At 67.0% G+C, this 110,251-nt stretch carries 107 protein-coding genes, 2 rRNA genes and 2 riboswitches (1 of these 111 only partly in view); of the genes, 41 read left to right on the top strand and 68 right to left on the bottom strand.

Annotation, left to right across the window (positions count from 1 at the left end; translation table 11 throughout):
• Positions 1-952, bottom strand: the 5' portion of a protein-coding gene (locus ACSQ89_RS04915; RefSeq protein ID WP_436296103.1) for a tyrosine-type recombinase/integrase. It extends 356 nt beyond the left edge of the window; only the first 952 of its 1,308 coding nucleotides appear in the window; it begins with the start codon at positions 950-952; the stop codon falls past the left edge of the window.
• A 338-nt stretch (positions 953-1,290) separates the two neighbouring features.
• Between ACSQ89_RS04915 and ACSQ89_RS04910 the strand changes: the two genes are divergently transcribed.
• Positions 1,291-1,473: a DUF3606 domain-containing protein gene (locus ACSQ89_RS04910; protein WP_436293767.1), complete on the top strand. Its 183-nt coding sequence runs from the start codon at positions 1,291-1,293 to the stop codon at positions 1,471-1,473.
• A gap of 8 nt (positions 1,474-1,481) precedes the next feature.
• On the opposite strand, the gene ACSQ89_RS04905 is transcribed toward ACSQ89_RS04910, so the two are convergent.
• A complete protein-coding gene (locus tag ACSQ89_RS04905; protein WP_093109538.1) occupies positions 1,482-1,697 on the bottom strand; it encodes a hypothetical protein in 216 nt (71 codons plus the stop codon).
• 163 nt (positions 1,698-1,860) lie between these two features.
• On the opposite strand from ACSQ89_RS04905, the gene ACSQ89_RS04900 reads away from it, so the two are divergent.
• Complete coding sequence (locus tag ACSQ89_RS04900) at positions 1,861-2,052, top strand: hypothetical protein (RefSeq protein ID WP_139191730.1); 192 nt, start codon at positions 1,861-1,863, stop codon at positions 2,050-2,052.
• On the opposite strand, the gene ACSQ89_RS04895 is transcribed toward ACSQ89_RS04900, so the two are convergent.
• The 4 genes from ACSQ89_RS04895 to ruvB form a co-directional block, all read right to left on the bottom strand.
• A complete protein-coding gene (locus ACSQ89_RS04895; protein ID WP_436293768.1) occupies positions 2,046-3,257 on the bottom strand; it encodes a glycosyltransferase in 1,212 nt (403 codons plus the stop codon). The genes ACSQ89_RS04900 and ACSQ89_RS04895 overlap by 7 nt on opposite strands.
• A complete protein-coding gene (locus ACSQ89_RS04890; RefSeq protein WP_436293769.1) occupies positions 3,254-4,132 on the bottom strand; it encodes a UDP-2,3-diacylglucosamine diphosphatase in 879 nt (292 codons plus the stop codon). The genes ACSQ89_RS04895 and ACSQ89_RS04890 overlap by 4 nt, the downstream gene beginning before the upstream one ends.
• An 88-nt stretch (positions 4,133-4,220) precedes the next feature.
• Entirely contained in the window at positions 4,221-5,168 is a 948-nt protein-coding gene (gene dmeF, locus ACSQ89_RS04885) for a CDF family Co(II)/Ni(II) efflux transporter DmeF (RefSeq protein WP_436293770.1), read from the bottom strand.
• Between the two features lie 9 nt (positions 5,169-5,177).
• Positions 5,178-6,233: a Holliday junction branch migration DNA helicase RuvB gene (gene ruvB, locus ACSQ89_RS04880; RefSeq protein ID WP_093109533.1), complete on the bottom strand. Its 1,056-nt coding sequence runs from the start codon at positions 6,231-6,233 to the stop codon at positions 5,178-5,180.
• 115 nt (positions 6,234-6,348) lie between these two features.
• On the opposite strand from ruvB, the gene ACSQ89_RS04875 reads away from it, so the two are divergent.
• From ACSQ89_RS04875 to ACSQ89_RS04845, 7 genes are read left to right on the top strand one after another with little or no spacing between them, the layout of a single operon-like run.
• On the top strand, positions 6,349-6,966 hold the full coding sequence (locus ACSQ89_RS04875) for a CDP-alcohol phosphatidyltransferase family protein (RefSeq protein ID WP_093109532.1): 618 nt from the start codon (positions 6,349-6,351) through the stop codon (positions 6,964-6,966).
• A gap of 14 nt (positions 6,967-6,980) precedes the next feature.
• Positions 6,981-8,741 carry a bifunctional alpha/beta hydrolase/class I SAM-dependent methyltransferase gene (locus ACSQ89_RS04870; protein ID WP_436293771.1) on the top strand — a complete coding sequence of 587 codons (1,761 nt, stop codon included), beginning with the start codon at positions 6,981-6,983 and terminating at the stop codon, positions 8,739-8,741.
• Positions 8,738-10,072 carry a phosphatase PAP2/dual specificity phosphatase family protein gene (locus ACSQ89_RS04865; RefSeq protein ID WP_436293772.1) on the top strand — a complete coding sequence of 445 codons (1,335 nt, stop codon included), beginning with the start codon at positions 8,738-8,740 and terminating at the stop codon, positions 10,070-10,072. The genes ACSQ89_RS04870 and ACSQ89_RS04865 overlap by 4 nt, the downstream gene beginning before the upstream one ends.
• Positions 10,065-10,502 (top strand): hypothetical protein, encoded by a 438-nt coding sequence (locus tag ACSQ89_RS04860; protein ID WP_093109529.1) that lies wholly within the window; start codon positions 10,065-10,067, stop codon positions 10,500-10,502. Before ACSQ89_RS04865 ends, ACSQ89_RS04860 begins: the two co-directional genes overlap by 8 nt.
• A 28-nt stretch (positions 10,503-10,530) precedes the next feature.
• Positions 10,531-11,220, top strand: coding sequence for a lysophospholipid acyltransferase family protein (locus ACSQ89_RS04855; protein WP_436293773.1), 690 nt, complete (start codon positions 10,531-10,533; stop codon positions 11,218-11,220).
• The gene (locus ACSQ89_RS04850) at positions 11,217-12,170 is read left to right on the top strand and encodes a phosphatidate cytidylyltransferase (RefSeq protein WP_093109527.1); all 954 of its coding nucleotides are present in this window, start codon (positions 11,217-11,219) and stop codon (positions 12,168-12,170) included. Before ACSQ89_RS04855 ends, ACSQ89_RS04850 begins: the two co-directional genes overlap by 4 nt.
• The gene (locus ACSQ89_RS04845; protein WP_436293774.1) at positions 12,167-12,745 is read left to right on the top strand and encodes a YdeI/OmpD-associated family protein; all 579 of its coding nucleotides are present in this window, start codon (positions 12,167-12,169) and stop codon (positions 12,743-12,745) included. Before ACSQ89_RS04850 ends, ACSQ89_RS04845 begins: the two co-directional genes overlap by 4 nt.
• A gap of 3 nt (positions 12,746-12,748) precedes the next feature.
• Here ACSQ89_RS04845 and ruvA read toward each other — a convergent pair whose 3' ends face one another.
• Entirely contained in the window at positions 12,749-13,321 is a 573-nt protein-coding gene (gene ruvA, locus ACSQ89_RS04840; protein ID WP_093109525.1) for a Holliday junction branch migration protein RuvA, read from the bottom strand.
• A 32-nt stretch (positions 13,322-13,353) separates the two neighbouring features.
• On the opposite strand from ruvA, the gene ACSQ89_RS04835 reads away from it, so the two are divergent.
• On the top strand, positions 13,354-14,301 hold the full coding sequence (locus ACSQ89_RS04835) for a PhoH family protein (protein ID WP_093109524.1): 948 nt from the start codon (positions 13,354-13,356) through the stop codon (positions 14,299-14,301).
• A gap of 1 nt (position 14,302) precedes the next feature.
• Positions 14,303-14,755: an rRNA maturation RNase YbeY gene (gene ybeY / locus ACSQ89_RS04830; protein WP_093109523.1), complete on the top strand. Its 453-nt coding sequence runs from the start codon at positions 14,303-14,305 to the stop codon at positions 14,753-14,755.
• A 3-nt stretch (positions 14,756-14,758) separates the two neighbouring features.
• On the opposite strand, the gene dtd is transcribed toward ybeY, so the two are convergent.
• Entirely contained in the window at positions 14,759-15,202 is a 444-nt protein-coding gene (dtd, locus tag ACSQ89_RS04825) for a D-aminoacyl-tRNA deacylase (protein WP_093109522.1), read from the bottom strand.
• Complete coding sequence (locus ACSQ89_RS04820) at positions 15,199-16,155, bottom strand: cation diffusion facilitator family transporter (protein ID WP_436293775.1); 957 nt, start codon at positions 16,153-16,155, stop codon at positions 15,199-15,201. Before ACSQ89_RS04820 ends, dtd begins: the two co-directional genes overlap by 4 nt.
• Positions 16,156-16,248: 93 nt before the next feature.
• Here ACSQ89_RS04820 and ACSQ89_RS04815 point away from each other — a divergent pair, with 93 nt between their 5' ends.
• Positions 16,249-16,713, top strand: coding sequence for a FecR family protein (locus tag ACSQ89_RS04815; RefSeq protein WP_436293776.1), 465 nt, complete (start codon positions 16,249-16,251; stop codon positions 16,711-16,713).
• Positions 16,710-17,018 carry a hypothetical protein gene (locus ACSQ89_RS04810; protein ID WP_436293777.1) on the top strand — a complete coding sequence of 103 codons (309 nt, stop codon included), beginning with the start codon at positions 16,710-16,712 and terminating at the stop codon, positions 17,016-17,018. Before ACSQ89_RS04815 ends, ACSQ89_RS04810 begins: the two co-directional genes overlap by 4 nt.
• Positions 17,019-17,063: 45 nt before the next feature.
• Here ACSQ89_RS04810 and tyrS read toward each other — a convergent pair whose 3' ends face one another.
• A complete protein-coding gene (gene tyrS / locus ACSQ89_RS04805; RefSeq protein ID WP_093109519.1) occupies positions 17,064-18,296 on the bottom strand; it encodes a tyrosine--tRNA ligase in 1,233 nt (410 codons plus the stop codon).
• Between the two features lie 158 nt (positions 18,297-18,454).
• Here tyrS and ACSQ89_RS04800 point away from each other — a divergent pair, with 158 nt between their 5' ends.
• Together ACSQ89_RS04800 and ACSQ89_RS04795 are read left to right on the top strand one after the other, a co-directional pair.
• On the top strand, positions 18,455-19,804 hold the full coding sequence (locus tag ACSQ89_RS04800; protein ID WP_093109518.1) for a M23 family metallopeptidase: 1,350 nt from the start codon (positions 18,455-18,457) through the stop codon (positions 19,802-19,804).
• Positions 19,805-19,823: 19 nt separating this feature from the next.
• A complete protein-coding gene (locus ACSQ89_RS04795) occupies positions 19,824-20,939 on the top strand; it encodes an anhydro-N-acetylmuramic acid kinase (RefSeq protein WP_093109517.1) in 1,116 nt (371 codons plus the stop codon).
• A gap of 66 nt (positions 20,940-21,005) precedes the next feature.
• Here the strand turns inward: ACSQ89_RS04795 and erpA are convergent, their stop codons facing one another.
• The 5 genes from erpA to ACSQ89_RS04770 all read right to left on the bottom strand — a co-directional run bounded on the left by erpA (position 21,006) and on the right by ACSQ89_RS04770 (position 24,360).
• A complete protein-coding gene (erpA, locus tag ACSQ89_RS04790) occupies positions 21,006-21,371 on the bottom strand; it encodes an iron-sulfur cluster insertion protein ErpA (protein WP_019656358.1) in 366 nt (121 codons plus the stop codon).
• Positions 21,372-21,489: 118 nt separating this feature from the next.
• The gene (rpsI, locus tag ACSQ89_RS04785; protein ID WP_093109516.1) at positions 21,490-21,882 is read right to left on the bottom strand and encodes a 30S ribosomal protein S9; all 393 of its coding nucleotides are present in this window, start codon (positions 21,880-21,882) and stop codon (positions 21,490-21,492) included.
• Between the two features lie 12 nt (positions 21,883-21,894).
• On the bottom strand, positions 21,895-22,326 hold the full coding sequence (gene rplM / locus ACSQ89_RS04780) for a 50S ribosomal protein L13 (RefSeq protein WP_028249522.1): 432 nt from the start codon (positions 22,324-22,326) through the stop codon (positions 21,895-21,897).
• A 172-nt stretch (positions 22,327-22,498) separates the two neighbouring features.
• Positions 22,499-23,731 carry a S1C family serine protease gene (locus tag ACSQ89_RS04775; protein WP_436296102.1) on the bottom strand — a complete coding sequence of 411 codons (1,233 nt, stop codon included), beginning with the start codon at positions 23,729-23,731 and terminating at the stop codon, positions 22,499-22,501.
• An 8-nt stretch (positions 23,732-23,739) separates the two neighbouring features.
• Positions 23,740-24,360, bottom strand: coding sequence for a hypothetical protein (locus ACSQ89_RS04770; protein WP_436296101.1), 621 nt, complete (start codon positions 24,358-24,360; stop codon positions 23,740-23,742).
• A gap of 114 nt (positions 24,361-24,474) precedes the next feature.
• Here ACSQ89_RS04770 and ACSQ89_RS04765 point away from each other — a divergent pair, with 114 nt between their 5' ends.
• Positions 24,475-25,374, top strand: a complete 900-nt coding sequence (locus ACSQ89_RS04765) for a 23S rRNA (adenine(2030)-N(6))-methyltransferase RlmJ (RefSeq protein WP_436293781.1) — start codon at positions 24,475-24,477, stop codon at positions 25,372-25,374.
• A 20-nt stretch (positions 25,375-25,394) separates the two neighbouring features.
• Here ACSQ89_RS04765 and ACSQ89_RS04760 read toward each other — a convergent pair whose 3' ends face one another.
• From ACSQ89_RS04760 to ahcY, 4 genes are read right to left on the bottom strand one after another with little or no spacing between them, the layout of a single operon-like run.
• On the bottom strand, positions 25,395-26,072 hold the full coding sequence (locus tag ACSQ89_RS04760; RefSeq protein WP_093109513.1) for a septal ring lytic transglycosylase RlpA family protein: 678 nt from the start codon (positions 26,070-26,072) through the stop codon (positions 25,395-25,397).
• A complete protein-coding gene (metF, locus tag ACSQ89_RS04755; protein WP_093109604.1) occupies positions 26,069-26,902 on the bottom strand; it encodes a methylenetetrahydrofolate reductase [NAD(P)H] in 834 nt (277 codons plus the stop codon). Before metF ends, ACSQ89_RS04760 begins: the two co-directional genes overlap by 4 nt.
• Positions 26,880-27,677, bottom strand: a complete 798-nt coding sequence (locus tag ACSQ89_RS04750; protein WP_436293782.1) for a TlyA family RNA methyltransferase — start codon at positions 27,675-27,677, stop codon at positions 26,880-26,882. The genes metF and ACSQ89_RS04750 overlap by 23 nt, the downstream gene beginning before the upstream one ends.
• Positions 27,678-27,686: 9 nt before the next feature.
• Positions 27,687-29,114 carry an adenosylhomocysteinase gene (ahcY, locus tag ACSQ89_RS04745; RefSeq protein ID WP_093109511.1) on the bottom strand — a complete coding sequence of 476 codons (1,428 nt, stop codon included), beginning with the start codon at positions 29,112-29,114 and terminating at the stop codon, positions 27,687-27,689.
• Between the two features lie 64 nt (positions 29,115-29,178).
• Positions 29,179-29,246, bottom strand: a riboswitch (S-adenosyl-L-homocysteine riboswitch).
• A 100-nt stretch (positions 29,247-29,346) separates the two neighbouring features.
• Here ahcY and ACSQ89_RS04740 point away from each other — a divergent pair.
• From ACSQ89_RS04740 to ACSQ89_RS04730, 3 genes are all read left to right on the top strand, one after another.
• Positions 29,347-29,964 carry a hypothetical protein gene (locus ACSQ89_RS04740; RefSeq protein WP_436293783.1) on the top strand — a complete coding sequence of 206 codons (618 nt, stop codon included), beginning with the start codon at positions 29,347-29,349 and terminating at the stop codon, positions 29,962-29,964.
• Positions 29,965-30,033: 69 nt separating this feature from the next.
• Entirely contained in the window at positions 30,034-31,662 is a 1,629-nt protein-coding gene (locus tag ACSQ89_RS04735; RefSeq protein ID WP_436296100.1) for a peptide chain release factor 3, read from the top strand.
• The gene (locus ACSQ89_RS04730) at positions 31,662-32,450 is read left to right on the top strand and encodes an HAD-IIB family hydrolase (RefSeq protein ID WP_436293785.1); all 789 of its coding nucleotides are present in this window, start codon (positions 31,662-31,664) and stop codon (positions 32,448-32,450) included. Before ACSQ89_RS04735 ends, ACSQ89_RS04730 begins: the two co-directional genes overlap by 1 nt.
• Before the next feature lie 6 nt (positions 32,451-32,456).
• Here the strand turns inward: ACSQ89_RS04730 and trxC are convergent, their stop codons facing one another.
• The 4 genes from trxC to uvrA all read right to left on the bottom strand — a co-directional run bounded on the left by trxC (position 32,457) and on the right by uvrA (position 40,915).
• Positions 32,457-32,894: a thioredoxin TrxC gene (trxC, locus tag ACSQ89_RS04725; RefSeq protein WP_436293786.1), complete on the bottom strand. Its 438-nt coding sequence runs from the start codon at positions 32,892-32,894 to the stop codon at positions 32,457-32,459.
• Positions 32,895-32,901: 7 nt separating this feature from the next.
• Positions 32,902-33,858 carry a tripartite tricarboxylate transporter substrate binding protein gene (locus ACSQ89_RS04720; protein WP_093109506.1) on the bottom strand — a complete coding sequence of 319 codons (957 nt, stop codon included), beginning with the start codon at positions 33,856-33,858 and terminating at the stop codon, positions 32,902-32,904.
• 104 nt (positions 33,859-33,962) lie between these two features.
• Entirely contained in the window at positions 33,963-35,009 is a 1,047-nt protein-coding gene (locus tag ACSQ89_RS04715) for a histone deacetylase family protein (RefSeq protein WP_436293787.1), read from the bottom strand.
• Complete coding sequence (gene uvrA / locus ACSQ89_RS04710) at positions 35,009-40,915, bottom strand: excinuclease ABC subunit UvrA (protein ID WP_436293788.1); 5,907 nt, start codon at positions 40,913-40,915, stop codon at positions 35,009-35,011. Before uvrA ends, ACSQ89_RS04715 begins: the two co-directional genes overlap by 1 nt.
• A 170-nt stretch (positions 40,916-41,085) precedes the next feature.
• Between uvrA and ACSQ89_RS04705 the strand changes: the two genes are divergently transcribed.
• Positions 41,086-42,198 carry an ABC transporter substrate-binding protein gene (locus tag ACSQ89_RS04705; RefSeq protein WP_436293789.1) on the top strand — a complete coding sequence of 371 codons (1,113 nt, stop codon included), beginning with the start codon at positions 41,086-41,088 and terminating at the stop codon, positions 42,196-42,198.
• A 6-nt stretch (positions 42,199-42,204) separates the two neighbouring features.
• Here ACSQ89_RS04705 and ACSQ89_RS04700 read toward each other — a convergent pair whose 3' ends face one another.
• The 14 genes from ACSQ89_RS04700 to ACSQ89_RS04635 all read right to left on the bottom strand — a co-directional run bounded on the left by ACSQ89_RS04700 (position 42,205) and on the right by ACSQ89_RS04635 (position 56,275).
• Entirely contained in the window at positions 42,205-42,363 is a 159-nt protein-coding gene (locus ACSQ89_RS04700; protein WP_170855687.1) for a hypothetical protein, read from the bottom strand.
• 91 nt (positions 42,364-42,454) lie between these two features.
• The gene (locus tag ACSQ89_RS04695; protein ID WP_436293790.1) at positions 42,455-44,149 is read right to left on the bottom strand and encodes an MFS transporter; all 1,695 of its coding nucleotides are present in this window, start codon (positions 44,147-44,149) and stop codon (positions 42,455-42,457) included.
• 145 nt (positions 44,150-44,294) lie between these two features.
• Positions 44,295-44,936 (bottom strand): 2-hydroxychromene-2-carboxylate isomerase, encoded by a 642-nt coding sequence (locus tag ACSQ89_RS04690; protein WP_436293791.1) that lies wholly within the window; start codon positions 44,934-44,936, stop codon positions 44,295-44,297.
• A complete protein-coding gene (locus ACSQ89_RS04685) occupies positions 44,933-45,130 on the bottom strand; it encodes a DUF1289 domain-containing protein (RefSeq protein ID WP_093109602.1) in 198 nt (65 codons plus the stop codon). The genes ACSQ89_RS04690 and ACSQ89_RS04685 overlap by 4 nt, the downstream gene beginning before the upstream one ends.
• 5 nt (positions 45,131-45,135) lie before the next feature.
• Complete coding sequence (locus tag ACSQ89_RS04680; protein ID WP_436293792.1) at positions 45,136-45,624, bottom strand: YbaK/EbsC family protein; 489 nt, start codon at positions 45,622-45,624, stop codon at positions 45,136-45,138.
• Complete coding sequence (locus tag ACSQ89_RS04675; RefSeq protein ID WP_436293793.1) at positions 45,624-46,544, bottom strand: hydroxymethylglutaryl-CoA lyase; 921 nt, start codon at positions 46,542-46,544, stop codon at positions 45,624-45,626. The genes ACSQ89_RS04680 and ACSQ89_RS04675 overlap by 1 nt, the downstream gene beginning before the upstream one ends.
• Before the next feature lie 21 nt (positions 46,545-46,565).
• A complete protein-coding gene (locus ACSQ89_RS04670; RefSeq protein WP_436293794.1) occupies positions 46,566-47,495 on the bottom strand; it encodes a 2-hydroxyacid dehydrogenase in 930 nt (309 codons plus the stop codon).
• A 128-nt stretch (positions 47,496-47,623) separates the two neighbouring features.
• On the bottom strand, positions 47,624-49,618 hold the full coding sequence (locus ACSQ89_RS04665; RefSeq protein WP_436293795.1) for an acetyl/propionyl/methylcrotonyl-CoA carboxylase subunit alpha: 1,995 nt from the start codon (positions 49,616-49,618) through the stop codon (positions 47,624-47,626).
• On the bottom strand, positions 49,611-50,282 hold the full coding sequence (locus ACSQ89_RS04660) for a DUF4126 domain-containing protein (protein WP_093109498.1): 672 nt from the start codon (positions 50,280-50,282) through the stop codon (positions 49,611-49,613). The genes ACSQ89_RS04665 and ACSQ89_RS04660 overlap by 8 nt, the downstream gene beginning before the upstream one ends.
• On the bottom strand, positions 50,279-51,076 hold the full coding sequence (locus tag ACSQ89_RS04655) for an enoyl-CoA hydratase/isomerase family protein (RefSeq protein WP_436293796.1): 798 nt from the start codon (positions 51,074-51,076) through the stop codon (positions 50,279-50,281). The genes ACSQ89_RS04660 and ACSQ89_RS04655 overlap by 4 nt, the downstream gene beginning before the upstream one ends.
• Positions 51,077-51,218: 142 nt before the next feature.
• On the bottom strand, positions 51,219-51,728 hold the full coding sequence (locus ACSQ89_RS04650; RefSeq protein WP_093109496.1) for a DinB family protein: 510 nt from the start codon (positions 51,726-51,728) through the stop codon (positions 51,219-51,221).
• 13 nt (positions 51,729-51,741) lie between these two features.
• The gene (locus ACSQ89_RS04645; RefSeq protein WP_436293797.1) at positions 51,742-53,427 is read right to left on the bottom strand and encodes a carboxyl transferase domain-containing protein; all 1,686 of its coding nucleotides are present in this window, start codon (positions 53,425-53,427) and stop codon (positions 51,742-51,744) included.
• Complete coding sequence (locus ACSQ89_RS04640; RefSeq protein ID WP_436293798.1) at positions 53,424-55,091, bottom strand: AMP-binding protein; 1,668 nt, start codon at positions 55,089-55,091, stop codon at positions 53,424-53,426. Before ACSQ89_RS04640 ends, ACSQ89_RS04645 begins: the two co-directional genes overlap by 4 nt.
• A gap of 11 nt (positions 55,092-55,102) precedes the next feature.
• Entirely contained in the window at positions 55,103-56,275 is a 1,173-nt protein-coding gene (locus ACSQ89_RS04635; RefSeq protein WP_093109493.1) for an isovaleryl-CoA dehydrogenase, read from the bottom strand.
• Positions 56,276-56,405: 130 nt separating this feature from the next.
• Here ACSQ89_RS04635 and ACSQ89_RS04630 point away from each other — a divergent pair, with 130 nt between their 5' ends.
• Both ACSQ89_RS04630 and ACSQ89_RS04625 read left to right on the top strand, forming a co-directional pair.
• Positions 56,406-57,464 carry an AraC family transcriptional regulator gene (locus tag ACSQ89_RS04630; RefSeq protein WP_436293799.1) on the top strand — a complete coding sequence of 353 codons (1,059 nt, stop codon included), beginning with the start codon at positions 56,406-56,408 and terminating at the stop codon, positions 57,462-57,464.
• Positions 57,465-57,536: 72 nt separating this feature from the next.
• Positions 57,537-57,734 (top strand): hypothetical protein, encoded by a 198-nt coding sequence (locus tag ACSQ89_RS04625; protein WP_093109491.1) that lies wholly within the window; start codon positions 57,537-57,539, stop codon positions 57,732-57,734.
• A gap of 16 nt (positions 57,735-57,750) precedes the next feature.
• Here ACSQ89_RS04625 and ACSQ89_RS04620 read toward each other — a convergent pair whose 3' ends face one another.
• The 5 genes from ACSQ89_RS04620 to ACSQ89_RS04600 all read right to left on the bottom strand — a co-directional run bounded on the left by ACSQ89_RS04620 (position 57,751) and on the right by ACSQ89_RS04600 (position 63,014).
• Positions 57,751-58,434, bottom strand: a complete 684-nt coding sequence (locus ACSQ89_RS04620) for an HAD family hydrolase (protein WP_093109490.1) — start codon at positions 58,432-58,434, stop codon at positions 57,751-57,753.
• A gap of 36 nt (positions 58,435-58,470) precedes the next feature.
• On the bottom strand, positions 58,471-60,351 hold the full coding sequence (thiC, locus tag ACSQ89_RS04615) for a phosphomethylpyrimidine synthase ThiC (protein WP_436293800.1): 1,881 nt from the start codon (positions 60,349-60,351) through the stop codon (positions 58,471-58,473).
• A gap of 78 nt (positions 60,352-60,429) precedes the next feature.
• Positions 60,430-60,534: riboswitch (TPP riboswitch) on the bottom strand.
• 27 nt (positions 60,535-60,561) lie between these two features.
• Entirely contained in the window at positions 60,562-61,539 is a 978-nt protein-coding gene (locus tag ACSQ89_RS04610) for a rhodanese-like domain-containing protein (protein ID WP_436293801.1), read from the bottom strand.
• Positions 61,540-61,542: 3 nt separating this feature from the next.
• Positions 61,543-62,385, bottom strand: a complete 843-nt coding sequence (locus ACSQ89_RS04605) for a DUF3047 domain-containing protein (RefSeq protein WP_093109487.1) — start codon at positions 62,383-62,385, stop codon at positions 61,543-61,545.
• Positions 62,386-62,576: 191 nt separating this feature from the next.
• Positions 62,577-63,014: a YchJ family protein gene (locus ACSQ89_RS04600; protein WP_436293802.1), complete on the bottom strand. Its 438-nt coding sequence runs from the start codon at positions 63,012-63,014 to the stop codon at positions 62,577-62,579.
• 112 nt (positions 63,015-63,126) lie between these two features.
• Here ACSQ89_RS04600 and ACSQ89_RS04595 point away from each other — a divergent pair, with 112 nt between their 5' ends.
• Positions 63,127-63,861 carry a helix-turn-helix transcriptional regulator gene (locus tag ACSQ89_RS04595; RefSeq protein WP_093109485.1) on the top strand — a complete coding sequence of 245 codons (735 nt, stop codon included), beginning with the start codon at positions 63,127-63,129 and terminating at the stop codon, positions 63,859-63,861.
• Here the strand turns inward: ACSQ89_RS04595 and iaaH are convergent, their stop codons facing one another.
• From iaaH to ACSQ89_RS04550, 9 genes are all read right to left on the bottom strand, one after another.
• Positions 63,862-65,382, bottom strand: coding sequence for an indoleacetamide hydrolase (iaaH, locus tag ACSQ89_RS04590; protein ID WP_436293803.1), 1,521 nt, complete (start codon positions 65,380-65,382; stop codon positions 63,862-63,864).
• 81 nt (positions 65,383-65,463) lie between these two features.
• Positions 65,464-65,595 (bottom strand): hypothetical protein, encoded by a 132-nt coding sequence (locus ACSQ89_RS04585; protein ID WP_280142657.1) that lies wholly within the window; start codon positions 65,593-65,595, stop codon positions 65,464-65,466.
• 126 nt (positions 65,596-65,721) lie between these two features.
• Positions 65,722-66,852 carry an acyl-CoA dehydrogenase family protein gene (locus ACSQ89_RS04580; RefSeq protein WP_436293804.1) on the bottom strand — a complete coding sequence of 377 codons (1,131 nt, stop codon included), beginning with the start codon at positions 66,850-66,852 and terminating at the stop codon, positions 65,722-65,724.
• 22 nt (positions 66,853-66,874) lie between these two features.
• Positions 66,875-68,122 (bottom strand): glutamate carboxypeptidase, encoded by a 1,248-nt coding sequence (locus ACSQ89_RS04575; protein ID WP_436293805.1) that lies wholly within the window; start codon positions 68,120-68,122, stop codon positions 66,875-66,877.
• 141 nt (positions 68,123-68,263) lie between these two features.
• Positions 68,264-68,779, bottom strand: coding sequence for a hypothetical protein (locus ACSQ89_RS04570; protein WP_093109480.1), 516 nt, complete (start codon positions 68,777-68,779; stop codon positions 68,264-68,266).
• A gap of 113 nt (positions 68,780-68,892) precedes the next feature.
• Positions 68,893-70,077, bottom strand: coding sequence for an acetyl-CoA C-acyltransferase (locus tag ACSQ89_RS04565; protein WP_436293806.1), 1,185 nt, complete (start codon positions 70,075-70,077; stop codon positions 68,893-68,895).
• A gap of 165 nt (positions 70,078-70,242) precedes the next feature.
• Complete coding sequence (gene aceK, locus ACSQ89_RS04560) at positions 70,243-72,054, bottom strand: bifunctional isocitrate dehydrogenase kinase/phosphatase (RefSeq protein ID WP_436293807.1); 1,812 nt, start codon at positions 72,052-72,054, stop codon at positions 70,243-70,245.
• A 4-nt stretch (positions 72,055-72,058) separates the two neighbouring features.
• On the bottom strand, positions 72,059-72,766 hold the full coding sequence (gene can, locus ACSQ89_RS04555) for a carbonate dehydratase (RefSeq protein ID WP_093109601.1): 708 nt from the start codon (positions 72,764-72,766) through the stop codon (positions 72,059-72,061).
• A 41-nt stretch (positions 72,767-72,807) separates the two neighbouring features.
• Entirely contained in the window at positions 72,808-73,203 is a 396-nt protein-coding gene (locus ACSQ89_RS04550; RefSeq protein ID WP_093109477.1) for a MerR family transcriptional regulator, read from the bottom strand.
• 98 nt (positions 73,204-73,301) lie between these two features.
• On the opposite strand from ACSQ89_RS04550, the gene ACSQ89_RS04545 reads away from it, so the two are divergent.
• From ACSQ89_RS04545 to ACSQ89_RS04520, 6 genes are read left to right on the top strand one after another with little or no spacing between them, the layout of a single operon-like run.
• The gene (locus ACSQ89_RS04545; protein WP_093109476.1) at positions 73,302-74,363 is read left to right on the top strand and encodes an MBL fold metallo-hydrolase; all 1,062 of its coding nucleotides are present in this window, start codon (positions 73,302-73,304) and stop codon (positions 74,361-74,363) included.
• Entirely contained in the window at positions 74,360-75,688 is a 1,329-nt protein-coding gene (locus ACSQ89_RS04540) for a leucine-rich repeat-containing protein kinase family protein (protein WP_436293808.1), read from the top strand. Before ACSQ89_RS04545 ends, ACSQ89_RS04540 begins: the two co-directional genes overlap by 4 nt.
• 13 nt (positions 75,689-75,701) lie before the next feature.
• Positions 75,702-76,616 carry a pseudouridine synthase gene (locus ACSQ89_RS04535; protein WP_436293809.1) on the top strand — a complete coding sequence of 305 codons (915 nt, stop codon included), beginning with the start codon at positions 75,702-75,704 and terminating at the stop codon, positions 76,614-76,616.
• Between the two features lie 49 nt (positions 76,617-76,665).
• Positions 76,666-77,307, top strand: a complete 642-nt coding sequence (locus ACSQ89_RS04530; protein WP_093109473.1) for a response regulator — start codon at positions 76,666-76,668, stop codon at positions 77,305-77,307.
• On the top strand, positions 77,300-79,111 hold the full coding sequence (locus ACSQ89_RS04525) for a hybrid sensor histidine kinase/response regulator (RefSeq protein WP_093109472.1): 1,812 nt from the start codon (positions 77,300-77,302) through the stop codon (positions 79,109-79,111). Before ACSQ89_RS04530 ends, ACSQ89_RS04525 begins: the two co-directional genes overlap by 8 nt.
• A gap of 56 nt (positions 79,112-79,167) precedes the next feature.
• The gene (locus tag ACSQ89_RS04520) at positions 79,168-79,938 is read left to right on the top strand and encodes an SDR family oxidoreductase (protein ID WP_093109471.1); all 771 of its coding nucleotides are present in this window, start codon (positions 79,168-79,170) and stop codon (positions 79,936-79,938) included.
• A 12-nt stretch (positions 79,939-79,950) separates the two neighbouring features.
• Here ACSQ89_RS04520 and ACSQ89_RS04515 read toward each other — a convergent pair whose 3' ends face one another.
• The 6 genes from ACSQ89_RS04515 to ACSQ89_RS04490 all read right to left on the bottom strand — a co-directional run bounded on the left by ACSQ89_RS04515 (position 79,951) and on the right by ACSQ89_RS04490 (position 86,564).
• Positions 79,951-80,838, bottom strand: a complete 888-nt coding sequence (locus tag ACSQ89_RS04515; RefSeq protein WP_436293810.1) for a M48 family metallopeptidase — start codon at positions 80,836-80,838, stop codon at positions 79,951-79,953.
• Between the two features lie 9 nt (positions 80,839-80,847).
• Positions 80,848-81,603 (bottom strand): lysophospholipid acyltransferase family protein, encoded by a 756-nt coding sequence (locus ACSQ89_RS04510; protein ID WP_093109469.1) that lies wholly within the window; start codon positions 81,601-81,603, stop codon positions 80,848-80,850.
• Positions 81,603-82,184 (bottom strand): D-glycero-beta-D-manno-heptose 1,7-bisphosphate 7-phosphatase, encoded by a 582-nt coding sequence (gmhB, locus tag ACSQ89_RS04505; RefSeq protein WP_093109468.1) that lies wholly within the window; start codon positions 82,182-82,184, stop codon positions 81,603-81,605. The genes ACSQ89_RS04510 and gmhB overlap by 1 nt, the downstream gene beginning before the upstream one ends.
• Positions 82,185-82,194: 10 nt before the next feature.
• Complete coding sequence (glyS, locus tag ACSQ89_RS04500; RefSeq protein WP_436293811.1) at positions 82,195-84,345, bottom strand: glycine--tRNA ligase subunit beta; 2,151 nt, start codon at positions 84,343-84,345, stop codon at positions 82,195-82,197.
• A gap of 3 nt (positions 84,346-84,348) precedes the next feature.
• A complete protein-coding gene (glyQ, locus tag ACSQ89_RS04495; protein ID WP_093109466.1) occupies positions 84,349-85,254 on the bottom strand; it encodes a glycine--tRNA ligase subunit alpha in 906 nt (301 codons plus the stop codon).
• A gap of 239 nt (positions 85,255-85,493) precedes the next feature.
• On the bottom strand, positions 85,494-86,564 hold the full coding sequence (locus ACSQ89_RS04490; RefSeq protein ID WP_436293812.1) for an asparaginase: 1,071 nt from the start codon (positions 86,562-86,564) through the stop codon (positions 85,494-85,496).
• 229 nt (positions 86,565-86,793) lie between these two features.
• Between ACSQ89_RS04490 and ACSQ89_RS04485 the strand changes: the two genes are divergently transcribed.
• The gene (locus tag ACSQ89_RS04485; RefSeq protein ID WP_093109600.1) at positions 86,794-87,429 is read left to right on the top strand and encodes a TetR family transcriptional regulator C-terminal domain-containing protein; all 636 of its coding nucleotides are present in this window, start codon (positions 86,794-86,796) and stop codon (positions 87,427-87,429) included.
• Here ACSQ89_RS04485 and ACSQ89_RS04480 read toward each other — a convergent pair.
• From ACSQ89_RS04480 to ACSQ89_RS04465, 4 genes are read right to left on the bottom strand one after another with little or no spacing between them, the layout of a single operon-like run.
• On the bottom strand, positions 87,426-89,150 hold the full coding sequence (locus tag ACSQ89_RS04480; RefSeq protein ID WP_436293813.1) for a SagB/ThcOx family dehydrogenase: 1,725 nt from the start codon (positions 89,148-89,150) through the stop codon (positions 87,426-87,428). The two genes, ACSQ89_RS04485 and ACSQ89_RS04480, sit on opposite strands and share 4 nt — an antisense overlap.
• Before the next feature lie 25 nt (positions 89,151-89,175).
• Positions 89,176-89,376, bottom strand: coding sequence for a DUF6494 family protein (locus ACSQ89_RS04475; RefSeq protein WP_093109463.1), 201 nt, complete (start codon positions 89,374-89,376; stop codon positions 89,176-89,178).
• Between the two features lie 19 nt (positions 89,377-89,395).
• On the bottom strand, positions 89,396-90,025 hold the full coding sequence (locus ACSQ89_RS04470) for a 2OG-Fe(II) oxygenase family protein (RefSeq protein WP_436293814.1): 630 nt from the start codon (positions 90,023-90,025) through the stop codon (positions 89,396-89,398).
• Between the two features lie 42 nt (positions 90,026-90,067).
• Positions 90,068-90,742 (bottom strand): redoxin domain-containing protein, encoded by a 675-nt coding sequence (locus ACSQ89_RS04465; RefSeq protein ID WP_436296099.1) that lies wholly within the window; start codon positions 90,740-90,742, stop codon positions 90,068-90,070.
• A 164-nt stretch (positions 90,743-90,906) separates the two neighbouring features.
• On the opposite strand from ACSQ89_RS04465, the gene ACSQ89_RS04460 reads away from it, so the two are divergent.
• The 6 genes from ACSQ89_RS04460 to ACSQ89_RS04435 all read left to right on the top strand — a co-directional run bounded on the left by ACSQ89_RS04460 (position 90,907) and on the right by ACSQ89_RS04435 (position 96,475).
• The gene (locus ACSQ89_RS04460) at positions 90,907-91,494 is read left to right on the top strand and encodes an NAD(P)H-dependent oxidoreductase (RefSeq protein ID WP_436293816.1); all 588 of its coding nucleotides are present in this window, start codon (positions 90,907-90,909) and stop codon (positions 91,492-91,494) included.
• A 32-nt stretch (positions 91,495-91,526) separates the two neighbouring features.
• A complete protein-coding gene (locus tag ACSQ89_RS04455) occupies positions 91,527-92,393 on the top strand; it encodes a creatininase family protein (protein ID WP_093109459.1) in 867 nt (288 codons plus the stop codon).
• A gap of 67 nt (positions 92,394-92,460) precedes the next feature.
• A complete protein-coding gene (locus ACSQ89_RS04450; protein WP_244503970.1) occupies positions 92,461-93,456 on the top strand; it encodes an ABC transporter substrate-binding protein in 996 nt (331 codons plus the stop codon).
• Positions 93,457-93,463: 7 nt separating this feature from the next.
• Positions 93,464-94,306: an ABC transporter ATP-binding protein gene (locus ACSQ89_RS04445; protein WP_093109458.1), complete on the top strand. Its 843-nt coding sequence runs from the start codon at positions 93,464-93,466 to the stop codon at positions 94,304-94,306.
• The gene (locus ACSQ89_RS04440) at positions 94,303-95,109 is read left to right on the top strand and encodes an ABC transporter permease (protein ID WP_093109457.1); all 807 of its coding nucleotides are present in this window, start codon (positions 94,303-94,305) and stop codon (positions 95,107-95,109) included. The genes ACSQ89_RS04445 and ACSQ89_RS04440 overlap by 4 nt, the downstream gene beginning before the upstream one ends.
• Before the next feature lie 7 nt (positions 95,110-95,116).
• Positions 95,117-96,475, top strand: coding sequence for an FAD-binding oxidoreductase (locus ACSQ89_RS04435; RefSeq protein ID WP_436293817.1), 1,359 nt, complete (start codon positions 95,117-95,119; stop codon positions 96,473-96,475).
• On the opposite strand, the gene lnt is transcribed toward ACSQ89_RS04435, so the two are convergent.
• From lnt to ACSQ89_RS04415, 4 genes are all read right to left on the bottom strand, one after another.
• Entirely contained in the window at positions 96,435-98,009 is a 1,575-nt protein-coding gene (gene lnt, locus ACSQ89_RS04430) for an apolipoprotein N-acyltransferase (protein WP_436293818.1), read from the bottom strand. The two genes, ACSQ89_RS04435 and lnt, sit on opposite strands and share 41 nt — an antisense overlap.
• A complete protein-coding gene (locus ACSQ89_RS04425) occupies positions 98,006-98,884 on the bottom strand; it encodes an HlyC/CorC family transporter (protein ID WP_093109454.1) in 879 nt (292 codons plus the stop codon). Before ACSQ89_RS04425 ends, lnt begins: the two co-directional genes overlap by 4 nt.
• 72 nt (positions 98,885-98,956) lie before the next feature.
• A complete protein-coding gene (locus tag ACSQ89_RS04420) occupies positions 98,957-99,682 on the bottom strand; it encodes a GNAT family N-acetyltransferase (RefSeq protein WP_436293819.1) in 726 nt (241 codons plus the stop codon).
• Between the two features lie 108 nt (positions 99,683-99,790).
• On the bottom strand, positions 99,791-100,264 hold the full coding sequence (locus ACSQ89_RS04415) for an Lrp/AsnC family transcriptional regulator (RefSeq protein ID WP_093109452.1): 474 nt from the start codon (positions 100,262-100,264) through the stop codon (positions 99,791-99,793).
• A 165-nt stretch (positions 100,265-100,429) separates the two neighbouring features.
• Between ACSQ89_RS04415 and hppD the strand changes: the two genes are divergently transcribed.
• The 3 genes from hppD to phhA are packed head-to-tail and all read left to right on the top strand — an operon-like array spanning position 100,430 to position 103,277.
• Positions 100,430-101,557: a 4-hydroxyphenylpyruvate dioxygenase gene (gene hppD / locus ACSQ89_RS04410; protein WP_093109451.1), complete on the top strand. Its 1,128-nt coding sequence runs from the start codon at positions 100,430-100,432 to the stop codon at positions 101,555-101,557.
• Positions 101,558-101,584: 27 nt separating this feature from the next.
• Positions 101,585-102,388 (top strand): transporter substrate-binding domain-containing protein, encoded by an 804-nt coding sequence (locus tag ACSQ89_RS04405; protein ID WP_436293820.1) that lies wholly within the window; start codon positions 101,585-101,587, stop codon positions 102,386-102,388.
• Positions 102,389-102,407: 19 nt separating this feature from the next.
• Positions 102,408-103,277 carry a phenylalanine 4-monooxygenase gene (gene phhA / locus ACSQ89_RS04400; RefSeq protein ID WP_436293821.1) on the top strand — a complete coding sequence of 290 codons (870 nt, stop codon included), beginning with the start codon at positions 102,408-102,410 and terminating at the stop codon, positions 103,275-103,277.
• A gap of 18 nt (positions 103,278-103,295) precedes the next feature.
• Here the strand turns inward: phhA and ACSQ89_RS04395 are convergent, their stop codons facing one another.
• Positions 103,296-104,180, bottom strand: a complete 885-nt coding sequence (locus ACSQ89_RS04395; protein WP_093109448.1) for an esterase/lipase family protein — start codon at positions 104,178-104,180, stop codon at positions 103,296-103,298.
• Positions 104,181-104,282: 102 nt separating this feature from the next.
• On the opposite strand from ACSQ89_RS04395, the gene ACSQ89_RS04390 reads away from it, so the two are divergent.
• A complete protein-coding gene (locus ACSQ89_RS04390; RefSeq protein WP_436293822.1) occupies positions 104,283-105,974 on the top strand; it encodes an AMP-binding protein in 1,692 nt (563 codons plus the stop codon).
• Entirely contained in the window at positions 105,971-106,894 is a 924-nt protein-coding gene (locus tag ACSQ89_RS04385) for an MBL fold metallo-hydrolase (protein WP_436293823.1), read from the top strand. Before ACSQ89_RS04390 ends, ACSQ89_RS04385 begins: the two co-directional genes overlap by 4 nt.
• Before the next feature lie 74 nt (positions 106,895-106,968).
• Here ACSQ89_RS04385 and rrf read toward each other — a convergent pair.
• A 5S ribosomal RNA gene (rrf, locus tag ACSQ89_RS04380) occupies positions 106,969-107,081 on the bottom strand.
• A gap of 118 nt (positions 107,082-107,199) precedes the next feature.
• A 23S ribosomal RNA gene (locus ACSQ89_RS04375) occupies positions 107,200-110,072 on the bottom strand.
• Positions 110,073-110,251 lie beyond the last annotated feature (179 nt).

Genomic DNA, 110,251 nt, shown 5'->3' with positions numbered 1-110,251 from the left:
ACTGGAGCAAGCTCGCGACGTAGGGCGTCAGGGGAATCTCCCTCGCGCCTTCCACCTTGTCACGGATCACCATCCCCTTCCATTGCCAGTTGACGTCCTCCCAGCGAAGCACTAGCAGTTCGCCAGGTCGGCTCCCGATCAGCAATAGGCACTGCAAGTAGGCCGAGATCAGGGGGCTACCAATTTCTCGGACGGACTTAAACCAAGCCTCCAACTGCTCACGCTGCAGGGCGTCCTTCTTGACGCCTGAGGTGCCCAGAGTCTCGCGTGTCTTCTGGGTCTTTGCGGGGTTCTTCGCAGGCACGAGGTGCGCGTACTCCGGCTGCTCGCTGCACCAGGTCAGGAACACCTGCAGAAGCCGCCAAGAAAGCCGCGCCGAGGCTGGGCGGGTCTTCGTCTGCGTGGCGGCCCATCGCTCGATCGTAGGCGAATCGAGTTCGCGCAGGCGCACGGTCATCAGCGGGTGGAGCGGGCCGGCGATCGTCACGCCAAGCCCGCGGGTGCCCCTCTTGGCCTTCTCACCGCCGGCCTTGGAGAGCTTCACATGGTCCTTGTAATGGATGTCGCCCCACCGGGGCTTACGGTCCGCAAGGTAGGTCGCCCAGACTTCGCCGACCGTGAGCGCCTCACCCTTCACCGCCTTGCGCTTGGCAACGTCGGCGGCGATCGTCTCTGCTTTCACCGCCCGAGGATCACGGCCTTCGTCAATCTGGCGCTGAAGTTGGCGGGCCTTTTCCTGGGCGTCTCCGATTCTCCAGGCGTCCGGACTGCCGATCGTCATCCGAACTGTGCTGCCTTGATAGCGGCTCTGAAACACGTATGCCCTGCTTCCGTTGGTCGTGACACGAAGGGCAAGGCCAGGGACGCCGCTGTCCCAGAGAAAGGCCTGCTCCTTGCCCTCCGGGCACTTGAAGGCGGCGACGCGCCCAGCCGTGAAATTGACTCGCTCCATACAGCTCCAGCGCTTACATGGCGGTTGGTGTAAGCAGCCATGTAAGCAGATTGACCGAAAACCAATCAATCTCGATCAACACGGGAAGTGCGAAGTCTCTCCGCAAGTTGTTGATTTATATTGATTTCATGGGAGTGTATCAATAACGCCGAATGCTGGCGAATACATTCAATTGTGGAATCATAATCCACAGGTCCGCGGTTCGAGTCCGTGAAGAGCCACCAAACCCGCCAAGAAAAGCCCGCTATCGCATCGGTAGCGGGCTTTTTTCATTGCCTTGCCAAGAGCCGCGCGCGAGCCTAAAAAGTCAGGCCGCACATCGCCTACGAGGAGTCGCCATGCCCGACGATCTGAGTCAATTCAAGCCGCTGGACCCCGGCCGGGTCAATGCCCTCGACCCCGTCGAGCTGCAGTACTGGTGCCAGCAGCTTCGCTGCAGCGAGACCGAGCTGCAGGACGCGCTGTCCAAGGTGGGCGACCACGTGACCGCGGTGCGCGATCGGCTGGCATCGCGCGAGTAGAGGCGCCCCTAGTTCTTGGGCCGCCAGGCGCTGAGGAATTCGGAGGTCTTGTCGTTCTGCCGCCGCGTCGCAGCAGCATCGGCCGAGGCGGACGAGGACGGCGAGGCGGAAGCATTGCCATTGCTGTCCTGAGGCTGCGCAGCGGGCGCACCGCTGCCCTTGCAGCCCGTCATGCACAGCACCAGCGTCGCCAGGCCGGCGACCGCAACCCACGATGTCTTCACAGTCAATTCCCCCGGTTTCGCCGTCCAGCCTGATGGCTGGCTTCGACGACCGTGAGCCTAACTGTTTTTGAAAACCAAAGATCTAGTGTTCAACACAAAAAGCCAGCAACAAGTACTACTTTTCTCACGTACATCGCGCTCGCCTGTAGCCATAATGTGCTACATGAAACTCCGTGGCAATGATGCTCCAGACGAGCCAGAGGACGAGTCCGACTACTCCTCCCTTGCGCCGCTCAACCGGGCGCATCTGACGCACGAGCCGGTTCGCCGCGTCCCGACGTGGGCCGGCTTCGCGTGCGCCGTGGCATTGGGTGCGGCGGTGGTCGAGGCGCTCCGGCGCCTGCTCGGTCACTGAGCGCCGAGCGCCACCCCCGAGATCGATTCTTCACCGCCGGCGAGTGCTTCGGCGCGTGTCAGGATGCCCTGCAGGATTCCCGGCAGCTCGAACACTGCGCGGTTGTGCATCTTGTGGGTCGCGGTGCGGTAGTTGTCCAGATCGCGGACCAGTTCGTCCACCGCGCCGGGCACCTTGGCATAGCTCGCGCATACCAGGCCTACCCCATGCTCGCGCACCCATTGGGCGTTGTAGCGCTCCTGCGGCAAGGTCCAGCTGTTGCACACCACGATCACCGGCAGATGCAGTTGCACCGCCTCGCTGACGCTGCCCGGGCCGGGCTTGCCGATGAAGAAGTCGGCCAGTTGCATGTAGCGGGCGACGTCGGGCGTGAAACCCAGCACCAGCCGCGGCGCGCGCGCCGGTTGTGCGCGCAAGGCTTTGGCGAGCGCTTCGTTGTGGCCGCAGGCCAGGATGAGCTGGGTGTCGGGCAGGCGCTTCGCGATGCCGAGCATGGCCTTGGAGCCTTGCCCGCCGAAGAGCACCAGGCCGGTTGGGCGATCGGGGTCCAGCCCCAGGCGGCGGCGCTCGGCAGCCCGATCGACGGACTCTGTCTCGTAGAAGGCCGAACGGATCATCATTCCCGAGGTCGCATGGATGCGATCATCCGTGTAGCCCGCTTCACGTGCCTGCTGCACGGCGCGTTCCGAGCCGCAGACGAAATGCTGGTCCTGCCCTTTCTCTATCCAGAAGTGCGGCGGGTGATCGGCCAGATCGGTCAGCACCGTCACGTAGGGCACGCCCGGCAGCGCCGAGGCGACCGACTCGTAGAGCGGCCGGTTGAAGTTCGGAATCAACGACACCACCATGTCCGGCTCGGTCGCCAGCCAGTGCTGCTGCAGCGGGCGCACCAGCTTCGGCTTGGCCCAGCGAATCACGGCCTGCAGCACCTTGAGCTCGTGCGCCAGCCCGATCGTCCAGCCGCGCGCGAGCCGCTTGTTGTAGACGTCCTCCGGGTCCATGCCGGTCAGCTTGCGAAAGCTGTCCTTCGGATCCAGCACTTCGCGCAGATTGAGCAGGCGCACGGTCCAGGGCAAGCCCTCGCGCTGGATGGCCGCCTCGAGCGCCAACGCGGAGGCACGGTGCCCGCCGCCGGCGTCGAAGTAGACGAGGTCGACGGTTCGCTGGGCCGGGTGGCGCGAGGAAGTCGATGGCGCGCGCGTCATGCGTGCGCCGGCTCGCGCCGGGAAGCGGCCCGCCCGGCCCGGGTCGCGACCGGCATGTGCTCTGCCCAGTGCAGGATTTCGAGCCTGCCGTCGGCATGCTCGGCCAGCGCCGTGAGGCTCTCGACCCAGTCGCCGTCGTTGGCGTAGAGGATGCCATCGATGTCGCGCAGCTCGGCATGGTGGATGTGCCCGCAGACCACGCCCTGCACGCCGCGCTTGCGGGCCTCGCGCGCCACCGCGTTCTCGAAGTCGCCGACATAGCTGACCGCGCGCTTGACCTTCTGCTTCAGGTACTTGGACAGCGACCAGTAAGGCAACCCCAGGCGCGCACGCAGCGAGTTGAGATACCGGTTCAGCTTGAGCGTGAACTCGTAGAGCGAGTCTCCCACGTGGGCCAGCCACTTCGCGCACTGGATCACGCCATCGAACAGGTCGCCGTGCATGATCCAGAGCTTGCGGCCGTCAGCCGTCTCGTGGATCCATTCGTCGGCCACGTCGATGCCGCCGAAGTTGTGATGCAGGTACTTGCGCGCGAACTCGTCGTGGTTGCCCGGAATGAAGATCACGCGCGTGCCCTTGCGCGCCTTGCGCAGCAGCTTCTGGATCACATCGTTGTGCGGCTGCGGCCAGTACCAGTGGCGGCGCAGCTGCCAGCCGTCGATGATGTCGCCGACCAGGAACAGGGTCTCGCACTCGGTGTGCTTCAGGAAGTCGAGCAGCGCCTTCGCCTGGCAGCCGGGCGTGCCCAGGTGCAGGTCGGAAATCCAGAGGGTGCGATAGCGTTGGGGAGGACGCGTGACTTCCTCGTCTTCCGCGGAGGAGGACAGGTCGGCCGTGTTGCGCCATGCACTAAGAAAAGCGTCATCGCGTTGCATGGGTCGTCATCGTCGCCAGCGCGGATGACGGCGCCGTGGCGGCGCGGTGAAGCTTCAATGACAGTGCAAATGCGCCACGGCGGCGCTGTCATCCGGCCGCGCAGCGGTGAATCTCGATGGTCGAGTGCCTGATTTCCTCGTGCATCGAAAAGGTCGCACGAACGTCATCGGGCGTCAGCGTTGACGAATGCGTGACAACGCTCAATGCGCACGCATAGGCGCCCTGGCCGACGCGCCACACGTGCAGATCGGCCACGCGCGTTTCCGAATCCGCCAAGCCCTGCTCCACGCCCTCGCGGATCTCGTCGACCACCGGATGGTCCATCTCGCGGTCGAGCAGCACCTTGCCGGTTTCGACAAGCAATCCCCGCGCCCAGCTCGCGACCAGCACGGCACCGACGATGCCCATCAGCGGATCGAGCCAGGCCCAGCCGTAGAGCCAACCGCCGGCGAGCGCGACGATGGCGAGCACCGAGGTCGCGGCGTCGGCCACGACGTGCAGGTAGGCGGAGCGCAGGTTCAGGTCATGGCCGTGATCGTGCGCGTGGTCGTGGTCGTGATGGGCGTGGTCGTGGTGGTGATGCGCACCACCGAGCAGCCGCGCGCAAAGCAGGTTGACCAGCAGCCCCAGCACGGCCACGACGATCGCTTCCTTGTAGTGGATCGCAACGGGCGACCACAGCCGCTCGAGCGAACCCACCACCATCAGCACCGCGACGCCGAGCAGGAACAGCGCGCTCGCAAAGCCACCCAGCACTTCGATCTTCCAGGTACCGAAGGCGAAGCGCCGGTCGCCGGCATAGCGCCGCGCCGCCGCATAGGCGAAGGCGCTGAGCCCGATGGCCACGGCGTGCGAACTCATGTGCCAGCCGTCGGCCAAGAGCGCCATCGAGTTGAACCACCAGCCGGCGCCGATTTCCAGCAGCATGGCGGCGGCCGTGATCCACATCACGAGCCGCGTGCTGCGTTCGGCGGCATGGCTGTCGCCCTGGAATCGGTGTTCGTGCTGCCACCCGCTGAGATCGTGCGTATGCATGAAAGACCCTCAATTGCCGAACATGTCGCCGTCGCGCTGCGGCGCCGCGACGCCCAGATGCCGGTACGCGGCCAGCGTGGCGATGCGCCCGCGCGGCGTGCGCTGCAGGTAGCCCTGCTGGATCAGGTAGGGCTCGATCACGTCCTCGATGGTGCCGGCCTCCTCGCCGATGCTGGCCGCGATGTTGTCCAGCCCGACCGGACCGCCGTCGAAGCGGTGGATGACGGCCTCCAGCAGCTTGCGGTCCATCAGGTCGAAGCCCTGCGGGTCGACATCGAGCATGGCCAGCGCCTTGTGGGCCAGGTCTTCGGTGATGCGCCCGTCGCCCTTGACCTGCGCATAGTCGCGCACGCGGCGCAGCAGGCGGTTGGCGATGCGCGGCGTGCCGCGCGAGCGGCGTGCGATCTCGAGGCCGCCGGCCTCGTCCATCGGCACGGCCAGCAAACCGGCGCTGCGGCGCACGATGCGCGCCAGTTCCTCGGCCGTGTAGAACTCCAGCCGCGCGACGATGCCGAAGCGATCGCGCAGCGGATTGGTCAGCATGCCGGCGCGCGTGGTGGCGCCGACCAGCGTGAAGGGCTGCAGGTCGAGCTTGATGCTGCGCGCCGCCGGGCCCTCGCCGATCATGATGTCGATCTGGTAGTCCTCCAGCGCCGGGTAGAGGATTTCCTCGACCACCGGCGAGAGGCGGTGAATCTCGTCGATGAAGAGCACGTCGTTGCGCTCGAGGTTGGTGAGGAGCGCCGCCAGATCCTTGGGCTTCTCGAGCACCGGGCCCGAGGTCTGGCGCAGGTTCACGCCGAGCTCGGCCGCGATGATGTGAGAGAGCGTGGTCTTGCCGAGGCCCGGCGGGCCGAAGAGCAGCACGTGGTCGAGCGCCTCGGCGCGGTGGCGGGCGGCGCCGATGAAGATCTCGAGCTGCTCGCGCACCTTGGCCTGGCCGACGTACTCGTCGAGCAACTTGGGCCGCAGGGCGCGCTCGATCGCCTCTTCGTTGGGCGAGGCGGGCGCGGCGGAGACCACGCGTTGCGGGGCCGGAGCGAAATCGTCGGTCTGGATGGTCATGGGCGGTAGGCTGAAGGAACAGTTTAGTCGGCCGAACGGCCATCCGAGTGCAGCACCGGGGCCTCCGAGACGGATGCCTCGTGCAGAATGCGCGACCGAGGAGGGTACGAGAAGCGTGTCGATCTACGAACTGAAGCCGCGATTCCAGGCCCTGCTGCGGCCGCTGGTCGTGCGCCTGCACGCCATGGGCGTCACGGCCAACCAGGTCACCGTGGCGGCCTGCGCGATCTCGGTCGCGCTTGGCCTCTGGCTCTTCTTCGCCGCGCCCTCTCCGGCCGCCTTCGCGCTGATCCCGCTCTGGATGTTCCTGCGCATGGCCTTCAACGCGATCGACGGCATGCTGGCGCGCGAGCACAACCAGCAGAGCGCGCTCGGCGCCTTTCTCAACGAGCTGACCGACGTGCTCTCCGATGCGGCGCTCTACCTGCCCTTCGCGCTGGTCGCACCGTTCAGCCCCTTCTGGGTCGGCGTCGTGATCGTGCTGGCGGGCTTGAGCGAGTTCACCGGCGCGCTGGGCCCGACGGTGGGCGCCTCGCGCCGCTACGACGGTCCGCTCGGCAAGAGCGACCGGGCCTTCGTGTTCGGTGCGCTCGGCCTCTACATCGCGCTCGGCGGCCCGCTGCCGGCATGGAGTGCATGGCTCATGCCGATCGTCGCGGTGCTGGTGGCCTGGACCATCGTCAACCGCATCCGCCGCGCGCTGGCCGAAGCCGGCGCCGCAACCCGCACCTGAGACGAGAAATCCGAATGACCGACGCCCGCGTGCCACACGAACACCACTTCAGCACCCACGACGACGTGTCGCTGTTTTACCGGCACTGGCCGGCGACGGGCAGCGCGCGGCGCGGCGCCATCGTGCTGTTCCACCGCGGCCACGAGCACGGCGCACGCATGGCGCATTTGGTCGACGAGCTCGATCTGCCGGACTTCGATTTCTTCGCCTGGGATGCGCGCGGCCACGGCAAGTCCCCGGGCCAGCGCGGCTACAGCCCGAGCTTCGCGACCTCGGTGCGCGACGTGCAGACCTTCGTCCAGCACATCGCCAGCGCGCATGGCGTGCCGCCCGAGGACATCCACGTGATCGCGCAGAGCGTGGGCGCGGTGCTGGTCGCGACCTGGGCGCACGACTATGCGCCCCGGGTGCGCGGGCTCACGCTGGCTTCGCCGGCCTTCAAGGTCAAGCTTTACGTCCCCTTCGCGCGGGCCGGCCTCGGGCTCATGCACAAGCTGCGCGGGCTGTTCTTCGTCAACAGCTACGTGAAGGCGAAGTTCCTCACGCACGACCCCGAACGCATCGCGAGCTACGAAAGCGATCCGCTGATCTCGCGGCCGATCGCGGTCAACATCCTGCTGGGCCTTTACGAGGCGGCCGATCGCGTGGTGGCGGATGCCAATGCGATCACGCTGCCCGTGCATCTGCTGATCTCCGGCGCCGACTGGGTGGTGCATCACAAGCCGCAGCACCTGTTCTTCGATCGGCTCGGTAGCGCGATCAAGACCAAGTTGGAATTGCCCGGCTTCTTCCACGACACGCTGGGCGAGAAAGACCGCGCGCCCGCGGTGCAGGCGATCCGCGAATTCATCCTGCGCCTGTTCGACGAGGCGCCGCAACCCGTCGACCTGCGCTCGGCCCACCTGAGCGGCGAGACCGCCGATGAATCGCGCGCGCTCGCCGAGCCGCTGCCCGCCCTGTCGCCGCGCGGAGCCTACTGGGCGATCACCCGTGGAAGCCTGCGCTTCGGCGGCCTGCTGTCGCGCGGCGTGAAGCTGGGGCACGAGACGGGTTTCGATTCGGGCAGCACGCTCGACTATGTCTACCGCAACGAGCCCCGAGGCGCCGGGCCGATCGGTCGCTCCATCGACAGAACCTACTTGAATTCCATCGGCTGGCGCGGCATCCGGCAGCGCAAGGTCCATGTCGAAGAGCTGCTCCGCGAAGCGATGGAACGACTGGCCGAGCAGCACCGCGAAGTGCGCCTGATGGACATTGCCGCCGGCCACGGCCGCTACGTGCTCGACGCGGTGCAGGCCAGTCCGGTCAAGGCCGGCTCGATCCTCTTGCGCGACTACAGCGACATCAACGTGCACGACGGCCGCGCGCTGATCGCCGAGAAGGGCCTGGAAGATGTCGCGCAGTTCGTCCAGGCCGATGCCTTCGACCGCCTGGGTCTCGCGAGCGTGGTGCCGCGGCCCACGCTGGCGGTGGTCTCGGGCCTCTACGAACTCTTCCCCGACAACGAGATGGTGAGCCGCTCGCTGGCCGGCGTCGGCGACGCGGTGGAAGACGGCGGCTACCTGGTCTACACAGGCCAGCCATGGCACCCCCAACTGGAGATGATCGCGCGCGCCCTCACCAGCCACCGCCAGGGCGATGCCTGGGTCATGCGACGCCGCACGCAGGCCGAGATGGACCAGCTGGTCGAAGCGGCAGGCTTTCGCAAGATCGACCAGCGCATCGACGAATGGGGCATCTTCACGGTCTCGCTGGCCGTACGCACCGGTCCATGAAACCCTCGCGCGGACCACGGCCCTGGAAGCGCGCCGCCGCCTGGCTGGCGCTGCTCGGTCCGCTGTTCTATGCCACCTACGGCTTCGCCAACTGGTGGGCCGCAACACGCGCGCATGTGCCGGTGCTGGTGTTCGAGTGGGAGCGGGGCGTGCCCTTCTGGCCCTGGACCATCTTTCCGTACTGGACCATCAATGCCTTCTATGCGCTGTCGCTCTTTCTCGCGAGCGACCGCCATACGCTGGATCGACATGCAGCGCGGCTGCTGACAGCGCAGGTTCTTGCGGTCAGCTGCTTCATCCTCTGGCCGCTGCGCTTCAGCTTCGGGCAGCCGGCGGTCGAGGGCGCACCGGCCTTCCTGTTCGACGCGCTGCGCGGCTTCGATCAGCCCTTCAACCAGGCGCCCTCGCTGCACATCGCGCTGGCGGTGATCCTGTGGGACTGGTACCGGCGCCTGATCCATGCGCGCTGGGCGCGCGCACTGCTGCATGTCTGGGCCTTTGCGATCTGCGCCTCGGTGCTCACCACCTGGCAGCACCACTTCATCGACATCCCGACCGGTGCGCTGCTGGGCCTGGTCTGCGTCTGGCTCTGGCCGCTCGAACGCGTGCTGGCGATGCCGCGCGCCTGGCGGCTCGCGCGCGGCCCGCAACGCTGGAAGCTGGCCGGCTTCTACGCGGCGGGTGCGCTGCTCTTCTTCGCCGCGGCGCTCGGCCTGCGCGGTGCCGCGCTCTGGCTGATGTGGCCGGCCTTGTCGCTCGCGCTGGTGGCGCTGAACTACGCAGGCCTGGACGCGCGCGGCTTCCAGATGGACCACCACGGCCGCATGCACTGGGCCGCGCGCTGGCTGTTCGCGCCCTACCGCCTGGGCGCCGTCGTCAACGCGTGGCTCTGGACACGGCGGCTGCCCGCCTCGGTCGAAGTGGCGCCGGGCCTGCGCCTCGGCCGCCTGCCGACGCGCGCCGAGTGGGAGGCCGCGGGACGGCCGCGGCTTCTGAGCCTCTGTGCCGAACTGCAGACGCTGCCGGTGCCCGGCGCGCGCTGCGTGCCGATGCTCGATCTCACAGTACCGACGGCACTGCGGCTGCAACGCGCCGTCGCCGTCATCGAGGGCCAGCGCCGCAGCGGTCAGGCGGTGTGGGTCTGCTGCGCGCTCGGCTTCTCGCGCAGCGCGGCCTCGGTGATCGGCTGGCTCGGCGTTCACGGCGCCGCCGGCACCATGGCGCTCGCGCACGATGCGGTGCGCCGCGCGCGCCCGCAGATCGTGCTGCGCCCGGCCTGGCTCGCCGCGCTCGATCAACTGGCCACCTCGGGAAAGACACGCGATGAATGACGACAACGACCGCGCACTGTGCACGGCCACGGCCGGATTGCTGCGCGCCAGCGACGCGCTCGCCTTTTGGGGCCTTGCCCTTTCCTTCATCTCTGGTCTGGTGCTGGCTCTGACGGGGCGCTCGCTGGGCTCGGCCGCCTGGATCGCCTACGCGGCCGTCGCGTTGATCGGACTGCCGGAGCGCTACCTCGCGCTGCGCCTGCGGTTCGACGCAACCCTGTTCGACGGGCTCGCGACAGCGACGATCGCGTCGCTGCCCTCGATGGACCGCGCGCTCGAACAGCTCGGCCTGCGGCGCGGTGGAGACGGCTCGCGCCCGCTGACCGATCGCGTGCTCGGCACTCGCCAACTGGTGCAGCGCCACGGCATCGCGGTCATCGCGCAGACCATCGTCTTCGCGATGGCGCTCGCGATGCAGGACTGGCGCTGAGGCCACGCATGAATCCCGAGGAGTTGTCATGAGTTCTTCCGAATCGGGCGGGCTGCGCAAGGCGGCGGCCGTCGTCTCGGCCTGGCTGATCGTCGTCTTCGCCAAGCTCCTGACCGGCGTGCGCGCCATCTGGGCCGGCACCAGCCCGAAGGCCGAGCAGACGCTCTACTTCGCCAACCACACCAGCCATGGCGACTTCGTGCTGCTGTGGGCCACGCTGCCGCCGGACCTGCGCGCGCTCACACGGCCGGTGGCCGGGCAGGATTACTGGGACGCCTCGCCGCTGCGCCGCTTCATCGGCCGCGACGTGTTCAACGCATTGATGATCCGCCGCGACGGCAGCGCCGCCGGCGGCGAAGCGGCCAACCCGGTCGACCAGATGACCGAGGCGCTGCGCTCGGGCGACTCGCTGATCATGTTTCCCGAAGGCACGCGCAACATCGGCGAGGAGGTGCTGCTGCCGCTCAAGAGCGGGCTCTACCACCTGGCCCGCGCCTGTCCTCAGGTGCGGCTGGTGCCGGTTTGGATCGAAAACCTCAAGCGCGTGCTGCCCAAGGGCACGCTGGTGCCGATTCCGCTCGCCTGCAGCGTGCGCTACGGCACGCCGATCCGCCTGGCCGAAGACGAAGACAAGAACGCGTTCATCGCGCGGGCGCGCGCGGCGATGCTCGATCTGCGGCCCGAGTACGACCGCGCGGAAGAGATCTCGCCATCATGAACATCTCTGCCTCCACCGAGACCACGCTCACGCTCTTCGGCGGCGTCGCCGGCGTGCTGATCCTCGCCTCGGCCATCGGCGCGCTGCTCAAATGGCGCGTGGCGCAGGGCCAGCCCCATTCGGTGATCGACAACCTGAACTCGCGCGTCAACGCATGGTGGGTGATGGTCGCGGTGATCGGCATCGCTTTCGCGTTCGGCAAGGGCGGCGTGATCCTGCTGTTCTACCTGATCTCGTTCTACGCGCTGCGCGAATTCATGAGCCTGGCCTATACGCGGCGCGGCGACCACCATGCGATCGCGCTCGCCTTCTTCGTCGCGCTGCCGGTGCAGTACTTCCTGATCTGGATCGAGTGGTACGGGCTCTACTCGATCTTCATCCCGGTCTACGCCTTCCTGGTGCTGCCGATCCTCGCCGCGGTCGGCGGCGACACCAAGCGCTTCCTCGAGCGCACGTCCAAGGTGCAGTGGGGGCTGATGGTCTGCGTGTTCTGCATCAGCCACGTGCCGGCGCTGCTGACCTTGCAGATCCCCGGCTTCGAAGGCCGCAACCTGCTGTTGATCGCCTTCCTCGTGATCGTGGTGCAGGGCAGCGACGTTCTGCAGTACGTCTGGGGCAAGCTTTTCGGCCGGCGCAAGGTGGCGCCCGAGCTCTCGCCCTCGAAGACCTGGGAAGGCCTGATCGGCGGCGTGGCCAGCGCCACCGCGCTCGGCGCCGCGCTCTACTGGGCCACGCCCTTCAATGCCTGGCAGGCCGCGCTGATGGCGCTGACCATCTGCGTGATGGGCTTCTTCGGCGGCCTGGTGATGTCGGCCATCAAGCGCGACCGCGGCGTCAAGGACTGGGGCACGATGATCGAAGGGCACGGCGGCATGCTCGACCGGCTCGACTCGGTGATCTTCGCGGCGCCGATCTACTTCCACGCACTGCGCTACTGGTGGGTTCCATGACGGCATCCGAAGAGGCGTCACTATTTTTCGAGACTGCGGCGCAATGGAAGAAGTGGCTCGCCACCCATCACGCCACATCGGCGGGCGTGTGGCTGCGCCTCGCGAAGAAGGACAGCAGCGAGCGCTCGGTGAGCTATGCCGAAGCGGTCGAGGAAGCGCTTTGCCAGGGTTGGATCGATGGCCGGAAGAAGGCCGATGACGACAGCTTCTGGCTGCAGCGCTTCACGCCGAGGTCGGCCAGGAGCGTCTGGTCGAAGATCAATCGCGACAAGGCCATGACGCTGGTGAAGGAGAAGCGCATGCGGCCGGCCGGCAAGGCGCAGATTGATCGGGCGAAGAAGGACGGTCGCTGGGAAGCGGCCTACGACGGCGCACGCACGTCCGCCATCCCGCCCGATCTGAAGGCCGCGCTCGACGCCGATCGCCGCGCGGCCGCCTTCTTCGAGACGCTGGATGCCGCCAACCGCTATGCAATTCTGTGGCGCCTACAGACTGCCAAGAAAGCAGAGACGCGCGAACGCCGACTCGCGCAGTTCGTGGCGATGCTGGCGCGCCACGAGAAGATCCACGCCTGAACGCTACTTCGCCAGCGCCTTCAGCGCCAGCTTGATTCCTTCGCCCACCGCCACATCCTTCGGCAAGGCCTTGAGCGAGGCGGCGGCCTCCTTGTCGCTGTAGCCCAGCGCGACCAGCGCTTGCAGGATGTCGGCCTGCGCATCGGTCGCCGCATGCGCAGGCGCGCCGATGTCGGCGCCCAGCTTGCCCTTGAGTTCGAGCAAGAGCCGCTCGGCGGTCTTCTTGCCGATGCCGGGAATCTTCACCAGCCGCCCCGCGTCCTGCAGGGTGATGGCCTGCGCGAGCTCCGCGACGCTGAGGCCGGACAGCACGCCCAGCGCCATGCGCGGTCCGACACCCGAGATCTTGATGAGCTGGCGAAAAGTGGCGCGCTCGTCGGCGCTGCCGAAGCCGTAGAGCACCTGCGCATCCTCGCGCACCACGAAATGCGTGAGCAGCGAAACGCGTTCGCCGGTGGAAGGCAGGTTGTAGAAGGTGCTCATCGGCACGTCGACCTCGTAGCCGACGCCGTTGCAGTCCACCACCACCTGCGGCGGATTGCGTTCGGCCAGGATGCCGGTGAGTTTGCCTATCATGGGTGCCCTTCTCGCTTTGAAATGAAATCCGCGTGATTCTGCGACACACCTTCGCCCCGCCCAACAACACGCGCCTGGGGCACCTCTGCGGGCCGCTCGACGCGCACCTGCGGCGTATCGAGGAGGCGCTCAACGTCAAGATCGCGCACCGGCACGAGCAGTTCAAGATCGAGGGGCCCAAGCTCAACGCACAGCGCGCGATGGACGTGCTGCAGGCGCTCTACGAGATCGCCCAGCGCCCGATCGATGCGGCGGTGGTGCAGCTCACGGTGGCGGGCGACAGCTCGATGACCGAGGCCGACGACGGCGCGGTGACGCTGGCCACGCGCCGCACCGACCTGCGCGCGCGCACGCCCAACCAGAGCGTCTACCTCGACAACATCGCCAACCACGACATCACGATCGGCATCGGCCCCGCCGGCACCGGCAAGACCTACCTCGCCGTGGCTTGCGCGGTCGATGCGCTGGAGCGCAGCGCCGTGCAGCGCATCGTGCTCACGCGCCCCGCGGTGGAAGCCGGCGAACGGCTCGGCTTTTTGCCCGGCGACCTCACGCAGAAGGTCGACCCCTACCTGCGGCCCTTGTACGACGCGCTCTACGACCTGATGGGTTTCGATCGCGTGCAGAAGGCCTTCGAGCGCAACACGCTGGAGATCGCGCCGCTTGCCTTCATGCGCGGCCGCACGCTCAACAATGCCTTCGTGATCCTCGACGAGGCGCAGAACACCACGCCCGAGCAGATGAAGATGTTCCTGACGCGCATCGGCTTCGGCGCCAAGGCGGTGGTGACCGGTGACGTGAGCCAGATCGACCTGCCCAAGGAGCAACTGAGCGGCCTGATCGATGCCGAACGCGTGCTCAGGCGCGTCAACGGCATTGCCATCACGCACTTCACCAGCGCCGACGTGGTGCGGCATCCACTGGTGGCGCGGATCGTCGATGCCTACGACGGTGCGCGCAAGCGCGCTGCGAGCCGCTGAGATGGCGCTCGCCGCCTTGTCGCTGTCGCTGCAGTTCGCGCGCTTTCGCGACGCGGCGCGCCACCGCGCCGCGCTGCCGCGCCACCAGGTCGCGCGCTGGATCCGCCATGCGCTCGATGCCGACGGCGAGATCACAGTGCGCATCGTCGATGCCGAGGAAGGCCAGCAGCTCAACCGCGAATTCCGCGGCAAGGACTACGCGACCAACGTGCTGACCTTCGACTATGCGCAAAGCCCGGTCGTGATGGCGGATCTGGTGCTCTGCGCGCCGGTGGTTGCGCGTGAAGCGAAGGAACAGCGCAAGACACTGGCCGCGCACTATGCGCACCTGCTGGTGCACGGCACGCTGCATGCGCAGGGCTGGGACCACGAGACTGGCGAGGCCGACGCCGAGGCGATGGAGGCGCGAGAGATCGAGATCCTCGCACGGCTCGGCATCAAGAACCCCTACTGAAGCTCACGGCGATATCTGCAGCGGAATCGTGACCGGCCCGTCGTTCACCAGCCGCACCTGCATGTCGGCGCCGAACTCGCCGGTGGCCACCACCGGATGCGCGTCGCGCGCCCGGGCCACGAAGTACTCGTAGAGCCGGCGCCCCTCGTCGGGCGGCGCCGCCTGCGTGAAGCTCGGGCGGTTGCCGCCGCTCACATCGGCCGCCAGCGTGAACTGGCTCACCACCAGCAGGCCGCCGCCGATGTCCTGCACGCTGCGGTTCATCTTGCCGGCCTCGTCCGAGAAGATGCGCAGCTTCAGGATCTTCGCGAGCAGGCGATCGGCCAAGGCATCGCCGTCGCCGCGCTCCGCGCAGAGCAGCACGAGCAGGCCGGCATCGATGGCGCCGACGGTGCGGCCGCCGATGTCGACGCGCGCTTCAGCCACGCGCTGGAGCAGCGCCTTCATGCGTCGTCCTCGATCTGCGTGGCGCGCGCTTCCATGCCCAGCGGCAGCAGCTGGATGGTCACGCGCAGGCCGGGCACCGCGTCCATCAGCGCCTGCTCGAGCGCATCGCGCAACGCCGCTGCGCGCTCGAGCGACCAGTCGCCGGGCACGTGCATGTGCAGGTCGGCAAAGCGGCGCTGGCCGGCACGGCGCGTCGCGATGTCGTCGAAGCGAAGCTGCGCGCCCTCGGGCACGCTGGCGGCAAAGCTTTCCAGCGTGGCGTACAGCAGCGCCTGCGACGCGGGGTCGAGCGCCTCGTCCATCAGCCCCTGCGACGAACGCCACACCAGTTTCACCCCTTCGCGCGCGATGTTCAGCGCCACGCCGATCGCGAGCAGCGGATCGAGCCAGAGCCAGCCCGTGAGGCCGACCGCGGCGATGCCGATCACGACCGCGGCCGAGGTCCAGACATCGGCCAGCAGGTGCCTCCCATCGGCCTCCAGTGCGATGGAGCGGTGCACGCGCGCCGCGCGAAACAGCGCGAAAGCCAATGCGGCATTGAAGCCCGAACTGAGGATCGACAGCGCCAGGCCCCAGCCCAGCTTGTCCAACGGCTCGGGCGAGAGCAGCCGCAGCACCGCCGCCCAGAGGATGGCGATGGCCGCGCCGATGATCAGGATGCCTTCGAAGCCCGACGAGAAATATTCGGCCTTGTGATGGCCATAGGGATGGTCTTCGTCGGCCGGCCGCGCGGCGATCGTGACCATCGCGAGCGCGAACATCGCGCTGGCCAGGTTCACGAAGGACTCCATGGCGTCCGAGATCAGGCCCATGGAGTTCGTCAGCCAGCCGGCCGCACCCTTGAGCACGATCGTGATCAGCGCGACGGCGATCGAGGCGCGCAGCAGCGACTGCGGGCTCAACGCGGCCGGAGACGAAGAACGGTCGGTGGTGGACAAGGGAAAACGAGACATCGCCGCAGAAAGGTGGCGAATTATCGTGGCACGGCCGCGGTGCTCGCCCTCGCTTACCATGTGCAGGAACAAGAAACCCGGACAGGAGTGCTCATGAAGAAACGCTTGGCCATGAGCTTGTGCGGTCTGCTTCTGCTCGCCAGCGCCGGCGCTCTGGCCCAGGCGCCGGCCGCGGAGCATGCCGGCATCCTGAAGTCGGTGCGCGGCAGCGTTCAGCTTCTCAACACCGACGGCACTGCGCGTCCGGCGCACGCCGGCGACGCTATCGCACCGATCGACCGCATCGTCACCGAGGCCGACTCGGCCGCCAGCCTGGTGCTGCGCGACGGCACGACGATGGTGGTGGGGCCCTCATCGCGGCTCGACCTCAAGCAGTTCCATTTCGATCCGGCCACGCGCGACGGCGGCTTGCTGGTTTCGCTGCTCCGCGGATCGCTGCGCATGGTGACCGGCCTGATCGGCAAGACCCAGCCCGACGCCGTGCGGATCGAGACGCAGACCGCCACCATCGGCATCCGCGGCACGGACTTCATCGTGCAGGCGGACGCGCAGCAGTGAACACGTCTCGCCTTTTCTCCGGGCTAGTCGTTGCCGTCCTGTCGGCTACGCTGCTGGCGGCCTGCTCCAGCACATCACCCTCGTCCTCGTCCACGCGGGTTGTGTTGTTGCCGCAAGCCGACGGCAGCTCGTCGGCCCTGGTCGTGCGCAGCAACAATGACTTCGAAGAGACGCTCTCGAAACCTTATCAGCGCGCCACGACCGCCACGCGTGGCGCGCCGGTGGTCGATCAGGCCGATCCGGCCCGGGTGCAAGCCGAACACAAGTTGCTCTTCGAGCTGCTGCCACCCCCGGTCCTCCACTAAACGGCGTATTTCAGGTCCCCAGTGCGCTGAAGAACAGGCTCCGGCTCAGCTCAAGCTGACGCGCGCGAATTTGCGCTTGCCGACCTGCACGACATAGCTGCCCGCCGCCAGCTTGAGTCCCTTGTCGCTCACCACGCTCGAATCGACCCGCACGCCGCCGCCATCGATGAGCCGGTTGCCTTCGGAGGTCGAGGCCGCCAGCCCCGCCTGCTTGAGCACCTGGGCGATGCCCAGCGGCGCGCCCGAGAGCGCCACCTCCGGAATCTCGTCCGGCACGCCGCCCTTGCTGCGGTTGATGAAATCCTGCTCGGCCGCCTCGGCCGCCGCCTGGCTGTGGAAGCGCGCCGTGATCTCCTTGGCGAGCGCGACCTTGGCATCCTTCGGATTGCGGCCGCCCTCGACCTCGGCCTTGAGCGCCGCGATCTCGGCCAGCGAGCGGAAGCTCAGCAAGGTGTACCAGCGCCACATCAGCGTGTCCGAGATCGACAGCACCTTGGCGAACATGGTGTTGGCGTCCTCGCTGATGCCGATGTAGTTGTTCTTGCTCTTCGACATCTTCTCGACGCCATCGAGCCCCTCCAGCAGCGGCATAGTGAGTATGCACTGCGGCTCTTGGCCGTATTCTTGTTGGAGATGTCTGCCGACCAGTAGATTGAACTTCTGGTCGGTGCCGCCCAGTTCGAGGTCGGACTTGAGCGCCACCGAGTCGTAGCCCTGCATCAGCGGATAGAGGAACTCATGCACCGAGATCGACTGGCCGGCTTTGAAGCGCTTGCTGAAGTCGTCGCGCTCCATCATCCGCGCCACGGTGTACTTGGCCGCCAGCTGGATCATCCCGCGCGCACCCAGCGGGTCGCTCCACTCGGAGTTGTAACGAATTTCGGTCTTCGAGGGGTCCAGCACCAGGCTGGCCTGCCGGTAGTAGGTCTGGGCGTTGGCCTCGATCTGCTCGCGCGTGAGCGGCGGCCGGGTGCTGTTGCGGCCGGAGGGGTCGCCGATGGTGGTGGTGAAGTCGCCGATCAGGAAGATCACGGTGTGGCCGAGGTCCTGCAGCTGGCGCATCTTGTTGAGCACCACCGTGTGGCCGATATGGATGTCGGGCGCCGTCGGGTCCAGGCCCAGCTTGATCCGCAACGGCTTGCCGGTCGCCTCGGCGCGCTGGAGCTTCCTCACCCACTCATCCTGGGGCAGCAATTCGTCGACCCCACGAAGTGAAACTTCAAGGGCGCGTCCTACACCATCGGACAGGCTTGCGGTTGTAACAAAATCGGGGTTCATGGCGCTTTTTGGCTGATTTGACTATGGCCGAAGCTATACTCAGCCCGACTTTTCAAGCGCCGGATTCTAAGCGGCGCTTTTTTTCCGCACCGTCCTGCCGCCCGTCCGACACGGTCTTTGCAGCGCGGATTTGCTGAACCTGAGCTGGAATTCGAAGTTTGATCAACGGCATTCTTGCCGCCGAGGAGGCGCTTGCTTCCCGCGTGGCCTATACATTCCGGACGTACCCGAGGCAGATCACGGCGGCCATCGCCGCGCTGCTGCTGTCCGCCGGCGGCGGTGCCTTCGCCGTTGCCTCGCTCGGCCCCGATGCGTCCGAGCTGCCCGTCAAGCAAGTGTTCGAAGCCGTCACCCCACGCTCCTTCGCCGACCAGGTGGAAGCGCTCGATACCCACGGTTTCACGCTGTTCCGTACCGAAATCACCCGTTCGAGCGACACGGCCGAAGCGCTGCTGCGCCGACTGGGCATCGACGACGCCGCAGCAGCCGCCTTCGTGCGCGGCAATGCCGAGGCTCGCATGGCCCTGTTCAGCCGCGTCGGCCGCACCGTGACCGCCGAGGCCACGCAAGAAAACACCTTGCAAAAACTCAGCGCCCGCTGGATTCCCGACGGCGACGGCGGCTTCAAGCGCCTGGTGGTCGAAAAGATCGGCGCCGGCTACCGCGTGCGCACCGAAACCGACGCCCTGACCCCAGGCAGCCGGCTGGCCAGCGGCATCGTTCGCAGCTCGCTCTTTGCGGCCACCGACGATGCACGCATCCCCGATTCCGTGGCGAGCCAGCTGGCCGACATCTTCTCGGGCGACGTCGATTTCCGCTCGCTGCGCAAGGGCGACCGCTTTGCCGTCGTCTACGAAACCTTCGATGCCGACGGGCAGACGCTGCGCAGCGGCCGTGTGCTGTCGGCCGAGTTCGAGAGCAACGGCAAGCTGCACCAGGCATTGTGGTTCCAGGAGCCCGGGCAAAAGGGCGGTTACTACCGTCCCAACGGCGAGAGCCTGCGTCGCGCGTACCTGAACTCGCCGGTCGAGTTCTCTCGCGTGTCGAGCGGCTTCGCGATGCGCATGCACCCCATCCTCAACAGCTGGCGCCAGCACAACGGCATCGACTATGCCGCGCCCACCGGGACGACCGTGCGCAGCGTGGGCGACGGCACGGTGGAATTCGCAGGCACGCAGAGCGGCTACGGCAACATCGTGATCGTGAATCACCGCAACCACCAGCAGACGGCCTATGCGCATCTGAGCCGCATCGACGTCAAGGTCGGCCAGAGCCTGAGCCAGGGCCAGACCGTTGGCGCGGTCGGCTCCACCGGCTGGGCCACCGGTCCGCACCTGCATTTCGAGTTCCGGGTGAATGGCGAATACCAGGATCCGGCCACCATCGCCCAGCAGGATGGCGGCGTGCCGATCACCGCGGCGGCGCGGCCGGCCTTCGAGCGCCTTGCCGGCGCTACGCGCACGGAACTGGCTGCCGCCTTCTCGGTCGTCCAGGCCAGCGCAGACTAGGCGTTTTTCGCTCCCGGCGATGGCTGAAGAACTCTTCATCGGCCTGATGTCCGGCACTTCGCTCGACGGTGTCGACGGCGTCCTGGCCGACTTTTCGGAAGGACGCATCGCAGTGCGGGCACACGCCACCGCCAGCTTTCCCGTTTCTCTGCGCGCCGAGCTGGAGGCGCTCAATGCGCTGGGCGGCGACAACGAATTGCACCGAGCCGCACTGGCCGGCAATGAGCTCGCAAGGATTTACGCGAGCGTGGTGCAACAGCTGCTGGCCGATACCGGCACCGCCGCCGAGGCCGTGACGGCCATCGGTGCACACGGCCAGACGGTGCGCCACCGGCCGGGCGAGTTCGACGACGTCGGCTACACGTTGCAGATCAACAATCCCTCGCTGATCGCGGAGCTCACGGGCATCCGGGTGGTGGCCGATTTCCGCAGCCGCGACCTCGCAGCCGGTGGCCAGGGCGCGCCGCTGGTGCCCGCTTTTCATCGGGCGCTGTTCGCGCGCGACGACCAGGCCGTCGCCGTGCTGAACATCGGCGGAATCTCCAATCTGAGCCTGCTGCCGGCCGGCAGCGGCACGGTGCTCGGCTTCGATTGCGGGCCGGGCAACGCGCTGCTCGACCACTGGTGCCAGAGCCACAACGGCCAGCCCTTCGACCATGCCGGCCAGTGGGCTGCCAGCGGCCGGGTGCTGCCCGACCTGCTCTCGCGTCTTCGGTCCGACGCCTACTTCGCCAAGGCGCCGCCCAAGAGTACCGGGCGGGACCTGTTCAACCCGACCTGGCTGGCCTCGCATCTGGGCACCTCGGCGGCCGCGCCGGCCGACGTGCAGGCGACCCTGGCCGAGCTGACCGCTACGGTCTGCGCCGCGGATCTGCAGCGCCATGGCGCCGGCAGCGAGCTGCTGATCGTCTGCGGTGGGGGCGCGCTCAATCACCACCTCCTGGCCCGCCTGCAGGCGCTGCTGCCCACCGTGAAGGTGGTCTCCTCCGCCGACCGCGGCCTGCCGCCCCAGCAGGTCGAGGCTGCGGCCTTTGCCTGGCTGGCGCGCAGCACGATGCGCGGCGAATCGGGCAACCTCGCCAGCGTGACCGGCGCCCGCGGCGCACGCGTGCTCGGCGCCATCTACCCGGCCTGAAGGCCTGGAAAACCTCGGGCAGCAAAAAGCCGCCCGAAGGCGGCTCATTGGCGGAGGGTTACTGCATCAGGCCGAGAAGCTCGATCCGCAACCGCAGGTGCTGGTGGCGTTCGGGTTCTTGATCACGAACTGGGCGCCCTGCAGATCTTCCTTGTAGTCGATCTCGGCACCGACCAGGTACTGGTAGCTCATGGCGTCGATCAGGAGCGACACGCCGTTCTTGGTCATGGTCGTGTCGTCCTCGTTGGTGATTTCATCGAAGGTGAAACCGTACTGGAAGCCGGAGCAGCCGCCGCCCTGCACGAACACGCGCAGCTTGAGGTCGGGGTTGCCCTCTTCTGCGATCAGGTCAGCCACCTTGGCGGCCGCACTGTCCGTGAAGATGATCGGCTCGGGCATCTGGGTCTGGATGTTTTCGGCAACGGCACTCATGTGGGAGAACTCCTGTGGAGGCCGAACGTGCGGCCAATGAGAGTGATGCTACTGCAATCAGCAAAAAGCCGCCCGAAGGCGGCTCTTTGACAGTGCGAGCGATAAGCCCAAAAGGCGATCAGCGCTTCGAGAACTGCTTGCGGCGGCGTGCGGAATGCAGACCGACCTTCTTGCGCTCGACTTCACGCGCATCGCGCGTCACGAAGCCGGCCTGGCTCAACACCGGCTTGAGCGTCGCGTCGTAGTCGATCAGCGCACGGGTGATGCCGTGGCGCGTCGCGCCGGCCTGGCCCGATTCGCCGCCGCCCGCCACGTTGACCATGATGTCGAAGGTTTCGACGTTGTTGGTCAAGAAGAGCGGTTGCTTGGCGATCATGATCGAGGTTTCGCGGCCAAAGAAATCCTGGATGTCTTTGCCGTTGACCGTGATCTTGCCGGTGCCTTTTTTCAGAAACACGCGGGCGACGCTCGATTTGCGACGGCCGGTGCCATTGTTCCATTCACCAATCATTCTCAAGGCTCCTTACAGTTCCAGCACTTTGGGCTGTTGGGCGGTATGCGGGTGCTCTGCGCCGCCGTACACCTTGAGTTTCTTGATCATTGCGTAGCCGAGCGGGCCCTTGGGCAGCATGCCCTTGACGGCCTTTTCCAGGGCGCGGCCCGGATGCTTGGCTTGCATGTCGCGGAAGTTGGTGGCCGTGATGCCGCCCGGGTAGCCCGAGTGGCGGTAGTACACCTTGTCAAGCGGCTTGGCGCCGGTGACGCGCAGCTGGGCTGCGTTGATGATGACGATGAAGTCACCGGTATCGACGTGAGGCGTGTAAATGGCCTTGTGTTTGCCGCGCAAACGGAGAGCAACTTCGCTGGCTACTCGTCCGAGGACCTTGTCGGTCGCGTCAATCACAAACCACTCGTGCGTCACGTCAGCGGGCTTGGCGCTGAACGTTTTGGTCATGAGTTTTCCTGCAAAGGAAGGTTTGGCGGGCCCTTTTCCACGGTCGGCGTTCCTCTGGCGGGAATCTCTTAGGTGGGGTTTTGAAGCTTCGCCGCGGGGCCACAAAAGCGCTGCGAAGCCGACGATTATACGAAGAATCGAGCCAGCCGGGCAAATCCGGGGCCCCGGCGCCCTAGCGAATCACGCGAACGAGTTCGATCGATTCGCTCGTGCTGCTCGAATTGCCGCGCCGATGCTGAGCCTCGAAGCGCACGACGCGGCCCAGCTCGCGGGCGTACCATGCCGTGGCCTCGAACGGCGTCCCGACCAGGGAGGCGCCGGTGCCGTACGAGGCGTAGATCCATCCCGTGTACGCGATCTGGACGGCCCGGACTTCCGTTCCGTCCACGCGCATCGATCGTTCGCCGACGACGACGGCATCCAGTTCGTGCCGCCACTTCTCGCCCGTGGTCGCGACATAGTCTAGGTGCCAGCGCATGCCTGGCTTGATGTCCTTGCGACCCCATCCGCCCGGCGGCGAAGACGAATCGAAGTACCCGCCGGCCGGAGAAGCGACTGTCACGACCCGTCCGTCCGCCTTCTCGATCCGGCCGCCCATGTTGAAGAACAGTTCGTCGCCCGTGATGCGATCCAGCCGGTAGACAACCGAAGCACGGTTTCCGGTCAGTCGGTCCGTGCGTACATATTCGAGCGCATTGCCGGGACGAAGGGGATCGGTCAACCCGCGCGGGCCCATCGCGCCGTCGCCGCCCTCGGCGCGGCGCGCCATCGCAGCCTGCGCCCGGGCGGGGATTTCCGCGACGAAGTCGGCCGGCACCGCGAAGTTGAGGCTGCCGGCTTCGCGCACGCCGAAAGTCGTGATGCCGACCAGGCGCCCCTCGCTGTCGAACAACCCGCCGCCGCTCGAGCCGGGAGAAATCGGCGCTGTGGTCTGCAGCAGGCGGGCGTCGGCAGCATCGCCGCCGCGCAGGCCCGACAGGATCCCCTCGCCGAGGGTGTTCTCGAAGCCGCGCGGGCTGCCGATGGCATACACCCGCTGTCCCACGCGCGCCGCGCCGGCCGGTGCGATCTGCAGCGGCGCCACGCGGAAGTTGGCCGCCTTGATCTGGCACAAGTCCCGCTCGACGTCCGGATATTCGAGCGTCGCGCCGTAGGTGACGTTGTCTTGCCGAATCACGAAGCTGCTCGCCTTGGCCAGTACGTGGCAATTGGTGACCAGGCGGCCGGGCGCGACCACCACAGCGCTGCCGCCGCGCAGCGGGCGCTCCTGGGCATCGAAGGTGCGCACGGTCCAGACGCCGGGCGAGACTTTTTCGAACAGCGCGTCGGGTTCCAGCGCCTGCGCGCCGCCGGTGGCCAAGCCGCCTGCGATGAGCAGCGAGGTCCAGCGCAACGAATTCTTCATTGCCATCGTCATGGCTTGGCCGGCAGCAAGGCGCTGAGGTCGTCCATCGAGACCCGTGCAGCGGATGCGGGAACCGCACCAGCCGGCTCGGGCGCCGCCGGGCGAGCGCCTTGGGCGCTGCTGCCGCCGGAATCCTTCTTCGCCACCACAGTGCCGGTCACGGGGGGCTTGGCGGCGGCAAGCGGGGTCGTCGTGCCCACGGTCACCCCCGCCACGGGCTGGTCGCCCTGCTGCGTGCTGCGGTCGAAGGTGCGCTCCTCGCCGAAGACGAGTTGCATCCAGCTCGGATAGTTGAAACCCGAGCCGGTCCCCACATCGATCGCGGCGCCGATTGCACCGCCGATGAGGACGTTGCCCACCATGCCCGCATTCACGCGTGAAACGGCCGATCCGACGGCTGGCGCCTGTCCCGCCTGCGTGCAGTGGATCGAAAGATTGCCGCCCGAGCGCCGCACGGGCACGCTCTGTCCGGACAGCCCGAGGGCCTCCCCCTTGTCGTTGGAAAGCCTGCATTCCGCGCCTTCGACCGTCTGTCCGCCCGGGGTGAGCGTCTCGATCTTCACGGTCTGCGTGGTGCCGTGCGTGACGGAGGCGCAGCCCATCAAAATAGACAGAACGGCTGTGCCCACGCACAGGCCCCAGAATCGCCAGCTTGCTCCTCGCATCCTCGACCCCTCTTGTAATTCAATGTTACGGCGCGTGAGTCTAGCGTTCCCCCGTTCATCTTCCAGGCACTATTTCTCATGTTCAGCTACCGCCACGCCTTCCATGCCGGCAACCACGCCGACGTGCTCAAGCACACGGTGCTGATTGCCACGCTCGACCACCTGCTCGAAAAAGAGGCGGCCCTGACGGTGGTCGACACGCACGCAGGTGCCGGCCTCTACCGGCTCGACGGCGACTACGCGGGCACCAGCGGCGAGGCCGCCGAGGGCGTGCTGCGCCTCCTTTCGGAGGCGAAAGACGCGGCCGCGGCACCGCTGCCCGATGCGCTCGCGCGCTACCTCGAAGTGGTCCGCGACTTCAACCCCAAGGGCGGCGCGCGCATCTACCCCGGCTCGCCCTTCATCACGCACCACCTGCTGCGCGAGCACGACAAGCTCAAGCTCTTCGAGCTGCACCCGACCGATGCGCGCACCCTCGACGCCAACATCGCGCAGCTCGAGGCCGGGCGCCAGATCGCGGTGCTGCGCGACGACGGTTTCGGCAGCGCGACCAAGTTCCTGCCGCCGCCCTCGCGCCGCGCGCTGGTGCTGTGCGACCCGAGCTACGAGATCAAGAGCGACTATGCGCGCGTGCTCGATTTCGTGACCGCGGCGCTCAAGCGCTTCGCGACCGGCACCTATGCCGTGTGGTATCCGATCATTCCGCGGCCCGAGGCGCACGACCTGCCGCGCCGGCTCAAGACGCTGGCCACCAAGGCCGGCAAGTCCTGGCTGCATGCGACGCTGACGGTCAAGTCGAGCAAGATCGTCACCGACGCGTCGGGTGCCACGCATCGGCCGGGCCTGCCGGCGAGCGGCATGTTCCTGATCAATCCGCCCTACACGCTGAAGGCGCTGCTCGAGCCCGCGCTGCCGCAGATGGCGCAGCGCCTCGGCCAGGATCGCCACGCCGCCTCCTCGCTCGAGAGTGGCGGCTGAGCCGGCCGCCGCGGCGCGCTTCAGCGCCGCTGGCGCGGCGGCACTTCGCGGCTTCGTCTGGCCGCAGGAGGCTTCTTGGCAGGCGCTTCGGCAGCCGGCGCCGCGTCCGCTACCCCATTCGCCTCGACCACCGCGCCGGCACAGCGCGCGCCGTTCTTGTCCATGATCGACAACGCAACCTGCTTGATGCCCATCCCCAGCATGCCGATCGATTCGGCCGCGGCACGGCTCAGGTCGATGATGCGGCCCGAGGCATACGGCCCGCGGTCGTTGATGCGGACCAGCACCTCGCGCCCGTTCACCAGGCTGCGCACGCAGACGCGGGTGTTGAAGGGCAGCGTCTTGTGCGCGGCCGTCAGCTCCGTCATGTCGAAGCGCTCGCCGTTCGCGGTCTTGCGCTGGTGGAACTGGATGCCGTACCAGGAAGCGCCGCCGCGCTCGAAGATTTCGCGCGGGCCCGCGTCGCCCGGTGCGCCGTCGTCCGGCAATTCGTCGGCACCCGGCCCCGCGAGGTCATAGCGCGCCGAAGGCACCTGCGAACGCGGCGGCGCGCCGGGCGGCAGCGCGGGCTGCCGCGCCAGCGGCCGCAATCCCTGCGCGCCCTCGCCGGGCGAGGACGAGCGCGGCGTGGTGCAACCCGCCAGCCAGACGGCGGCGGCGACGAGCGCCAGCCGTCCGGCGAGGCGGCGCGACCTCATTCGTCCCAGCCCAGCCGCTCCAGCAACGCGAGCGTCGCCACCGACTGGTTCATCGTGTAGAAGTGCATCGCCGGCGCGCCGCCGCTGGCGAGGCGCGCGCAGAGCTCGGTCACCACGTCGAGACCGAAGGCCTTGATCGAGGCCATGTCGTCGCCGAAGCCCTGCAGCCGCAGCCGGATCCAGCGCGGGATCTCGGCGCCGCAGGCATCCGAGAAGCGCATCAGCTGGGTCGAGCTCGTGATCGGCATGATGCCCGGCACGATCGGCGCCGCGAGCCCCAGCTTGCGTGCCTCGTCGACGAAGCGGAAGTAGGCCTCGGGGCTGAAGAAGTACTGCGTGATCGCCGAGTCAGCGCCCGCATGCATCTTGGCCGCGAAGGCCTGCAAGTCCGCTTCGGGCGAGCGTGCCTGCGGATGCACTTCGGGATAGCAGGCGACCTCGATATGGAAATCGCGGCCGGTCTCTTCGCGGATGAAGGCGACGAGATCGCTCGCATAGTGGAACTCGCCGCCCATGCCGTAGCCGCTCGGCAGGTCGCCGCGCAGCGCGACCAGGCGCTTGACGCCCATGGCCTTGAGCTCCGCCAGCTGCTCGCGCACCGTGCTGCGGGTGGCGCCGATGCAGGAGAAATGGCAGGCGGCATCGACACCTTCGCCGAGGATCTCGCGCACCGTGCCGAAGGTGCCCTCGTGCGTCGAGCCGCCGGCGCCGTAGGTCACCGAGCAGAACTCGGGCTGCCGCACGTAGAGCTGCTGGCGCACGGTGCGCAGCTTGGCCGCGCCTTCGGGCGTCTTCGGCGGAAAGAATTCAAAGCTCAACGGAAGGCGCACGGCCGGCTCCTGGTTCGCCGTTCGCACGAACGGCATGGATGAAGAATTCGCGGTTGCCGTCGCCGCCCGTGATCGGGCTGTCGAACCACGCTGCAACGCGCAGGCCGAGCTCCGCGCACGCCGTGCGCAGGCGCTGTTCGACCACTGCAAAAAGCGCCGCATCGCGCACGATGCCGCCCTTGCCGACCTGTCCCGGCTGCAACTCGAATTGAGGCTTGACCAGCATCAGAAGTTCACCGGCCGGTGTGAGAAACGGTTTCAGCGCGGGCAGCACCAGCGTGAGCGAGATGAACGAGAGATCGCCGACGATCAGATCGAAATGCGTGTAGTCGGGCGAAGCATCGGCCCAGGCGGACGCGTCGAGCGTGCGCGCATTGACGCCTTCGACGGCGGTCACGCGCGCATCCTCGCGTATCCGTGCATGCAGCTGGCCATGGCCCACGTCCACGCCCACCACATGCGCGGCGCCGCGCTGCAGCAGGCAGTCGGTGAAGCCGCCGGTCGACTGGCCGACGTCGAGGCAGCGCTTGCCCTGCACGTCGATGCCGCTCGCAGCGAGCGCGCCTTCGAGCTTGAGCCCGCCGCGCGAGACGTAGCGCGCCTCGGCCGCATCGACGAGCTCGAGTTCGGCCGTCTCCGGCACCTCGTCGCGGTTCTTGCCGACCACGCGCCAGGTCGTGCCGTCGCGCCAGCGCAGGCCGCCCGCGATCAGCCGCACGGCCTGCGAGCGCGAGGCGGCCAGGCCGCGTTCGACGAGCAACTGATCGGCGCGCACGCGCTCCGCTCAATAGCGGTAGGTGTCCGGCTTGTAAGGGCCGTTCTTGTTCACGCCGATGTAGGCGGCCTGTTCGTCGGTCAGCTCGGTCAGCATCGCGCCGACCTTCTTCAGGTGCAGGCGCGCCACCTTCTCGTCGAGGTGCTTGGGCAGCACGTAGACCTTGCCGGCCTGGTAGGCATCGGGCTTGGTGAAGAGCTCGATCTGGGCGATGGTCTGGTTGGCGAAGGACGAGGACATCACGAAGCTCGGATGGCCCGTGCCGCAGCCCAGGTTCACGAGGCGACCCTTGGCCAGCAGAATGATCTTCTTGCCGTCCGGGAAGGTGATGTGGTCGACCTGCGGCTTGATCTCTTCCCACTCGTACTTCTCGAGCGAGGCGACGGCGATCTCGTTGTCGAAGTGGCCGATGTTGCAGACGATCGCCTGGTCCTTCATCGCGGCCATGTGCTCGTGGCGGATCACGTCGCGGTTGCCGGTGGTGGTCACGAAGATGTCGGCCTTGTCGGCGGCGTACTCCATGGTGACGACCTTGTAGCCTTCCATCGCGGCCTGCAGCGCGTTGATCGGGTCGATCTCGGTCACCCACACCTGGGCGCTCAGCGCGCGCAGGGCCTGGGCCGAGCCCTTGCCCACGTCGCCGTAACCGGCCACGCAGGCGACCTTGCCGGCGATCATCACGTCGGTGGCGCGCTTGATGCCGTCCACCAGCGATTCGCGGCAGCCGTAGAGGTTGTCGAACTTGCTCTTGGTCACCGAGTCGTTCACGTTGATGGCGCGGAACAGCAGCGTGCCCTTGGCGCTCATCTCGTTCAGGCGGTGCACGCCGGTGGTGGTCTCTTCGGTTACGCCGATGATCTCGGCCGACTTGCGCGTGTACCAGGTCGCGTCGACGGCCAGCTTGGCCTTGATCGCCGCGTAGAGGATGCGCTCCTCGTCGCTGGTCGGGTTGGCCAGCACGCTCTGGTCCTTCTCGGCCTTCTGGCCCAGGTGCATCAAGAGCGTGGCGTCGCCGCCGTCGTCAAGAATCATGTTCGGGCCTTCGCCGGCCGAGCCCTTGGGACCGAAGTCGAAGATGCGGTGGGTGTAGTCCCAGTAATCTTCGAGCGACTCGCCCTTGATCGCGAACACCGGCGTGTTGGTGGCCGCGATGGCGGCGGCGGCATGGTCTTGCGTCGAGAAGATGTTGCACGAGGCCCAGCGCACGGTGGCGCCCAGCGCCTGCAGGGTTTCGATCAGCACTGCGGTCTGGATCGTCATGTGCAGTGAGCCGGTGATGCGTGCGCCCTTCAGGGGCTGGCTCTTGGCGAATTCTTCGCGGATGGCCATCAGGCCGGGCATTTCGGTTTCCGCGATGCGGATTTCCTTGCGGCCCCAGGCGGCAAGGGAGATATCGGCGATGGCCTGGTCGGCGGTGGACTTGAGAACGGCGCTCATGTGGACTCCAAAACAAGTTTGAATGATGCCGCTGTGTTCGGGGGACGAGACTCACCGCGAGAACAGCGGGTGAGCGTGGTTGCGAAGGGGTCCGAGCCTCACGCCTGGCGGCGCTGCAACGCTCCTCGGAAGCGGCATTTTAGCGCGTGCCGCTTTTCCGTCGCCAGCGGCGATTTGCGGATCGGCCTAGACTGCAACGCCCCTCAACCGCCGCCCTCGCGGCCCCATCATCATGTTCAAAGTCAAGCTCTTTGCTGCATCGTTCGTGATTGCCTTGTCCGCCGCGGCGGCGGCGCAGGAAACCGTGCGCGTGCGCGGCGTCATCGCGCGTGCCGATGCGAATTCGCTGACCGTGAAGGACCGCAGCGGCGAAACCGTCACGATGGCGCGCCCTGCCGACATGAACGTCTCAGAAGTCATTCCGCTCACGCTGGCCGACATCAAGCCGGGCAGCTTCGTCGGCGCCGGCGCCGTGCCGCAACCCGACGGCACGCAGCGCGCCGTGGAAGTGCTTGTGTTTCCGGAGGCCGCGCGCGGGACCGGCGAAGGCTTTCGCCCCTGGGACCTGATGCCCCAGAGCACGATGACCAACGCCACCGTGGCGCAGCTCGAAGCGGCGCCGTCCTCAGCGCCGGGCGGCCACAAGCTGCTGCTCAAGTACAAGGACGGCGAGCAGACCGTCATCGTGCCGCGCGGCACGCCGGTCGTGACCTTCAAGCCGGGCAATGCGGACCAGGCGGCCCTGGTGGTGCCGGGCGCCAAGGTGGTGATCACCGCGCAGGTGAAGGAAGGCAAGCCCACCGCGCTGCGCATGCTGGTCGGGCGCAATGGCTTCACGCCGCCGATGTGACGGCTCGTTAAAATTGCGGGCTTTGCCGCCAGCAGCCCGCGCCCGTGAGCGCGCTCCGCGTTCACCCCCATGACCTTCGCCTCCGAAACCCGCCGCCGCCGCACCTTCGCGATCATTTCCCACCCCGACGCCGGCAAGACCACGCTGACCGAGAAGCTGCTGCTGTTCTCCGGCGCGATCCAGATCGCCGGTTCGGTGAAGGCGCGCAAGGCCTCGCGCCACGCCACCTCCGACTGGATGGAGATCGAGAAGCAGCGCGGCATCTCGGTGGCCAGCTCGGTGATGCAGATGCTCTACCGCGAGCACGTGATCAACCTGCTCGATACGCCGGGCCACAAGGACTTCTCCGAAGACACCTACCGCGTGCTGACCGCGGTCGACTCGGCCCTGATGGTGATCGACGCGGCCAACGGCGTCGAAGCGCAGACGCGCCGCCTGATCGAGGTCTGCCGCCAGCGCGACACGCCCATCATCACCTTCGTCAACAAGATGGACCGCGAGGTGCGCGAGCCGCTGGAGCTGCTCGACGAGATCGAGCGCGAACTCGGCATGCCCTGCGTGCCGATGACCTGGCCGGTGGGCCAGGGCAAGAGCTTCGGCGGCATCGTGAACCTGCGCACGCAGGCGATGACGGTGTTCGAGTCGGGCAGCGAACGGCTGCCGCAGGACTTCGAAGCCATGCCGCTGGCCGAGCGCGAAGCGCTGCAGAAGCGCTTCGGTCACGAGTTCGACACCGCCATGGAGAGCATGGAGCTCGCCACCGGCGCCTCGCCCACCTGGGACCGCGAGGCCTTCCTCGCCGGCAAGCAGACGCCGGTGTTCTTCGGCTCCGGCGTCAACAACTTCGGCGTGATGGAAGTGCTCGACGCGCTGGTCGACCTCGCGCCGCCGCCGCAGCCGCGCACCAGCACCACGCTGGTCAACCGGCAGCCGGTGGTCAAGGAGATCCAGCCAGAAGACAAGGACTTCGCCGGCGTCGTTTTCAAGGTGCAGGCCAACATGGACGCCAATCACCGCGACCGCATCGCCTTCGTGCGCATGGCCTCGGGCAAGTACACGCCGGGCATGAAGCTCAAGGTGCAGCGCACCGCGAAGGAGCTGCGCCCCACCAGCGTCGTGACCTTCATGAGCCAGCGCCGCGAGGCGGTGGAAGAGGCCTATGCGGGCGACATCGTCGGCTTCACCACCCACGGGGGCGTGCAGTTGGGCGACACCATCACCGACGGCGCCTCGCTGCAGTTCACCGGCCTGCCCTTCTTCGCGCCCGAGCTCTTCATGACCGTGATTCTCAAGAACCCGCTGCGCACCAAGCAGCTGCAGCAGGGCCTGGCCCAGCTCGGCGAGGAAGGCGCGATCCAGGTGTTCCGGCCGGAGGTCGGCGGGCCGATGCTGCTGGGCGCCGTGGGGCAGCTGCAGTTCGAGGTGGTGCAGCATCGCCTGAAGACCGAATACGACGCCGACGTGCGGCTGGAAGGCTGCCAGTACACCGGCGCGCGCTGGATCACGGCCGACACGCCGGCCGAGCTGCGAGCCTTCACCGACGCCTACCCGGCGCGCATGGCACTCGACGCAGCGAACACGCTGGCTTACCTCTGCACCTCACCCTACGACGTGCGGCTGGCGCAGGAGCGCTTCCCGAGGATCCATTTCCATCCGCTGCGCGAGCATGCGGGGCTTGCACTTCAAACGGCCGGTTGATGCTCCCACTGAGCGCATGGCCCACTGAAGATCGCCAGCAAATCGCAGGCGTCCTTACCGACATCGACGACACGCTGACCACCGAGGGCGCCATCACGTCCGATGCGCTGCAGGCGCTGCACGACCTGAAGGCGGCTGGCCTGCCGGTGATCGCGATCACCGGCCGCTCCGTGGGCTGGAGCGAGCCCTTCGCGCCGGTCTGGCCGGTCGATGCGATCGTTGCGGAGAACGGCGCGGTGGCGCTCGCGGCTTCACCGTCGGGTGCGCTCGACAAACGCTACCGCCAGGATGCCGCGACGCGCAGCGCCAACTTCGCACGCATGCAGCAGGCCCTGGCGCGCGTCGAGCGCGAAGTGTCGGGCGCCAGGCGCGCCACCGACTCGCCGGGCCGCGAGACCGACATCGCAATCGACCACAGCGAATTCGCGCACCTGGGCGAAGCGCAGATCGCGCAGGCGGTGCAGATCATGCGCGCCGAAGGCATGAACGCGACGGTGAGCTCGATCCACATCAACGGCTGGTTCGGCGACCACAACAAGTGGGTCGGCGCCTGCTGGATCGTGCGCGAGCTCTTCGGCCGCGACCTGGGGGCCGAGCTCGATCGCTGGGTCTACGTGGGCGACTCGACCAACGACGTGCTGATGTTCGAGCGCTTCCCGCACAGCGTGGGCGTGGCCAACATCCGCCGCTTCGAGCCGCAGCTGACGACGCTGCCGCGCTACATCAGCGCCGGCGAGCGCGGCGCCGGTTTCGCGCAAGTGGCGGCCGCGCTGCTCGACAGCCGCTGAAGCGGCCTAGCGACGCTGCGCCTGCGCCCAGCGGACGATGTCGGCGCTACCCATCGCGCCCGCCTGCCGCGCGATCTCGCGCCCGCCGCTGAACAGCGCCAAGGTGGGAATGCTGCGGATGCCGAAGCGCGCGCCCAGCGCCGGCACAGCTTCGGTGTCGACCTTGGCCAGGCGGAACAGCGGCTCGAGCCGGGCGGCGGCCTGCTCGAAGGCGGGTGCCATCTGGATGCAGGGGCCGCACCACGGCGCCCAGAAATCGACCAGCACCGGGATCTCGTTGCGGCCGAGATGGCGGTCGAAGGCGGCTTCGTCCAACGCCGTGGAGTGGCCAACGAACAGCGGCCGGTGGCAGTTGCCGCAGTCGGGCGCGCTCCCCAGCTGCGCACTGCGCACGCGGTTGGTCGTGTGGCAATGCGGGCAGACGACGTGCAGCGATTCGGTCACGGGGCGCTCACTGCGGCTTGGCGAGCCCCAGCTTCTCGATCAGTGCCTTCTCGCGCGTGAAGGTGGTCTGGGCGAACTTCGTGTAGTCGGCCGAGCTCATGTAGATGGGCAGCATGTCGTAGCGGCCCAGCGATGCGACGTAGCTGGGCTCTTCCATCGCCTGCTTGAAGGCGTCGTGCAGCTTCTTCACCACCTCGGGCGGCGTACTCTTGGGCGCGCCGATGCCGAAGGGCGAGTTTTGCACGATGTCCAGGCCCAGCTCCTTCAGCGTCGGCGCATCGGGGAACTTGGCCAGTCGCTTTTCGCCCCAGGTGTTGAGCACGCGCAGCTTGCCTGCCTCCACCTGCGGCGCGAAGCCGGTGCTGTCGGCCGCAGCCATCAGCTGGCCGCTGAGCACGGCGAGCATCAGGTCGGCGCTGCCCTTGTAGGGCACGTGCTGCAGCTCGATGCCGGCCTTCTGCGCGATCAGCTCGGTCGTGAGGTGGGGGCTGGTCAGGTTGCCGGTCGAGCCATAGGTCAGCCTGCCGGGATTGGCCTTGGCATAGGCGACGAAGTCCTTCCATGTCTTGAACGGACTGTCGGCCGGTACGACGATGCCGAAGGCGTAGCCGGTGACGTTGATGACGTAGCTGATGTCCTTGACCGGGTCCCAGTTGATCTTGGTCGTGTAGGGCAGGCGGAACACGCCGAGCGGGATCTGGGCGATGGTGTAGCCGTCGGCAGGCGCGGTCTGCAGCGCCTGCGCGGGCAGCGTGCCGCCGGCGCCGGGCTTGTTCTCGACCACGACCTGCTGGCCGATGATCTTCGAGGCGTTCTCAGCCAGCTGCCGCATCGTGATGTCGGTCGGGCCGCCCGCGGGGAAGGCAATCACCAGCTTGATGGGCCTGCTCGGGAAGGCCTGCGCATGGGCGGCGGTGGCCGCGAAGCCGAGCAGGGCGAGGCACAAGAGAGAACGACGAAACATGAGGCGGGCTCCGGATTGCAGGGGCAGCCATTTGGCAGCGCGCGCCTCGCGAGGGCAATCGGGTTTCACCCCGGGGCGCGTCGCGCAGGCGTCAGCGCCGCCGTTCAGCCGGCGCGCTGCATGAAGCCGTCGAGCACATTGACCGCGTTGGTACCGACCTCGGCGACCGCATAGCCGCCCTCGAACACGAACACGGTCGGCAGGCCGGCGTGCGCCAAGTCTTCGCCGATGCGCAGGTAGTCGGGCGTGGCGAGCTTGAAGCCGGCGATCGGATCGCCCTCGAAGGTATCGAGCCCGAGCGACACAACCAGCGCGCCCGCCCGGAAGTCCACGATGCCGCGCAGCGCGCTCTGCAGCGCCTCGCGCCAGCGCGCGAAGCCGGTGCCGCGCGCAAGCGGCAGGTTGCGGTTGAAACCCAGCCCCGCGCCTACGCCCTCTTCGTCCGCATAGCCCAGGTAGTAGGGGTACTCGGTGTGCGGGTCGCCGTGGATGCTGGTGAACTGTACGTCGGCGCGCTCGTAGAAGATGGCTTGCGTGCCGTTGCCGTGGTGGTAGTCGATGTCCAGCACCGCGACCCGTTCGACGCCGGCGTCGCGCAGCGCCTGCGCCGCGATCGCCGCGTTGTTGAGGAAGCAGTAGCCGCCGAAGAAGTCGGCGCCCGCGTGATGGCCCGGCGGACGCGTGAGCGCGAAGGCGGCGCGCTCGCCGCGCAGCACATGCGCCGCGGCGGAGAGCGCACAGCCGGCACCGGCCCGCGCCGCCGTCCAGGTGCCTGCAGTGAGCGGCGAGCCCGAGTCGTACGAGAACAAGCCCAGGCGCGCCGGGAAGCTCGCCGGCAGCACGTCGGAGCGAAAGGTACGGATCGGCCAGTACGACGGCAGCGCATCGCGGGCCGCATTGGCAGGATCTAGCGCGACCCATTCGTCCCAGGCGCCTGCAAGGAATTCGAGATAGCGCGGCGCATGGACGCGCGCGATGGCCGCGTCGTCGAACTCGGCAGGGCCTTCGATCGGGCCGAGCCCACGCTCCTTCAGTTCCCGCAGCACGTAGTCCGCACGCGCCGGCACCTCGAAGCAGGGCACCAGCTCGCCGCGGAACATCTCCACCTTGCCGTGGTGCAGCACGTGCTGGTCGTTGTAGACGGTGAGCATCAGGCTTCCTTGCGCGCCCGGACCGGCACGGCCGGCTGCACCGGCACAGGTGGCACAGGCAGCTTCAGCACTTCATGCCGGCCGGCCCCGCGCGCCAGCACCGGCGCCAGCGCCACGCCGGTGTGCGTACGCAGCTTCACCACCTCCTCGGGCGGCGCCGCGGCGACCACGCGCCCGCCGCCGTTGCCGCCTTCGGGGCCGAGGTCGATCAGCCAGTCGGCCTCGGCGATCACGTCGAGGTCGTGCTCGATCACCACCACGCTGTGGCCGCCGTTCACCAGCCGATGCAGCACGTGGATCAGCTTCTCGACATCGGCCATGTGCAGGCCGACGGTCGGCTCGTCGAGCACGTAGAGCGTGTGCGGCGCCTTGTTGCCGCGGCGCGTGACATCGTCGCGCACCTTGCTGAGCTCGGTCACGAGCTTGATGCGCTGGGCCTCGCCGCCGGAAAGCGTCGGCGAAGGCTGGCCCAGCGTGAGGTAGCCGAGCCCCACGTCCTTGAGCAGCTGCAGCGGATGGCTGATGTTGGGCATGGCGGCGAAGAACTCGACCGCCTCGTCGACCTCCATCTGCAGCACGTCGCCGATGCTCTTGCCGCGCCAGCTCACGGCCAGTGTCTCGGGATTGAAGCGCGCGCCGTGGCAGACCTCGCAAGGCACCTTGACGTCGGGCAGGAAGCTCATCTCGATGGTGCGCACGCCGGCGCCATCGCAGCCAGGGCAGCGGCCTTCTCCGGTGTTGAAGCTGAAGCGCGCCGGCCCGTAGCCGCGCGCCTTGGCCTCCAGCGTGTCGGCGAAGAGCTTGCGGATGGTGTCCCAGAAGCCGATGTAGGTGGCCGGGCAGCTGCGCGGCGTCTTGCCGATCGGCGTCTGGTCGACCTCCAGCACGCGGTCGATGGTCTCGTAGCCCTCGACGCCCTTGCAGCCCGCCCAGGCCGGGCGCTTGCCTGCGGCGTCGGCATCGCGGCCGGCCTTGGTCATGCGCTGGACCACGACCGCGTACACGTTGGCCAGTAGCACGTCGCGCGCCAGCGTCGACTTGCCGGAGCCGCTGACGCCCGTCACCGCGACCAGCCGATGCAGCGGCAGCGAGACCGTGACTTCCTGCAGGTTGTGCAGGTCGGCGCCGCGCACGCTGAGCCAGCCGGGCGCGCCGGGCTCGGGCGCCGGCACCGGACGGCGCGGCTGCAGCGGATGCTTGATCGCATCGCGCAGATAACGCCCGGTCTGCGAATCGCCCGCGCGCTCGAGGTCGGCGACCGAGCCCTCGGCGACCAGCCGGCCGCCGCGCTTGCCGGCGCTGGGGCCGATGTCGATGATGTGGTCGGCGCGGCGGATGGTGTCTTCGTCGTGCTCCACCACCACCAGCGTGTTGCCCTTGTCGCCCAGCTTGTGCAGCGCGTCCAGCAGGATCTGGTTGTCGCGCGCGTGCAGGCCGATGGTGGGCTCGTCGAGCACGTAGCACACGCCCTGCAGATTGCTGCCGAGCTGCGCCGCGAGGCGGATGCGCTGCGCCTCGCCGCCGGAAAGCGTCGGCGCGCCGCGGTCGAGCGTGAGGTAGCCGAGGCCCACCTCTTCGAGGAATTCGAGGCGGCTCTTGATCTCCGGCACCAGGTCGCGCGCGATTTCCGCCTGGCGACCGGTCAATGCCAGTTGCTCGAACCAGATGCGGATGTCGGTGACGCTCATGCGCGCGAGCTGGGTGATGCCGATACCGCCCTCACCCCAGCCCTCTCCCGCAAGCGGGAGAGGGAGCAGTGCGGGCTTCGGCTCCCTCTCCCCGCTGGGGAGAGGGTTGGGGTGAGGGGCACGCCCGCCGCCAAACAATACCGCCCGCGCCGTCGCATTCAGCCGCGTCCCCTCGCAAGTCGGGCACACCACGTCGCCCACGTCCTCGGCCTCGGGCTCCGCAAAGGTCTGCTCGCGCCCCTTCTGGTCGTCGGCCATCACCGAGTCGTCGTAGACCTTGCGCTGTTCCTTGGTGAGCTTGACGCCGGTGCCCACGCAGTCGGGGCACCAGCCGTGCTTGCTGTTGTAGGAGAAGAGGCGTGGATCGAGCTCCGCATAGCTGGTGCTGCAGACCGGACAGGCGCGCAGCGTGGAGAACACGTGCGTGCGGCCGATGCCGCCGGTCGGCGCGTTGGCCATCATGGCGCCGCGCAGGCCGGTGAGATCGCTCAGCACCTGCACCACGCCCTTGCCGTGTTCGAGCGCCTTGGCCAGCGCCTGGCGCAGTGCGGTCTCTTCCGAAGGCAGCACATCGAGGCTGGCCACCGGCAGCTCGATGCTGTGCTCCTTGAAGCGGTCGATGCGAGGAAAACCGGTGGTGGGCAGGAACTCGCCGTCCACCCGCAGGTGCGTGTAGCCGCGCGGGCGCGCCCAGTCGGCCAGCTCGGTGTAGACGCCCTTGCGGTTGCTCACCAGCGGCGCCAGCAGGCCGATGTGCTGGCCCTTGAAGTTCTTGAGCAGTTGCGCCGCGATGCTGTCGGGCGTCTGCGGCTGGACCGCGGCGCCGTCGTGGATGCAGTGCTGGATGCCGAGCTTGACGTAGAGCAGGCGCAGGAAGTGCCAGACCTCGGTGGTGGTGCCCACGGTGCTCTTGCGGCCGCCGCGCGAGAGGCGCTGCTCGATCGCGACCGTCGGCGGAATGCCGTAGACCGCATCCACCTCCGGCCGGCCGGCCGGCTGCACGATGCTGCGCGCATAGGCGTTGAGCGATTCGAGGTACCGGCGCTGGCCCTCGTTGAAGAGGATGTCGAAAGCCAACGTGGACTTGCCCGAGCCGCTGACGCCGGTGACCACGCTGAACTTGCCGCGCGGGATGTCGACCGACAGGTTCTTGAGGTTGTGCTCGCGCGCGTTGACGATCTGGACCGCGTCGCGGCCGGACGCCGGCTTCGCGCGCGCCGCATAAGAGCGCGCCGCCCGCTCCGCCACCTTGTAGGCGCCGGGACCGACGGCCAGGTCGTAGTCGAGCAGCGCGGCGCCGGTGAACGAGGCGCGGTTCTCGCGCACCTGCTCGGGCGTGCCGACCGCCACCACCTGGCCGCCGCCCTCGCCGCCCTCGGGGCCGAGGTCGATCAGCCAGTCGCTGGCGCGGATGACGTCGAGGTTGTGCTCGATCACCACCAGCGAATGGCCGGCGTCGAGCAGCTTGCGCAGCGCGCGCATCAGGCGTGCGATGTCGTCGAAGTGCAGGCCGGTGGTCGGCTCGTCGAACAGGAACAGCGTGCCCTTGCGCGCCAGCGGCTGCTTGCTGGCGCTGCCGTTCTTGGCCGCCTCGGCGAGGAAGCCGGCGAGCTTGAGGCGCTGGGCTTCGCCGCCGCTGAGCGTGGGCACGGGCTGGCCGAGCTTGACGTAGTCCAGGCCCACGTCGGCGATCGGCTGCAGCACGCGCAGCACCTCGCGGTCGTTCGTGAAGATGGCGGCGGCCTCGGCCACCGTGAGCTCGAGCACGTCGGCCACGTTGAAGCTGCGCTCCGCGCGCTCGATCCTCACCTCCAGGATCTCGGGCCGGTAGCGCTTGCCGTCGCAGTCGGGGCAGCGCAGGTAGACGTCGGAGAGGAACTGCATCTCCACGTGCTCGAAGCCCGAGCCGCCGCAGGTCGGGCAGCGCCCGTCGCCGCTGTTGAAGCTGAACTTCGATGCGGTGTAGCCGCGCTGGCGCGAGAGCGCCGCGGTGGCAAAGATCTCGCGGATCGCGTCCCAGGCGCCGACGTAGCTCGCGGGATTGGAGCGCGCCGTCTTGCCGATCGGCGACTGGTCGACGAAGACCACGTCGCTCAAATGATCGGCGCCGAGCATGCGGTCGTGCGCGCCGGGCGATTCGGTCGCCTTGCCGAAGTGGCGCATCAGCGCGGGCGCCAGCACGTCCTGGATCAGGGTCGACTTGCCCGAGCCGCTGACGCCGGTGATGCAGACCAGCCGCGAGAGCGGCAGTTCGACCGTGATGTTCTGCAGGTTGTGCTCGCGCACGCCTTCGAGGATGAGGCGCGGCGTGTTCTCGCTCACCATGCGGCGGAAGCCCATGCCGATCTGCTTGCGCCCGCCGAGGTACTGGCCGGTCAGCGTCTCGGCGTCGCGCAGGGCGTCGGTGCTGCCGTCGAACACGATCTGCCCGCCGCGCACGCCGGGGCCGGGGCCCATGTCGATCACGCGGTCGGCGGCCAGCATCACGGCCGGGTCGTGCTCCACCACCACCAGCGTGTTGCCGGCGTCGCGCAGGCGCAGCATGGCCTCGGTGATGCGGTTCATGTCGCGCGGATGCAGGCCGATGCTGGGCTCGTCGAGCACGAACAGCGTGTTGACCAGCGAGGTGCCGAGCGCGGTCGTGAGGTTGATGCGCTGCACCTCGCCGCCGCTGAGCGTGCGGCTCTGGCGGTCGAGCGTGAGGTAGCCGATGCCGACGTCGTGCAGGTAGCGCAGCCGCGTGGTGATTTCTTCGAAGAGCAGCTTGAGCGCTTGCACGTCGCCGTCGCTGACGGTGCTGCTGTTGCCATGGCTCTCGATGCCGTCGAACAGGCGCCGCAGCCGCTCGATCGGCAGCAGCATCAGGTCATGCAGACACAACCCCGGCAGCGCCTCCAGCTGCTCGCGCGGCCACTTCACGCCGACCGGCATGAAGCGCTTCGAGGGTTCGAGCACCGCGTCGGCATCTTCCTTCGTGCCGATACGCCACAACAGGCTATCGAGCTTGAGACGCGCGCCTGCGCAAGTCGGGCACGGCGTATAGCTGCGGTACTTGGACAAGAGCACGCGGATGTGCATCTTGTAGGCCTTGCTCTCCAGGTAGCCGAAGAAGCGGCGCACGCCATACCACTGCTGGTTCCACTTGCCCTTCCAGTTGGGCGAGCCCTCGATCACCCAGGCCTGCTGGTCGGGCGTGAGCTTGTTCCACGGCGTGTCGCGCGGAATGCCGGCCGCCTCGGCATGGCGCATCAGGTCGTCCTGCGCTTCCTTCCAGGCCGGCGTCTGGATGGTCTTGATGGCGCCGGCGCGCAGCGTGAGCTTGTCGTTCGGAATCACGAGGCCGAGGTCGACGCCGATCACGCGGCCGAAGCCGCGGCACATCTCGCAGGCGCCCACGGCCGAGTTGAAGGAGAACATCGACGGGATCGGGTCGCCGTAGCGGATGTCGCTTTCGGGGCAGTGCAGGCCGGTCGAGAATTTCCAGATCTCCGGCGCCGCACCTTCGTCTGCGGACAGCGCGTAGACCGTGAGCCGCCCGCTGCCGCGCTTGAGCGCGACCTCGATCGCCTCGATCACCCGCGCTCTTTCCGCGCCGGCCATGCGGAAGCGATCGGCCACCACGTCCAGCACCTTGCGCGGCCCGGTCGGCGTGGCGATCTCGCGCTCGCTCTGCACGCGCGTGAAGCCGCTGGCCGACAGCCACTGCGTGACCTCATCGGCCGTGGTGCCGGCCGGCAGTTCGACCGGGAAGGTCAGCACCACGCGCGGATCGCCGGCCGCGGCCGCGCGCGAAGCAAGCTCGGCATAGATGGTGTCAGGCGAGTCGTGGCGCACCGGCAGCGCGGTCTCGCGGTCGAACAGCTGGGCTGCGCGCGCGAACAGCAGCTTGAGGTGATCGTTGAGCTCGGTCATCGTGCCGACGGTCGAGCGCGAGGAACGCACGGGGTTCGTCTGATCGATCGCGATGGCGGGCGGCACGCCCTCCACCTTGTCGACCGCCGGCTTGTCCATGCGGTCGAGAAACTGCCGTGCATAGGCCGAGAAGGTCTCGACATAGCGGCGCTGGCCCTCGGCATAGAGCGTGTCGAACACCAGGCTCGATTTGCCCGAACCGCTCGGGCCGGTGACCACCGTCATCTCGCCGGTGCGAATGTCGAGGTCGAGGTTTTGGAGATTGTGCTGGCGTGCACCGCGAATCCGGATGGAGCCCTGTGTCATGAGTGCCTTGGGGGTGGGGCAGACATTCTAGGAAGCCGGCGCGGGCTTCGTGCAAAGCTGCACATGGCCGGTCGAGAGGCAGGGGTTTTCCCGAATAAGGGCTAAGCGACATTTGGTAACAAATAGTGCCCTTGCCTTTCTCCGCTCCCACTCCTCTCTAAGGATCCTCCATGAACAAGATGCGCGTGCTTTGCACAGCCGTCGTGCTGGCGCTCGGCACCATGAGCGCTTCGGCGCAGATCCTGATCGGCCAGACGGCCGGCATGACGGGCTCGGTCGCCGCCAGCGTCAACGAGACGATCGCCGGCGCGCAGCTGGTGATCGATGCGGCCAATGCTCAGGGCGGCATCGGCGGCGAAAAGATCGAGGTGCTGCGCATGGACGACGGCTTCGACGTCAAGCGGGCGAGCGAGAACGCACGCCTGCTGATCGAGGAAAAGAAGGTGGTGGCGCTGTTCATGAGCCGCGGCACGCCGCATTCGCAGGCCATCATCCCGTGGCTCGACAAGAACGACGTGGCGCTGATCGGCCCCTCCACCGGCGCCATGGTGCTGCACAAGCCGGTGCAGAAGCACGTGTTCAACGTGCGCTCGACCTACCAGCGCGAGGCCGAGAAGGCCGTGGCGCACCTGCTCACCATCGGCGTGAGCCGGATTGCGGTGGTGCATGTGACCGACTCCTTCGGCCAGGACGCGCTCGAAGGTGCCATGAACGGCTTCAACAAGGCCAAGGCGACGCCGGCCGCGACGGTGACGGCCGACCGCGACAAGCCCGACTACGCGGCCATCGTGCCGAAGATCACGGCCGCCAATGCGCAGGCCGTGGTGTGGATCGGCTCCGGCACCGCGGTGGTCGAAGGCGTCAAGGCGCTGCGCGCGGCGGGCTCGGCGGCCCAGGTCGTCACGCTGTCCAACAACGCCTCATCGGGCTTCATCAAGCAACTTGGCGAAGCGAGCCGCGGCGTGATCGTGGCGCAGGTGTTCCCCAACGAACGCTCGATCGGCCATCCGATGGTCAAGGAAGCGCTGGCGCTGGCGCGCGCCAAGGGGCAGAACGAGCTTTCGCCGGCCGCCCTGGAAGGCTTCGCCTCGGCCAAGGTGCTGGTCGAGGCGCTGCGCCGCGCCGGCCCGAAGCCGACCCGCGCCAAGGTGCTCGCCGCGCTGGAGAGCATCCGCAACCTCGACCTGGGCGGCGGCCTGGAGGTGAGCTACTCGCCGCAGGACCACTCGGGGATCGATTTCGCCGATCTGTCCATCATCAGCGACGGAAAGTTCAAACGCTGAAGCCGCTTACTTCGGCGCGCTGGCCGCCGGCGCGGCCGGCTCCGGCGCATGCATCGTGTCGCCGCCGTGCTTCTCACCCGACATGTCGACCTTGTCCCCCGCTTGCATGATCACGAACAGGGCAATGGCGGCGAAGATGACGAAGCCGACGGCGAGTTTCCACATGGGTTGAGTCTCCTGAATGTTCAAGAAAAGGGCCTCGTGCCGTTCCGGCGCGAAGCCCCTTTGTTGAACAGAGGGCCGGAGCCCTCCGATTTCAGTCGTTGGCGTAGATGTCGACGTCTTTCGTCTCGCGGATGAAGAGCGTGCCGATGACCAGGGTCATGGCGGCAATCACGATCGGATACCACAAGCCGTTGAACATGTTGCCGGTGCTGGCCACGATCGCGAAGGAGATGGGCGGCAGCAGACCGCCGAACCAGCCGTTGCCGATGTGGTACGGCAGGCTCATCGAGGTGTAGCGAATGCGTGTCGGGAACAGTTCCACCAGCATGGCGGCGATCGGGCCGTAGACCATCGTGACCAGGATCACGAGGTAGGTCAGGATGGCGACGATCACCACCTTGTTCATCTTGGCGGGGTCGGCCTTGGACGGGTAGCCCGCGGCCTTCAGGTCATCGCCAATGCTCTTCTTGAACGCTGCGATGCTCTTGGTGGAGGCCTCGTCGAACTTCGAGCTCACCACGGTGCCGGTCGGCGCTTCGACGGTCTTGTCGCCGATCTTGACGATCGCCTTCGAGCCCGGCGCACCTGCGACGTTCTCGTAGCTCACCGAGTTCTGCGCCAGGTAGCGCTTGGCAATGTCGCACGAGCTTCTGAAGTCGATTTCGCGCGCGACCGGATTGCCCTGGAAGGAGCAGGTCGCGGGATCGGCGGTCACCGTCACGGCTGCGGTCGCCTGCGCCCTGGCCAGGTCCGGGTTGGCCGCTTCGGCCAGCGTCTTGAAGACCGGGAAGTAGGTGACGACGGCCAGCAGGCAGCCGGCCATGATGATGGGCTTGCGGCCGATCTTGTCGGACAGCGTGCCGAACACCACGAAGAAGGGCGTGCCGATCAGGAGCGATGCGGCAATCATCAGGTTGGCCGTGATGCCGTCCACCTTGAGCTGCTGCGTCAGGAAGAAGAGCGCATAGAACTGGCCCGAGTACCAGACCACGGCCTGGCCGGCAGTGAGGCCGACGAGTGCCAGGATCACGATCTTGAGGTTCTTCCACTGCCCGAAGGATTCGGTCAGCGGCGCCTTCGAGGTCTTGCCCTCGGCCTTCATCTTCTGGAAGGCCGGCGACTCGGAGAGCGAGAGCCGGATCCACACCGAGATGGCCAGCAGCGCGATCGAGACCAGGAACGGAATGCGCCAGCCCCAGTCGCTGAAGGCCTGTTCGCCGATCCAGGTGCGCACACCGAGGATGACCAGCAAGCTCAGGAACAGGCCCAGCGTGGCCGTGGTCTGGATCCACGAGGTGTAGGCGCCGCGCTTGCCGTGCGGCGAGTGCTCGGCCACGTAGGTGGCAGCACCGCCGTACTCGCCGCCGAGCGCGAGGCCTTGCAGCATGCGCAGCGCAATCAGGATCACCGGCGCCGCGACGCCGATGGTCGCGTAGCTGGGCAGCAGGCCGACGATGAAGGTCGACAAGCCCATGATCAGGATGGTCACCAGGAAGGTGTACTTGCGCCCGATCATGTCGCCGAGACGGCCGAACACGATGGCGCCGAAGGGCCGCACCAGGAAGCCCGCCGCGAAGGCCAAGAGCGCGAAGATGAAGGCCGCGCCCGCATCCAGGCCGCTGAAGAACTGCTTGGCGATGATCGCCGCGAGCGAACCGTAGAGATAGAAGTCGTACCACTCGAACACGGTGCCGAGCGAAGAGGCGAAGATGACTTTCTTCTCCTCCGAGGACATGGGCCGGGGTACGGGCATCGGCCTTCCCCGTGAATCAAGTGTGGCTGCCATTTGGTCGTCTCCTAGGAATTCGGCCCACGGCGTGGGACCTGGGGCGATTCTTGGGGCGGCGACTGACCCAGGGCTTTCGCCAAACTGAATCGATGCTGACGGTTTAAGGTGAAACCCGAAGCGTACGTTTCAGCTTGTAAGAAACTTAGCGATTGCGGCGCAGCAGCGAAGGCCTTTGGTCGGCGCTGTCCCACTGCGGGCCTGCGAACCAGGCATCGCCGGCGAGGTAGGCGCGCAGCATCGCGAGGCCGTCGAAGCCCCAGAACAGGCGCCCGTCGACCGCGTAAGCCGGCACGCCGAACACGCCGCTTGCCACGGCTTCGTCGGTGTTGGTCTTGAGCTGGGCCTTGACTTCGTCGCCTGCGCCGTCGCGCACCTGCTTCAAGCGCGCGGCGAGCGCGGCCAAACGCGTGGCATCGCTCGCTTCGCCGCCGCCCTGCCAGACGTCACGGAAGATGGTTTCGGCCACATGGCGGTTGATGTCGCCGTCCGGCGTGGTGGCCAGCGCGAGGCGCAGATGCGGCAGCGGGTTGTAGGGGTGCGAAGCCGGCATCTCGATCGCGATGCCGTTCGCTTGACCCAGCCACAGCACATGGCGGTAGGTCCAGGCCCGCTTGGTGGGGATCTCGGCCGGGCCGAGCTGGCCATGGTGCTTGAGCAGCGCGCCGAGCAGCACCGGCCGGTAGGCCACGCTGTAGCTCAGCCCCTCGAGCGCCCGCGGCAGATGCTCGAAGGCCAGGTAGGCGTAGGGCGAGATGAAGTCGAGATGGAAAGTGATGTGCTTCATGGGCATTCCGCTTCGTCGGGGTGGGCCGCCTTGCGCTCTTCGATGCGCAGCCAGACGGCCTCTTTGGCCGCGTCGTCCATGCGGCTCCAGCCCGCGATCTCCTCGAGCGTACGGAAGCAGCCCTCGCACAGCCCGCTCTGTGCATTCATGCGGCACACCGAGGTGCAAGGCGATGGAACGGCTTGCGCGGACATCGAGCTCACACCACGTCCGCGACCGGTGCGCCGGTCAACCCTTCGAGATCGTGCGGGCGCAGCCGCACCACCGCATGCGGATGGCCGGCCGCGGCCCAGACGTCCTCGAAGCGGAACAGCTCGCGGTCGATCAGCATGACCGGCGGCATGGCATGCGCGAAGGGCGAGACGCCGCCGATCGAGAAGCCTGTTGTGCTCTTGACGAAATCGGCGTCGGCACGGCCCAGCTTGCCGACCAGCGCCTCCACCTTCTTCTCGTCCACGCGCTTGTCGCCCGAGGTCACGACCAGCACCGCCGTGTCGTCGCTCTTGCGGCGGAACACGATGCTCTTGGCGATCTGCCCCACTGCGATGCCCAGCGCATCGGCCGCCTGCTGCGCCGTGCGGCAGGCATCGTCGAGCATCTGCGGCGCGTGGGGATGGCCCTTGTCCTGCAGCAGGCGCGCGACGCGCTGGACGCCGTCTGGAAGCGAAGTCAGTTCAGCGCCGCACATCAATTGGCCCTCTTGATGCGGATGGCCTTCGACACCCGCGAGTTCGGCTCGCGCCCCAGCGCCTCGTTGATGTAGACGCCGGCATCGATCAGCAGATCGAGTTCGATGCCGGTCGCGATATCCATGCCGTGCAGCATGTAGACCACATCCTCGGTCGCGACATTGCCGGTCGCGCCCTTGGCAAAAGGACAGCCGCCGAGCCCGCCCACCGAGGTATCGAACTGCCACACGCCCATCTCCAGGCTCGCGAGCGTGTTGGAGAGCGCCTGGCCGTAGGTGTCGTGGTAGTGGCCGGAGACATCGTCCACGCCGTAGTGCTTCAGCGTCGCCTCGAGCGCGCGCTGCACCTTCACCGGCGTGCCGACGCCGATGGTGTCGGCCACGCCGACGTGCTGCACGCCGATGTTCTTCATGAGCCCGGCCAGCATGTCGACGCGCGAGGGCGCAATCTCGCCCTCGTAGGGGCAGCCCACCGTGCACGACATCGCGCCGCGCACGTAGATGCCCTTCTCGCGCGCCGCCTCGACGACGGGCCGGAAGCGCTCGATGCTCTCGGCGATCGAGCAGTTGATGTTCTTCTGGCTGAAGGCTTCGCTGGCGGCGCCGAAGACCACGATCTCGTCGGGCCATTCCTCGCGCGGCGCCGCGATCGCGGCCTCGAAGCCCTTCATGTTCGGCGTCAGCACCGAGTAGCGCACGCCCGGCTTGCGGCGGAGGCCGTGCATGACTTCGGCGTTGTCGGCCATCTGCGGCACCCACTTGGGACTCACGAAGCTGGTGACCTCGATCTCCTTCAGGCCGGCGTCCTGAAGGCGGTGCACCAGGCCGATCTTGATCTCGGCCGATACCGGCTGCTTTTCGTTCTGCAGGCCGTCGCGCGGACCGACGTCGACGATCTTGACTTTGGATGGAAGTTTCATGCTTGCCTCTCGTGGAGCGAATCAGTATCCGCGCTCACGCCCGACCACGCCCGCAATGGGCTCTCCCTTCTCGACCGCCCGGATCTTGTCGGCGATCTGGGCGATCGAGGCCTCGCGCACGGTGCGCGCGGAACCGTGCGGCGTCACCGTGATCTTCGGATGGCGCCAGAAGGGATGCTCGGTGGGAAGCGGCTCGACCTCGAACACGTCGAGCGTGGCGCCGGCCAGCTGGCCGCTGTCGAGCAGCGGTATCAGGTCGGACTCCACCAGGTGCGCGCCGCGCGCCACGTTGATCAAGTAGCCGCCCGGCCCGCCGCCGTTCAGGCGTGACAGGTTCTCGCGGTTCAGGATGCCGCGCGTCGCCTCCGTCAGCGGCAGCAGGTTGACCAGCACGCGGCTCGCGCCCAGGAAGGCGTTGAACTCCGCCTCGCCGGCAAAACAGCGCAGGCCCTCGATGGCCTTGGGCGAACGGCTCCAGCCGTTGACCGGGAACTCGAACTGCGCAACAGCCTTCGCGACGCGCTCGCCCAGTACGCCGAGCCCCATCACGCCGACCGCGAAGTCCTCGCGCTCGCGCGGCTTGCGGAAACTCCAGCGGCCTTCGCGCGCGTCGGCCTCGTAGATGTCGAACTCGCGGAAATGCCGGATCAGCGCATGGCAGACGTACTCGGCCATCTGCACCGACATGCCGGCATCGTCGAGCCGCACCACCTGGGCTTCGGGCGGCAGCTTCAGCTTGAGCAGCGCATCGACGCCGGCGCCGATGTTGAAGATGCCGCGCAGCTTCGGCTGCTCGTCGATGAAGGCTTGCGGCGGTGCCCAGACCACGGCGTGGTCGGCTTGCGGCGTGCCCGGGCGCCAGTTCTCCACTTCGGCGCCCGGCAGTGCAGCGCGCAGGCCCTCGATCCATGCATCGGGGCGGTTGTCGGTGAGGCAGACGGTGATTCGCATTTGGAGGATTTTCGCTGTTCCGCATTCCATCCCCGTTCGCACTGAGCTTGGCCTGTCCTGAGCTTGTCGAAGGGTCGAAGTGCCGGCCCCGGCGTCGACAGGCTCAACCCGAACGGAGAGGGAGTGGCTCAAGCCGCGATCCGCAGCAGCTCGGCACCTTCCGTGACCTGGTCGCCCGGCGCATAGAGCAGCTCCTCCACGGTGCCGTCCGCCGGCGCCGCGATCGTGTGCTCCATCTTCATCGCCTCCATCACCGCCAGCGGCTGGCCGCGGCTGACCTTGTCGCCGGCCTTGACCGCGAAGGACACGACCTTGCCGGGCATCGGCGCGGTGAGCCGGCCACCCTCGGCCTGCACGTCGCCGGCATGGGCCAGGCGGTCGATGGCGACGATCCGCGTGGCGCCGTGCGCTGCGAAGATGTAGGCCGTGTCCTGGTCTTCGTAGACGTCCAGGGTGTGGCGCTGGCCGTTGAACTGGACCTCGAGCTCGCCCGTGGGGAAGCGGCCGATCACCAGCGGACCCGACACCTCGCCGACGCGTAGCATCAGCGCGCCATCGTGCAGGTAGCTCAGCTCGGCTGTCTGCGGCTCGCCGCGGAACTCGAAGGCGAAGGGCCGCAGCGCGATGCCGTGCGATTGCCAGCCGTCGCGGCGGCTGAAAGGGTCGGCCGAGGCGCTCGCGCCCTCTTCGAGCAAGGTGTGCGCGATCGAAGCCGCGGCCGCCAGCGGCAGGCCCAGCGCCTCCTGGTCGAACAGCACCGCGCGTTCGCGCTCGATCAGCGCGGTGTCGAGCTTCGCGTGGGCAAAGGAGTCGGTGCAGAGGATGCCGCGCAGGAACTGCACATTGGTCGCCACGCCGACGATGTGCGTTTGCGCCAGCGCCGCGTCCAGCCGGGCCAGCGCCTCCTCGCGCGTGGCGCCATGCACGATCAGCTTGGCGATCATCGAGTCGTAGAAAGGCGAGATCAGGCCGCCTTCGCGCACGCCGTCGTCGATGCGAACCCGGCTGCGCTGGAAGGCCGTGGCCTGCGGCTTGCGGTAGACGTGCAGCGTGCCGGTGGCGGGCAGGAAGTTGTTGTCTGGGTTCTCGGCGCAGATGCGCGCCTCGATCGCATGGCCGTGGATCTGCAATTGATCCTGCGCCAGCGGCAGCGCTTCGCCGGAGGCCACACGCAACTGCCATTCGACCAGGTCGAGCCCGGTGATCGCTTCGGTCACCGGATGCTCCACCTGCAGCCGCGTGTTCATCTCCATGAAGAAAAAGTTCATCTCACCATCGCCGCGCTGCTCGACGATAAACTCGACGGTGCCCGCTCCCACGTACTTCACCGCGCGCGCCGCCGCCACCGCCGCCTCGCCCATCTGCTTGCGCATGGCCTCCGTCATGCCCGGCGCCGGCGCCTCTTCCAGCACCTTCTGGTGCCGCCGCTGCACCGAGCAATCGCGTTCGAACAGGTAGACGTAGTTGCCCTGCGTGTCGCCGAACACCTGGATCTCGATGTGGCGCGGCCGCTGCACGTACTTCTCGATCAGCACCGCGTCGTCGCCGAAGCTGTTGATGGCCTCGCGCTGGCACGAAGCCAGTGCGGGCGCGAAGTCGACTGCCCTCTCGACCACGCGCATGCCCTTGCCGCCACCGCCGGCGCTGGCCTTGATCAGCACCGGGTAGCCGATGCGGTCGGCCTCGCGCTGCAGCAGCGCCGGATCCTGGTCGCTGCCGTGGTAGCCGGGCACCAGCGGCACGCCGGCCTTTTCCATCAGTTGCTTGGACTCGGCCTTCAGGCCCATGGCCTTGATGGCCGAGGGCGGCGGGCCGATGAAGACCAGACCGGCATCGGCGCAGGCCTGCGCGAACTCCTCGTTCTCGCTCAGGAAGCCGTAGCCCGGGTGCACCGCCTGCGCGCCGCTGGCCTTGGCGGCTTCGAGGATCTTTTCCCAGCGCAGGTAGCTGTCCTTCGGCGCGCTGCCGCCGAGATGGATGGCCTCGTCGCAGGCGCGCACGTGATTGGCATGGGCGTCGGCGTCCGAGTACACGGCGACCGTGCGGATCGCCATGCGGCGCGCAGTCGCGGCCACGCGGCAGGCGATTTCCCCGCGGTTGGCAATGAGAATCTTCTTAAACATGAGGAGTGTCTTCCGGGGAATTTTTCTTGAACTGGAATGCGGATACGACGCCAGGATCCGGCCGTCCGCTGAAGATGCGCGCCACGCGTCCGAACAGCGCCTTGAGGAAGCGCCAGCTCTTTCGGATCAGCCACACGCTGAGCACGAGCACGGCGATGAAGAGCACCGCGAACACCAGCGGATGCGCCACGGCCAACCAAAGTCCGGCCGGCACCATGCTGTCTTCGACCAGCGAGGCGCCGACATTGCTGAAGGGTTCGGGCGAGGTGTTGATGGCGGCGCGCGTGGTGGCCTTGGCCGCATGCGCCGTCGCCGCGAAGCCGCCGCCCAGCAGCGCGGCCACGATCGCCATCACCGCATGGTCGGTGCCGAAGACGCTGGCCGCGAGCGCCGCGCCGGCCGGAATGCGGATGGCCGTGTGCACCATGTCCCACAGCGAATCGAGGCCCGGGATCTTGTCGGCGAAGAACTCGACGAAGACCATGAAGCCGCTGGCCGCAATGACCACCGGATGCGCGAGCAGCTGCAATCCGCCCGGCAGCGGCACCCAGCCGAGGTAGCCGGCCAGTCCGGTCAACAGCACGACCAGGTAGAGCCGAATGCCGCTGGCCCAGCCGATGGCGGCGGCCAGCGCGAGCAGTTGCGGCAGGTCGAGCGAAGTCATTTTTGCCCGCCGAGCCAGGAAGGCTTGCGCTTCTGCAGGAAGGCCTGCACGCCCTCGCGGCCTTCCTCGCTGGCACGGATGTCGGCGATCCCTTGCACGGTCTTCGCGATCAACGCGTCGTCGATCTCGCGGCCTGCCACGTCGGCGATCAACTGCTTGCAGGCGCGCACCGCCGCCGGACTGGCGCCGGTGAAGGCCTTCACCAGCTCGGCCACCTTGGCATCGAGCGCGTCGGCTGCCACCACCTCATGCACGAAGCCGATGCGATGCGCTTCGGCCGCGGTGAAGCGCTCCGCCGTGAGGAAGTAACGCTGCGCCGCGCGCGTGCCCATCGCGCGGAGCACATAGGGACCGATGGTCGCTGGAATCAGGCCGATCTTGACTTCGCTCAGGCAGTACCAGGCCGTGTCGACCGACACCGCGACATCGCAGGCGGCGACCAGCCCCATGCCGCCCGCGTAGACGTCGCCCTGCACGCGCGCGATCACCGGCTTCGGGCTCTCATGGATGGTGCGCAGCATCGCGGCCAGACCGCCCGCATCGGCCATGTTCTGCTCGTGCGTGAAGTCGGCCGCGCGGCGCATCCAGTTGAGGTTCGCGCCGGCGCAGAAGGCCGGGCCGTTGGCGCCGAGCACGATCACGCGCACGTCGGCCGCGGCGCTCGCCTGCGAGAAGGCTTCGCCGAGCTCGCGGATGACGACATCGTCGAAGGCATTGCGCAGCTCCGGCCGGTTGAGCCAGATGCGCGCGACGGCGCCTTCGATCTCGAGGTCGAGCGTGGTGAAGTCGGTCATGTCAGTTCCTCAGGCGCATTTGGCGAGCAGGCCGAAGCCCATTCGGGAAACACCGCGCAACCGGCTTTGCCGGGCCGCTGGTGTTGCCCCCTGCAAGGGGGTTGGCGTAGCGACACGAAGTGCGCGAAGCCTGGGGGTGGGCTCATCCTTTTGCTTCCTGTTGCAGCAGATAGACCCAGTCGATCTCAGGGCCCGGCTGGACCATGGCCGTCAGCGCGGCCGTCAGCTGGCCGCGGTGATGGGTCGCGTGGTTGAACACGTGGCCGAGCGCCGGCGCAAAAGGAATGCGCACCTCTTCGCCGTTGTTGCGCGTGTAGACCAGCTCGCCGTCGTAGCGCTCGGGCGCGAGCGTCGCGAGCCACGGGCTCCAGCGCGTCACCGCTGCACCCAGCGCCTCGCACAGCGCGGCGCGCTCGGCGTGCAGCTCGGTGTCGAGCGGGATGCGCGGCGAACGGCCTTCGGCGAAGCGCGCGTACCAGATGTTGTCGGCCACCAGCAGGTGGTTGACCGTGCGATGGACCGAGCGGAAGAAGAGGCCGCAGTCGCGATGCCAGTCGGCATCGGACAGCCCTTTCAGATTGGCGTCGAGCAGCGTGTGCGTGGCCCACACGTGGTAGCGGCCCAGGCTCGCGAAGTAGTTCGGAAGCGACATGGGGGCGTCTGCCTCACATGCGGAAGATGCCGAACTTCGGCTCGGGAATCGGCGCGTTGCGCGCGGCCGCCAGGCCCAGCGCCAGCACGCGGCGCGTGTCGGCAGGGTCGATGATGCCGTCGTCCCACAGCCGCGCCGTCGCGTAATAGGGATGGCCCTGCGCCTCGTACTGCTGGCGGATCGGCGACTTGAAGGCCTCCTCCTCCTCCGCGCTCCACTGCCCGCCCTTGGCCTCGATGCCGTCGCGCTTGACGGTGGCCAGCACGCTCGCGGCCTGCTCGCCGCCCATCACGCTGATGCGCGCGTTGGGCCACATCCAGAGGAAGCGCGGCGAGTAGGCGCGGCCGCACATGCCGTAGTTGCCGGCGCCGAAGCTGCCGCCGATGATGATGGTGAACTTGGGCACGTTGGCGGTGGCCACCGCCGTCACCATCTTGGCGCCGTGGCGCGCGATGCCTTCGTTCTCGTACTTGCGCCCGACCATGAAGCCGGTGATGTTCTGCAGGAACACCAGCGGGATCTTGCGCTGGCAGCACAGCTCGATGAAGTGCGCGCCCTTCTGCGCCGATTCGGAGAACAGGATGCCGTTGTTGGCGACGATGCCCACCGGCATGCCCTCGATCTCGGCGAAGCCGCAGACCAGCGTTGCGCCGAAGCGCGACTTGAACTCGTGGAACTCGCTGCCGTCGACGATGCGCGCGATGATCTCGCGCACGTCGAAGGGCTTGCGGGTGTCGGTGGGGATCACACCGTAGAGCTCGTCTGGGGGGAAGGCGGGTTCTCTTGAACCCGTTCGGGCTGAGTCCCCACCCGTTCGGGCTGAGCCTGGCCTGTTCTGAGCTTGACGAAGGGTCGAAGCCTGCACCGGCACTTCGACAGGCTCAGTGCGAACGGCGCGATTCAAGTTCGCCACCGCCGAGCGCGCCAGTGCCAGCGCATGCAGGTCGTTCTGCGCCAGATGGTCGGCCACGCCCGACAGCCGCGTGTGCACGTCGCCGCCGCCCAGGTCTTCGGCCGTGACCACCTCGCCGGTGGCCGCCTTCACGAGCGGCGGGCCGCCCAGGAAGATGGTGCCCTGGTTCTTGACGATGATCGACTCGTCGCTCATCGCCGGCACGTAGGCGCCGCCGGCCGTGCACGAGCCCATGACCACCGCGATCTGCGCGATGCCTTGCGCGCTCATGTTGGCCTGGTTGTAGAAGATGCGGCCGAAGTGATCGCGGTCGGGGAACACCTCGTCCTGGTTCGGCAGGTTGGCGCCGCCCGAATCGACCAGGTAGATGCAGGGCAGGCGGTTCTGCTCGGCGATCTCCTGCGCGCGCAGGTGCTTCTTGACGGTGACGGGATAGTAGGTGCCGCCCTTCACTGTCGCGTCGTTGCACACGATCATGCAGTCGACGCCGCTCACGCGGCCGATGCCGGCGATCAGCCCCGCGCCGGGCGCCGCGCCGTGGTACATCGCATGGGCCGCGAGCGGCGCGACTTCGAGAAAGGGCGTGCCGGGGTCGAGCAGCTGCGCGACGCGATCGCGCGGCAGCAGCTTGCCGCGCGCCGTGTGCTTGCTGCGCGCGGCCTCGCCGCCGCCGGCCTGGACCTTGGCGAACTGCGCGTGCAGGTCGTCGACCAGTGCGCGCATCGCGGTGGCGTTGGCCTGGAAATCGGCCGAGCGCGAGTTCAATTTCGTTTCGAGTTTGCTCATGCGGTTTTTTCTTCGTCCAGGCCGAGCTGGTGTTTCATCGCTTCGCGGATCTTGAATTTCTGAATCTTGCCCGTCACCGTCATCGGGAACTCGGTGACGAACTGGATGTACTTCGGCACCTTGTAGTGCGCGATCTGGCCCTTGCAGAAGTCGCGCACTTCATCAGCCGTCAGCGCCTGGCCCGGCTTGGGAATGATCCAGGCACAGAGCTCTTCGCCGTACTTCTTGTCGGGCAGGCCGACCACCTGCACGTCCTGCACCTTCGGATGGCGGTAGAGGAATTCCTCGATCTCGCGCGGGTAGATGTTCTCGCCGCCGCGGATCACCAGGTCCTTGATGCGGCCGACGATGTTGACGTAGCCCTCGGCATCCATGGTGGCGAGGTCGCCCGTGTGCATCCAGCCTTCGGCATCGATGGCTTCGTGCGTCTTCTCCTCGTCTTCCCAGTAGCCATGCATGACGGAATAGCCGCGCGTGCAGAACTCGCCCGAGACGCCGGGCTTGACGATCTCGCCCGTTTCCGGGTCGATGACCTTGATCTCGATGTGCGGCTGCACCGTGCCCACGGTCGAGACGCGCTTCTCGAGCGGCGTGTCGGTCGAACTCTGGCAGCTCACCGGGCTGGTCTCGGTCATGCCGTAGGCAATGGTGATCTCGCGCAGATGCATCTGCTCGACCACGCGCTTCATCACCTCGGTCGGGCACGGCGAGCCGGCCATGATGCCGGTGCGCAGCGTGCTGAGGTCGAACTCCTTGAAGCGCGGATGGTCGAGTTCGGCGATGAACATCGTGGGCACGCCGTGCAGGCCGGTGCAACGCTCGACCTGCACCGTCTGCATCACGGTGAGCGGGTCGAAGCCGTCGTTCGGATAGACGATGGTCGAGCCGTGCGTCAGACAGGCCAGGTTGCCGAGCACCATGCCGAAGCAGTGGTAGAGCGGCACCGGGATGCACAGCCGGTCTTCCGGCGTGAGCTTCATGCATTCGCCGATGAAGAAGCCGTTGTTGAGGATGTTGCGGTGGGTCAGCGTCGCGCCCTTGGGGAAGCCGGTGGTGCCGCTGGTGAACTGGATGTTGACCGGATCGCTGGCCTTGAGCGTCCGGCCGATCTGCGCGATGCGCGGATCGTCGGGGTTGCCGCTCGCCAGCAGCGCGGAGAAGCGTTGCGCAGCCGGCACCTCGTCGCCGGCGCCTTCCTTGTCGATCCACGCGATGTGCTTCAGCAGCGGGAGGCGCTGCGGGCCCAGTTCCCGCAGCATGCCGAGGTAGTCGCTCGTCTTGAACTGCGGCATCGTGACCAGCGCCCTGCACGCCACCTTGTTGAGCGCGTACTCGAGCTCGGCGGTGCGGTAGGCCGGATTGATGTTGACCAGGATGATGCCGACCTTGGCGGTGGCGATCTGCATCAACACCCAGGGCGCGTTGTTGTGCGACCAGATGCCGACGCGGTCGCCGGGCGCGAGCCCCAGGCCGAGCAGCGCGCTGGCCAGGCGATTCGACTCACGCTGCAGTTCGAGGTAGCTCAGGCGCTTGTTCTCGTGCACGCTGACCAGCGCGTCGCGCTCGCCCTGCCGCGCCGCCATGTCGTCGAAGAAATCGCCGATGGTCTGCTCGATCAGCGGCACGTCGGTGGCGCCCTTCGCCAGGCTGCGCGTGACGGTCATGAAGAACTCCTTCAGGCGGTTTCGGCAAACAGTTCGCGGCCGATCAGCATGCGGCGGATTTCGCTGGTGCCGGCACCGATCTCGTAGAGCTTGGCATCGCGCCACAGCCGCCCCACCGGGAACTCGTTGGTGTAGCCCACGCCGCCCAGCGCCTGGATCGCCTCGCCGGCCATCCAGGTGGCCTTTTCGGCCGAGTAGAGGATCGCGCCCGCGGCGTCCTTGCGGAAGGTGCGCGCATGGTCGTTGCGGTCGCAGGCCTTGCCCACCGCATACACGTAGGCCCGCGTGGCCTGCCAGGTCGAGTACATGTCGGCCAGTTTGCCCTGCATGAGCTGGAACTCGCCGATGCTCTGGCCGAACTGCTTGCGCTCGTGCACGAAAGGCAGCACCGCGTCCATGCAGGCGGCCATGATGCCGAGCGGGCCGCCGGAGAGCACCGCGCGCTCGTAGTCGAGGCCGCTCATCAGCACCTTGGCACCGGCGCCCTCGCCGCCCAGCACGTTTTCTTCGGGCACTTCGCAGTTGTCGAAGTAGAGCGGGTAGGTGTTGGAGCCGCGCATGCCGAGCTTGTCGAGCTTGGTGCCGGCCGAGAAGCCCTTGAAACCCTTCTCGACGATGAAGGCGGTCATGCCGCGCGCGCCCATCTCGGGCTCCGTCTTGGCGTAGATCACCAGCGTGTCGGCGTCGCCGCCATTGGTGATCCACATCTTGCCGCCGTTGAGCACGTAGCGGTCGCCCTTCTTCTCGGCGCGCAGCTTCATGCTGACCACGTCGGAGCCGGCGTTGGGCTCGCTCATCGCGAGCGCACCCACGTGCTCGCCGCTCACCAGCTTCGGCAGGTATTTCTTCTTCTGCGCTTCGCTGCCGTTGCGGTGGATCTGGTTCACGCACAGGTTGGAGTGCGCGCCGTAGGAGAGACCGACCGAGGCCGAGGCTCGCGACACCTCTTCCATCGCCACGATGTGGGCAAGGTAGCCGAGCTCGGTGCCGCCGTATTCCTCCTTCACCGTCATGCCGTGCAGGCCGAGCTCGCCGAGCTTCTTCCAGAGGTCGTGGGGGAACAGGTTTTCGCGATCGATGTCGGCCGCGCGCGGCGCGATCTCGTTGGCGGCGAAGTTCTGGATCGCATCGCGCAGCGAATCGATGGTCTCGCCCAGGTCGAAGTTCAGGCCGGGGTCATGCATGGGGTTGTCTCCTCACAAGCGGTGTCGTTGGCGCCGGAAATCCCGCGCGGGAAGCCGCAGCTTACGCCCCCTGCCGTTGCAATTGGCGCCACAATGGTTGCATATTGCGTCATCAAGATCGCGTTCTTCCATGTCGTCTTCCCTCTTCAAACCGGCCGTCCGCGCCGCCACGCCCATGGCCTTCGTGCGAGCGATCGTGATGGGCTACGAGCGCTACGGCATGGACCCGTCCCGGGCCCTGGAAGTGGCACAGATTGCGCCGCGCGATCTGAAGAATGCCCAGGCCCGCGTGACGGCCGCGCAGTTCGAGGTTCTGTCGGGTTTCGCGATGCAGGAGCTCGACGACGAGGCGCTCGGCTGGTTCGGCCGCCGCCTGCCCTGGGGCACCTACGGCATGCTGTGCCGCGCCTCGCTGAACTCGCCCAACCTCGGGGTTGCCATCAAGCGCTGGTGCCGGCACCACCGGCTCCTGACCGAGGACATCGCGCTCGAACTGAAGGTGGCCGGCGGCGTGGCGACGGTGTTGATCCGGGAGCACGCCGCGCTCGGCGAGCTGCGCGAGTTCTGCCTGGTGTCGAACCTGCGCTTCCTGCACGGCTATGCCTCCTGGGTCATCGATTCGCGGGTCTCGCTGCGCGAGGCCAGCTTTCCCTTCGAGGCGCCGCCGCACCGCGATGCCTATCCGCTGATGTTCGGCGGCGAGCTGCGCTTCGGCGCCGAGGCGGCCAGCTACAGCTTCGACGAGCGCTACCTGGCCCTGCCGCTGCAGCGCGACGAGCAGGCGCTGCGCACCATGCTGCGGCGCGCGCTGCCGCTCACCGTGCTGCAGTACCGCCGTGACCGGCTGCTGGGCCAGCGCGTGCGCGAGCTGTTGCGCACGCGCGGCAGGGAGGCGGCCACGGCCGAGGCGCTGGCTGCGATCCTGAACCTGTCGGCCCGTACGCTGCATCGGCAGCTGCAGGAAGAAGGCGTGTCGCTGCAGGCGCTGAAGGACGAAGTGCGGCACGAGCAGGCGGCCGAGCAGCTGCGCCGCACCGAGCGGCCGATCAAGCAGATTGCCCTGGCGGTGGGATTTCGCAACGAAAAAAGCTTTTCCCGTGCGTTCCGGACCTGGGCAGGTGTAACACCCGGCGCATTTCGTCGCGGCGGCGCATCGGAGGCCGGTCGCAGGCTTGCCTCGCGAGGATGATCCGTGACAAAGTTCATCGCTGCGCTCGCACATGCGCTCAAGGAGCGAGCCCTCCCGCCCTAGGATCGAGGCATGCACACTCCCGACACCGACACCTCCGAATACGCGGCCCTGGTCGAATTCGCCGCCACCTCGGGCCGCTCGCGCATCCATCCCGCGGTGGTCGAGAACGCCGACAAGCTGATCGCCCGTTTCTGGTCGGCACGCGCCCAGGCCATGACGCAGGCCCTTGCCGCGATGGCCAAGGCCGCCACGCAGCGCACGAACTGAAGTTTTTCTTTTCCGCTCAGCGCTCGCGGGCGGCCAGCAGCGCCGGCAGCTGCGCCATGTCGCTGAACACCTGCGTCACGCCAACGGCCAGCAGCGCCTCCGGCCCGCTGTGGCCGAGATCGGAAGGGCTGTAGCCGAACACGGTGGCGCCCGCGGCGACGCCGGCCGTCGCGCCGGTCACCGTGTCCTCGACCACCGCGCAGCGCGCCGGATCGACGCCCAGCGCCGCGGCAGCGGCCAGGTACACGTCGGGCGCGGGCTTGGAGCGCGGCATCTCGTGGCCGCTGAAGATCCGGCCGGCGAAGCAGTCGAGGATGCCGATCTTGTCGAGCTGCAACTCCACCTTGTGGCGGTCGGCGCCCGAAGCGCAGGCGATGCGCCCGTCGAACGCCGCGTGCAGCGCGCGCACCGCGCCGGCCGCGTTGGGGATCGCGACCAACTCGCGTTCGAGCGCCTCGTTGCGGCGGCCGCGAAAGCCGTGCAGCCATTCGGGCGTGATGGCGAAGCCGGTGTTGGCCTCGATCAGCGCGGCCTCGTCCTTCACCGCCTTGCCGGTGAAAAGGCGCATCGACTCTTCCACCGTGAGCTGCCAGCCGAGCTCGCCGAGCATCTCGGCGAGCACGCGGTTGGTGATGGGTTCGGAGTCGACGAGGACGCCGTCGCAGTCGAAGAGGACGGCGTCGAAGGGGATGGAAGGCATGGGGCGATGGTATCAACCACCCTCTGCCTTCCCGGCTCAACGCGCCTGGATCGGGATGTAGATCTCGCCCCCGCCGGCCTTGAACTCGGCCGACTTGCCCGCCATGCCCTCGTCCAGGGCCTTCGCCTCGTCGATGCCGCGCTGCGCCGCGTACTCGCGCACCTCCTGCGTGATCTTCATCGAGCAGAACTTCGGCCCGCACATCGAGCAGAAATGCGCCACCTTGCTCGAGTCCTTGGGCAAGGTCTCGTCGTGGAATTCGCGCGCGGTGTCGGGGTCCAGGCCGAGGTTGAACTGGTCCTGCCAGCGGAACTCGAAGCGCGCCTTGCTGAGCGCGTCGTCGCGCGCCCGCGCGCCCGGATGGCCCTTGGCCACGTCGGCTGCGTGGGCCGCGATCTTGTACGCGATGATGCCCTGCTTCACGTCGTCGCGGTCCGGCAGGCCCAGGTGCTCCTTGGGCGTGACGTAGCACAGCATCGCGGTGCCGGCCCAGCCGATCATGGCGGCGCCGATCGCGCTCGCGATGTGGTCGTAGCCCGGCGCGATGTCGATGGTCAGCGGGCCCAGCGTGTAGAAAGGCGCCTCGTGGCAGTGCTTCAGCTGCTCGTCCATGTTGGCCTGGATCATGTGCATGGGCACGTGGCCGGGGCCCTCGATCATGGTCTGCACGTCGTGCTTCCACGCGATCTGCGTGAGCTCGCCCAGCGTGCGCAGCTCGGCAAACTGGGCCTCGTCGTTGGCGTCCGCGGCGCAGCCGGGACGCAGGCCGTCGCCGAGCGAGAAGCTCACGTCGTAGGCCTTCATGATCTCGCAGATCTCCTCGAAGCGCGTGTAGAGGAAGCTCTCCTGGTGGTGCGCGATGCACCACTTGGCCATGATCGAGCCGCCGCGCGAGACGATGCCGGTGCGGCGATCGGCCGTGAGATGGATGAAGGGCAGGCGCAGCCCGGCATGGATGGTGAAGTAGTCCACGCCCTGCTCGGCCTGCTCGATCAGCGTGTCGCGGTAGATCTCCCACGTGAGGTCTTCCGCCACGCCGCCGACCTTCTCGAGCGCCTGGTAGATCGGCACCGTGCCGATGGGCACCGGGCTGTTGCGCACGATCCAGTCGCGCGTGGTGTGGATGTTGCGGCCGGTGGACAGGTCCATCACGTTGTCGGCGCCCCAGCGGATCGCCCACACCAGTTTTTCCACCTCTTCCTCGATGCTGGAAGTGACGGCCGAGTTGCCGATGTTGGCGTTGATCTTGACCAGGAAGTTGCGCCCGATCGCCATCGGCTCGACTTCCGGGTGGTTGATGTTGGCCGGGATGATGGCGCGGCCGCGCGCCACCTCGTCGCGCACGAACTCGGGCGTGATGATCTTCGGGATCCGCGCGCCCATCGGGTTGCCGGCCAGGCGCTTCTCGCGCGCCGCGTCGGCCAGGTACTCGGCCATCCATTCGCGCTTGCCGTTCTCGCGCAGCGCCACGTATTCCATCTCGGGCGTGACGATGCCGCGGCGCGCATAGTGCATCTGGCTCACGTTCATGCCGGACTTGGCACGCAGCGGCGTGCGCTGCAGCCCCGAGGCGGCGGCGCGCAGCTCGGCCAGGCGCTGCGCATCGCGGTCGGCATGGGTGGCGCCGTCGTCGAGCATCTGGTGGGTGCGGCCTTGATAGCTTTCGGTGTCGCCGCGCTCGGCGATCCAGGCGCCGCGCACGCCGGGCAGGCCCTGGCGCACGTCGATCTCGGCCGAAGGGTCCGAGTACGGGCCCGAGGTGTCGTAGAGCGACACCTGCTCGCCGTTGGTGAGCAGCACGTCGCGCACAGGCACGCGCAGGTCGGACCGGCTGCCGGCGATGGCGCTCTTGGTCGAGGCAGGAAATGGCTCGCGCGTCAGCGTGAGCAGCGAGGCGAACTTGTCAGGGGCATTCATGCGGGGCACTCCGGTTCGTTGGACGGGTGCTCCGCGATCGCTCCAGAATCGGCACGGCGGAAAAAAGAATGTCCGGGGCCGGGGAGTCGCAGCTCTTCTTACGCTGGTATGAACCAGATCAAGTTCGCGGGTTCGGCGCTTGGCCATCTCAGCACACATCTGCGTGCACCCCGGAGCGGGACCGATTCTAGGCCTCGCTCGCGGCAGGGATCAAGCGGGATGTGCGGCGATGTCCGGCGCGCCGGCCGGCAGTGCCTCTTCATCGACCTCGATTGCGGCGGCGGCGCTCCAGGCCGAGAGCCCGCCGGCGAGCACGCGCACGCGCGGCAAACCGGCCTTCATTAGCACGCGCGCGGCAGCGATGGCGGACTCGTCGTTGGGGCAGTCGCAGAACACGATGAGTTCGCGCCCGTCGGCAAAGGCAGCCAGCTCGACGGGGAGCTCGCGCAGCGCGATGCCGATGGCGCCCGGAATCGCGCGCGGATCCAGCGCGCGTCCCTCGGCGGAGCGCACGTCGATCAGCGTCGGGCGGGCACCGGCCGCGAAGGCTTCGCGCAGCGCGCCGGCCTCGATATGCTCGATGTCGTCGGCAGCGAGCGCGATGCGGCGCCGGCGATAGCGCCAGGCGACGAAAGCGACGAGCACCAGCGTGCCGACAGCCGCAGCCGTGAGGCCGACGCTGGACAGCACCGCCAGCACGTCCTGGATCGCCGCGTGGAAGATGCGGCCCAGCAGGAGGAAGCCCAGCGTCCAGATCAGCGCGGCCACGGTCTCGTAGGACAGGAAGCGCGTGTTCGACATGCCCAAGGCGCCCGCCATCGGCGGCGCGACCACCGACACGCCGGGCACGAACTTGGCCGCGATCAGCGACAGCCCGCCCCAGCGGCCGAGGATGGCCTCGCTGCGCCGTACGCAGGAGTCGGCCGACAGCGAGATGCGGCACAGGAGGCGCATCACGCGGTAGCCCCAGCGGCGCCCGGCCAGGAACCAGGCGCCGTCGCCGAGGATGTTGCCGACCAGGGCGGCCGCCAGCACGGCGGCGAATGACACCTGCCCGCCGACCGACAATCCGCCGGCGATGACGAGAAAGGGCGCGGCCGGCACCGGCGCGCCGAGGCGGGTCGCCAGCGTGGCGAGGAACACCACGGCGGCACCCTGGGCCGAGAGGAGCGTGACGAGATCGTCCATCCGCTATTCCCCGGGCACGGGACGCCCCGCCGCAAAGCCTCCGGCGCTGCGCGTGGGCGCGATGCTGCGCAGATCGATGTCGGAAAAATAGGCCAGCCCGTGGCCCTGCGTGTTGTCCGCGTCGGCCGAGATCGCGACCGCGACCACGTCGGGCATGGTGTCGCCGGCCTCGTCGCCGAAGACGCGCCGGTAGTCGGCCAACAGGTTGCGGCGCTCGCTCGCCCACGTGCCCGGCGTGGCGGCCGGCCCCGACTCGAGCACCACCATGCGCATGCGCTGGGTGAAGGCGTTCACGAGCGTGCTGCCCTTGGCTTCCTTGTTGTCCCATACGTAGCACAGCGCTTCGCTGGGCACCTGCTCGCCCGTGGTGCGCCGTGCCAGCGCCAGGCGCGTGCGCTCGCCGAAGGACAGCCGGTCGGTGGGGAGGTCGAAGAACACGCAGAGCTTGGCCGCGCCGTCGTCGCCGCTGCGCTTGCGCAGGTCGGCGTCCTTCACGAAGTCGTCGACGCGCCAGCGCCAGGCCAGCGTGGTGGAGGCGTCGAGCGGCACCTGGGTGGCATGCACGAGGTTGCCGTAGGACTGGTCGGCCTCGACCTTCAGGACACGGCGGCCATCCTGCTGCACGACCTCGAAGCGGGTCGGCGTCTTGTTGGGCAGCGTGGTGAAGCGCCACGGCGCAGGGGCTTCGGCACCGCGCGCGCTCGAGAAAGGCGTGATGTCGGCGGCGTCGCCGGCGTGTGCCGCCGGGGCGCAGGCCATCCAGAGCGCAGCGCCCAGGACCGGTGCCGCCAACATGGCCCAAAGCCACTGCCGGTATGCGGTCGGAATCCTCGTGCTGCGGGTCATGTCGCCCTCTGGTCCAGGTTGTGTTGAAGTCTGGAAGAGAGTGTGCGGGCACAACGGCCGCGGATAAATAGGCCAAACGGAATCGGACTGTCTCTGTTCTGGACACAATGGCGCGCCGCGCGCTATCGAATTGCTAGCGCGCAATGCAGGCCGCGCGGGGCGGCAACAGATTTTTCAGTTGCCCCGCGGCTTCAGCGCAGATCGCCGTCGAGGTAGTACCAGCGGCTGACTGCGCCGTCGTCCTCGCGCACGAAGCGGCTGCGTTCGTGCAGCCGGGTCGCCACGCCCGCGCTGCTGCGCTGGCGGGCGACGAACTCGACCTCGGCATGGTCGGCGTCCAGCACCGAACGCGAGCGCACCTCGAGGCCCAGCCATTTGACGCCGGGCTCGAAGCCGAGCGTCGCAGGGCGCGTCGACACGTGCCAGGTAGCGAGCAAATAGTCGGCCCGCTCGAGCACGAAAGCCGTGTAGCGCGAACGCATGAGCGATTCGGCGTCCGTCGCTGGCGTGCGCTCGAAATCGTCGAGGTAGCGCCCGCAGCACTGGGCATAGGGCAGCGGCAGCTCCCGGCGGTCGCGGCGTCCGCAGGGGCAGGGAACGCGCGCGGAGTTGGGAGAGGAAGTGGACATGAGGGAAGGACAGATTCTCGCGCATTGTGCAAACCCTCTCGCAAACCCTGAATCGCCACGGATGGCGCGGCACTTGCTCGCGCACTAAGCTCGGCACAAAGAGGAGGCGGCCATGTACCTGAGAGCTTCGGAACAGCACGCGCTGCGCGGCATCTTCGCGCTGCTCGCAGAAAGCCAGGGCGAACGCGAGATCCGCGAGCGCATCGGCTGGGCACTGCTCGACCTGCTGCATGCCGACCAGTTCGCCTCCTTCGTGTGGGATGCCGAGAGCGGCAGCTTCGGCCGCCGGGTGGCGCTCAACATGGACCCGGCCAATCTCGACCGCTATGCCGAATGGCACCAGCACCATGATCCGATCACCTTCGTCCTGCAATCGCGCCGCCGTGCCACCCGCGTGACCGAAGTGATGCCGCAGCGCGAGCTGATGCGCACACCCTTCTTCAACGATTTCCTCTCGCGCGACGGCCTGCACTGGGGCATGAACCTGCACGCCTTCCATGGCGAGCGCGCGCTGGGCGACCTGCGCATCTGGCGCTGCGGGGGACGCGGCGACTTCGGCGAGCACGAGAAGGCGCTGCTGGACCTGATCGAGCCGGCCTTCGCCGGCGCGCTGCAGCGCGCGCAGCGCGTCGACGCAAAGCCTGCTGCAGCGTGGCCGCAGCTGAGCCCGCGCGAGCAGCAGGTCGCACGGGCGGTGCGCGAGGGTCTGACCGACAAGGACATCGCGCGGCGCATGGAAGTCGGCGTGCCGACGGTGCGCACCTACCTGCGGCGCATCTTCGGCAAGCTCGGCATCGAGCGCCGTTCGGCGCTGGCCGGCTGGACCGCGCCCGGCAGCGATCGCTGACTACTTCGTGGGTGCCGGCAGTCGGCCCAGCACCCCTTCGACCGCCAGCCCCAGCGCCAGCAGCTTGCGGTCGCTTCCCGCCGGGCCATCGAATTCCAGCCCGATCGGCAGGCCGCTCGTGGCGCCCAGGCCCGAGGGCAGTTGCAGGCCGGGGATGCCGGCGTTGCCGGCGGGGTCGGTGTTCTGGATCAGCGCGCCGAAGTTCTTCGGGCTGCTGGCCTCCGGCGTGGCGGCGAGCGCGACGCGCGTCACCGTCGGAAACACGAGCGCATCGAGCCTGTTCGCCTTGAAGGTGTCGCGGTAGAGCTTCTGCAGCGCCGGCCGGGCCTTGGCGATAGCGTTGTCGTAGGCAGGCTTGGCATCGACCACGCCGTTGGGGGCCGGCAGCTTGCGCGGGATCACGAGGCCTTCGAAGGCACCCTTGACATCGGGGCTGGCAGCGGCCGCGGCCAGCTGCCGGATGTCGACGCCGGTGCGGTACTTCGCGAGGTAGGTCACCATGTCGTCGTGCGCCTCGTAGAACGCGATCGGGAAGCCGGCCGCGCCATTGAGCTCCATCAGCTTGGGCATCTCGACGTCCACCAGCGTGACGCCTGCCGCGCGCAGCTTGGCCAGCGCCGCATCAGTGGCGGCTTTGGTGTCGGCATCGAGGTTCGCGAAGAAGGCCGGCACCACACCGAGCCGCACGCGCTTCAGCTCGGCCGGCACCAACGGTGCGCCGCCGGCGATGGCTCCGTCGAGCAGCGCCAGGTCGGCCACCGACAGCGCCATCGGCCCGGCGGTGTCGCGCGTGTGCGAGACCGGCGCGATGCCCTGCTGCGAATAACGGCCCACGGTCGGACGCAGCGCCGCGCATCCGTTGAAGGCGCAGGGAATGCGCACCGAGCCGCCGGTGTCGGTGCCGAGCGCAGCCGGCGCCATGCGCGCACCGAGCGCCGCGCCGTTGCCCGAGGAGGAGCCGCCCGCGATGCGGGTCGCGTCATAGGCATTGCGCACGCCGACCTCGGGCCCGCTCTGGAACGCGGGGTTGTAGCCCGTCACGCCGAAGGCCAGCTCATGCATGTGGGTCTTGCCCAGCACGATCGCACCCGCCGCGCGCAGCTTGGCGACCACGGGCGCATCCGTCGACGGCACGAAACCCTTCAACGCCGGTGTGCCGGTGGTGGCGGGTAGGCCCTGGACGTGGATGTTGTCCTTGATGACCACCGGCACGCCGGCCAGCGGCTTGCACGGGCCGCCGCGCTTGCGCGCGGTGTCGGCCGCGCGCGCGGCCTTGAGGGCGCCGGCCTCGTCGAGCGTGATGAAGGCATTGAGCTGCGGCTTGGCCCTGGCCTGCGCGAGGTAGGCCGAGACCAGCTGCTCGCTGGTCAGCGAGCCGGCGCAGAGGCGCTGCGCGGCCTCGCTGGCGGTCAGCGTGGCGATGTCCGGGGGCGCGGATTGCGCGTGGGACTGCAGGCCGAGCCCCGCGATGCACGAGAGGGCCGCTGCGCGAAGGGCCAGGACGGAATTCGAATGAGACATGGCGAGAGCTCCGAGGAGAGATGCCGCCATGTTGCGCCGCTGGGCAGCGCCTGTCTGTCATCCAGATCGATGACAGCAGAGCTAGGGCCTGCGTTGCACCGGCTTCCGAGCGCGCGCGAGGCGCGCCTTGGCCTGCTGGCCCACATGATCGATCAGCCAGCCGCCCAGCATGACCATTCCAAGCACGCCGAGAGTCATGAGATCCGTTGCCATGATGCGCTCCTCATCGTTTCCACTGGCACCAGTCTGGTCGTTCGCAGCGCGCGCGTGAATCCGCCAATCGGCAGGGAACCTGGCCGCAGGCGCCATACAGCTTTCGACAGTGCGAAGCTGCCATCTTCAAGCCAGGGCGCGCTGGATCAGGAGTTTCTGGATGTCGGAGGTGCCTTCGTAGATCTGGCACACGCGCACGTCGCGGTAGATGCGTTCCAGCGGGAAGTCGTTGACGTAGCCGTAGCCTCCGAGCGTCTGGATCGCCGCGCTGCACACCTTCTCTGCCATCTCGCTCGCGAACAGCTTGGCCATCGCCGCCTCCTTGAGGCAGGGCCGGCCCGCGTCGCGCAGGCTCGCCGCATGCCAGATCAGCTGGCGCGCGGCTTCGAGCTGGGTCGCGCATTCCGCGAGCCGGAAGCCGACGGCCTGCTGCTCGAAGATCGAGCCGCCGAAGGCCTGGCGCTCCTTGGCGTAGGCCAGCGCCACCTCGAAGGCGCTGCGCGCCATGCCCACGCTCTGCGCGGCGATGCCGATGCGGCCGCCCTCGAGCGCGCCGAGCGCGATCTTGTAGCCCTCGCCCTCCTGGCCGATCAGGTTCTCCGCCGGGATGCGGCAGGCGTCGAAGTTGATCTGGGCGGTGTCGCTCGAATGCTGGCCCAGCTTGTCCTCGAGCCGCGCGACCGTGTAGCCCGACGCGTCGGTGGGAACGATGAAGGCGCTCATGCCGCGCTTGCCCGCGCCCTTGTCGGTAACGGCGATCACGATCGCGACCTGGCCGTTCTTGCCGCTGGTGATGAACTGCTTGACGCCGTCGATCACCCAGCCGTCCGCGTCCTTGCGCGCCGTGCTGCGCAGCGACGAGGCATCGCTGCCGGCCTGCGGCTCGGTCAGGCAGAAGGCGCCGAGCATCTGCCCTTGGGCCAGCGGTTGCAGCCACTTCTTCTTTTGCTGCGCATTGCCGTAACGCATGAGGATCGCGTTGACCGGGCAGTTGGTGACGCTGATCGCGGTGCTGGTGCCGCCGTCGCCGGCCGCGATTTCCTCCAGCACCAGCGCGAGCGTCAGGTAGTCGAGGCCGGCGCCGCCGTCTTCCTCGGGCACGCAGATGCCGTAGGCGCCGAGCGCCGCCAGGCCTGCGTGCGCTTCCTTGGGAAAGCTGTGCTCGCGGTCCCAGCGCGAGGCATGAGGCCAGAGTTCGGTTTGCGCAAAATCGCGCACCGCGTCGCGGATCGCTTCCTGGTCGGCGTTGAGCAGCATGGTGACCCTCCTGCTTGCCTGTTTACTTCGATGCGCCGAGATCCATGATCAGCTTGCTGGCCATGTAGAGGCGGCGCGGGATGGCGTCGATCATCACGTACTCGGCGGAATCGCTGTGGTAGCCGAAGCCCGGCAGGCCCAGGCTTTCGATCACCGGCTTGCCCGAGAGCGCCGCGTAGGCCGCGTCGGTGCCGCCGCCGGTACGCTCCTCCACGCCGAGCGTGCCGCCCGCTTCCTTGTAGTAGGCCACCGCCTTGTCGACCAGCTTCTTGCCGCCTTCGCCGGCATTGAAGGCCGGACGGCCGCGCGTGGCCAGCACCTTGATCTCGGAGTTCGGCAGCTTTTTCTTCTGCGCGCGCTCTTCCAGCGTCTTCATCGCGGCTTCCAGGTCTTCGTTGCGCGCGTAGCGCACGTCGGCGTTGAGGCTGGCGCTGTCGGGAATGATGTTCGACACCGCACCGGCCTTCGCGATGGTCCAGTTGAAGCGCAGGTTCTGCGCCTTGTTGTCGATATCCATGGTGCGCAGCACCAGGTCGGAGGCCTCGACCAGCGCATTGACGCCGAGCTCGGGCGCCGCGCCCGCATGCGAGGCCTTGCCCTTGATGTTGACCTGCACGTAGGCGATGCCCGAGGTGCCGAGCGAAAGCTTCTCGGCTTCGGCGCCGGTGGGCTCGAAGGAGAGCACGTAGTCGCTGGCCCTGGCCTCTTCCTGGATCAGGTCGCGCGAACCGAAGGAGCCCTTCTCTTCGTCGGTGTTGAACAGCACGGTGAGCGTGCCGAAATCCTGGAAGCCGCGCGCCTTGAGCAGCTTCAGCGTGTGCAGCACGACCGCGTTGCCGCCCTTGTCGTCGGCGATGCCGGGGCCGTAGGCCTTGTTGCCTTCGACGCGGAAGGGCGCCTTGGCCAGGATGCCCTTCAGGTAGACCGTGTCCATGTGCGACATCAGGAGGATGTTCTTGCCGCCCTTGCCCTTCAACTTGCCGACGATGTTGTCGCCGACCACGATGCCGGTCGACTTGCTGCGCGTGACAGTGAAGCCCAGCGCCTTGAGCTCATCCTCGAAGTACTTGCCCGCGGCGGCCGTGCCCTCGGCGTCGCCGGTGCCGGTCTCGATGTTGACCAGCCGCTCCAGCGTCTTCACGACGGCCGGCTGCTCGGCGGTGGCGGCGCTGAAAAGCGCCTCGTCACGCGTCTGGCTCCAGGCGGCGGGGGCAAGGAAAGCGGTGGCGAACAGTGCGGCGAGCGCGTGGCGGGGAATGGCCGGAAGCATGAACAGGGTTTCCTAGGAGTGGGCAAGCCCATCATTCTAGGTACCGCTCAATGCGACACGGCTCGCCCCCGCGCCGAACAAGAAATGTCACAGCGCGCGGCGATATGGCAAAAAAATGTCAACCGCGCACCGTGCCTGTCGCTAGGCGGCGATCAGCGCGGCCGAGCGCGCAATGGCTCGCGCACTCAGCTTGGCGGCGGTTCGCAGCACGCCGTCCCAGTAGCGCTCGACTGCTTCGAGGCCGCCGGCTTTTTCCTGCAGCTCGAAGGGAACGCAGAGGGTCCAGTCCTTGATGCCGAGAAAGTGAGTTCGAAAGACCTCACCATGAAACTCGGCGGTCTCTTCCGCGCTGACGTCGCGCGTGATGGAGGGCCCGCTTTCGAACTGGGCCCGCAAGGCGCCCAGATAGCCCTTTGCCATGCTGGTTCGGAAGCGCGCGAGCTCGTGGTCCGTCAGCTTCTGGCGGGCCTCCAGGCCCAGGCCGGGCACCGTGCGGCCCCGTGCCTCGGGCGGCAGGCTGTCGTCGACATCGCCGGCGGCCCAGCACGCGTAGTAGTAGCCGCGGTCGGCGAGGTAGTCATAGGCCGTATGGATGCGCCCTTGGTCGACCAGTGCGCGAAGCTTGTCGAACTGAGCCTTCGAAATCGGAGACGGCATGAAAAGAGAACTCCAGCGTGGAAAGGTCGCGCATCGAATGGACGGCGCCTTTTTTTCCAACGGCCGCCGCCTTCGTTGCGGTCTGAACTGCAGTTATCGTGCCTGCTCTTGCCTCAGACCAATTCGAGCGCGACCGCCGTGCCCTCGCCGCCGCCGATGCACAGCGTGGCCACGCCGCGCTTCTTGCCTTTCTGCTGCAGCGCATGGATCAGCGTGACCATGATGCGCGCGCCGCTGGCGCCGATCGGGTGGCCCAGCGCGCAGGCGCCGCCGTGGACGTTGACGATGTGGTGCGAGACGTCCAGCTCGTGCATCAGCGCCATCGGCACCACGGCGAAGGCTTCGTTGACTTCCCACAGGTCGACGTCCTTCACGCCCCAGCCGGTCTTCTTGAACAGCTTGGCCACCGCGCCCACGGGCGCGGTCGAGAACCATTCGGGCTGCTGCGCGTGGGTGGCATGGCCGACGAGGCGCGCGATCGGCCTGGCGCCGAGCTTCTTGGCGGTGCTCTCGGTCATCATCACCAGCGCGGCGGCGCCGTCGTTGATCGACGAGCTCGACGCGGCGGTGATGGTGCCGCCCTCCTTCTTGAAAGCCGGCTTGAGGCTGGGGATCTTGTCGAGCTTGACCTTGCCCGGGCCCTCGTCGATCTCGATCACGGTGTCGCCGCCGCGGCCCTTGACCGTGACCGGCGCGATCTCGGCCTTGAAGGCGCCCGAGGTGGTGGCGGCCTTGGCGCGCTCCACGCTGGCGATCGCGAAGGCGTCCTGCTGCTCGCGCGTGAACTTGTACTTGGCCGCGCAGTCCTCGCCGAAGGTGCCCATCGAGCGGCCGGGCTGGTAGGCGTCCTCCAGGCCGTCGAGCATCATGTGGTCGAAGATGCGGTCGTGCCCCATGCGGTAGCCGCCGCGGCCCTTGAGCATCAGGTAAGGCGCGTTGGTCATGCTCTCCATGCCGCCCGCGACCATGACCTCGTGCGTGCCCGCGAGCAGCAGATCGTGCGCGAGCATCGCGGCCTTCATGGCCGAGCCGCACATCTTGCTGAGCGTGACCGCGCCCGCGCTGTCCGGCAGGCCGCCCTTGTAGGCCGCCTGGCGCGCCGGCGCCTGGCCCTGGCCGGCCATCAGGCAGTTGCCGAACAGCACCTCGCCGACCGCCTCGGGCGCGATGCCGGCGCGCTCGACGGCCGCCTTGATGGCGACGCCGCCCAGGTCGTGCGCCGCGAGAGAAGAAAAGTCGCCCTGGAAGCCGCCCATGGGGGTGCGGGCGGCGCCGACGATGACGATGGATTCGGTCATGGAAGTTGCTCCTTTAGAAAAATGTGCACTAGCAAAAATCTACTCTCGCGCCCACCCCTGGCCCCATTCGCGAAACACCGCGGAACCGGCTTTGCCGGGCCGCAGGTGTTGCCCCCGGTAGGGGGTTGGCGGAGCGACACGAACTGCGCGCAGCCTGGGGGCGAGCTAAAAGTAAGGCGCATGGCCATCGTGAATGAACCGCTGCGCCTCGTCGTAGGGAAAAACGTCCAGCATCTGGCCGGCCTGGATGCGCTCCTTGTGGCTTTGCCAGAAGGCGGCGTCGAGCAGGTCGGCATGGTGGGCCATGAAGGCCTCGCGCACCGCCTCGTTGCCGAGCAGGAAGGGGCCGAAGGTCTCGGGGAACACGTCCTTCGGGCCGACCGAGTACCAGACCTCGCCGCTCATCTCGTCTTCCTCGTGGATCGGCGTCGGCACGCGGCGGAAGTTGCAGTCGGTGAGGTATTCGATCTCGTCGTAGTCGTAGAACACGACCTTGCCGCCGCGCGTGACGCCGAAGTTCTTCCACAGCATGTCGCCGGGAAAGATGTTGGCCGCAACCATGTCCTTGATGGCATTGCCGTACTCGATGACCGCATGCTCCAGTTGCTTGCCCGCGCGCTTGGCATGCTCGGGATGCTCCATCTGGTCGAGGGCTTCGTGCAGGTAGATGTTGAGCGGGATCATGCGGCGCTCGATGTAGACGTGCTTGAGCACCACCTCCATCTCCCCGTTGCCGTCGCGGTCGCCGATCTCGAGCTGGCTGGGCGCGAACTTCTGGATCTCCTCGATCAGCTCGGGCTCGAAGCGGTCGAGCGGGAAGCCGACGTCGCTGTACTCCAGCGTGTCGGCCATGCGGCCCACGCGGTCGTGCTGCTTGACCAGCATGTACTTACCCTTGATCTGCTCGCGCGTGGTGTCCTTCTGCGGCGGGTAGAAGTCCTTGATGACCTTGAACACGTAGGGGAAGGACGGCAGGTCGAACACCAGCATCACCATGCCCTTGATGCCGGGCGCGATGCGGAACCTGTCGCTCGAGTAGTTGAGGTGGTAGAGGAAATCGCGGTAGAAGAGCGTCTTGCCCTGCTTGGCCAGCCCGAGTGCGTTGTAGATCTCGGCGCGCGGCTTGCGCGGCATCAGCGAGCGCAGGAACTGCACATAGGCCGAGGGCACTTCCATGTCGACCATGAAGTAGGCGCGCGCGAAACTGAAGAGCATCTGCAGGTCTTCCTCGCCGAAGAGCGCCGCGTCGATGTAGAACTTGTCCGCGCTGTCGTGCAGGATCGGCAGCGCGAAGGGCAGTTCGATGAAACCGTTGATGATCTTGCCGACCACGTAGGCGCCCTTGTTGCGGTAGAACAGGCCCGACAGCACTTGCAGCTGGAAGTTGGCGCGCAGCTTGACCTGGTGGAAGCGCCCGAGAATGGCGGCCGCCACGCGCTCGGCGTCGCGCTTCAGGTTGGCGTAGCCGCCCTGCAGCGCGTAGTCCTCGAGCATGCGCTCGATGGTGTCGGCCAGCGTCTCGCGCTCGGGGTAGTAGGCGCGGTAGGTGGGCGCATCGCGCGGCTCGATGTACTCGGTGCTGATGGCCGGCCGCACGAAGATGAAGTCGTTCTGGAAATAGGCGCGGTGCAGGATCTTGGTGGTTACCGAGTTGAAGAAGCTCTCGGCCAGCTCGGGCTGGTGGTGGTCGACCAGGAGGCCGATGAAGTGCAGCTTGACCTGGTGCCAGACGTCCATCGGCTGGTCGCCGGCCTTGAACTCCTTCTCGAGCCGCGCCACCGCCTCGCTCACCCGCAGATCGTAGAACTCGATGCGCTCGCGCTGCGCCCGCTGCTGGCCGTGCCAGTCGGCGGTTTCGAAGCGGTGCTTGGCGCGCGCCGACTCGGCGCGGAACAGCCGGTAGTGGCGGTTGAAGCCGTCGCGCATCGCCTTTGCGATGTCGTAGGCCAGCGGCGAGTCGAGGCGCTGGGGGAACATGGTCTCAGTCGGTTTCCTTGAGCACGTCCGGAACGGGTTGGGCGGCTTCGCCCGGCTTGCTCCACTTGTAGCGAATGCGCTGCACCGCTGCGCGGTACAGGTTGTCCAGCGGCTTGGAGCCGTCGACGGTCATGCCCAGGTCCTCGAGCAGCCCGTCGTGCACGCCGAAGGCCCAGCCGTGGATGGTGACCGTCTGGTTGCGGCTCCAGGCGTCGACCATGACGGTGCTGACCGCCACATTGACCACCTGCTCCGCCACGTTGAGTTCGCACAGCGCATCGGCGCGCACGGTTTCCGGCAGGCTTTCGAGCATGACCCGGTGCCGGTCGCGCACGTCCTGGATGTGGCGGATCCAGTTGTCGGCGATGCCGATGCGCGCGCCTTCGAGCGCGGCCTGCACGCCCGAACAGCCATAGTGGCCAACCACCATGATGTGCCGGACCTTGAGGCGCTCGACCGCGAACTGGATCGCCGACAGCGCGTTGAGGTCGGAGTGCACCACGATATTGGCCACGTTGCGGTGCACGAACACTTCGCCCGGCTCGAGGCCGGTGATCTGGTTGGCGGGCACGCGGCTGTCGGAGCAGCCGATCCACATGTACTTGGGGGTCTGCTGCTTCACCAGGCTGGTGAAGAAGCCGGGGCGATCGCGCTCCATCCGCGCAGCCCAGCTGCGGTTGTGGGAGAACAGGTCATCGAGGTTGTCGGGCATGGTGTTGTCCATTGTCGGTGACTGGGGTGAATATCGGGCCCTCAGCGGGCCTTGGGTTTGACGGCACGCGCGAGCGCGGCGCGCGCCTGCTTTTCCTGTGCGCGGACCTCGGCGAGGTTGGTCTCCAGCTCGGCCAGCTGGGCCTCGAGCTGGGCGCGGTGGTTGCCGAGCACGCCGAGAAAGCGCTGCAGCTGCGCGGCCGTGTCGCGCGGGCTGTCGTACATGTCGAGGATCTCCTTGGCCTCGGTCAGCTTCAGGCCGAGCCGCTTGGCGCGCAGGGTGAGCGTCAGCCGTGCACGGTCGCGCGCGGTGTAGACGCGCTGCTGCCCGGCGCGCTCCGGGGCGAGCAGCCCCATGTCCTCATAGAAGCGGATCGCCCGCGTGGTGAGGTCGAATTCCCTGGCGAGTTCGCCGATGGTGAAAGTCTGCGAAGGCATGATGCGGGTGCGGGGTTGCGGCGGTGACAGCACATTCGGGCTGCACTGCCTACAATGATGGCTCTTCCCCATGACGTTTACGTTAACGTCAATCGTACATGAACCTCCTCGAACGCGAACTCCAATACCCCTTCGGCGACACGCTGCCTGCACCGGGCGAGACTTTCGAGGTCGCGCCCGGCGTGCGCTGGATCCGCATGGCGCTGCCCTTCGCGCTCGACCACATCAACCTCTGGCTCTTGCGCGACACGCTCGACGGCGTCGAGGGCTGGACGGTGGTGGACTGCTGCATCGCCCACGATGCCTCGCGGGCGCAGTGGGAGCAAATCTTCACCACCCAGCTCGAAGGCCAGCCGATCCTGCGCGTGCTCGTGACCCACATGCACCCCGACCACATCGGCCTGGCCGACTGGCTGTGCGAGCGCTGGAACGCCCCGCTGTGGATCAGCGCCACCGACTACCACGTGGCGCGTGTGCTCACCAGCGCGGGCGACACGCTGGCCGGCGGCGACGCGGCGGCGGACTTCTTCGCCTCGCACGGCCTGGTCGACCCCGAATCGGTGGCCAAGATTCGCGCGCGCAGCAACTACTACGCGAACATGGTGCCCGCGGTGCCGGCCAGCTTCGTGCGCCTGCTCGACGGCGCCACGGTCTCGATCGGCGGGCGCGCCTGGCGCTGCATCAGCGGCTACGGCCACGCGCCCGAGCACATCGCGCTCTATTGCGAGGAGCTTGGCGCGCTGCTCGGCGGCGACATGATGCTGCCGCGCATCTCGACCAACGTGAGCGTGCATGCGGGCGAGCCCGAGGCCAATCCGCTGCGCCTCTTCCTCGACAGCATCGAGCGCTTCAAGACCCTGCCTGTGGGCACGCTGGGCCTGCCCTCGCACGGCAAGCCCTTCACCGGCATCCACCGGCGCGTCGAGCAGTTGCAGGAGCACCATCGCGACCGACTGGCCGAGCTGCTGGAGGCCTGCACGCAGAAGCCGCACAGCGCGGCCGAGGGCCTGCCGATCCTGTTCAAGCGCCAGCTCGATCTGCACCAGATGACTTTTGCGATGGGCGAGACGGTGGCCCACCTGCACCTCTTGTGGTTCGAAGGGCTGCTGCAGCGCCGCAAGGGCGAGGACGGCGTCTACCGCTTCGGCGTGTTCGCATGAACAACACGCTGGCCCAGCTGCGTGAGGGCCGGCTGGCCGGTGTCCGGCGGCTGGACCTCGCGTGCGGACTCACCGAGTTCCCGCGCGAGATCTTCGAACTGGCGGACACGCTGGAGGTGCTCGATCTCTCGGGCAATGCGCTCAGCGCCCTGCCGGACGACCTGGGCCGGCTGCACCGGCTGCGGGTGCTCTTCTGCTCGAACAACCGCTTCACGCGTCTGCCCGAATCGGTGGGGCAATGCGCGCAACTCGATATGGTGGGCTTCAAGGCCAATCGCATCCGCAGCGTGCCGGCCGCCTCGCTGCCGGCGTCGCTGCGCTGGCTGATCCTGACGGACAACGAGATCGAGGCCCTGCCGCCCACCATCGGCCGCTGCACGCGGCTGCAGAAGCTGATGCTTGCCGGCAACCGCCTGCAGTCGCTGCCGGCCGAGATGGCCGCCTGCCAAGGGCTCGAGCTGCTGCGCATCTCGGCCAACCGCCTCGATGCCCTGCCCGAATGGCTGCTCACGCTGCCGCGGCTTTCGTGGCTGGCTTTCGCGGGCAATCCCTTCGACGATCGAGCCGAAGCGGCGGCGCTGGCCGCAGAGGCCATTCCGGCCATCGACTGGAACTCTCTCTCGCTGCAACACAAGCTCGGTGAAGGCGCTTCCGGCCTGATTCATCAGGCGGACTGGACCGGGGCTGACGGTGGCATCCAACCGGTGGCAGTCAAGCTGTTCAAGGGTGCCGTCACCAGCGACGGCTGGCCTCACAGCGAGATGGCGGCCTGCATCGCCGCCGGCGCGCACCCCAACCTGATAGCAGTGCGGGGCCAGGTCGGCAACCACCCCGAGGCCACGCCCGGCCTCGTGCTGGCGCTGGTGGATCCGCGCTTCGCCAACCTGGCCGGCCCGCCCAGCCTGGCTTCCTGCACTCGCGACGTCTATGCCGATGCCGCCGGCTGGCCGGTGCCGACCGCGCTGCGCATGGCGCGCGGCATCGCCTCGGCCGCGGCACAGCTGCATGCGCACGGCATCCTGCACGGCGATCTCTACGCCCACAACATCCTGTGGGACGGCCAGGGCGACTGTCTCCTGGGCGACTTCGGCGCCGCCTCCTTCCTGCCGTTGGACGACGGCGCGCAGGCCCAGGCGCTGCAGCGCATCGAGGTGTGCGCCTTCGGCCATCTGCTGGCGGAGCTGCTGGCGCGCTCCCGGCCGGCCAACGGCGAGGACCATGCCGCGCTCGCACTGCTGACTGGTCTTCAGGCACGCTGCGTGCAGCCCGAGCCCGCCGCGCGCCCGGCCTTCGCCGAGATCGCATCGGCCCTCGCAGCCGCCTGAGCGCGAACCCGCCATGCCCGCTCCCCTGCCGCTGCCCACCCGCGACGGCGTCGGCCCGAGCTGCGTCGCGCTGCCGCCCGGCCCCTGGCCCACCATCGCCGAGTTCCTGGTGCAGCGCTTCGCGGCCATCCCGCGCGCCACCTGGGAAGCGCGCATGCGCTCGGGCGAAGTGGTCGACGAGCACGGCGTGCCCGTCACCGAAACGCGGCCCTACCAGCCGCGGCTGCGCATCTACTACTACCGCTCGCTCGAGACGGAGCGCCGCATCCCTTTCGACGAAGTCATCCTGTTCCAGGACGAGCAGCTGCTGGCCGTGGACAAGCCCCATTTCCTGCCGGTCACGCCGGTGGGCAAGTACGTGCAGGAGAGCCTGCTCGTGCGCCTGAAGCGCAAGCTGGGCCTCGACGACCTGGCGCCCCTGCACCGCATCGACCGCGAGACCGCCGGCGTGGTGCTGTTCTCGGTCCAGCCCGCGACCCGCGGCATCTACCACGCGCTGTTCGCCGAGCGCGAGATCGCCAAGCACTACGAGGCCATCGTGCCCTGGCATGGCGATCTGGCGCTGCCCGCCGTGCGCCGCAGCCGCCTTGTGGACGATTCGCATTTCATGCGCATGCGGGAAGTGCCCGGCGAGCCCAACTCCGAGACGCGCCTCGAGCTGCTGGAGGCCGGCGAGGGCTGGGCCCGCCTGCTTCTCGCGCCGCTCACGGGACGCAGGCATCAGCTGCGCGTGCACTGCGCAGCGCTCGGCATGCCGATCTGCAACGACGCGATCTATCCCGAGCTTCTGCCCGAGGGCGACGAAGACTTCGAGCGGCCGCTGCAGCTCTTGGCCAAGGGGCTGGCCTTTCGCGATCCGGTCACCGGCATTCGGCGCGAATTCAAAAGTGCAAGAGCGCTTTCACTGCCGCTTCGACCAAAGTCTTAGCCCGTTCATTCCGGCCTCAATCTGATGAATACTCGGGCCAGAGGTACCGATGAACGTATTGATGATTGATGACCACGTGATGTTCTTGCAGGGCATGAAGAACCTGCTGAGCGTCCTGGTTCCCGAGCTGCGCGTGGAGACCACGGGCGAAATGACGAATGCCGCGAAGCTGGTGGAGCTCGCGGAGTTCGACCTGGTGCTGCTCGACTGGCACCTGGCCGATTGCGATGGCGAAGAGTCCATTCGCCGGCTGCGCGATGCGGGCTGCATGGCGCGCATCGTGGTGCTGTCCGGCGAGACCAACGCCACGCTGATCCGCAACTCGGTCGACCTGGGCGCGGCCGGCTTCATTCCCAAGAAGTACAGCTCGGAAATGATGGTCGCTGCGCTGCGGCACGTGCTGGCCGGACGCATCTTCCTGCCGCTGGAAACCCTCAACGCGGCCCCGCCCGATGTCGAAGCCCAGCCGAACACGGGCAACGACCCTCGGCTCGCAGGCCTCACCGCGCGCCAGATGGACGTCTACCGCGCAGCCGCGCGCGGTCTGCCCAACAAGCTCATCGCACGCCAGCTCAACATCGCCGAGTCCACCGTCAAGGCCCACCTGACCGCGGTCTACACCGCGCTCGGCGTGCGCAACCGCACCGAGGCCGCCTACCAGGCATCGCGCGAGGGCATCCGCATTGACTGACACCGCGTCCGCGCCGATTCCGCTCGCCGGCAGCACGCGCGAGGCACGCATCGGGCGCCGCATTCTCGAGCGCCGGCTGGCGCTGATCCTGCAGTACTCGCGGCGCCTGCCGCTCAACTACCTGGGCTACATCCTGGTGGCCTTCATCGTCTGGCGCCAGGGCGTGCAGGTCTGGCCCTGGATCTGGCTGGCCCTCACCGGCGCCGTGATGGTGTACCGCTGGCGCCTGGGTCTGGCAGTGGAGCGCGCCGAACCCGAGACCCAGCTGCAGTACCTGCCGCGGCTGCTGCGCGGCTTCGACCTCAACGGCATCTCGACCGCGGCCATCGTTCCCTTCGCCTTCTTCGCGCCAGGAGACTTCGCGCCACTGGCGGTGGCCGCGGTGCTGATGGCCGGCTGCACCATCGGCGCCGCCTCGGTCGCGGGCTCGCAGCGCGCCTTCGTGGGCTTCTGCACGCTCACCTTCTTGTGCCTGGCCGGCGGCTGGGCCTGGCGCGGCGGGGCGGTGGGTTACATGTTCGGGGCCGGCATCGTGCTCGTCTATTTCATGCTGCTGGCCACCGTCAGAGACCAGGGACGCATGCTGCACAAGCTCATGAATGTGGTCGACGACAACGCGGTTCTGTCCGAAGCCGTGCGCCAGGAGCGCGACCGCGCCACCGCCGCCAGCGAGGCCAAGACGCGCTTCTTCGCGGCGGCCAGCCACGATCTGCGCCAACCGCTGCATGCGCTGTCGATCAACGCGACCACGCTGGACATCCTGGCGCGGCGCGCCACCGATCCGCTCCTGAAAGAGGTGAGCCGCGGCATCGGCAGCGCGCTGCGCCAGAGCAGCGGCCTCCTGGACGGCCTGCTGGACATCTCGCGCCTCGACGCCCACACCATCGAAGCCAAGTTCGCGCCGCACGACATCGGCGCCGTGCTGCGCGCCTCGCGCGACGAATATGCGGCGCTGGCGGCGCAGCAGGGCCTCTTCATGAAGGTGCTGGCGCCCGACGCGCCGCTCTGGGGCCTCACCGACGGCGACCAGCTGATGCGCATCGTCGGCAACCTCGTGAACAACGCCATCAAGTTCACCACCAGCGGCGGCGTGACGCTGTCGGCACAGCCGGGGCCCGACGGCCGGGTCGTGGTGCGGGTGAGCGACACCGGCCCCGGCATCCCGGAGAACGAGCGGGAGCGGGTGTTCGAGGAGTTCTACCAGATCGGCAACCCCTCGCGGGACCGCGCGCAGGGCCTGGGCCTCGGCCTCGCGATCGTGCGCCGCACGGCCGACCTGTTGAAGATCGAGCTCAAGCTGGACAGCGAGCCGGGCCGCGGCACCACCTTCGAGCTCCATATCGCGCCTGCCGTTCCGTTGGACGACTCCCACCCCGAGGTGGCGAATTCGCTGGCGCGTTCCTTCGACGGCACGCGCCTGGCCGTGCTGCTGGTCGACGACGAGGCCGAGGTGCTGTCCGCGATGTGCACCTATCTGCACCAGCTGGGCTGGTCGGTGAAGGGCGTCGCCAACGGCCTCAAGGCCGAGCAGGCGCTGGCCGAGGGCTTCGAGCCCGACGTGATGGTGGTGGACTACCGCCTGCGCGAAGAGACGGGCCTCGACGTGATCGAAAGACTGCGCCAGAAGAAGCCGGATCTGCCGGCCGTGATCGTGACCGGCGAGACCGCGCCGATGCGCTTCCGCGAGTTCTCGAGCGTGGCGGCGCGCATCCTGCACAAGCCGCTCGACGGCGACCGGCTCGCGCGCACCCTGCAAGAGGTGGTGCTGGCGCTGGACGAAGAGGAACCGCTGGCACCAAGGTGACGGCGGCCGGCGCCCGTGCGCACTAAGCTCCTGCGCATATTTAGGAGACACAGCGCATGGACACCACCCGACTCTTTTCGCTCGAGGGCCGCAGCGCCCTCATCACCGGCGGTTCGCGCGGCATCGGCCGCATGATCGCCGAAGGCTTCCTGGCGCAGGGCGCCCGCGTCTACATCTCGGCGCGCAAGGCCGCGGCCTGCGACCAGACGGCCAAGGAACTCTCGGCCTTCGGCCACTGCGTCTCGCTGCCGGCCGACGTGTCGACGCTGGAGGGCGCGCAAGCCCTGGTCGACGCCTATGCCAAGCACGAAGGCACGCTCGACATCCTGGTCAACAACGCCGGCGCCGCCTGGGGTGCGCCCTACGAGGAGTTCCCCGAAAGCGGCTGGGACAAGGTGGTCGACCTCAACCTCAAGACCCCCTTCTTCCTGACCAAGGCGCTGACGCCGATGCTCAAGAAGGCGGCTACCGACCACCTGGCGAAGGTCATCAACATCGCCTCGATCGACGGCATCTCGATCAATCCGCAGGAAACCTACTCGTACGCGGCCAGCAAGGCCGGGCTGATCCAGCTCACGCGCCGCATGGCGCTGCGCCTCGCGCAGGACCGCATCGTCGTCAGCGCGATCGCGCCGGGCGCCTTCGCTTCCGACATGAACAAGGTCGCGCGCGACCATGGCGACGAGATCAAGGGGCACATTCCGGCGGGACGCATCGGCGAGCCGGAAGACATGGCGGCTGCGGCGATCTACCTCGCATCGCGCGCTGGCGATTACGTGATGGGTTCGACGCTGGTCGTCGACGGCGGCGTCACGCACGCACGCTGAACGACACCCGGTTCACCACGTCGGAACCGGGTGCTCCTTGAGCTGCTGCCGCAGCGCGCCATAGTCCGGCAGCACGCTCTCGACCGTCTCCCAGAAGCGCGGGCTGTGGTCCATCACGCGCAGGTGGCTCAGTTCGTGCGCCACCACGTAGTCGATCACCGACATCTTGAAGTGCACCAGCCGCCAATGCAGCCGGATCGCGCCGTCGGCGCTGGCGCTGCCCCAGCGCGTGGAGGCGTTCGACAGCGCCAGCTTGCGCCAGGCCACGCCGAGGCGGGGCGCAAAGTGGTCGAGCCGCTCGGTGAAGACGCGCCGCGCCTGGCGCATGAGCCAGGCTTGCGCGGCATCGCGGATCTGGGCCTGATTGGCGTTGTTCGCCAGCGCGAGGCGCAGCGTGTGCGGCGCAACGCCCGCCCCCGCATCGAGCATCGCGCCGATGCCGTCGAAGGCATGGTGCGGATCGAGCCGCACCACCACCGGCTCGCCGAGAAAGGGAAAGCTGACGCCGTCCTTCCACTCGATGCGCGCCGCTTCCAGCTGCGCATGGCGCTGCTGCGTCTCGGACAGCTTGCGCAGGATCCAGTCGGCCTTCTCCTTCACCGCGGCATCGACATCGCGCAGCGCCACCCAGCGCGGCGCGCGCACCGACAGGCCCTCGGCACCGACCACGAAGCCGATGGTGCGGCGCTTGCCGCGCGTGAACTCGTAGGCCACGCGGGCGTCGCCCAGCACGAGCTCGCGCGTGGCGCGCGGATGGACGAAGCTGGCCGGGCTCATCGCATCGGCCAGCGGGATCGCAGGCGGGAAGACGGTGCCCGCCGGCGCTTGTTCGACGGCGGGCGCAGGCGCAGGCGCAGGCTCGTCGAACAGGTCGAGCGTGAACTGCAGTAGGCTGCGCATGGCCGGGCCTCAGGCCGAAACCGTCTCGGTCGAGACGTAGGCCTCGGGATCGAGCCGGCGCATCTCGCCCTCGATCCAGGCCTCGACCTCGCGCATCAGCTCGTCGGGCCGGCGCCCGACGCTCGAAATGGCCGGACCGATCGAGACATCGACCACGCCCGGGCGCTTGATGAAGGCCTTGCGCGGCCAGACCTTGGCCGAGGTCACGGCGATCGGGATCACCGGCACGCCGGTCTCGCACGCGAGCCGAGTGCCGCCGGTCTTGTAGACGCCCTGCCGGCCGCGCGGAATGCGCGTGCCTTCGGGAAACATGATGATCCAGATGCCCTGCGCCAGCAGCTCGCGGCCCCGCGCGACGACCTTGTTGAAAGCCTGCGTGCGCTGGCTGCGGTCGATGTGGATCATGTCGAGCCGCGCCATGGCCCAGCCGAAGAAGGGCACGTAGATCAGTTCCCTCTTGAACACGAAGGCCAGCGGATGCGGCATCAGCGTGGGCATCAGGAAGGTCTCGAAGGTCGACTGGTGCTTGACCAGCAGCACGCAGCCGGCGAGCTTGTCCTGGGGCAGGTTCTCCATGCCGCTCACGCGCGTCTTGATGCCCAGCAGCAGCCGCGCGCCGCCGATGGCCCAGCCGAGCCAGCGCGCGGCCATCCAGTACAGCGGAATGCCGCGCTTCCAGAGCGAGCTGACCACCATGATGATGCCCCAGGGGATCACCGTGACGAGCATCCACAGCGCGTGGACGAGAGAGCGAAGGAAGGCCATCAGACGGCCACCTGCAGGGTGGCCTGCTGCTCTTCGCGTTCCAGCAGGAAGTCGACGAAAGCCGCCAGATCGTCGTGGACCTGCGTGTTCGGCGGGTACTCGGGCGGCAACGGCGTCACGCCGCGGCAGGCCGCGCCCATGCCGGTCAGCAGCAGGTGCGGCTCGCAGCCGGCGGCCGCGCCGGCCTGCATGTCGCGCAGGCTGTCGCCCGCAACCGGCACGTGGGCCAGGTCGACGCCATAGCGCTCACCGATCTGGTGGAACAGGCCCGGCTTGGGCTTGCGGCACTCGCAGCCCTCGTCGGGGCTGTGCGGGCAATAGAACACCGCATCGACGCGGCCGCCCACCGCCGCCAGCATCTTGTGCATCTTGGCGTGCATCGCGTTGAGCGACGCCATGTCGAACAGTCCGCGGCCGAGCCCGGACTGATTGGACGCGATCACGACATGCCAGCCCGCATGGTTGAGCCGCGCGACCGCCTCCAGCGCGCCGGGCAGTGGCGTCCACTCGATGTCGCTCTTGACGAAGTCCTCGCGGTGCACGTTGAGCGTGCCGTTGCGGTCCAGGATGACGATTTTCATGATGTGCCGATCAGGTGGCGAGGCGCTCGAGCTGCGCCACGCGGTTCATCGCCGCATGCAGCAGCATCAGGAGGCCGAGTCGGTTGAGGCGCAGGTCGGACTGCTCGGCATTGACCATCACGCCGTCGAAGAAGGCATCGACCGGCTCGCGCAGCGCGGCCAGGGTTTGCAGCGAGGCGGTGTAGTCGCCGGCGTCGAACTGCGCATTGGCCACGGGCACGACCTTCTGCATCGCGGCATGGAGCGCCTTTTCGGCCGGCTCCTGCAGCAGCAGCTCGCTCACGTGCGCATCGGCTTCGGGCGACTTCTTGAGGATGTTGCCGATGCGCTTGTTGGCCGCCGCCAGCGCGGGCGCCTCGGGCAGCGCGGCGAAGGCGCGCACGGCGGCCAGCAGCTTGGGCACCTCGCCGAGGCGCTGCGGCTGGGGCGCCAGCACGGCGTCGACCTCCTGGGCGCTGGCGCCCTGCTCGCGCAGGCTGCCGGCCAGGCGGTCGTAGAGGAAAGCTTCAAGCGCCTCGGTCGGGTCGGCGAGCGCGGCTTCGCCCGCCTTCGGCGCGAAGGCGGCGAAGGCCTGGCCGAGCAAGGCGCGCAGTTCGATCGGCAGCTGGCGCTCGATCAGCATGCGGATCACGCCCAGTGCATGACGGCGCAGCGCGAAGGGATCGCGGTCGCCGGTGGGCAGGTTGCCGATGCCGAACATGCCCACCAGGGTCTCGAGCTTGTCGGCCAACGCGACCACGATGCCGACGGGGTTGCGCGGCAGCTCGTCGCCCGCGAAGCGCGGCTTGTAATGGTCTTCGACCGCATCGGCCACCGCGGGCTCGAGCCCGTCGTGCAGCGCGTAGTAGCGGCCCATGGTGCCCTGCAGCTCGGGGAACTCGCCGACCATGTCGGTCACCAGGTCGGCCTTGGCCAACTGGGCGGCCTGCACCGCGTGCGGCGCTAGCGTGCTGTCGTGCGACGCGGCGCCCAGCTGCTCGCCGATGGCGTGCGCGATGCGCATCACGCGCTGCACGCGTTCGCCCTGGGTGCCCAGCTTGTTGTGATAGACCACCTTGGCCAGCGACTCGACGCGCGAGGCCAGCGATTTCTTGCGGTCCTGGTCGAAGAAGAACTTGGCGTCGGCCAGCCGCGGGCGCACCACTCGCTCGTTGCCGCCGATCACCGCGCCGGCATCGTCGGGCCGGATATTGCTGACCACCAGGAACTTGTGGGTGAGCCGGCCCGCGGCGTCGAGCAGCGGAAAGTACTTCTGGTTGGCCTTCATCGTGAGGATGAGGCACTCCTGCGGCACATCGAGGAACTCGCGCTCGAACTCGCACACCAGCACGTTGGGGCGTTCGACCAGCGCCGTGACTTCGTCGAGCAGCGCGTCGTCGTCGATCGGCTGCGAGCCCGTGCCGACCGTCAACGCCGCCTCGGCCAGCTGGCGGGCGATCTCGAAGCGGCGGGCCTCGAAGCCCGCGATCACGGCGCCTTCGTCGGCCAGCTGCACCGCATAGCTGTTGGCGTCGCGCAGCACGATCGGATCGACCTGCGCCTCGAAGCGGTGGCCATGCGTTTCGCGCCCGGCCGAAAGGCCCAGCGCCTCGACCGGAACCACCGTGTCGCCATGCAGCGCCACCAGCCCGTGGGCCGGACGCACAAAGCTCACGCTGCTCCAGCCGGGCAGCTCGCAACCGGTCTCGAGCTGGTAGCTCATGACCTTGGGGATCGGCAGCTTGGCGATGCTCTCGGCCAGCGCCTTCTGCAGCCCCTCGGCCAGCGTCGCGCCGCGGGCGGTGCTTTCGAAGAACAGGGCTTCGGCCTTGCCGTCCATCGCGCGCTTGAGGCCGGGCACGGCCGAGGCGTCGGCGCCCAGCGCGGCGAGGCGCTTGAGCAGTGCGGGGCTCGCGTTGCCGGAGGCATCGAGCCCTACCGTCACCGGCATGAGCTTCTGCGAGACCGCGCGGTCGGCGGCCTGCCCCAGGACGTTCGTGAGGTGCGCCGCGAGGCGCCTCGGCGAGGCGTAGGCGGTGAGCACCGAGCCGGCATCGGCCAGGCCCTGGGCCACCAGCTGGTCGCGCAGCACGCCGGCGAAGGCGTCGCCGAGCTTCTTCAGCGCCCTGGGGGGAAGTTCCTCGACGAAGAGTTCGACGAGCAGGTTGTTCTTGGAAGTCATCGCTCAGGCCGCCTTCTTCGAGATCTCAGCGACCCATTCGCGCGGCGCCATCGGGAATCCGAGCCGTTCGCGGCTTTCGTAGTAGCTCTGCGCGACGCTGCGCGCGAGATTGCGGATGCGGCCGATATAGGCCGCGCGTTCGGTCACGCTGATCGCGCCGCGCGCGTCCAGCAGATTGAAGCTGTGGGCCGCCTTGAGCACCTGCTCGTAGGCCGGCAGCGCAAGCTTTTGTTCCATCAGGTATTTCGCCTGCTTCTCGTGCGCGGCGAAGGCGGTGAACAGGAAGTCGGCGTCGCTGTGCTCGAAGTTGTAGGTCGATTGTTCGACCTCGTTCTGGTGGTACACGTCGCCATAGCTGATGCCGGGCGCCCATTCCAGTTCGTAGATGCTTTCCTTGCCCTGCAGGTACATCGCGAGCCGCTCCAGCCCGTAGGTGATCTCGCCGGTGATCGGCCTGCAGTCGATGCCGCCGACCTGCTGGAAGTAGGTGAACTGCGTCACCTCCATGCCGTTGAGCCAGACCTCCCAGCCCAGGCCCCAGGCACCGAGCGTCGGGTTCTCCCAATCGTCCTCGACGAAACGGATGTCGTTCTTCTTGAGATCGAAGCCCAGCGCTTCGAGCGAGCCGAGGTAGAGCTCGAGGATGTTGCTCGGCGCCGGCTTCAGCACGACCTGGTACTGGTAGTAGTGCTGCAGGCGGTTCGGGTTCTCGCCGTAGCGGCCGTCCTTGGGGCGGCGGCTCGGCTGCACGTAGGCAGCTTTCCAGGGCTCGGGGCCCAGCGCTCGCAGGAAGGTGGCGGTGTGCGAGGTGCCGGCGCCCACCTCCATGTCGTAGGGCTGCAGCAGCGCGCAGCCCTGGGCGTCCCAGTAGGACTGAAGCTTGAGGATGATTTGTTGGAAGGTCAGCATGGTGGGCCTGGTGGCCGGTCGGAGGCAGGCGGCTTCCGACGCGACGAGTCGGCCATTTTAAGAGCGCCCAGACGCAGGAACGGCCGCAGGGCTTGCGCCACTGCGGCCGGTTGTGCGGAGCCAGGTGTCGCGCCTTCCTCCGCGGAACACCGCGGAACCGGCTTTGCCGAGCCGCTGGTGTTGCCCCCTCGAAGGGGGTTGGCGAAGCGACACGAAGTGCGCGAAGCCCGGGGGGTGGGCTAATACTCCCAGAAGATGCGCTGGAGCTGCTTCGGATCGTTGGTCTTGGTGAGGGCCACCATTGCCAGGATGCGCGCCTTCTGCGGCTTCAGGTCGTGCGCGACCACCCAGTCGTACTTGTCGTCGGGCTGCTCGGCGTTGCGGATCACGAAGCCGTCGGACACGCGCGAGGTGCGGATGATCTGCACACCGTCGCCGCGCAGCTTCTGCAGCACCGGCACGATGCGGTCGGCCACCGAGCCGTTGCCGGTGCCGGCGTGGATCAGCGCCTTCACGCCGCTCTTGCCCAGCGCGTCGATCGCGGTGGCAGGTACGCTGCCATAGCCGTAGACGATGTCGACCGCGGGCAGCGCCGTGATCTCGTCGATGTTGAACTCCGACTGCGTCGTGTGGCGCTTGACCGGCGCGCGGAACCAGTAGTTCTTGCCTTCGACGATCATGCCCAGCGGGCCCCACTGGCTCTTGAAGGCCTCGGTCTTGATGTTGACGACCTTGCTGACGTCGCGGCCGCTCTGGATTTCGTCGTTCATCGTCACCAGCACGCCCTTGCCGCCGGCGTCCTTGCTGGCGGCGACGTTGACGGCGTCGAACAGGTTCAGCGCGCCGTCGGCCGAGAGCGCCGTGCCCGGGCGCATCGAGCCGACCACGATGATCGGCTTGGACGTGCGCACCACCAGATTCAGGAAGTAGGCGGTTTCCTCCAGTGTGTCGGTGCCATGGGTGATCACGACGCCGTCGACGTCGGCCTGCTTCGACAGAGCCGAAACGCGCTTGGCCAGCACCATCAGGTTGTCGTTGGTGAAGCTTTCCGAGGCGATCTGGAACACCTGCTCGCCGCGCACGTTGGCGACCTTGGAGATCTCGGGCAGGCCGGCGATCAGCTTGTCGACCGGCACCTTTGCGGCGGCATAGGTGGCGCTGTTGACGGCCGAGGCGCCGGCGCCGGCGATGGTGCCGCCGGTCGCGAGGATCACGACGTTGGGCAGGGATTGCTGGGCATGCGCGATGGCGCTGGCGGCGACCACCGCGGCGGCCGCCGCGAAGCTGCGGAAACGGGGGGCGAAGAACATGGAAGCTCCTGTTGGGGTGTGACTAATTTCACGAAGCCGCGAGACGATACAGGAAGCGTGCCACGCCGTCACAGCCCTGAAATGCCTTGTGTGCATGCGACGATGCAGGCCGCCCGGCAGCGCGCCGCGGGCGAGATCGGATCGAAGCGCTACCATCGCCACGGCGGCACAGCCCGCCCAAGCGATGACGAGCCCAACCCTTTCCCCCGCGCCCGTGGCGGCGCAGCAGATGCCGGCGCCGGACGGCCCGCTGTCGCGTGCCCGGCCGGGGCGCGAACGCATCCTGGCCGCGATCCGCAGCGCGGCCATCGCCGAATTCAGCCTGCATGGCCTGAAGGGCACTTCGACCCAGGCGATCGCGGCGCGCGCCGGCCTCACCAAGCCCCAGCTGCACTACTACATCGCCGGCAAGGAAGAGCTCTACGAAGAACTGCTGATGCAGGTGCTGCACGACTGGAAGGTGGTGTTCTCCTTCGAGGAGCATGCCAACGACCCGGGGGCCGTGCTGGGCGACTACATCCGCAAGAAGCTCGACCACGCCTTCGACAACCCCGAGATCTCGCGCATCTTCACGCGCGAAGTGCTCGACGGCGGCCGCAACCTCGAGCGGTACTGGCCCAACGCGCGCGCCTGGACGCAAAAGAAGGTCGACATCATCAACGGCTGGATCGCGCGCGGGCAGATGCGGCCGCTGGATGCGCGCCTGCTCTTGATGCACATCTGGGCGATGACGCAGAGCTACGCCGACTACGCGCTGCAGACGCGCGTGATGCTCGGGCTGCCGCCGGATGCGCCGATCGAGCGCGAACCGATCGCGCGCGAGCTGGTGGCTTTCGTGCTGGGCGGCTGCGGGATCAAGGCTTAGTCCTTCTTGTCCTGCGCATGCGCGCCGTAGGGCGCCAGCGTGGTCAGCCGGCTGTCCCGCACCGGGCCGCCAACCGTGAAGTGATAGAGCGACTGGAACTCCAGGTCGCTGAAGCCGAACACCTGGTGCACCGGGTCGTCGAAGAAGCAGCCGATGCCCGTGGCTCCGATGCCCGCCGCTTCGGCTTCCAGGTAGAGCACCTGCCCGATCACCCCGGTTTCCCAGAAGAGCGGGCGATAGAACCAGGGGCCGTGCGTGAACAAGGCGTCCCGATACTCGGCGATCATGCCGAGCGAAAAGACCCCGTCGCCCGCGATGTCCTGCGAGCAGCTCACTTGCGTCGCGAGCTGTCTCGCATCGCCGCTTTCCAGCCTGTGAAGGGGAAGGTCCGCCGGGCATCCAGGGGGCCTGGACCAGTCGAAGTGCCGATGCATGGCGCGCTTGAGCTTGTCCAGTTTGGCCGGGTCGCGGACGAGTACGTACAGCCCCGGGTCGAGCCCGTCCACCCGATGAACGAACAAGGCGAGGTGGATGCGCGGCTCCCAGGCCATGGCATCCCAGGGCAACGGCCGCCGGTTCACCTCCAGTTCCACGCGCGGCATCACGCGCGCGAGCATGGCGTAGAAGCGCTCAGTCGTGATCGAGGTCCGGCCGTCGCAGGCCAGGAGGCTGCGCCGCTGGCGGATGATCCTGCCCGCCGACGGCCCGTTCGGGAACGCTGCGCTTCGATGCGCCGGGGCTGGCGCGTCGAACAGGTCCAAGCCATCGCGCTCGCCGGTCGGTTGGCGTGAGGCGAGCGTCACCTCGTCGATGACGGCCCAGTCGATCGGGTCGTCTTGGCTGAGTCGGTTCGCCGTTCCGCACCAGTCTTGCTTCGTGAGCTCGCGCGCCAGCAGCGGATCCAGGCCGAGCGGCAACGTGCGCTGCGCGCCTGCACACCACCGCCCGGCCGCCTCGTTCGGCCAGACGAGCATGACGAGCTCCGGCTGTTCGCGCTCGGCGCCTGCGAAGTCCTCGGCCCGGTTCAGCCCCAGCAAGGCTTCGATGCTTTCATCGGCCAGGCCATGGAGCACGACAGCGCTCCATCCCAGGGTCCCGGCTGCGATGCGAAGCGTGCCGACGGCATGGCCCGCGTCGTGCTGGCAATAGCGGAACGCGCGTTCGCCGTACTTCCACGCTTCGCGCCAGTGGATGGACGAGAGTCCGACCAGAAAGGCCTCTGGGGGAAACTCTCGCATCAGCTGCGCGAACCACTCAGCGGAGGCGTTGGCACGCCGTTCCAGACCGTGCTCTCTCGGCGCGTAGTGGTACAGGCCGGGTGCCGGCGCCAGCCCGGGACACGCGCCGATCAGCAGGTAGCCCTCGGTGGGATGCAGGTTGCCGCTCGAAGGGTTGCTGCGCAGCGCCCAACGCGTGCCGCCCGCCTGTTTCCAGGCCGACAGCGCAAGCGCGTACTCGAACAGCCGCGACAGCGAGCGGACCATGACGGGCGCGCTCGGCACCGCGCCCCGACGATAGATCTCCTGGTAGCGAGGCGACACCGGCTCTTCGTCCGCGCCAAGGATGGGCAACTGCGTGAGCGGCGCCCCCTCGTAACGGCGGAACGGGTTGGGTTGGTTCACCCAATCCAGGGTGCCGGCGGAGCGCGCATAGCGGTGGAACTGGTGCTTGGTGCACTCGTGGTAGCGCAGCACCGCTTCGAGCTTGTCGGCGTCGTGCATCTCGGCGGTCGCCGTCGGCGGACGCTCAATTCAGCTTGATGTCGCCGTCGAACCCGACCTTGAGCCCCAGCGCCGGGATCTCCAGGGTCATGGTGGCAGCAAAGGTCTCGGCGCCGGTGCCGGCGGCGACGGCCTTCGCCACCGCCTGCTCGATTTCGCGCTGCGAGCTGACGCCGACCATCTTGAGGAACTTGCGAATGCTGAGGTTGAGTGTCTCGTCGTCCATCAGGATCTCCCGGTTGGTGTTACCAGAGCGGCTTGCTCAACTGCTGCGTGAACGAAGAGAACATCACGTTGAAGCTGACGCTGATTCGTTCTTCTTCGCTCAGGTTGGCATCGACGGAGTGCTCCAGGAAGGAGGGAAACATCAGAAGCGTTCCGTTGCGCACCTTGACCACCACCTGGTCGGTGTTGTCAGCTGTCAGTTCCACGACCGGGGGCCTGATGACGGCGGTCTGGCGCCTCGGGTCATGAAAGTTGATGGCGTCGGCGCCCGGTGGGGTGCACACGTAGTAGACACCGCTCCGGAAATTATTGGGGTGGCTGTGAATCTTGTGTGCGGCGCCCTTGGCCAGCACGGTGGCCCAGCAGGCCGTGATCTCGAAGGCGGCATCGCCAATTCGCAGAAATCGCAGAAATCGCAGGATGCTCGTGACGCCGCGACGGACACACGAAACCAGGTCGCGAAAGTCCTCGCGTTCATGCACGGCCTGCCCCGACTGCCAGCCGCGGCCGGCTTCGAGCGGCGGCAGGCCGCGCCGCATGTCCGCCGGCGCTGCGAGGATGCCTCGTGCCAGCGCGTCACGCAAGCTGGCCTCGAACTGGATTTTCCAGACCAGGCTGGGAAACATCGGAATGACATCCGAGGCTTCCATGCACCGGTTGCTTTCCTTGACCATGGCCGCGCCTCGTCAGCATCACAGGCTGCCGGCGGCGGCGATGATCTGCGCCGCGCTCGGGAAGATGCTGAGGCTGTTGGGCCCGTCGAGCGCCTCGATCTGTGCCCACGCGACGATGCCGGCTCCATCGACCAGGAAGTGGCCGGCGAGCTGAGTGGCGTGGTTCGCGAGGATCGCAGTATCGACTTCGTCGAGCTCGAAGCCGTCCATGGCGTTGAGGATGGCGTTGCTTGCCATCGGCTGCGTCGGTTCCGGCAGCTCGCCGGTCGGGTTGATGCGCGCGGCTTCGAATTCCGCGATGCTCGCGCGCGAAGGCCATTCGGACCGCTCGCTGCTGCCTTCGGGCAGGAATTCGATGTGCGGCACGCCGAAGGCCTGGTGCGTGCGGCAATCCGGGTCGCTCAGAAGCATGATCGGCGTCGGGTGGTAGCGGAAGTACAGCCGGGCACGTTCGAGCGGCGTGTTGATCACGGCCAGGGTCTCGACCCCGATGGCGCGCAGCGCAGGCTGCAGGGCACCGAGCTGCATCACCTGCCGCCGGCAGAACGGGCAGTGCAGCCCGCGAAAGAAGCCGATCAGGAAGGGGCGGCCGCGCAGACCGGCAAGAGAAACTGCGCCTTCGACATTGATCGCGGGAAGCGCGAACTCGGGCGCGGGTTCTCCAGGTTGCAGCGGGCGCATAGGGTCTCCCACGGCATGTTCCTTTGTTGTGCGTTCAGGCGAACGACGGAAATTCGACCGTATCACTTGTCGAAGGAAGGCACAACGAGCAAGACCACTCCCTCTTTCGGTGCGGGATCGCTGGCATGTCGCTTGCATAAGCTGACCACTTGCTCTGATTAAGCGGTCAAACACCCATGCGCGTGCTCGTCGTCTACTGCCACCCGGTCGAAACCAGCTTCCACGCCGCCCTGCACCAGGAAGTGCTGCGCAACCTGCGCGCGGCCGGGCACGAGGTGGACGATTGCGATCTCTACGCCGAAGGCTTCAATCCCGTGCTCTCGCGCGAGGAGCGCCTGGGCTACCACGAGGTGCCGAGAAACCAGTTGCCGCTCAGGCCCTACATCGAGCGGCTGCAGTGGGCCGAGGGCATCGTGTTCTGCTTTCCGACTTGGTGCTTCGGCCTGCCGGCGATGCTCAAGGGCTACTTCGACCGCCTCTTCATGCCGGGCGTGGCCTTCGACCTCAGCGACCCGGCCAACGTGAAACCGATGCTGACGCACATCAAGCGCATCTCGGCCGTCGTGACCTACGGCCGCCCGCGCTGGGTGGCCTGGTACATGGGCGACCCGCCGCGCAAGATCGTGACGCGCTACATGCCGCGCCTCACCGGCCGGCAGGCGCGCGTCGACTACCACGCGCACTACCACATGAACGTGGCGACCGAGCCCCAGCGCAAACGCTTCATGCAGCGCGTCGGCAACGCGATGGCGCGCTTCGCCTGAGCACACCTCCCTCTTCCCACACAGGACGCCCCATGCTCCACGGCTACATCCCGCCCCACCGCTTCCTGCCCTACCTGAGCTGGACCGAGATCGACGCGCTGCCCGACCGCGAGAACACGGTGATCGTGCTGCCCTGCGGCGCGATCGAGCAGCACGGGCCGCACCTGCCCTGTTCGGTCGACAGCGTGATTTCCTCCGGCGTGATGGGCAAGGCGCTCGAGCGCCTGCCGGCCGAGGTGCGCGCCTTCGCTCTGCCGACCATCACCTACGGCAAATCGGAAGAGCACCTGCACTTTCCCGGCACCATGACGCTGACCGGCACCACCTTGCTCTCGACCGTGACCGAGATCGGCGAGTCGGTCTACCGCGCCGGCTTTCGCAAGCTGCTGTTCGCCAACGGCCACGGCGGCCAGCCGCAGGTGCTGGAGATGGCCGCGCGCGAGCTGCGCCTGCGCCATGGCGACTTCGTGGTCGTGCCGCACGGCGTCTCGCGCCTGCCCAATGCCTCGAGCAGCCAAATCAGCGAACAGGAAAAGAAGCTGTCGATGCATGCCGGCCATTCCGAGACCGCGCTGATGCTCGCGCTCGCGCCCGACACGGTGCACATGGAACGCGCCGCGGCCAACTTTCCGCCGCCCTTCCCGATCAAGCTGCTGTCGGCCGACGGCCGCCCGGCCTGCGCCTGGACCGCGCGCGACTTCGGCCCGAGCGGCGTGATCGGCGACCCCACCAGCGCCACGCGCGAACAGGGCGAAGAGATCCTCGACACGCTCGCCGCGAGCTGGGTGCAGGCGCTGACCGAGCTCTACGCGCTGCGCTGGGTGGTGCGCGAAGAAGCCACCTGGGAGCGCGGGCACCAGCAGGGCTTCATCCAGTCCGCTTTCCAGCCCATTGCCTGAGGCCCGCTACTTGCATAGAGCGCCCGTTTCCATCGTTCTTTTTTTCCCACCGAGAGAGGTCCACACCATGCGCCACCATCCTGCTTTCCGCTTCGGTCAACTGGCTGCCGCAGCCGCCCTCGCCTTCGCTGTCGCCGCCCCGGCGCAAGCCCAGGACAAGTTCACCTACATGACGAACTGGTATGCGCAGGCCGAGCATGGCGGCTTCTACCAGGCGGTCGCGCAGGGCATCTACAAGAAGTACGGGCTGGACGTCACCATCAAGATGGGCGGCCCGCAGGTCAACATCACGCAGATGATGGCCGCCGGCCAGGCCGACTGCATCATGGGCTCGAGCGACATCCAGATGATGCAGGTGCGCGAAGGCGGCGTGCCGGTGGTCAACGTGGCGGCTTTCTTCCAGAAAGACCCTCAGGTCCTGATCGCGCACGACGACGTCAAGAAGTTCGAGGACCTGAAGGGCAAGACCATCCTGATCGGCTCGCAGGCCAACCGCGGCTACTGGCCCTGGCTGAAGGCCAAGTTCGGCCTCACCGACGAACAGACGCGGCCCTACACCTTCAACATCCAGCCCTTCGTGGCCGACAAGAACACCGCGCAGCAGGGCTATCTGACCTCCGAGCCCTATGCGATCCAGAAGGCGGGCGTGAAGAGCACCGTGCTGATGTTCAGCGACCACGGCTTTCCGGCCTACGCGACCACGGTGTCGTGCATGGACAAGACCGTGAAGGAGCGCAGCAAGCAGGTGGCGGCCTTCGTCAAGGCCTCGGCCGAGGGCTGGAAAAGCTACCTGGCCGACCCGGCGCCGGCCAACGTGCTGATCAAGAAGGACAACCCCAACATGACCGACGACCAGCTGGCCTACAGCGTCGCCAAGCTCAAGGAGATGGGCATGGTCACCGGCGGCGATGCCGCGACGATGGGCATCGGCGTGATCACCGATGCGCGCGCCAAGGCGAGCTACGACTTCCTGGTCGCCGCCAAGCTGCTCGACCCGGCCAAGGTCGAGATCGCGAAGACCTACACGACCGAGTTCGTGAAGGACGCCAAGGTCCTGCCCTGACATCGTCATGAATCGCATCGAGCCCGCTGTCCTCGCGCCGCCCGCGGCACCCGCTGTACCCGCCATGCCCGCGGTCGAGGTGCTCTCGGCGGAGAAGACCTACCCCAACGGCACTCAGGCGCTGCTGCCGGTGGACCTCGCCATCGCAGAAGGCGAGTTCGTCACGCTGCTGGGCCCCTCGGGCTGCGGCAAGAGCACGCTGCTCAAGATGGTGGCCGGCATGCTGGAGCCGAGCGACGGCCGCCTCCTGCTGTGGCGCAAGCCGGTGGCCGAGCTCCACAGCTGCGCCCACAAGATGGCCTTCGTGTTCCAGTCGCCGACGCTGATGCCCTGGGCCAGCGTGCGCAGCAACGTGCGCCTGCCGCTGGATCTGGCCGGCGTGCCGCGCAAGGAGGCCGACGCCCGCGTCGCGGAGGCGCTCGAGCTGGTGGGCCTGGACAAGTTCGCACAGGCTTTGCCGCGCGCGCTCTCCGGCGGCATGCAGATGCGCGTGTCGATCGCGCGCGGGCTGGTGACCCAGCCCGACCTGCTGCTGATGGACGAGCCCTTCGGCGCGCTGGACGAGATCACGCGCCACAAGCTCGATGCCGAGCTGCTCGACCTCTGGCGCAAGAAAAAGTTGACCGTGATCTTCGTCACCCACTCGATCCACGAGGCGGTGTTCCTGTCGAACCGCGTGATCATGATGGCGGCGCGGCCGGGCCGCGTGGTCGAGCAGGTCCTGATCGACGAGCCCTATCCGCGCAGCGCCGACTTCATGGTCTCGCCGCAGTTCAGTCGCTATGCGAAGCGGCTGCAGGACAGCCTGCTGCGCGCCAGCAATGGCACGCACGAGGAGTCCGCGGTTTGAGCGCGCGGCTGCCTCTTCTGCAGCAGCCGCGCGCGCAGCGCGTGCTGTATCCGGTGCTGGTGGGCGTGGTGCTGCTCGCACTGTGGCAGGGGTTGGTCACGGCCATGGAGCTGCCGCCCTACCTCGTGCCCTCGCCCTACCTGATGATGAAGACGCTCATCGCCGACTGGGTGCCGCTCGGAAACGCGCTGCTCGTCACGCTGAAGATCACCGTCCTGTCCTTCGTGGCGGCCACGATCGCGGGCGTGCTGATCTCCTTCCTCTTCGTGCAGAGCAAGCGCATCGAGACCGCGCTCTTTCCCTATGCCGTGCTGCTGCAGGTGACGCCGATCGTCGCAGTGGCGCCGCTCATCATCATCTGGGTCAAGAACCCGACCGCTGCGATGGTGGTGTGCGCGGCGCTGGTCGCGCTGTTCCCGATCATCAGCAACACCACGCTCGGCCTGCGCAGCGTCGAGCCCGACCTGCAAAGCTACTTCAAGCTCAACCGTGCGACGCGCTGGCAGCAGCTGGTGCGCCTGCGCATTCCGAGCGCGCTGCCCTACTTCTTCGGCGGGCTGCGCATCTCGAGCGGCCTGGCGCTGATCGGCGCCGTCGTGGCCGAATTCGTGGCAGGCACCGGCGGCTCCGGCGCGGGGCTGGCCTACCAGATCCTGCAGGCCGGCTTCCAGCTCAACATCCCGCGCATGTTCGCGGCCTTGCTGCTGATTTCATTGACCGGCGTCGCGCTGTTCGTGCTGATGGCCTGGCTCACCAAGCTCGCGCTCGGCTCCTGGCACGCGAGCGAACTTTCACAAGACTGATTTCTTCATGATCGCGCCCGCATCCGCCATCGAGCAATTGCATCTGGAACTGCCCGAACTCGACTGGATCACCGACGAGAGCCGCATCGCCCGGCTCTCGCAGGACTTCTCGTGGTTCAGCCCGGTGCTGCAGCGCCAGCTGAAAGACAAGCGCGCGGATGCCGTGGTGCGCCCGCGCACCGAAGACGAGATCCGTGCGGTGGTGAGCGCCTGCGCGCGCCGCGGCGTGCCGATCACGATCCGCGGCAGCGGCACCGGCAACTACGGCCAGACCACGCCGCTCGCAGGCGGCGTGGTGCTCGACATGACGGGCTACAACGCCATGCAATGGGTGCGCCCCGGCGTGGCGCGCGCACAGGCGGGCATCCGGCTCGGCGAGCTCGAGAAGCACACGCGGCCTTCGGGCCAGGAACTGCGCTGCGTGCCCTCCACCTACCGCAGCGCGACATTGGGCGGGCTCTTCGGCGGCGGCTTCGGCGGCGTGGGTTCGATCAACTACGGGCCGCTGGGCGCCACCGGCAATGTGCTGGGCCTGCGCGCGATGACGATCGAGGCCGAACCGCAGGTCGTCGAGCTGCGCGGCGCGGAAGCCTTGCGCATGCACCACCTTTGGGGCACCAACGGGCTGGTGCTCGAGCTCGAGGTGGGGCTGGCACCGGCCCATCCGTGGCTGGAGAGCCTGGTCGTCTTCAAGTCCTTCGACCAGGCGCTGGCCTTTGCCGATGCACTCGCCCATGCACCGGGGATCGTCAAACGCGAGGTCGCCTTCTTCGGAAGCCCGGTGCCGGACCACCTGGCGCAGCTGGCCGAGCATCTGCTGAAGGGCTGCCATGCGGTGCTCTCTCTGGTGGCCGAATCCTGCGAGGCGCCGATGCTGGAACTCGTTGAAGCGCACGGCGGCACGGTGAGCTACCGCAAGACGGCCGAGGAGGTGCAGAAGAGCAACCGCACGCTGATGGAGTTCACCTGGAACCACACGACGCTGCATGCCCTCAAGGTCGACAAGAACCTGACCTATCTGCAAAGCGGCTTCACGCCGGGACAGCATGTGCAGCAAGTCGCCGAGATGGAGCAGTTGTTCGCGGGCGAGGTCATGATGCACCTGGAGTTTCTGCGCACTGCCGCAGGCCTGATGACCTGCAGCGGGCTGCAGCTGGTGCGCTTCACGACCGAGGAGCGGCTCGACGAGATCATCCGCCTGCACCGCGAGCGCGGCGTGCACATCAACAACCCGCACGTCAACATCGTCGAGGACGGCAAGGCCGGCGGTCCGCTGCCGCCCGAGGTGATCGAAATGAAGAAGCGCTTCGACCCGCAGGGCCTGCTCAACCCCGGGAAGTTGCGCGACTGGCCTGTCGCCGGCTGAGCAGCAGCTTCGCCGCCACGATCAGCAGCGCCAGCCCCCACAGCGGCCAGAGGCCGAAGCGCGAGACCCACATCGCATAGGGCGTCAGTCCGGTGCGGCCTTCGACCTCTGCCACCAGCACGCCGCGCGTGAGCCGCGGCAGCGCATGCGTGACGCGGCCGCGGTGGTCGATGACGACGGTGGCGCCGGTGTTGGTGGCGCGCACCATCGGTCGCTGGAACTCGAGGGCACGCATGCGCGAGATGGCCAGGTGCTGGTCGATCGCGATGCTGTCGCCGAACCAGGCGATGTTGCTCACGTTGAGCAGCATGGTGGGCGCGCTGGCTTCGTCGCGAAAGTTCGCGCCGATCTCGTCGCCGAACAGATCTTCATAGCAAATGTTGGGCGCGATGCGCTGGCCCTGCCACGCGAAGGGCGGCTGCGCGAGGCCGCCGCTCTTGAAGTCGCCGAGCGGGATGTTCATCATCTCGGTGAACCAGCGGAACATCCCCGGAATGAATTCGCCGAAGGGCACGAGGTGGTGCTTGTCGTAGCGATAGGGTGTGCCCTGGCCCGGGCCGAAGCCCAGCACGGTGTTGGTGTAGAGCCGGCCATCGCCCAAGGGCAGGCCCACGATGGCGGCCTGCTTGCCGTTCGCATAGCGCGCAGCGATCGCATCGAGATAACCGGGCGGCAATTGCGAAGGCAGCAGAGGCAGCGCAGTCTCGGGCGTGATCACGAGCGATGCGGTCGCGCTCTGCAGCTGCTCGCCGTACCAGCTCAGCGCGGTCGCGATGCCGCCGCCCGGAATGAATTTCTCGTCCTGCGGGATGTTGCCTTGCAGCAGCGCGAGGCCGAGGCGGCCGCGCGACTGTGCTGCCTCATCGGCTTCGCCGCGTGCCGCGCCGATGAGAGCGGGCACGCAAAGCAGCACCAGCGCCACGGCGACCGGCGCCGCCAATGCGCGGCCGCGCGCATGGCGAAGCAACAGGGCTGCCAGCGTCGCGATGCCCGCGGCCAGCATGCCGACGCCGTAGACGCCGAGCCAGGGCACATAGGCGGCAAGCGGCCCGTCGACGTGCGCGTAGCCGCCGGCACCCCACGGAAAGCCGGTGAACAAGCTGTTGCGCAACAGCTCGGCCAAGGTCCACAGGGCCGCGAACAGCGCGGCCGCGTACGCCCGGCTGGCCGGTGCGAACGCGACGAAGAAGGCACAGGCCGCGGCGTAGTACAGCGCCAGCGCCGCAGAGAGCGCAAGCACCGCCAGCGCAGCGAGCGGCGCAGCGAGGCCGCCGTAGGTGTGCATCGAGATGAAGAGCCACCAGAAAGTGCCGCAGAGCCAGGCGGTCGCGAACAGCCAGCCGTAGAAGGCTGCGCTGCGCCACGAAGAGCGCGGGCTGGTGCGAGCCCGCAGCGCATCGAGCTGCCAGGCCAGCGCCGCGAGCGAGATCAGCTGCAGCCACCAGAGCGGCTGTCCGTTCCAGGGGGCCGCGATGGCCGCGGCCTGCGCGAGCCCCGCGATGCCGAAGCCCAGCGCGCGCGCGAGCGTTTTCAATCGGTCGCGTCGTCGCCGCGTGCGGGCGAGACCTTGAACCAGCGCACCGCGCCACCCTTGGTGTGCAGCACGACGAAGTCGAAGGCGCCCAGCGCATAGTGCTCGCCGCGCTTGGGCACATGGCCCATCTCGTGCGCGATCAGGCCGCCGATGGTGTCGAAGTCTTCGCTCAGCACTTCTTCGTCGAAAACGATGCCGAAGGCCTCCGCCACGCGCTCGATCGGCGTGTCGCCCGAGACGCGGTAGGTGCGGTCGGCCAGGCCGAAGATGTCGCCCTCGTCCTCTGCGATGTCGAACTCGTCCTCGATCTCGCCGACGATCTGCTCCAGCACGTCCTCGATGGTAATGAGGCCTGCCACGCGGCCGAACTCGTCGATCACGATCGCGAGGTGATTGCGGTTGCCGCGGAACTCGCGCAGCAGATCGTTCAGGCCCTTGCTCTCGGGCACGAAGGTGGCGGGGCGCAGCAGCGCGCGGATGTTCAGGCCCGGCGCGCGCTGCAGTTTGAGCAGGTCTTTCGCGAGCAGGATGCCGATGATGTTTTCTTTTTCCCCCTCGTACACCGGAAAGCGCGAGTGCGCGGTGTCGATCACGAGGTGCAGCAGCGCGTCGTAGGGCGCGTCGATGTTGACCAGGTCCATCCGCGGCGCCGCCACCATCACGTCGCCGGCGGTCATGTCTGCCATGCGGAGCACGCCTTCGAGCATCACGCGCGATTCGGCGCCGATCACATCGTTGTCCTCGGCATCGGCGAGCGTTTCGATCAGCTCGTCACGCGAGTCGGGGCCCGGATGGATGAATTCGGCGAGCTTCTGCAGAAAACTGCGCTTGTCTTCGCGTTCGACGGGCGCGCGTTCAGGGTGAGGGTCGGCCACTGCGGGAGGGCGGAGTTGGGGGGATCACAAGGATACCGGAAGAAGCACGTGCCTCCCCCGGTATGGCCCCGTTCAGGGCGAGGACTGGTCGCGGGCGGCGCGCACGCCGCTGCGGATTTCCTGCACGCTGGCGAGAAAAGCCCAGAACTGCTTGGCACGCGTCTTGAGTTGGAAATCGACTTCGGCGTAATGTTCCAGCGCGATCTCGCTCATGCGGCTGTCAAAGGTCGCATCGGGCAGTTGCAGGTGCGCCTCGGACTCGGAGCCGCTGCGCACCACGGTCGCACCGGCATTGCGCGCGATCTTGAGCATGGCGGCGTTCTCGCTCAGCGCGTGGATGAACAGCATGCCGACGCCTTCGTTGCGCGCGACCACCACCGCGCGTTCGAAGAGCCGCGCACCGTAGCCGCGCCCGCGCGCATGTTCGGCCACCGAGACGCCGAATTCGGCGCAATCCTTGTGCTGGTCTGCCGGGGCGAACGCGAGATGGGCCATCGCGATCAGGTCGAGACGACGGTTGTAGATGCCGAACAGCTCGTCGCGGTCGAAGTCCAGGCCGTCGACATAGCGCTGGACCTGCTCGTCGGAGGCTGCATAGCCGAAACGCAGGTAGCGATCGTGCGGCTTGAGAGCAAGAAGATGCTGCGCAATGCGGTCGCGCTCGCGTGGGCCGATCGAGCGGATCGGCACCATGACGGGTGCGGGCGCGGCGGCGCGTGGCTGGGTCTCAACCATCGGCGCTTTCAGGAAAGAGCCGAGGCCAAGCGAGGCTTTGAGGAGTGCCTTGGCGGTAAGCATGCATTCAATATAAGGGTTTTCCCCTAACCAACAAGACCATAGGGACGAATAAGTAGGTCATTGGTAAACGAATACCAATCCCGTGGGGTGCACGCAACCAATATGTTGTTACACGGGCACAGCAGTGGTCGCCTTGACCCGGTCGAGCACGAAGCTGGTCTTGCAGTCCTGCACGCTGGGGTGCTTGAGCAAGGTGTCCATGATGAAACGGCTGTAGTGCGCCATGTCGGCGACGACCACGCGCAGGAGGTAGTCCATTTCGCCCGTCAGCGCGGCGCATTCGACCACCTCGGGCCAGGTCTGGACGCTGGCGCGGAACAGGTCCATGGGGTTGCGCTTGTGGCTTTCGGTGTGCTTTTCGAGCCGGACATTGAGATAAGCCGTGAGCCCCAGGCCGACCGCTTCGGGTTTCACGAGCGCCACATAGCGGTCGATCACGCGGCTTTCCTCCAGGCGCTTGACCCGCCGCAGCACGGCGCTGGGCGAGAGGCTCACCTCTTCGGCCAGTTGGTCGTAGGTGGCGTGTCCGTCAATCTGCAGGGTGCGCAGGATAATACGATCTTGCTTGTCGAGTGCGTCCATTTCTGTATTTTCGCAGTTTTCTTGCGTTTAAGCCGCACAGCAGGCGCAATAACGCTGAAATCATGATGACTGGCGCTTTTACAGTTCAACACGGACGCTGCGCATGCGCGGCGCGACACTGAATCCCGCCCTCCCATCCTCTCGCCTTCCATTGGAGACAAGCCCATGAGCACCGCCGACGCCCCCGCCTTCACCCCTTGGGAGAATCCCATGGGCACCGATGGCTTCGAATTCATCGAATATGCCGCACCCGATCCGGCCGCCATGGGCCAGGTTTTCGAGCGCATGGGCTTCAAGGCCGTGGCCAAGCACCGTCACAAGAACGTGTTGCTGTACCGCCAGGGCACGATCAATTTCATCGTGAACGCCGAGCCGGACTCCTTTGCTCAGCGCTTCGCGCGCCAGCACGGGCCCAGCGTCTGCGCCATCGCCTTCCGCGTGCAGGACGCCAAGGCCGCCTATGAGCGCGCCATCGCGCTCGGCGCCTGGGGTTTTGCCGACAAGGCCGGCCCGGGCGAGCTCAACATTCCGGCGATCAAGGGCATCGGCGACAGCCTGATCTACCTGGTCGACCGCTGGCGCGGCAAGAACGGCGCGCAGTTCGGCGACATCGGCAACATCGGCTTCTACGACGTCGACTTCGAAGCCCTGCCCGGCCTCAGCGCGATCGAAGCGCTGGCGCCCGAGGGCAACGGCCTGACCTACATCGACCACCTGACGCACAACGTGCATCGCGGCCGCATGAACGAGTGGGCGGATTTCTACGAGCGCCTGTTCAACTTCAAGGAGGTCAAGTACTTCGACATCGAAGGCCAGGTCACGGGCGTGAAGAGCAAGGCAATGACCAGCCCGTGCGGAAAGATCCGCATCCCGATCAACGAGGAAGGCAAGGAACAGGCCGGCCAGATCCAGGAGTACCTCGACCTCTACCACGGTGAAGGCATCCAGCACATCGCAATGGGCTCGGACAATCTCTACAAGACCGTCGACGCATTACGCGCCAACGGCGTCAAGCTGCTCGACACCATCGACACCTACTACGAACTGGTGGACAAGCGCATTCCGGGCCACGGCGAAAACGTCGAGGACCTGCACAAGCGCAAGATCCTGATCGACGGCAAGAAGGACGCGCTGCTGCTGCAGATCTTCAGCGAGAACCAGCTGGGCCCGATCTTCTTCGAGTTCATCCAGCGCAAGGGCGACGACGGCTTCGGCAACGGCAACTTCAAGGCGCTGTTCGAGAGCATCGAGCTCGACCAGATGCGCCGTGGTGTGCTGGCCGCCGCACAATAGCCGCCCCATCACACACAGGAGCGCGGAATGCGTCAGACCTTTTGGATTCGCTCGTCATGGATCGCAGCCGCGGTCCTCGTCCTCGGCGGCTGCGCCATGAATCCGCAGCAGCGTGCGGGCGCGGCCTCGTCGCATCTCGACGCGGTGCAAAAGGCTGGCGTGCTTCGCATCTGCACGCCGGGCGACTACAAGCCTTTCAGCTTCCAGAAGCCGGATGCGAGCTACGAAGGGATCGATGTCGACCTGATGGCCAGCTTCAGCACCAGCCTCAATGCGAAGCCGGAATGGGTCAAGACGACCTGGGCCAATCTGCTGCCCGATCTTGCGGCCGGCAAGTGCGATCTGGCCGTGGGCGGCGTGTCGGTGACGACCGAGCGCCAGAAGCGTGCCTTCTTCAGCGCGCCCTACATGGTCAACGGCAAGACGCCGATCGCACGCTGCGCGGACGTCGCTAAGTACCAGAGCGTCGCCGACATCGACAAGCCGGAAGTGCGCGTGATCTTCAACCCGGGCGGCAGCAACGAGCGTTTCGCGCGCGCCAACTTCAGGCGCGCCAAGCTCACGATGCACGGCGAGAACGTGACGATCTTCGACGAGCTGCTCGCGAACCGCGCCGACGTCTTCGTGACCGAATCTGCCGAGGCCATCACCCAGCAGAAGCTGAAGCCGGGTCTGTGCGCCGTCAATCCCGACAAGCCGCTGCAATACGGCGAGATGGCCTGGATGCTGCCGCGCGACGACATGGCCTTCAAGGCCTATGTCGACCAATGGCTGCACCTGTCGCAAGCGGGCGGCGAGTTCCAGCGCGTGATGGACCGCTGGCTCAAGTAAGAAAACATCGGAGCTTTTCATGGAGACGCCAACAGGTGCGGTCATGCCCGCCGTCTACGGTCAATCGGAGCGCCCGCCGCGCGGCGACTATTCGCGCGGCGGCGCCGTTCTCGCCGACTACACCTGCCCGCAGGACTGGGCCAGCTACACGCCGGCCGACCACGACACCTACCGGCGTCTCTATGAACGCCAAGCCGCGCAGTTGCCGGGCCTCGCCTGCGATGCCTTCATCGCGTCGCTGCCTTCGCTCGGCGTGAAGGACCGCATTCCGCGCTTCGAGGAGATCAACGAGCGGCTCTACAAGGCGACGCGCTGGGAAGTCGTCGCAGTGCCCGGACTCATCCCCGAGTTGCCCTTCTTCACGCTACTCGCGAACCGCAAGTTCCCGGTGACGGACTGGATCCGCAAGCCCGAGGAGTTCGACTACATCGTCGAGCCGGACGTGTTCCACGATCTGTTCGGCCATGTGCCGATGCTCTTCGATCCGACCTTCGCCGACTATGTGCAGCGCTACGGCCAGGGCGGCATCAAGGCGCACGAGCTGGGTGCCGGCGAGAAGCTTGCGCGGCTCTACTGGTACACGGTCGAGTTCGGGCTCATTCGCCAGCCGGACGGCTTGCGCGCCTACGGCGCGGGCGTCCTGAGCTCGGTCGGCGAGCTGCGGCACGCGGTACGCAGCCCTGAGCCCTACCGGCTGCCGCTCGATCTGCTGCGCACCATGCGCACCCGCTACAAGATCGACAGCTACCAGAGCACCTACTTCGTCATCGACAGCTTTGCCCAGTTGTTCGAACTGACGGCGCCGGACTTCACGCCGCTCTACCAGGAACTCGCGATGCAGCCCGACATCGAGGCTGGCGTGCTGCTGCCGGGCGAATCCACGGCCTAGCTGTTTTCCCGGCGCGCTTCAGCGCGCGAGCAGGGCCAGGGTCTCGCGTCTCAACCTGGAATCGAAGGCCATCTCCACATGCGCACGCCCGTCGGCGAGACGGTTGTCGGCGCCGGGCAGCGTCGCGTTCGACGTCGGAAAGACGATGTTGTCGCAGTTCGAGTACCAGCAGGTGAAGGAAACCTGCCGCGTGCTGGCCCGCTCGCCTTCGATCTTCTGCATCCAATCGCCTCCCACTCGCATCTGGCGTCCATTGACCGTGCGGCCGAAGCGCGCGAGCCAGGTGCCGCGGTGCGGCGTGCCGATGGTGACGATGCGGTGCACGCGCGTTGGATCGGCGTCGCGCAGCCAGGCTCGGGCGGCGAGTCCACCCATGCTGTGGCAGATCAGCATCGGCGGCAGGGAGGTCGCTGCAGTCACCCGCAGGATCGCGTCGTCGATGGTCTGTGCATAGTGGTCGATCGAGCCGAAGACAGGCTCGAGATCGACCGCAACGAAGGCACGGTCGTCGGCGCGCAGTTCGCGCAACCAGGGGCTCCAGAAGCCGCGGTTGCATAGAAAGCCGTGGACCAGCACCACGCCCCTTCGACCGTTGGCCGGCAGGTGATCAGGCACGGCACGCGAATGAAAGGGCTGGTACCAGCAGAAAACGCGAGGCGCGAGCCAGCTCTCGGCCAGCCACGCCCTGATGCACTGGGGCACTCTGGCGCGGGCAAGAGGGTCGCGGCCGTTGATGCGGTAGCTCGCGACGAACTCGATCGCAAGGACGGTCGTGTGGGTACAGGTCAACGCGATGAGGCTGAGCACAGCCACGAGCGGCGACCGGCTCCACCAGATGCTCGCCCAGGCGATCGCGACAAGAAGACCGCCGAGCACAAGACACTGCTGGAGACGCGCAACCATGCGGGCGACTATCGCATGCGCGACAGATCGGGCGCCACCCTAGGACAAGCCCGCTGGCGGCAAGGCCGGACCCGCTTCGACAATCCGCGCCAAGGAGATCGCATGCAGTCATCCATATTGAAGAACTACCCGGCCGGCGTGCCGCAAGAAGTCCATCCCGAGCAGTACCGCTCGCTGGGGCAGCTGTTCGACGAATCATTCACGGGCTACGCCGAGCGGCCGTTTTCGGTGTGCATGGAACGATGGATGTCGTATGGCGAACTCGACGCGCTGTCGAAGGCGATGGGCGCATGGCTGCAGTCGCGTGGCTTGGAGCCCGGCGCGCGCGTGGCCATCATGCTGCCCAACGTGCCGCAGTTCGCCGTCACGATGTGCGGCGTGCTGCGCGCGGGCTACACCTGCGTCAACGTCAACCCGCTGTATACGGCGCGCGAGCTCGAACACCAGCTGAAGGATTCGGGTGCGACGGCGATCGTCATCCTCGAGAACTTCGCGGCGACGCTCGAGCAGGTGATCGAGCGGACGCCCTTGAAGCACGTGGTGGTCGCCTCGATGGGCGATCTGCTCGGAGGCCTTTACGGCACCTGGATCACGGTGGCCGTGCGGCATCTCGCCAAGATGGTTCCGCCATACAAGCTACCGCTGGACAACGGGCGCACCGTCACGCCCTTTCCCCAGGTCATGGCCGAGGGCAAGGGGCGTACGCTGGCCCCGGACCCCAGCACGCTCGACTCGATCGCCTTCCTCCAATACACCGGTGGAACCACGGGGCTGTCGAAGGGCGCGGTGCTGACCCATCGTAACATCGTCGCCGCGACGCTGCAGGCCGAAGCCTGGTTCACGCCCGCACTGGAACGGACGGGCGATCTGTCCAAGGTCAACAGCATTGCCGCGCTGCCGCTGTATCACATCTTCGCGCTGACGCTGTGCCTGCTCGCGATCCGCCAGGGCTCGCACCTGACGCTGATCCCCAACCCGCGCGACTTCGACAAGTTCATCGCCGTGCTCAAGAAGCGACCCTTCCACATGCTGCCGGCGGTGAACACCTTGTTCAATGCCCTGCTGATGCACCCGCAGTTCAAGACCATCGACTTCTCGACGCTCTTTGTCTCGCAGGCCGGTGGCATGGCGGCTTCCGAGGGCACCGCCCGCAAGTGGTTCGAAGCCACGGGCTGCCCGATGATCGAGGGCTGGGGCATGAGCGAGACCTGCGCGATCGGGACCAACAATCCGGTCTCCAACACCGCGTTCACCGGAACCATCGGGTTGCCGCTGCCCAGCATTGAAATCGCGATCAAGGACGACGAAGGCCGCTCGCTGCCCCCGGGGGAGGCGGGAGAGTTGTGCATCAAGGGGCCCAACGTCATGACCGGCTACTACAACCAGCCGGCCGAAACCGCGGCGGCATTCACCGCCGACGGCTTCATGCGGACCGGCGACATCGCGGTCATGCAGGAAGACGGCTACAGCCGAATCGTCGACCGCAAGAAGGACATGATTCTGGTGAGCGGGTTCAACGTGTTCCCGAACGAATTGGAAAATGTCATCTCGCTGTGCCCCGGCGTTGTCGAGTGCGCGGCGATCGGGGTGCCGGACGAGAAGCAGGGCGAGGCGATCAAGGTTTTCGTCGTCCGCAAGGATCACTCGCTGACCGAGGAGACCGTGATGCGCTACTGCAATGATCAGCTGACCGGCTACAAGCGTCCGAAGCACATCGAGTTTCGAGAGAGTCTGCCAAAGACGAATGTCGGGAAGATCCTCCGGCGCCAGCTGCGACCAGGCGCGACGGCTTGAGCGCGGCCGCTGGTCTGCCGGCGCAGCTCCAGGTTTTTGAGCGCGGATGGCTTTCGTCCAACAACATCCTCTTGGTGGGCCGTGACGAGACGGCCTTGGTCGACACCGGCTACGCGACGCATTGCAGCCAGACACTGGCGCTGGTTGAGGCCGCGCTCGGAGACCGGCCGCTCGACCTTGTGCTGAACACGCATTTGCACAGCGACCACTGCGGCGGCAACGCGGCGCTGCAGCGGCGTTATCCCATGGCGCGTACCTTCATTCCGCCGGGAGAGGCATCTCTGGTGCAAATCTGGGATGAGGATGCGCTGAGCTATCGGGCGACCGGGCAGCAGTGCCCTCGCTTTCGCTTCGACGGTCTTCTGGCGCTGGGCCGGGATGTGGTGCTGGGTGACCTGGCTTGGCAGGTGCATGCCGCGCCGGGCCACGACCCGCATTCGATCATCCTGTTCGAGCCCGGCTCACGCACCCTGATCTCGGCCGATGCGCTCTGGGAGAACGGCTTCGGCATCGTGTTTCCCGAGTTGGCAGGGGAGCCGTCCTTCGATGAGGTGGCTGCCACCCTCGACTTGATCGAAGCGCTGGATCCGGTATGCGTGATCCCGGGCCATGGGGGCGTCTTCAGCGAGGTGGCGGAAGCGCTTTCATTGGCGCGGCGCAGGCTTGAGGCTCTATCGCGTGATCCTGTCAAGCACGCCCGACATGCGCTCAAGGTGCTCATGAAATTCAAGCTGCTGGAACTGCAGACGACGAGCGTCGACGAATGGAAAAACTGGGCTCGAAGCACGCCTTACTTCGATGTCATTCGTGCGCGCTTCTTTGCCTCGTCGTCCCTCGATGAGTTGAGCGCTGAGGTTCTTGCAGAATTGGTCAAGGCCGGAGCCGCCTTTGCCGATGAGACGGAAGTCCAAAACAAGTAGCCATTCATTGCTTTTGGAATACTCAAAAGCAAAAAGCCCAACCATTTCTGGTTGGGCTTTTTGGGGCTGTAAGAGCCTGACGATGACCTACTTTCACACGGGAACCCGCACTATCATCGGCGCTGAGGCGTTTCACTGTCCTGTTCGGGATGGGAAGGAGTGGGACCACCTCGCTATGGTCATCAGGCATAAAGGGTTGCTGTATTGACTGGGTCAATACAACGAATTCATAGAGTTTGGAATCAGCTTTGAGTGTTTTGAATGCGTCAACTTGGCATAACACCTTGATCGTAGATCAAAGTTATAGGGTCAAGCCGCACGAGCAATTAGTATCGGTTAGCTTAACGCATTACTGCGCTTCCACACCCGACCTATCAACGTCCTGGTCTTGAACGACTCTTCAGGGGGCTCGAGGCCCCGGCAGATCTCATCTTGAAACGAGTTTCCCGCTTAGATGCTTTCAGCGGTTATCTCTTCCACACTTAGCTACTCGGCAATGCCACTGGCGTGACAACCGATACACCAGAGGTGTGTCCACTCCGGTCCTCTCGTACTAGGAGCAGGCTTCCTCAAATCTGCAGCGCCCACGGAAGATAGGGACCAAACTGTCTCACGACGTTTTAAACCCAGCTCACGTACCTCTTTAAATGGCGAACAGCCATACCCTTGGGACCGGCTACAGCCCCAGGATGAGATGAGCCGACATCGAGGTGCCAAACACCGCCGTCGATATGAACTCTTGGGCGGTATCAGCCTGTTATCCCCAGAGTACCTTTTATCCGTTGAGCGATGGCCCTTCCATACAGAACCACCGGATCACTATGTCCTGCTTTCGCATCTGCTCGACTTGTCAGTCTCGCAGTTAAGCACGCTTATGCCATTGCACTATCGTCACGATGTCCGACCGTAACTAGCGTACCTTCGAACTCCTCCGTTACGCTTTGGGAGGAGACCGCCCCAGTCAAACTGCCTACCATGCACTGTCCCCGATCCAGATAATGGACCTAGGTTAGAACCTCAAACACACCAGGGTGGTATTTCAACGTTGGCTCCACAAGATCTAGCGACCCTGCTTCAAAGCCTCCCACCTATCCTACACAGATCTGTTCAAAGTCCAATACAAAGCTACAGTAAAGGTTCATGGGGTCTTTCCGTCTTTCCGCGGGGAGATTGCATCATCACAAACATTTCAACTTCGCTGAGTCTCAGGAGGAGACAGTGTGGCCATCGTTACGCCATTCGTGCAGGTCGGAACTTACCCGACAAGGAATTTCGCTACCTTAGGACCGTTATAGTTACGGCCGCCGTTTACTGGGACTTCAATCAAGAGCTTGCACCCCATCATTTAATCTTCCAGCACCGGGCAGGCGTCACACCCTATACGTCCACTTTCGTGTTTGCAGAGTGCTGTGTTTTTAATAAACAGTCGCAGCCACCGATTTTTTGCAACCCATTCATGCTCCGTTGTTCACTTCACACTAATAGGGCACACCTTCTTCCGAAGTTACGGTGTCAATTTGCCGAGTTCCTTCTCCTGAGTTCTCTCAAGCGCCTTAGAATACTCATCTCGCGCACCAGTGTCGGTTTGCGGTACGGTCGTGTGTAGCTGAAGCTTAGTGGCTTTTCCTGGAACCTCGTTCAGTCACTTCACCAGCAAGCTGGCTCGATCGTTGGCCTCGGTATATGACGGGCGGATTTGCCTACCCATCGCCTACTTCCAACTAAACCGGGATATCCAACACCCGGATGACCTATTAAGATCCGTCCCCACATCGCACTACACATCGGTACAGGAATATTGACCTGTTTCCCATCAGCTACGCATCTCTGCCTCGCCTTAGGGGCCGACTCACTCTACGCCGATGAACGTTGCGTAGAAAACCTTGCGCTTACGGCGAGGGGGCTTTTCACCCCCTTTAACGCTACTCATGTCAGCATTCGCACTTCTGATACCTCCAGCACGCTTTACAACGCACCTTCACAGGCTTACAGAACGCTCTCCTACCACTTGCAATAAATTGCAAATCCGCAGCTTCGGTAACTGGCTTAGCCCCGTTACATCTTCCGCGCAGGACGACTCGATCAGTGAGCTATTACGCTTTCTTTAAATGATGGCTGCTTCTAAGCCAACATCCTGACTGTTTTAGCCTTCCCACTTCGTTTCCCACTTAGCCAATTTTAGGGACCTTAGCTGGCGGTCTGGGTTGTTTCCCTCTTGAGTCCGGACGTTAGCACCCGGTGCTCTGTCTCCCAAGCTGTACTCGTCGGTATTCGGAGTTTGCCTTGGTTTGGTAAGTCGCCATGACCCCCTAGCCAAAACAGTGCTCTACCCCCGACGGTAATACTTGAGGCACTACCTAAATAGTTTTCGGAGAGAACCAGCTATTTCCAAGTTTGTTTAGCCTTTCACCCCTATCCACAGCTCATCCGCTAGTTTTGCAACACTAGTCGGTTCGGACCTCCAGTACCTGTTACGGCACCTTCATCCTGGCCATGGATAGATCACTTGGTTTCGGGTCTACACCCAGCGACTGGACGCCCTATTCGGACTCGATTTCTCTACGGCTTCCCTATTCGGTTAACCTTGCCACTGAATGTAAGTCGCTGACCCATTATACAAAAGGTACGCCGTCACCCCTTACGAGGCTCCGACTTTTTGTAAGCACGCGGTTTCAGGATCTATTTCACTCCCCTCCCGGGGTTCTTTTCGCCTTTCCCTCACGGTACTAGTTCACTATCGGTCGATGATGAGTATTTAGCCTTGGAGGATGGTCCCCCCATATTCAGACAGGATTTCTCGTGTCCCGCCCTACTTGTCGTTAGCTCAGTACCACACAGGTCTTTTCACGTACGGGGCTATCACCCGCTATGGCCAGCCTTTCCAAGCTGTTCCGTTAAGTCTTGTGCTATCACTAACAGGCTCTTCCGATTTCGCTCGCCACTACTTTCGGAATCTCGGTTGATGTCTTTTCCTCGAGCTACTGAGATGTTTCAGTTCACCCGGTTCGCCTCGCATGACTATGTATTCATCATGCGATACCTTTCGGTGGGTTTCCCCATTCGGAAATCTCCGGATCAAAGCTAATTTGCCAGCTCCCCGAAGCTTATCGCAGGCTATCACGTCCTTCGTCGCCTATCATCGCCAAGGCATCCACCACGTGCTCTTATTCACTTGACCCTATAACTTTGACGTTTCTTCACAGAAACCAAAATCATTTCAAGGAATATGTCAGGTCTTTCACCTGACGCGTTATGCCGTCTTCATACTTTCGATTTGACTCGAAATTGAAGTTCATTTGACGCAATCAAAAATTCATGTCGCTGATGGCACGGTCTGCACTAAACCTTTACGAATGT

The organism is Variovorax sp. LjRoot175, assembly GCF_964253805.1.
Classification (GTDB): Bacteria; Pseudomonadota; Gammaproteobacteria; order Burkholderiales; family Burkholderiaceae_C; genus Variovorax.
Note: the sequence above shows the minus strand (reverse complement) of the source record. Positions and strands in the feature narration are given on the sequence as shown.

Excerpts from the sequence above, each read along its gene's own strand:
- ACSQ89_RS04910 (WP_436293767.1), top strand. The coding sequence starts at position 1,291 with ATGCCCGACGATCTGAGTCAATTCAAGCCGCTGGACCCCGGCCGGGTC.
- ACSQ89_RS04900 (WP_139191730.1), top strand. The coding sequence starts at position 1,861 with ATGAAACTCCGTGGCAATGATGCTCCAGACGAGCCAGAGGACGAGTCC.
- ACSQ89_RS04895 (WP_436293768.1), bottom strand. The coding sequence starts at position 3,257 with ATGACGCGCGCGCCATCGACTTCCTCGCGCCACCCGGCCCAGCGAACC.
- ACSQ89_RS04890 (WP_436293769.1), bottom strand. The coding sequence starts at position 4,132 with ATGCAACGCGATGACGCTTTTCTTAGTGCATGGCGCAACACGGCCGAC.
- dmeF (WP_436293770.1), bottom strand. The coding sequence starts at position 5,168 with ATGCATACGCACGATCTCAGCGGGTGGCAGCACGAACACCGATTCCAG.
- ruvB (WP_093109533.1), bottom strand. The coding sequence starts at position 6,233 with ATGACCATCCAGACCGACGATTTCGCTCCGGCCCCGCAACGCGTGGTC.
- ACSQ89_RS04870 (WP_436293771.1), top strand. The coding sequence starts at position 6,981 with ATGACCGACGCCCGCGTGCCACACGAACACCACTTCAGCACCCACGAC.
- ACSQ89_RS04865 (WP_436293772.1), top strand. The coding sequence starts at position 8,738 with ATGAAACCCTCGCGCGGACCACGGCCCTGGAAGCGCGCCGCCGCCTGG.
- ACSQ89_RS04860 (WP_093109529.1), top strand. The coding sequence starts at position 10,065 with ATGAATGACGACAACGACCGCGCACTGTGCACGGCCACGGCCGGATTG.
- ACSQ89_RS04855 (WP_436293773.1), top strand. The coding sequence starts at position 10,531 with ATGAGTTCTTCCGAATCGGGCGGGCTGCGCAAGGCGGCGGCCGTCGTC.
- ACSQ89_RS04850 (WP_093109527.1), top strand. The coding sequence starts at position 11,217 with ATGAACATCTCTGCCTCCACCGAGACCACGCTCACGCTCTTCGGCGGC.
- ACSQ89_RS04845 (WP_436293774.1), top strand. The coding sequence starts at position 12,167 with ATGACGGCATCCGAAGAGGCGTCACTATTTTTCGAGACTGCGGCGCAA.
- ruvA (WP_093109525.1), bottom strand. The coding sequence starts at position 13,321 with ATGATAGGCAAACTCACCGGCATCCTGGCCGAACGCAATCCGCCGCAG.
- ybeY (WP_093109523.1), top strand. The coding sequence starts at position 14,303 with ATGGCGCTCGCCGCCTTGTCGCTGTCGCTGCAGTTCGCGCGCTTTCGC.
- dtd (WP_093109522.1), bottom strand. The coding sequence starts at position 15,202 with ATGAAGGCGCTGCTCCAGCGCGTGGCTGAAGCGCGCGTCGACATCGGC.
- ACSQ89_RS04820 (WP_436293775.1), bottom strand. The coding sequence starts at position 16,155 with ATGTCTCGTTTTCCCTTGTCCACCACCGACCGTTCTTCGTCTCCGGCC.
- ACSQ89_RS04815 (WP_436293776.1), top strand. The coding sequence starts at position 16,249 with ATGAAGAAACGCTTGGCCATGAGCTTGTGCGGTCTGCTTCTGCTCGCC.
- tyrS (WP_093109519.1), bottom strand. The coding sequence starts at position 18,296 with ATGAACCCCGATTTTGTTACAACCGCAAGCCTGTCCGATGGTGTAGGA.
- ACSQ89_RS04795 (WP_093109517.1), top strand. The coding sequence starts at position 19,824 with ATGGCTGAAGAACTCTTCATCGGCCTGATGTCCGGCACTTCGCTCGAC.
- erpA (WP_019656358.1), bottom strand. The coding sequence starts at position 21,371 with ATGAGTGCCGTTGCCGAAAACATCCAGACCCAGATGCCCGAGCCGATC.
- rpsI (WP_093109516.1), bottom strand. The coding sequence starts at position 21,882 with ATGATTGGTGAATGGAACAATGGCACCGGCCGTCGCAAATCGAGCGTC.
- rplM (WP_028249522.1), bottom strand. The coding sequence starts at position 22,326 with ATGACCAAAACGTTCAGCGCCAAGCCCGCTGACGTGACGCACGAGTGG.
- ACSQ89_RS04775 (WP_436296102.1), bottom strand. The coding sequence starts at position 23,731 with ATGAAGAATTCGTTGCGCTGGACCTCGCTGCTCATCGCAGGCGGCTTG.
- ACSQ89_RS04765 (WP_436293781.1), top strand. The coding sequence starts at position 24,475 with ATGTTCAGCTACCGCCACGCCTTCCATGCCGGCAACCACGCCGACGTG.
- ACSQ89_RS04760 (WP_093109513.1), bottom strand. The coding sequence starts at position 26,072 with ATGAGGTCGCGCCGCCTCGCCGGACGGCTGGCGCTCGTCGCCGCCGCC.
- ahcY (WP_093109511.1), bottom strand. The coding sequence starts at position 29,114 with ATGAGCGCCGTTCTCAAGTCCACCGCCGACCAGGCCATCGCCGATATC.
- ACSQ89_RS04740 (WP_436293783.1), top strand. The coding sequence starts at position 29,347 with ATGTTCAAAGTCAAGCTCTTTGCTGCATCGTTCGTGATTGCCTTGTCC.
- ACSQ89_RS04735 (WP_436296100.1), top strand. The coding sequence starts at position 30,034 with ATGACCTTCGCCTCCGAAACCCGCCGCCGCCGCACCTTCGCGATCATT.
- ACSQ89_RS04730 (WP_436293785.1), top strand. The coding sequence starts at position 31,662 with ATGCTCCCACTGAGCGCATGGCCCACTGAAGATCGCCAGCAAATCGCA.
- ACSQ89_RS04720 (WP_093109506.1), bottom strand. The coding sequence starts at position 33,858 with ATGTTTCGTCGTTCTCTCTTGTGCCTCGCCCTGCTCGGCTTCGCGGCC.
- ACSQ89_RS04715 (WP_436293787.1), bottom strand. The coding sequence starts at position 35,009 with ATGCTCACCGTCTACAACGACCAGCACGTGCTGCACCACGGCAAGGTG.
- uvrA (WP_436293788.1), bottom strand. The coding sequence starts at position 40,915 with ATGACACAGGGCTCCATCCGGATTCGCGGTGCACGCCAGCACAATCTC.
- ACSQ89_RS04705 (WP_436293789.1), top strand. The coding sequence starts at position 41,086 with ATGAACAAGATGCGCGTGCTTTGCACAGCCGTCGTGCTGGCGCTCGGC.
- ACSQ89_RS04700 (WP_170855687.1), bottom strand. The coding sequence starts at position 42,363 with ATGTGGAAACTCGCCGTCGGCTTCGTCATCTTCGCCGCCATTGCCCTG.
- ACSQ89_RS04695 (WP_436293790.1), bottom strand. The coding sequence starts at position 44,149 with ATGGCAGCCACACTTGATTCACGGGGAAGGCCGATGCCCGTACCCCGG.
- ACSQ89_RS04690 (WP_436293791.1), bottom strand. The coding sequence starts at position 44,936 with ATGAAGCACATCACTTTCCATCTCGACTTCATCTCGCCCTACGCCTAC.
- ACSQ89_RS04685 (WP_093109602.1), bottom strand. The coding sequence starts at position 45,130 with ATGTCCGCGCAAGCCGTTCCATCGCCTTGCACCTCGGTGTGCCGCATG.
- ACSQ89_RS04680 (WP_436293792.1), bottom strand. The coding sequence starts at position 45,624 with ATGTGCGGCGCTGAACTGACTTCGCTTCCAGACGGCGTCCAGCGCGTC.
- ACSQ89_RS04675 (WP_436293793.1), bottom strand. The coding sequence starts at position 46,544 with ATGAAACTTCCATCCAAAGTCAAGATCGTCGACGTCGGTCCGCGCGAC.
- ACSQ89_RS04670 (WP_436293794.1), bottom strand. The coding sequence starts at position 47,495 with ATGCGAATCACCGTCTGCCTCACCGACAACCGCCCCGATGCATGGATC.
- ACSQ89_RS04665 (WP_436293795.1), bottom strand. The coding sequence starts at position 49,618 with ATGTTTAAGAAGATTCTCATTGCCAACCGCGGGGAAATCGCCTGCCGC.
- ACSQ89_RS04660 (WP_093109498.1), bottom strand. The coding sequence starts at position 50,282 with ATGACTTCGCTCGACCTGCCGCAACTGCTCGCGCTGGCCGCCGCCATC.
- ACSQ89_RS04655 (WP_436293796.1), bottom strand. The coding sequence starts at position 51,076 with ATGACCGACTTCACCACGCTCGACCTCGAGATCGAAGGCGCCGTCGCG.
- ACSQ89_RS04650 (WP_093109496.1), bottom strand. The coding sequence starts at position 51,728 with ATGTCGCTTCCGAACTACTTCGCGAGCCTGGGCCGCTACCACGTGTGG.
- ACSQ89_RS04645 (WP_436293797.1), bottom strand. The coding sequence starts at position 53,427 with ATGAGCAAACTCGAAACGAAATTGAACTCGCGCTCGGCCGATTTCCAG.
- ACSQ89_RS04640 (WP_436293798.1), bottom strand. The coding sequence starts at position 55,091 with ATGACCGTCACGCGCAGCCTGGCGAAGGGCGCCACCGACGTGCCGCTG.
- ACSQ89_RS04635 (WP_093109493.1), bottom strand. The coding sequence starts at position 56,275 with ATGCATGACCCCGGCCTGAACTTCGACCTGGGCGAGACCATCGATTCG.
- ACSQ89_RS04630 (WP_436293799.1), top strand. The coding sequence starts at position 56,406 with ATGTCGTCTTCCCTCTTCAAACCGGCCGTCCGCGCCGCCACGCCCATG.
- ACSQ89_RS04625 (WP_093109491.1), top strand. The coding sequence starts at position 57,537 with ATGCACACTCCCGACACCGACACCTCCGAATACGCGGCCCTGGTCGAA.
- ACSQ89_RS04620 (WP_093109490.1), bottom strand. The coding sequence starts at position 58,434 with ATGCCTTCCATCCCCTTCGACGCCGTCCTCTTCGACTGCGACGGCGTC.
- thiC (WP_436293800.1), bottom strand. The coding sequence starts at position 60,351 with ATGAATGCCCCTGACAAGTTCGCCTCGCTGCTCACGCTGACGCGCGAG.
- ACSQ89_RS04610 (WP_436293801.1), bottom strand. The coding sequence starts at position 61,539 with ATGGACGATCTCGTCACGCTCCTCTCGGCCCAGGGTGCCGCCGTGGTG.
- ACSQ89_RS04605 (WP_093109487.1), bottom strand. The coding sequence starts at position 62,385 with ATGACCCGCAGCACGAGGATTCCGACCGCATACCGGCAGTGGCTTTGG.
- ACSQ89_RS04600 (WP_436293802.1), bottom strand. The coding sequence starts at position 63,014 with ATGTCCACTTCCTCTCCCAACTCCGCGCGCGTTCCCTGCCCCTGCGGA.
- ACSQ89_RS04595 (WP_093109485.1), top strand. The coding sequence starts at position 63,127 with ATGTACCTGAGAGCTTCGGAACAGCACGCGCTGCGCGGCATCTTCGCG.
- iaaH (WP_436293803.1), bottom strand. The coding sequence starts at position 65,382 with ATGTCTCATTCGAATTCCGTCCTGGCCCTTCGCGCAGCGGCCCTCTCG.
- ACSQ89_RS04585 (WP_280142657.1), bottom strand. The coding sequence starts at position 65,595 with ATGGCAACGGATCTCATGACTCTCGGCGTGCTTGGAATGGTCATGCTG.
- ACSQ89_RS04580 (WP_436293804.1), bottom strand. The coding sequence starts at position 66,852 with ATGCTGCTCAACGCCGACCAGGAAGCGATCCGCGACGCGGTGCGCGAT.
- ACSQ89_RS04575 (WP_436293805.1), bottom strand. The coding sequence starts at position 68,122 with ATGCTTCCGGCCATTCCCCGCCACGCGCTCGCCGCACTGTTCGCCACC.
- ACSQ89_RS04570 (WP_093109480.1), bottom strand. The coding sequence starts at position 68,779 with ATGCCGTCTCCGATTTCGAAGGCTCAGTTCGACAAGCTTCGCGCACTG.
- ACSQ89_RS04565 (WP_436293806.1), bottom strand. The coding sequence starts at position 70,077 with ATGACCGAATCCATCGTCATCGTCGGCGCCGCCCGCACCCCCATGGGC.
- aceK (WP_436293807.1), bottom strand. The coding sequence starts at position 72,054 with ATGTTCCCCCAGCGCCTCGACTCGCCGCTGGCCTACGACATCGCAAAG.
- can (WP_093109601.1), bottom strand. The coding sequence starts at position 72,766 with ATGCCCGACAACCTCGATGACCTGTTCTCCCACAACCGCAGCTGGGCT.
- ACSQ89_RS04550 (WP_093109477.1), bottom strand. The coding sequence starts at position 73,203 with ATGCCTTCGCAGACTTTCACCATCGGCGAACTCGCCAGGGAATTCGAC.
- ACSQ89_RS04545 (WP_093109476.1), top strand. The coding sequence starts at position 73,302 with ATGAACCTCCTCGAACGCGAACTCCAATACCCCTTCGGCGACACGCTG.
- ACSQ89_RS04540 (WP_436293808.1), top strand. The coding sequence starts at position 74,360 with ATGAACAACACGCTGGCCCAGCTGCGTGAGGGCCGGCTGGCCGGTGTC.
- ACSQ89_RS04535 (WP_436293809.1), top strand. The coding sequence starts at position 75,702 with ATGCCCGCTCCCCTGCCGCTGCCCACCCGCGACGGCGTCGGCCCGAGC.
- ACSQ89_RS04530 (WP_093109473.1), top strand. The coding sequence starts at position 76,666 with ATGAACGTATTGATGATTGATGACCACGTGATGTTCTTGCAGGGCATG.
- ACSQ89_RS04520 (WP_093109471.1), top strand. The coding sequence starts at position 79,168 with ATGGACACCACCCGACTCTTTTCGCTCGAGGGCCGCAGCGCCCTCATC.
- ACSQ89_RS04515 (WP_436293810.1), bottom strand. The coding sequence starts at position 80,838 with ATGCGCAGCCTACTGCAGTTCACGCTCGACCTGTTCGACGAGCCTGCG.
- ACSQ89_RS04510 (WP_093109469.1), bottom strand. The coding sequence starts at position 81,603 with ATGGCCTTCCTTCGCTCTCTCGTCCACGCGCTGTGGATGCTCGTCACG.
- gmhB (WP_093109468.1), bottom strand. The coding sequence starts at position 82,184 with ATGAAAATCGTCATCCTGGACCGCAACGGCACGCTCAACGTGCACCGC.
- glyS (WP_436293811.1), bottom strand. The coding sequence starts at position 84,345 with ATGACTTCCAAGAACAACCTGCTCGTCGAACTCTTCGTCGAGGAACTT.
- glyQ (WP_093109466.1), bottom strand. The coding sequence starts at position 85,254 with ATGCTGACCTTCCAACAAATCATCCTCAAGCTTCAGTCCTACTGGGAC.
- ACSQ89_RS04490 (WP_436293812.1), bottom strand. The coding sequence starts at position 86,564 with ATGTTCTTCGCCCCCCGTTTCCGCAGCTTCGCGGCGGCCGCCGCGGTG.
- ACSQ89_RS04485 (WP_093109600.1), top strand. The coding sequence starts at position 86,794 with ATGCCGGCGCCGGACGGCCCGCTGTCGCGTGCCCGGCCGGGGCGCGAA.
- ACSQ89_RS04480 (WP_436293813.1), bottom strand. The coding sequence starts at position 89,150 with ATGCACGACGCCGACAAGCTCGAAGCGGTGCTGCGCTACCACGAGTGC.
- ACSQ89_RS04475 (WP_093109463.1), bottom strand. The coding sequence starts at position 89,376 with ATGGACGACGAGACACTCAACCTCAGCATTCGCAAGTTCCTCAAGATG.
- ACSQ89_RS04470 (WP_436293814.1), bottom strand. The coding sequence starts at position 90,025 with ATGGAAGCCTCGGATGTCATTCCGATGTTTCCCAGCCTGGTCTGGAAA.
- ACSQ89_RS04460 (WP_436293816.1), top strand. The coding sequence starts at position 90,907 with ATGCGCGTGCTCGTCGTCTACTGCCACCCGGTCGAAACCAGCTTCCAC.
- ACSQ89_RS04455 (WP_093109459.1), top strand. The coding sequence starts at position 91,527 with ATGCTCCACGGCTACATCCCGCCCCACCGCTTCCTGCCCTACCTGAGC.
- ACSQ89_RS04450 (WP_244503970.1), top strand. The coding sequence starts at position 92,461 with ATGCGCCACCATCCTGCTTTCCGCTTCGGTCAACTGGCTGCCGCAGCC.
- ACSQ89_RS04445 (WP_093109458.1), top strand. The coding sequence starts at position 93,464 with ATGAATCGCATCGAGCCCGCTGTCCTCGCGCCGCCCGCGGCACCCGCT.
- ACSQ89_RS04435 (WP_436293817.1), top strand. The coding sequence starts at position 95,117 with ATGATCGCGCCCGCATCCGCCATCGAGCAATTGCATCTGGAACTGCCC.
- ACSQ89_RS04420 (WP_436293819.1), bottom strand. The coding sequence starts at position 99,682 with ATGCTTACCGCCAAGGCACTCCTCAAAGCCTCGCTTGGCCTCGGCTCT.
- ACSQ89_RS04415 (WP_093109452.1), bottom strand. The coding sequence starts at position 100,264 with ATGGACGCACTCGACAAGCAAGATCGTATTATCCTGCGCACCCTGCAG.
- hppD (WP_093109451.1), top strand. The coding sequence starts at position 100,430 with ATGAGCACCGCCGACGCCCCCGCCTTCACCCCTTGGGAGAATCCCATG.
- ACSQ89_RS04405 (WP_436293820.1), top strand. The coding sequence starts at position 101,585 with ATGCGTCAGACCTTTTGGATTCGCTCGTCATGGATCGCAGCCGCGGTC.
- phhA (WP_436293821.1), top strand. The coding sequence starts at position 102,408 with ATGGAGACGCCAACAGGTGCGGTCATGCCCGCCGTCTACGGTCAATCG.
- ACSQ89_RS04395 (WP_093109448.1), bottom strand. The coding sequence starts at position 104,180 with ATGGTTGCGCGTCTCCAGCAGTGTCTTGTGCTCGGCGGTCTTCTTGTC.
- ACSQ89_RS04390 (WP_436293822.1), top strand. The coding sequence starts at position 104,283 with ATGCAGTCATCCATATTGAAGAACTACCCGGCCGGCGTGCCGCAAGAA.